Source organism: Hyphomicrobium sp. CS1BSMeth3, from assembly GCF_900117415.1.
In the GTDB taxonomy this organism is placed as follows: Bacteria; Pseudomonadota; Alphaproteobacteria; order Rhizobiales; family Hyphomicrobiaceae.
In genome coordinates, this window is the sequence record NZ_FPEI01000006.1 from 114,459 (window position 1) to 227,827 (window position 113,369).

The window sequence follows — 113,369 nt, forward strand, 5'->3', positions numbered from 1 at the left end:
GAAGGTTCCGATAGGTTTGGCTTACTTGTTGGAATGCAGGTGTGCGAGCTTACCGCGGCCCGGACGCCGTCCCGCATTCTGGGCTGGCTGGCTGGTGGCCCATAGCGTCTCGAACAGCCCTGTCTGCATTGCTGCGAACTCCGCGCTTTCAATGGTCATGGCGAAGTTCTCCTTGCGGGATGAAATCAGGGCGACGGTGTCGTCGTAGATGTACGTCGTCATCGAGAAGCTGAAATGCTCGGGAGCGTAGCGCAGAATGCGCAACTCCGCGGGATTGTCGGACCAGAACTTGTGCAGGTCCTTGGTCGCCGACCGCACGACGCGTAGCGTGACGCCGGCCTCGATGCGCCGCCGAACATTGTCATCCATCCACGCGCGTCCCGGGACCTCATAGAGATCGCTCATGGAGAGAATACCGAGCAGCATCTTGCTGCGGCAAGCGATCGTCTCGTCCAGGACGGCTTTGATCCCGTCCGATCCCTGGAAGTATCGAACCTTCGGCTTCGCCGGTGTGCGATTGTGCAGCGACAGAAGCTCCGGCATGACGGCCTCGAGCTTCTTGCGTCGCTCCTCGACGATCTCGAGCACGCGCGCCGGCGACTCCGCCGCGATCAGCATGGAGCGCTCGCCCGCTTGCGGTATCTCGTTTACGAGCCGCTGCTCGAGCAGGCGCGAGAAAACGTCGTAGGCATTCGTGCGGCTGATGTCGGCCTTGCGGGCGATGTCGCGCATCGGCGCCTGCCCGAGCTCGAGCGCCGCCAGATAGAAGCGCACTTCGGTCTCGTGCAGGCCGATATCCGTCAGGGCACGTTCGATAGCCATTGAGTTCCTTGAATGGTTCCCGATGCCGGATACGCGTGTGCGCCGCACACTGCCACCTATTGATATCCTATGTCGACATAGATTGACACTCATTCGTTCGTACGAGTTAAAAATGTGCACATAGCCAGCAATACGTGCACACAGCGGCGTTGCATTGAGTGTCAATCCATGCTGACTATAGATCGATCGGGGTCCGAAAGGCCTCTTCCGCAGCTTGCGCATTCGCGCGATTGACACTGGGGGCTTTGTGTCGGGGCTCGTTCTGGCTCTCGCCGTCAACGGCTTGGTTTGGGGGCTCATCATCGCGCTGATCGCGCTCGGCCTCTCCATCATCTTTGGCCTGCTCGACATCATTAACGTCGCGCATGGAGACTTCTTCATGCTCGGCACGGTGGTCGTGCTCGTGCTCGCCACCTCGACGGGCTCCTATTGGCTCGCCCTGCTGCTCGTGCCAGTCATCGGTCTTGGTGTCGGCCTGATTCTCGAGCGGGTGATCATCCGCCCGACCATTCGGCAAGCTTCGCTGACCATCGTGACGACGTTCGGTCTTTCGATGATGTTGCAGGAGGGCGTGCGCGCCACCTACGGCGCCCAGCCCCGCCGCATGGCGGCGCCCATCGAAGGTACGATCCCGCTGTTTGGCATCGACTACGATGTCTACCGCATCTTTGCAGCCGCTTTCGCGACGCTGTGCCTCATCGCGTTCTTCCTGTTCCTCACGCGCACCAAGCTCGGCACGTGGATTCGCGCCGTCCGCCACGACCCTGAAACCGCGACGGCTCTGGGTGTGCCGGTCGCGCGGATCTGCGCCATCACGTTCGGTCTCGGCACGGCCATGGCCCTGCTGGGCGGCGCAATCGCGGCCCCCATCACGACCGTGGAGTTCCGCACCGGTGTCGATATCCTACCCTTCTGCTTCATGGCGGTGATCATCGGTGGTCTCGGAAATCTGCAGGGAACCGTCGCTGCTGCGTTGCTCCTGGCCGTAATGGAGGGGCTGGTGACGAGCGTGACCGACCCGACGATCGCGCGTATCGTGTCCCTTGGTTTCATGAGCGTCGTGCTGCTCGTGCGCCCCCATGGTCTGTTCTCGGGGGCAACACGATGACAGCCGTTGCCATCTCGCGCGCTGCGCTGATCCTGACTGTCGCGGCTCTGCTTGCCGTTCCGACAGTTCTTCCGCTGCTCGGCAGCCCGTTCTGGATCGACGTCGTTGCGGAGATCCTGATCTGGTCCCTCCTGGCGGCCAGCGTCAACCTCCTGCTCGGCTATGTCGGCCTTCTCTCCTTCGGGCAGGCTCTCTACTTCGGCGTGGGCATGTACGGCGCGGCTCTGTCGGTCATTCACTGGGGAGCCGGTTTCTGGGGCGGCCTCGCGGTCGGAGTCGTCGCAGCGATGATCATGGCGGCCATCGCGGGAAGCGTTGCGGTTCGGTTGACCTGGCACTACTTCGCGATCATCACGGTCGTTTTTTCGCTCATTCTTTATTTTGCAGCGATGAGCGCCAAGCCGATCACCGGCGGCGACGACGGCATCTCCTTCAGTGTGCCTGATGTCGTGTCGCTAGGCGGTCTCAAGCTCTCGCTAGCTGACCAGTCCGTGCAGTACTACACGATCCTTCTCGTCGTCGCCGGCTTCTACGGACTGTTCAGCATCATCGTCCGCAGTCCGCTCGGCGTGCGCTTCATGGCTGTGCGCGAGAACGATCGGCGCGCTGCGCTTGTGGGCATCAATGTCTACGTGACGCGCTACGTGGCCTTCGTGCTCGCGGGCGCGCTTGCCGGCGCATCGGGGGCGCTCTTTGCTTTCTTCGGGCGCTATGCCTCGGCCTCGTACATGTTCTACCACGTGTCGGGCGAGGCCGTGGTGTGGGCGATCGTAGGCGGCGCGGGAAGCCTGCTCGGTCCTCTTTTCGGTACCGGACTGCTCATTGTCTTTCGCGAGGTCATATCGACATTCTGGGAACACTATCTGTTCGTCGTGGGAGCGATCACCGTGCTGGTCGTCATGTTCGCTCCGCGAGGTCTGGCAGGGGCCTGGAATGACGCACTCCAGGTCCTGACGCGCAGCAAGGACGCCGGCACAAGCGACACAACCGCTTCCTCGGGCGAGCAGGACCTGGCCAAGTCGACCACCGATGCGACACGGGGAGGCTCGGGTGCTTGACGGTAGCGACGGCGCAGTCGCGCTCAGTGTGAACGGCCTCACGCGACGCTTTGGCGGTCTTGTCGCCGTCGACAATATCAGCTTCGATCTGCCGGCTCGGCGCCTCAATGCGATCATTGGGCCGAACGGCGCCGGAAAGACGACGCTCTTCAATCTCATCACCGGCGAGATCCGCCCCGATGCAGGTCGTGTCAAGGTGCATGGCCAGGATATCACCGGACTGAAGCCGCATCAGATCGTTCGCCGCGGCGTTTCGCGCACCCTCCAGATCAAGAGCGTTTTCACCGGCCTCACGGTTGCTGAGAACGTGCGGGCCGCGGTCATGGCGCACGAGGGCTTGGTCTCCCCCTTCCGGCCCGCTTCCTCCTACGGGGCCGTCAATCAGCGCGTCGAAGGGCTCGTCGTGCAGGTTGGCCTCCGGAAGCAACTGAACACACGGGCTTCGGCACTCTCCTACGGGGACATAGCCCTTCTCGAGATCGCTCTCGCGCTCGCCAATGAGCCCAAGCTTCTGCTGCTCGATGAGCCGGTATGCGGCATGGGTCCGCAGGAGACCGAGCAGACGGTCGAGACGATCCGCACGATCTCGGAAAGCGTCGATGTCGTTCTGATCGAGCACGATATGGAAGTCGTGTTCGCCATTGCCGATGAAATCATCGTCATGGCGCAGGGTGCGCTGCTCGCGCGCGGTACGCCAGCGCAGATCAGCAGCTCAGCCGAGGTCCAGGAGGCTTATCTCGGCGCGCCTGAGGAGGCCGACTGATGGGCGCACTCGTAATTGACGGCGTTACGGCCTCCATCGGCAAGATCCCTGTGCTGCGCGGTGTCAGGCTCCGCGTCGAGCCCGGCGAAACGGTCGCGCTGCTGGGCCGCAATGGCGTCGGAAAGACGTCGACGCTGCGCGCCGTGCTCGGGCTTTTGAAGCGCACCGGCGGCACTGCCACCTACAATGGCGTAAATCTCGATACGGTTCAGCCCCACAAGCTCGCCGCGCTCGGTATTGGCTACGTCCCGCAGGGGCGCGGCATGTTCCCGCTGCTGTCGGTGAAAGAGAACCTCACGCTCGGGCTGACACGCGCGCCCGCTCCGGAAGTCATGGCGGACATCTTCCGACGCTTTCCACGGCTCGAAGAGCGCCTCTCGCAAGCAGCCGGAACGCTCTCGGGAGGCGAGCAGCAAATGCTCGCGCTCGCACGCTGCCTCGTCATGAAGCCGTCACTGATCATGCTCGACGAGCCGACCGAAGGCATCATGCCGAAGCTGGTCTCGCAGATCCGTCACGAGATCGCGGAGATCGCCAAGCGCGGGATCTCCGTCCTTCTGGTCGAGCAGAATCTGCGCACGGCACTGCGCCTCGCAAGCCGCGTCTATCTGATGGAGCGGGGCACGATCGTTCATGAGGCAACGCCTGACGCGCTGCGTGCCGATCCCGCCAGTGTTCACCGCTATCTCGGCGTTTCTCTCTAGCTCATCAGGAAGGAGCTTCTGCCATGGCCAAGGGTCCCCCCAAGATTTCCCTCCCGAAGAGCTCTGCCGAAAAGCGGGAGCGAAGCGGCATGACACGCCGCAGCTTCCTCGAAGTTGCGCTGGCCGGTGGCGCGGCCGCGAGCGGCGCCTATATCAGTCTGGCGCGCGACATGTCTGCGTTCGCGCAGGCGAGCGGCCCGATCGTGATCGGCCACCACTGCGAGCTGACGGGTGGATTTGCCTCTTGGGGGTATTGGCACAACAAGGCCGCCCTTGCCGCAACGAAGGTGATCAACGAGAGCGGCGGCATCGCCGGCCGCAAGCTCGAGCTTGCGACAGAAGACACGGAATCGAATCCCGCCGCCGGCGCTCGCAAGCTGCGCGCGCTCATTCAGCGCAATCGCGCCTCGTTCATCACGGGATCGGTCCACTCCGGCGTCATGCTCGCGTCGATCCCCGTCGCGACGGAGATGAAGACGGTCTATTTCTCGACGGGCGAGGCGACCGAAGCCACTGGAGAGCGTGGCACGCGCTATAGCTTCCGTACAGGCACCGACACTTACGGCCTCGCTGCAGCCGGCGCGCCATGGGCGTATGCGAACCTCGGCAAGACATGGACGATCATCTCGCCCGACTACGCGTGGGGACACAGCCACTACAAAGAGCACAAGGCGGTCATCGAGAAGCTCGGCGGCAAGGTCTATGACCCGATCTATGTTCCGCTCGATGCAAAAGATCTGGTGCCCTATCTCGCGCGCATCCCGCAGGACACCGAGGTGCTCTTCTCCGTATTCTTCGGCGCGCTTTCCATCGCCTTCTACACGCAAGCGAAGTCCATGGGCCTCGAGAAGACCATGCGGATGTACTCGGTGTCGGGCACCATCGAGGCGATCGCGCCAGCCGATCTCAAGGGTGCGGCGGAGGGCGTCTATATCGTCGAGAACTTCCCGCGCATGCTGAAGTACAAGGACGATGAGTTCCACAAGGCGTACAACAAGCTGATCGGCACGGACGACGTGCACGCGCGTGAGACCGGCAGCGACAAGGTCAATGCCAAGAGCCACTCCTGGCAGAGCTGGGAAAATCTATTCGCGCTCAAGCAGGCCATTGAAGCGAGCGGCTGGAAGCAGAAGAGCGACGACAAGGGCGCAATCGAGGCCCTCGAGGGGCTGAAGATGGCCAACTCGCTCGGCTTCGCGCAAGGCGCCAAGACGCTCCGCAAGGAAGACCATAGCGGCATGATCGACTGCTACATCAGCCGCATCGAGAACGACGAGTTCCACGTCAAGAAGAAGGTCAGCAAGGAGGAGATGGCCTCCATGCTGCCGCCTCGCTACGACTTCTCCAAGCAACCGCTCTAAGTACGCCGGGGATGTTCCCCTGGGTGTAGTTTCGGGGCAAGGGGACGCCGGACAATGACCGAGAGCAGCCTGCTCTCGGTCATCCAGACGTCCGCCTTCGGGAGCGCAGCCGGATTGAGGCTATCGCTTGCAGGCAAGCCTCGGCATCGAGGAAGACTGCAAGCCGTGACGCGGCCTAGGTCTGCTCCGCGGTCCTCACCGACGATGTTTGCGCATCTTCAGCCGGATGCATCTTGCGCCGCTTCTGCCAGTCCCCGAGCAGAAGCAGTATCGGCGCGGCGATGAAGATCGACGAGCTCGTCGCCACGACGATTCCGAAGACCATTGGTACGGCGAAGCTCGCAACCGCGGAACCGCCCCAGATGGCCATGGGGCCTACTGCAAGGAACGTGGTGAGGGAGGTGAAGATGCATCGCGCCAGGACCTCGTTGATGCTCTTGTCGATGATCTCTCTCAGCGGCATCGTTTTGTAGAGACGAAGGTTCTCACGCATCCGATCGTAGACGACGATCTTGTCGTTCACCGAATATCCGATGATCGTCAGAAGTCCTGCAATCGCGGTGAGATTGAAGTCGAGGCCAGTGAGCGCGAAGAAGCCCACGGTCTTCGTCGTATCGAGAATGAGCGTCGCGATTGCGCCGGCGGCGAAGTACCATTCGAACCGCCACCAGATGTAGAAGAGCATCGCGAGGCTCGCGAGTACAACGGCAAGCACGCCGGAGCGCGCGAGCTCGCCGCTGACCTTGGGGCCGACGACCTCGGTGCGCTCGATCGAGGAACCGGGGGCGATCTGTGCGATGGCGTCCCGCATAGTCTGAAGGGCAGCGGTTTGTGCTTTCTCGCCGCCAGCCTGACGCTCCACGCGCACGAGAACGCCGTTGTTGCCGCCGATGTTCTGCAGGGCTACCTCGCCGAGCCCTAGTGCACCAAGTCCGGATCTGAGCTGCGCAAGGTTGGCGGTTTCTGGCGTTTTGATCTCCATCTGGATGCCGCCCTTGAAGTCGATGCCGTAGCTCAGGCCCGGCTTCATGAACAAGCCGACCGAGGCAAGGGACAGCAGGATCGAGAGGCCGATCCCGAAGAAGCGCGCCCTCATGAACGATATGGACGTGCCATTTGGCGCCAGACGGATGAGCGGCTCGATCTTGAGGGTCTTCAAGCCTCGGCGGCGCACGATCTCGGTCATGAGCACCCGCACCACGGCAACGGCGGTGAACATCGAGATCGCGATACCCAGGAACATGGCGACCGCAAATCCGCGTACTGGTCCAGAGCCAAACATGAACAGCAGCGTCGTCGCGATAAGCGACGTGATGTTCGCGTCGATAATGGTCGAGTAGGCGCGGCTGAAGCCGAGATCCAGCGCCTTGAAGGCACTCGCTCCTTTTCTCGTCTCCTCGCGGATGCGCTCGTTGATGAGAATGTTGGCGTCGACGGCGAGCCCGATGCCGAGGACGATAGCCGCTATGCCAGGAAGCGTCAGTGTCGCTCCGAGCAGACTGAGCGCGCCGAAGGTCAGCGCAATATTGAAGGCGAGTGCCAGATTGGCGATGAGGCCCCAGGGTCCGTAGAGAATGACCATGGTGGAGACGACCAAGGCCAAGCCCAGAATGCCGGTGTAGATGCCCGTCTTGATGGCATCGGCACCGAGATCCGGCCCGACGGTGCGCTCCTCGATGACCGTCAGGGGAGCCGGCAGAGAGCCTGCGCGCAGAAGAGCCGACAGAACGACGGTATCCTGTACCGTGAAGTGGCCGCTGATCTGCCCCGAGCCGCTGACGATGGGCTCACGAATGACAGGCGCGCTCAAAACCTTTCCATCCAGGACGATGGCGAAGGGCCGGCCGATGTTGGCGCTTGTGATATTGGCGAACTGTCGTGCGCCGGCGCTATCGAAGCGGAAGGTGACAATCGGCTCGTTCGTCCGATGGTCGAAGCCGGCGCGAGCATCGACCAGCCGCTCACCGCTGAGGGCGATGCGATCCTGGACCGGATATCGTTCCCGTCCATCCGGAGACGTCAGCATCGAGACACCACGCGGAAGGGGTCCCTGCGTGCCGCCTTCTTCAGACAGCATGTGAAAGCTCATCTGAGCTGTTGAGCCGACGAGCTGGCGCAGATGGGTCGGATCCTGCAGACCCGGCATTTGTACGAGGATGCGATTGCCGTCGACGCGCTGGATGATCGGCTCGGCCATGCCGGCCTGATCTACGCGCTGACGTACGATCTCGAGGCTCTGCTCGGCGGCCGCGTTCAAGCGATCGCGCAGGCCAGCCTCGGTCAAGCGCACCTCAATGGCTTGGCCGTCGGCGTTCACCTCGAGATCCGGCGTTCCGAAGCCCGTATGACCGACCATCGTGATCAGCCCCTGCAGTGCGGATAGGGCGCGCGAGCGCTGGCTCTCATCCGTGAGCGTGACGCGGACGCCATCTCCGGTGCGCTGAACTGGGGCAAACGAAATCTTCTCGGCACTCAGCCGACCCTGAACGTCCTTTGTGAGTGCGTCGATGCGGTGGGCCTTCAGCGCCTTGGCATCGACCTCGAACACGAGATGAGCGCCACCGCTGAGGTCGAGGCCGAGCGTGACCTGTCGCTTGGGTATCCAGTTTGGCAGCGCGTCGAGCTGCGGCTTGGTCAGAAGATTGGGAAAGGCGGCAATGATGCCGAGCAGAATGATTGCGGTATAGGTGAACATCACCCACTTTGACGTGCGCATTCGATAGCCATCCGGGCAACGGGCGGCGCGCCAGCGGTGGTTGGAACCGCACAGCGTACCGGCATGAAATTTTGGGGGCGAAAGCCGCCTGAGGGGCGGCAGCGATCAGGCGGGGAGAGGGGGGCCCCGCGCTTCATAGGCGTGCGCCCGCGCGGTCAACGAAACTGCATTGCGACCGGCAGCCCGCTCCGGTGTCGCTACTGGCTCGTCATGCCGAGGGGGCGCAGCGGCCAGTCCGAACGGCGATTGATCGTCGGACGAATGGTCGCGCTTGCCTGCAAAAAGCCTGACTTCGGCCAATGCCGAAACGGCACGGAGACGCGGCTGGATGGCTGGTTTGCCGGTGTGCTCGCCGGCGGCCAACCCGCTGCCGCAATCGCCGGCAACGGCAACTGAAGACGGCCCCGCGGGCTGTCCAAATGGCATGGCCCAATGGAGGGCCAGCAGCATGAACAGCATCCAGCATACGGACAGCAGGCGAGATTCCGCCAGCGCCGGCATGGTGTGCCGCACCGACTGCGTCCCTCGCACTGCCACTTTATGGTCGTCCGCGCGGATCATGGCGTCCATATAGGCCAACACACGCCGTTCGGGTAGTCCTGGCTGCTACCGATCCACTAGTGCAGGGCTAGCCGTGGCTCCGACACTCTTCCGGCCCGGTCCATCACCCGCTTCACAAATGGTCGATGCTCCAGCGCGCGCTGGTGACCGCGGGCTCCAGGCTCAAGCGGCCGACGACACGCTCGAGAACTGTATCGTTGCGCTTCTCCGCGCGCAGCGCCGCCGACACGGACACGCGGTCGCTACCTTCGATGTTGATGCTCTCCAGCTCGACAAGGCGCATCTCTCCACCCGCCAGACCTTGGAGGAGGAGGGCGCGCACATGAGCTTCGTCAGCTCCCCGGCACACGACATTGACGTGGTAAGCCTGCTCCAGCTCGGCCGGAGCGGCGGGCAGGTGCCGGCTGATCCAGTAGGCGGCCGGCCGCAGGAGCAGGTTGACGCTGAAGACGAAGACCGTGGCCAGCGCGGCGTGGACGAGGAAGCCTGCACCGCTCACCACCCCGATGGCCGCCGAGCACCAGAGCGTCGCCGCCGTGTTGAGGCCGCGCACGCTGAAGCCTTCCTTGAAGATCAGGCCCGCGCCGAGAAAGCCGATGCCGGAGACGACCTGCGCCGCCATTCGGGTCGGGCTGGCCTCGCCCGGAAACAGACCGGCGAACATCACGAAGGTCGCTGCCCCGAGGGAGACGAGGGCATTCGTGCGCAGGCCAGCGAGGCGTTGACGCCACTGCCGCTCGAAGCCGATAGCGGCGCCGAGGATGAGGGCCACAGCAAGGTTCAGGGCCGTCTGATCGATACCGGCGAGCATGTGAGACCTCACGTCGGATTGTCGAGATTGAATGCGCCGGACTGCTCATCATAGGCAAAGACCTCGCCGTAGCGTGCGAGCGATATGACCGCGCGCAGCGTCTGATCGGCGGCGGTCTCGCCCATATGGTCTTCCAGCTCGTCCTTGAAACGCAGCATCGGCGCGCGATGCGACGGGCGTTCGTCGAGCACGCGTCGGATGTGCGCTGCAATGGGCACGTGAGCCAGCAGGTGCTGCCGGAACAGCGCTTTGCGCTCATCGACATCGAGTGCGGCAAAGCGGCGGCCGGCAGGGGTCAACTTGACGTCGCCTTCGGCCAGCTCCGCGAAGCGCAGAAGCTGCAGGACTTCGCTGAGCCTCAGGAGCTGCTCGCCGGGAATATGCAACGCGTCGGCGAGAAGCGGGAGATCGGCCTGCCCGTCATAGGGCGGGCCGGCCAGCGCTTCCATCAGCCCCGATAAAGCGTTCGACGATACGCGCGGCAGGGCCATGCCGATGCCCGTGCCCGGAAAAACACCCGGCTTGATGGTGGCGGCGCCGTGCGTCGTCATCCGCGCATAGATGTCGTCGACGAGGGCACGGAAGGTCGTATCCTGCCGGCGCCTCGGTTGAGGAATGTCGACCTTGATCTCGGACGTGATGCGCCCGGGAGCCGACGACATCAGCAGAATGCGGTCGGACATCAGGACGGCTTCCTCGATGTTGTGCGTGACCATCAGAATGGAGCGGATCGGCAGTCGGCCCTCCGACCACAGGTCGATGAGGTCGGTACGCAGGGTCTCGGCCGTGAGCACGTCGAGCGCGGAGAAGGCCTCGTCCATCAGAAGGAGCTTGGAGTGCATGACGAGCGCCCGCGCGAAACCGACGCGCTGGCGCATGCCGCCCGACAGCTCCTTGGGGTATGCGCTCTCGAACCCATCGAGGCCGATAAGATCGATTGCCGCGAGCGCCCGCTTGCGGCGTTCGTCACGGGGGACGCCCTGCGCTTCGAGGCCGAACTCGACATTCTCCAGCACGGTGAGCCAGGGCATCAGCGCAAAGGTCTGGAATACCATTGCGACGCCGGCGGCGGGGGCCGTCACCGGCTTGCCATCGAGCATGACCTCGCCCTTCGTGGGCTTGAGCAGCCCGGCAATGATCCTGAGCAGCGTAGACTTGCCCGAGCCGGAGCGGCCAAGCAGGGAGACGATCTCGCCATCGGCAACGCTGAGGCAGACGTTGTCGAGAACAGGCTGCGATCGTCCGCCATCCTTGGAGAAGGCGTGTGTCAGGTTCGTGACACGGACGATGTCGGCGGCGATCGCATCGGGCGTCGTGAGCGTGTCTTTCATGACGGTTTCCTTAGTCGAAGCGCAGCTTGCGCTCAGCAAACCCATAGAGGCGCCGCCACAGCAAGCGATTGAGCAAAATCACCAGCGTCGACATCACCGCAATGCCGAGCACGACGCGCGGGATATCGCCGGCCTGCGTCGCCTCTGCGATGTACGCGCCAAGGCCTGTCGCGGTGAGCTTGACGTCGCCCCACTGTGCGACTTCGGCGACGATCGAGGCGTTCCAAGCGCCTCCGGTGGCGGTGAGCGCCCCCGTCACGTAGTAGGGGAAGATGCCGGGCAGGATGACCTTCTGCCACCACTGCCGGCCGCGCGCGCCCATCAGGGTCGCAGCATCGCGCAGGTCATTGGGGAAGGCGCTCGCGCCGGCGATCACGTTGAACAGAATGTACCATTGTGCGCCGAGGATCATCAGTGGCGAGAGCCAGACATTCGGCTCGAGCCTGAATGCCACGATCACCATGACGAATACCGGAAACATCACGTTCGCAGGGAAGGCGGCAAGGAACTGCGCCAGCGGCTGGATGCGATCGGCGAGCCCTGGCCGAAGACCTATCCACACACCGATCGGCACCCAGACGAGGCTCGCCATGCCGACCAGGACCACGACGCGAAGCAGCGTCGCGAGGCCCCCGAGCAGAACCGTGGCCAAATCCGCGAGCCCGAAGTGCGCATAGACGTAGCTGATGACGGTCCACAGGCCCCACAGCACGAGCAGAGCCAGGATGCCGTGCCACGCGACATCAAAGACCGGTGACGACGTGATCCCCGAATGCAGCGGCTTCGGTGCAAAACGCTGCACCAATCCGCCCACGCTGTCGGCAGCCCGGCCCCAAACCATCGCAAAGGCCCTCAGCAAGTGCGTGCGGCGTATCAGGGCGAGCACCCATGAGCGCGGCCTTTCCGCGCCCGCCGTCTGCTCGGCGCGGAACTTGTCGGCCCAGGCCACGATCGGCCGGAAGACGAGCTGGTCATAGGCCAGGATGACGATGGCCATGGCCAGGATGGCCCAGCCCACGGCGGGCAGGTTGCGTTCGTCGATTGCGAGCGCGAGATACGATCCGATCCCCGGCAAACGGACCTCCGTACTGCCGACCGTGATCGCTTCCGAGGCAACGACGAAGAACCAGCCGCCCGACATCGACATCATCGTGTTCCAGATGAGCCCCGGCGCGGCAAACGGCGCCTCCACGCGCCAGAAGCGCATCCAGGCCGAGAGCTGGAAATGCCGGGCCGCTTCATCCAGCTCAGTCGGCACCGTCTTCAGCGACTGATAGAACGAGAAAGCCATATTCCAGGCCTGGCTCGTGAAGATCGCGAACATGGCGGCGAGCTCGGCACCCATCCGGCTTCCCGGAAAGAGCCCCATGAAGAAAACGACGGTGAAGGTGAGGAAGCCCAGCACGGGCACGGACTGAAGGATGTCGAGCGCCGGGATGATGATCTGCTCGGCGCGCCGGTTCTTGGCGGCGAGCGTCGCGACGCTGAAGGTGAAGGTGAGCGAGACGATGATCGCCGCAAACATCCTGAGCGTCGACTGCAGGGCGTATTCCGGCAGCGCCCACGGCGACAGCGTGATCGATGCGGCCTCGAGCACCGCCAACGGCTGGCCGAAGCCTCTCGCCGCATAGGCGAGGGCGATCGTGACTGCAAGCAGGAGAATACCGACGACCGCATCGTAGCGGTTGGGGATCAGCGCACGCCAGATGGAAGCCGGCGTACCGGCATGGGGCCCGGCTGACCGGGGAAAGAATATCATCGCTCACCTCATGCGTCGCCATCGCGGCGACCGAGGCGAGCGTCAAGCGACGATCAGCTCTCGGACACCGACGATGGCTTTGACTGTCGACTACTGTCGCTTGGCATCGTCCTTGGCCTTTACGTTGAAAGCGTCCCAGCCCTTTGACAGGTCGGGCGCCCGCCACCGATGGCGAAGCGCAACGCCGCTGTCAAGCCCGAAAAGGAATAGTGCGCAGGGGCTCGAACTGCAGTCGTGCGCGATGTCGTCGCGCACGAGCTGATTGAGCGCGCGAGAGCGGAGGAGCTCCACCATGCGGCTGGGACCACGGCGCCGCGAGCAATGGTGTGGCCTCAGGTGGAGCGATGTCGGTATGACTTCAATGATCGTGGGTGGAGCGAGCGCGCGAAAGCGGCTTCTCGAAGATCTCCTTGAGCGCAGACCTCATTCTGTTTGCCCTCAGATGAGATTGGCGATCAGCAGCGCGCCGGCCACCGCCAATGCTGCCACCCAGAGCAGGTCGAAGTTCAGCCAGGCGCTCCGAAGGACAGCGACACCAAGACATTCATGCACGATGACGGCAATGACAGCCGTCGTCGCCAGCATCGCAAGCGTGTGAATCCCGACACCGGCGAGTGCTGATGCCATTGGCGATACAGAACCAGCGGCGGCCGCGCCTCCGCCAAGGCATGTCTGCATGAGCGCTGGCCACAGCATGAGACCGGCGCCATGGGTTGCTGCCATCAGGAACGACCAGACGACAAGACCGCAAAGTCCGACCTGCATGCCGAAGCGCACGCGATGTCGGTGCCCGAAGCGCCAGTGGTAGGCCGCCCATACCAGGAGAGATGCGCCGGCACCAACGCGCACGAGATCGTGCGGCACGAAGGCACCGGCGACCACGAGCAGGCCTGCAACGGCTGCGATCGAGATGGCATGGCCGATGGCGATCGGCAGCAGCGACACGATCACTATGGTCCGGCTCTGCCGATGAAGACCGAGCGCCACCGCAAACAGCCAGCCCATCGCGGGGTTCAGGCCATGAAAGGCGCCGAGCCCTGCAACAGTCAGCCATGGCGACGCTTCGATCATCGCGGGCCTACGGATAGCAATAGGAGTCGGACGAGCAGTCGCCACCTTCGAGGCGCACCTGATGTGGCCGATGTGGTGCGGGCCATGGCACGAAGAAATTGGGATCGAAGGCGATGCCACCATTTGGATCAGCATCGAGCTTCACCATCCAGCCTTCGATGCCGTGGGGATAGAACTGCGGATCAATTGCGCCGTAGAGCGAGTTGGTGAAGAAGATCCGTTTTCCATCGCGGCTGATCTCGACCATCTGCGGGCCACCGCTCAACTCGCCGTTCTTCGCACCCGGGTGAGTGGCCTTCGAGACGATGCCGCCGATCCGCACCTTGCCGGTGAGTTTCGGGTTGAATGGATCGGAGACGTCGTACTGCTGCAGGTCGCCGGTGCCCCAGCAGGCGACATACAGGAACTTGTCGTCCATCGAGAGATCGATATCGGTAACGAGCGGCGGCACCGCCTTGAAGCCCTTGAGCAGCGGAGGCAAATCGTCCTCATTTGCCGGCTCGGCCGGTATCTCGATGACCTTCTTGACCGCCCATTTGTCGCCGTCCTTATGCCAGGTCCAGATCGATGAAGAGAGGTTCTCGAGGCTGAGGACGCAGTTGACGAAGCCGTATGCCTTGGTGGGATCATGCGCTGGCCGAAGCTCGAACACGAGCTGGTATTTGTCGCCGAAGTCGATCGTCTGCACGTGCTTGCGCTTGTGCAGGTCCCAGAAGTGCAGGCGGCGGCCGTACTTCGCGCCGAGCAGGACGTCGGGGATCAGGCCGTTCTCGAATGTCTCCGGCGTTCCCCATTCGCTGGTGACCAGCGTGTCGTGGCCAAGATGCCACCAGGCGTCGTAGGCGAGTTGCTGCGGACCGCGATCCATCTCCCACTGTCCGAGTACGTCAAACGTCTCATGATCCATCAGGAACACGCCGCCGGGGCCCTTGCCTTCACGATTTCCGAGCGCGGCGATATAGATGCCCTCCGGTCCGCAATGGACGGTGTGCGGTCGCGTGTAGCCAGCTTTGTCGGCGACCTCCTCGGGCTCAATCACCTTGACGATCGTTGGATTGCGCGGATTGGGTTTCGTATCGAGGATATGAATGCGTGAGGATCGCAGGCCAGGCACGACGAGGTAGCGCCGCTCGACATGAGGATGAGGCGCGTTGGGGCAGAGGCACGACGAGCAGGCGTTCCATCCGAAGTGATGAAGCTCGTCGCCGGCATTCGGCATCGGGGTCGTTCCGATGATCTGGGAGTAGGTCTTCGAATTTGGATTGACGTCGACGACCGCCAGCGCATCAGGCGTATTCCGCTCCGGATCGAAGGTCGCAACATAGGCCAGCGTCTCCGGCGCTGCTTTCATCGCCATGCGCGGCGAGGGATAAAAACTGGGATCGGGCTTCCAGGTAGCCATTTCATGCTCTCCTTTTTCCGTTCCTGCACTCGTGATGGGCATTTCTGCCGGTCAGACCGCGACCAGGAGCAGTTCAAGGCAGTGCCTAATTGTCGATCCGGTCTGAGCTTTTGCCTGTGACGGCTCGTCAGCTTGCCGGATATGCAGGGCGATCTCGGCGACGATCGCCTCTGCGTGCGCAATTGGTCCCATATGGCCGGCGCCTGGGATGACCGCGGTTCGCGCGTCGGCCAGGAGTCCATCGGGAAGCATCTCGGCGATCTGCCGCGTGGGTGCCGGAGCGTGCTCTCAGCGCAAGGCGAGGACTCGAATGTCGAGGCGGCACAGGCCGCGAGCGGCGTGTCCTCGTCGATGAGCGCTCCGAAATCCAGCAGCGCCTTCGGGATGCATCGAATAAGTGCGGATTGTATCGCAGGTCTCAGGCCCGCGAAAGCGCCGTGCTGCCCCATTCGTCGATGAAGGCGACTGCCGCGCTATTCGTCATATTGTCCCGGAATTTTTCGAACGGCGCTGCCTTATGCGATGGCACTGGTCCGCAAGCTTTCCATGGTACTCCGTATATGGCGTCGGGCGACACGCTCGGCAATTTCGGGATCGCCATCGCGAATGGCCTCGACGATCTCGACGTGCTCCTCGATGGCTTGCGCCGCGCGGTCGCTGCCCAGGTGCGACATAGGCTTGAAAACCTGGGAGGTCATTCGGATCATCGGCAGCTCCCGCATCAGAAAGCTGTTTCCCGACAGTTCGAGGATCGACGCGTGAAATTGGACGTTGGCCTTTACATACTCCGATTGGGTCCATGGCTTCATCGTGCGGCGCTGATGCTCGATGATCTGGAATAGATGATCTATGGCTGACTTGTCGGCCTTGCGCGCCGCCTCGCTCGCCGCGAGCCCATCGATGACCTCACGCATCGCATAGGCGTCCAGCATCCGCTCGAGATCGATGCTGATGACTTGAACGCCGCCGCTGCGCGTTGCCGTGACGAGGCCTTCCTGCTCCAGAAGGCGGAATGCCTCCCGGACCGGCGTGCGGCTCACCTTGAACTGCGAAGAGAGTTGGACCTGCCGTAGAGCGTGGCCCGGCGGATAGGTGCCGGCGTAGATCCTCTCGCGGAGGGCGTTTGCAACGTCATGAACCAGTTGGGTGCGGTGTTCCCACCCGAACGTCTCCTCCATGAGCCGCATCCTCCACGTTGGCAAAGGCCTTTGACAAAGACGTTCAATTAATGCTGGATACTGGATCCAGTATCCAGCGTCAATCCGCCCGACGTTGCGGAGACCATCTTGCTCGCTCAATTCACCAATAAGCTCATAGGCTTCGTGCTTACGATGCTGGCTGCGGCCGTGCTCGTCTTCGTCGTGCTCGAAGTGCTGCCCGGCGACCCCGCGCTCGTGATGCTCGGTCCGGATGCGCAACCCGATACCTTGGCGGCCCTGCGCGAGCAGCTCGGGTTGAACCAGCCGGTTGTGTTTCGCTTCTTGAGCTGGATTGCGGGAATGCTGTGGGGCGACTTCGGCATCAGCTATGCCTACAACGTGCCGGTTCTGGGGCTCGTCGCCGATCGGCTCGCAGTGACACTGCCCCTCGCGCTCATGGCGATCCTCATCACCGTCGTGCTCGCTCTGGGCCTCGGGGTCTTCGCGGCGGCGAACAGTCAGCGGCTCCGCGGCCAGCTCGTGATGGCCTTCACGCAGTTCGGTATTGCCATTCCGAGCTTTTGGTTCGGCCTGCTGCTCATTCTCTTGTTCGCGATCCATCTCGGCTGGTTTCCGGCGGGCGGTTTTCCGGAGTGGTCGAAAGATCCCATCGCGTCGCTTCATGCGCTGGTTCTTCCAGCCTGTGCGCTCGCCTTGGTCCAGGCAGCCATTTTGACCCGCGTGACGCGATCCGCCCTTCTGGAAGTGCTCCATGAGGACTTCGTGCGCACGGCGCGCGCCAAGGGGCTCACGCGGCGTGAGGTGCTGTGGCGGCACGCTCTGCAGAATGCACTCGTCCCCATCGCGACGGTCATGGGGCTCCAGTTTGCCTCCCTCGTCGCCGGCACGATCGTGATCGAGAACGTATTCGCGCTTCCGGGACTGGGGCGCCTGATCTTCCTCGCCGTCGAGCAGCGCGATCTGGTCGTTGTCCGCGTGATCGTCGTCCTGCTCGTCGGGATGGTCATTCTCATGAACTATCTGGTCGACATCGCGTACCTGTTCATCGACCCGCGTCTCAGGACGAGGCGCGCATGATCGGGGCTCAGACCGGACGTTTTGCTAAGATCCGCTATCGCCTCGGCGCGTCATGGCTGAGCCTGTGGCTGGGTGGGTTCATCACCCTTTGCCTGTTTGCGACCGCGATCCTTTCCTACTTTTGGACACCACACTCGGTCGCGCGCATGAACATGCGGGCGCGGCTGCAGGCGCCGTCGCTCGATCATCTGCTTGGCACCGATCACTTCGGCAGAGACATCCTGTCCCTGCTCATGATCGGCTCGCAGAGCGCACTGAAGATCGGCATTGTCGCTGTTGCCATCGGACTGGTGCTGGGTGTCCTGCTGGGGCTCGCGGCAACTGCGCGAGGTGGGTGGTTCGAGGAGCTTGCCATGCGGGCCTCGGATCTGCTGTTCGCCTTTCCCGTGGTCCTCCTCGCGATCATGCTGGCTGCCACCTTCGGCCCCGGCAGCGTCACGAGCATGATTGCCATCGGTGTCCACAACATCCCGATCTTCGCGCGGCTCACACGCGGAGGAGCGAAGTCCATTCTCGCGCGCGAGTTTGTCATGGCGTCGCGCGTCGCAGGGCGCAGCTCCAGCTACATCGCGGCTCTCCACGTGCTTCCGAATGTCCTGAATATCCTGGTCGTCCAGGCAACAATCTCATTCGCGATTGCCATCCTGGCCGATGCCGCGCTCGGGTATCTCGGGCTCGGCACGCAACCGCCGACGCCCACCTGGGGGCGCATGCTCAAGGATGCGCAGTCGTTCCTGAGCCAGAGTCCCTATCTCGCGATCTTCCCCGGGCTCGCGATCGCCTTCACCGTTCTTGGTCTCAACCTCTTTGGCGACGCGCTGCGGGATCTGCTCGATCCTCGTTCGTCGCAAGGACGATAGGCGGTCATGGCGCTTCTCGAGGTCGAGCATCTGACAGTCTCGCTTCCAACTTCCGACGGATGGGTCCATCCCGTCGACGACGTGTCATTCACGGTGTCGCGCGGTGAGATCCTCAGCATCGTCGGAGAGTCGGGGTGCGGAAAGTCCACGACCGCTCTCGCGGTCATGAGGCTGCTCGCCGAGAACGTGCGCATCGCGGGGCAGATCCGCCTCGATGGCGCCGACCTGCTGCAGCTTTCCGAAGCCGAGATGTGTGCCCTCCGCGGCAATCGGATCTCCATGATCTTCCAGGAGCCGATGACCGCACTCAATCCGGTCAAGACGATCGGCTTTCAGATCATGGAGCCGCTGCTCGTCCACACGTCCATGTCCAGGACGGAGGCGCGCGAGAAGGCGATCGATCTGCTGGCGCGCGTTGGCATCGATCAGCCCGCGCGGCGCATCAATGCCTATCCGCATCAGCTTTCTGGTGGTCAGCGCCAGCGCATCGTCATCGCCATGGCCCTCGCGTGCGAGCCGGACCTGATCGTTGCAGACGAGCCGACGACGGCACTGGATACCACCGTGCAGCGCCAGATCCTGGATCTGCTGTTGCGATTGGTCAGCGAGACATCCATCGCCTTGATGCTCATCACGCACAATCTGGCCGTTGTCTCCGAGGTGGCAGATCGCGTGATGGTCATGTACGGCGGACGCATTACGGAGACCGGGCCCACGAGCGATGTCCTGGCGCACCCGATCCACCCCTACACCAAGGGCCTGATTGGTGCTTTGCCTCGGGCGGATCTGCCGCCCGGTGAAAGATTGGTCCCCATCGCCGGCGTCGTGCCGCGTCTGGTGGACATGCCTTCCGGTTGTGCGCTGGCGGATAGATGTCCGGCGGTGATCGATGCCTGTCGTCGCGCACGACCTGCCGAACGCATGATCCGCCCGGCCCATCAAGCCGCATGCATCAGGGCTTGAGCATGAGCATCAGCCATCAAGCCAGCGCAGTGTTGTCCGTCGAGGACTTGAGCGTTCGTTATCGGCTCCCGCGTCGGAGCTTGTTTGCTGCGCCCGAGTGGTTTGCTGCGGTGACGGGTGCGACTTTCTCGGTGGGAAAGGGAGCATCACTCGCGCTCGTCGGCGAGTCGGGATCCGGCAAATCCTCGCTCGCCAAAGCCGTAATGGGGCTGGAGCCGGCGAGCGCCGGCGCCATTCGCCTCTTCGGCCAGGATCTCGCGAGCTTGTCCGCCAATGAGCTGCGGGAGCTTCGGCGGCGGTTCCAGATGGTCTTCCAGGACCCCTACAGCTCGCTCGACCCGAGGCACTCTATCCAGCGCATCGTCATCGAGCCGCTGCGCGATGTGGCGCGGACGGAGGCGCGCGAGCGCGCGGCGGAAGTTCTTTCGCACGTCGGTCTGGGCGTCAACGACCTCGGCAAGTATCCCCACCAGTTCTCGGGCGGGCAGCGCCAGCGCATTGCCATTGCGCGCGCCCTGGTCACCAAGCCGGACTTGATCGTGGCGGATGAGCCGGTCTCCGCGCTCGACGTTTCGGTCCAGGCTCAGGTTCTGAATCTGATGCAGGATCTGCAGGCCCAGTACGGCATGGCCTATCTGTTCATCAGCCATGATCTCGCGGTCGTCGAGTATCTCTGCGAGGACGTTGTCGTGCTCTACCGCGGCAGGGTTGTCGAGATCGGCAAGACCCGCGAGGTGATGAAGGATCCCGCGCATCCGTACACGCAGGAGCTCGTCAATGCGATGCCGCGTCTCGGTGGCGGAAAGCGCCGCCCGGCAGCGAAGCAGCAGGTCAAAGCCGGCAGCCCCGATGAAAATGCGAACGCGACAGGCGCATGTCCCTACATGAGCCGCTGCCCGCGTGCGGCGGAGGTCTGCAGGGTTGCGCCGTCGCTTCGCGCGCTCGGCAACGGCAGATCGGTCGCCTGTCACCTCAGTTGAGCGGAGCTTGCACTTTCCGGCGCGCACAATGTCTGCGCCCTCGCGCATCAAGGACGATCACACACTGGAGGAGCACTTGAAGGGGTTCGAAGGTTCGCACGAACAGTACGGCTACGCGGTCGAGAAACACCTCGCCATCCGAATGCGCGACGGGACCATGCAGTACGCCGATGTCTACAGGCCGGCGCTCGAGGGCAAGGCATTGGATGGGCCGTGGCCCACAATTCTCGAGCGCACGCCCTACAACAAGGACCGGATGTCGTATTCCGTGAACGGGCGCTATTTCGCCAAGCGCGGCTACGTCTACGTCGTCAACGATGTCCGGGGGCGGTGGGCGTCCGAAGGCAAGTTCGAGTTTCTGCGAAACGAGGCCGACGACGGCTACGACGTCATGGCGTGGCTGGCGGCACAGCCGTGGTGTGGCGAGAAGATCGGTACTGTCGGCATTTCCTACACTACCGCCACGCAGCAGGCTCTGGCCGTCAGGCATCCGCCCAAGCTTGCGACACAGGTCCTGTACGACGGTCCTTACAACTACTTCCGCCAGACGATGCGCCATGGCGGCGCCTGCGAGTACGCGATCGCCTTTCAATACGTCGTCTGGATGGCGCGAAGCAGCCAGGAGGCAAGCGCCGATCCGCGTCTCAAGAAACAGCTCGACGATATGTGGGCCGACCTGCCGAAGTGGCTGATCCATCAGCCGCTCAGGCCCGGTGTCTCGCCGCTCCGTCTTCTCCCGGCGTACGAGAAGTGGTTCTTCGATATGCTGACGACGTCGGACTACGAAGACTATTGGAAGACGCCGGATCTGAGCATCGAGGAGTACATCAACGAGTACCCTGACATGCCGCTCCTGCTGGAGACGTCATGGTACGGGCACCACATCACCGCGACGCTGTGGAAATACGAGCAGCTAAAGAAACTTCATCGTACGCCCAAGAAGCTCGTCATCGGTACGTGGCTGCATGGCGGCGACATGTTCATCCAATCGTGGGCGGGCGACATCGATTTTGGCGCAGATGCCGCGCTCGAGGATAACAACAGCCTGCGGCTTCGCTGGCTCGATCAGCAGATGAAGGGCATGGCGACCGGCATCGACAAGGAAGCGCCGGTGAAGCTGTTTGTCATGGGCGGCGGCTCGGGTCGGCGCGATGGCATGGGACGCCTCATGCACGGCGGCCGTTGGCGGGACGAGCAGGAGTGGCCGATCGCGCGCACCCAGCATACGACGCTCTACATGACGCCGGACGGTTTGCTGTCGCGTGACAGGGCGCCGGCGGATGGCAAGCCGGTCCAGTATGATTTCGATCCGGCCAATCCGGTCCCGACGGTCGGCGGCAATTTCACGAACTATGGCACCACCGGCTTCCTCGAGGGCGGCGGCTTCGATCAGAACAGCGGCACGATGTCGGGCGACAAGAGCCCGAGGATTCCGCTGGCCGCACGCTCGGATGTGATCGTGTTCCGCACGCCGGTTCTGGAGGAAGGCCTCGAGGTGACCGGCGTCGTGAAGTGCCGGCTTTGGGTGACCTCGTCGGCGGTCGACACCGACTTCACCGTCAAGCTGATCGACGAGTATCCGCCCAACGCGGACTACCCCAATGGGTACGCCCTCAATATCGGCGACTCGATACTGCGCATGCGCTATCGCAATGGGTTCGAGAAAGCCGAGTTTATAGAGCCCGGCAAACCTTACGAGATCGAGCTCCAGTTGCAGGCGACGAGCAACTTCTTCGCGCCCGGGCACCGGCTGCGCATCGATGTGTCGAGCAGCAATTCCCCGCACTACGACGTGAACCCCAACACCGGGGAGCCGCTGGGACAGAATCGTTGCCGTGCGGTCGCGCGGCAGACCCTCTTCGTCGATCAGGCAAGAGCGTCCTGCGTCGTGCTCCCCGTCATTCCTGCGAAATAGCTCAAGCTCAGTAAGGAGAGACAGTATGAAACTCAGATGGTTCCTCGCGCTGGCGGCTCTGTTGGTGCTGCCGAGCAGCTTGGCCAGGGCCGACGCCAAATCGAACTCGGTCGTGATCGCCCTGCCGACCGAGCCGCCCGGTCTCGATCCCACGATGCAGGCGCCTGCGCCCGTGAGCGAAGTGAGCTGGGAAAATGTTCTGGAGGGACTGACCCGCTACGATGCATCCGGCAAGCTGACGCCGGGCCTCGCATTGTCATGGGGATTGAAGTCACCGAACGTCTATGAGTTCAAGCTGCGACCGGGCGTGAAGTTCCACGACGGAGAGCCCTTCACCTCGGCCGACGTGAAGTTCTCCTTCGAGCGCAATGTCTCGGAGAAGAGCACCAACAAGCGCAAGCGCGTCTTCGCCAACATCGACAAGATCGAGACGCCGGATCCCCTGACGGTCGTCATCACCTTGAAGCAGCCCTCGGCGCTCTTCCCGTTCGATCTCGCCGAGTCTACCGCGGCCATTCTCTCCCCCAAATCCGTCGATGGCGCGCGCACCAAGCCTGTGGGCACGGGACCTTACAAGTTCGTTCGCTGGGTCCAGGGCGACTCGATCGAGTTCGAGCGCTATGGCGATTACGTCGGTCCGGTGAAGCCGCAGATCGACAAGGTGACGTTCCGCTTCATGCCGGATGAAAATTCTCAAGTGCTGGCGCTGCGCTCTGGCCAAGTCGACTACGTCCCGTACATTGCCGCGGTCGAGACGATCGACAGCCTGAAGAAGGACGGCAAGTTCAAGGTCACCCAGGGGCAGACCCAGGGTGTCCTCTTTCTCGGCATGAACAACAAGAAGAAGCCTTTCACCGACATCCGCGTGCGGCGTGCCATGTACGCTGCAATCGATGCGCAGATGGTGAACGACGGCACTCATGGTGGCTTCGGCCGTCTCGGCGGCGCGCAAACCAACAAGCTCAACCCGTACTTCGTCGACGTTCTGGGCAAGCAGGCCTACGAGCCCGAGAAGGCCAAGAAGGCGTTCGCCGAAGCGGGCTATCCGAACGGCTTCTCCGTGAACCTGCGGGTTCTCTCGAGCCCGGCAACGCGCCGCACGGCCGAGATTCTGGTCGCGCAGCTTTCGCAGGTCGGCGTGACCGTGAACCTCGAGGTGCTCGAGACCGGCCAGTGGATCGACAACGTGTTTCGTCAGAAGAACTACGATCTGACGATCATCTCGCACCCTGAGCCCTGGGCCATCAACAACTACACGGATCCGAACTACTTCTACCAGTACGACGGACCGGAGTTCCGGAAGCTGATGGCGGAAGCTCAAGGCGCGTCCGACGAGGCGACGTTGCGGGCCAAGCTCGAGGCCGCACAGAAGCAGCTCTACGCTGATGCTCCGGTGGTCTGGCTGTACGCCATGCCGCAGGTCGGTGTCGTGAGCTCATCTCTCAATGGAACGCGCGTCGATCTGCCGGTTCCTGCCTATCCGGTCGCCGAGATGTCGTGGGCCAAGTGAGGCCGATCGCGACTGAAGTGGTTTGCGACTTTCTTGGCATCAGGGGCCTCTGTGCTCCTGATGCTGCCTGATGGACGGTGCGCGATCCTCGCCGCAAAGTCCGCTACTTCCTAGTGCTGCCTGCTTTGATCGACGTGCCGCCGACGGGGCCGCCCGCGATGTCCATGGCGAGCCCTACGGCCAGGAGAGCCGCGAGCCCGGCCACAATGCCGATCGTGACCTGACGGTGCCGCGCGGAGATGCGCGCCATGTCCTCGGGTGCGAGCGGCGTGTCGCTGCTCACCGACGCCATGAGCCCCAAGCCCGTCATCGGCTGCGGCATCTTGCGATGGACGGCGCCGCGATCCTGCACCTCGATGCCGGCGCGCCGCGCGATCTCGCACCCAATCGAGAGGCAAGGCAGTGCGGGGTCCTCGCAATGCGCATTCACGTGCCCGAGCGGCACCTTCCCGCCTTCGCGCGTGATCAGGCTCACGCCCTGCATGAGCACGGGCGCCAGCGCGCCGCCATAAACTTCGCCGCGCGTCTCGACGGCCTGGATGTCCTCATAACGGACCGCCCGGCTTTGGTAGGCGAGCGCGGGCGTCAGCCAGCGCCCGGCCGGCAGCGTCACCTCGACGGCCTCCGGGCCGAGCTCGACACGAGCCCTCAGCGCATGAATGAACTGGATGACGAGCAGGCCGAGGATGATCGCGAAGGCAAGGCCCATGAGCGCGAGCCCGCCCGTGCCGAGCCAGATGCCGGCACTGAGCCGCTGCACGAGCATGATCGGCACGCTCGCCGCGAACGGCAGTAGCAGCAGGATAGCCATGGCGAGCAGGAAGCGGCGTGCGCCGCCCGGACGGTAGACGATGCGCTCGAACTCGGCCCCCGCCGCCATCGCGACTGATCCCCCCGCGGTCCGGGACGTGGTGCCCGCGACCATTCGTGCCTATATTAGGGGCAGCATAGTGCATCGCAGCTTTCAACGAGACAAGGCACACACAATGCTGTTCTTCCGCAAGAAAGCAGAGATGATTTCGCGCGATCAGGCCCTCAAGGGCCGCGCCGAGCCGATCCCGACCGCACGCACGCACGCGCTCAATGGTCACGAGCTGAAGGGCCCCTATCCCGAGGGAATGCAGATGGCCATGTTCGGCATGGGCTGCTTCTGGGGTGCCGAGCGCAAGTTCTGGGAGCTCGAGGAAGGCATCTGGATCACGGCGGTCGGCTATGCCGCGGGCTACACGCCGAACCCGACGTACGAGGAAGTCTGCTCGGGTCTCACGGGCCACAACGAGGTCGTGCTCGTCGTGTTCGATCCGAAAAAGGTGAGCTACGAGAGCCTCCTCAAGACCTTCTGGGAGAGCCACGACCCGACGCAGGGCAATCGCCAGGGCAATGATGTCGGCACGCAGTACCGCTCCGGCATTTATGTCTTCAATGCCGCGCAGCGCGCGGCCGCCGAGGCATCGAAGGAGGTGTTCGGCAAGGCGCTCAAGGCCAAGAGTTACGGCGCGATCACGACCGAGATCCTGGACGCGCCGCCCTTCTACTTCGCCGAGGACTATCACCAGCAGTACCTGCACAAAGTCCCGCACGGCTACTGCGGCCTCGGCGGTACCGGCGTCGCCTGCCAGATCGGTACGGGTGTGAAGGCAGCCGAGTAGCGCTGTCCGGTCGGCGTCAGACGTTTGAATACTTTGCGGCTCGTGCGAGATGCTCTTGCACGAGCCGCGCTACTTCGAACGGGTGCGTAAACGGCGACATGTGTCCCGCCTCCGGGATCACCTCGTAGTGCGATTGCGCGATTGCCCCGTGCACCAGCTCGCAGATGCGGCGGTCGGTCGGTGTCGTCGTGGCGCCGCGCGCGACCGTCACGGGAACGCGAATACTGCCGCATTCGGCGAGGCTCATGCGGTGGTTGAGGTTCGAGATGAAGCCTTCGCGCACGCGCTCGGACTGGGCCAGAAATCGCCCGCGTGTTTCCTCCGACATGCGCGCCCAGGTCCCAGTGCCGTTGCGCGTGTCGATGAAGAATTTCCAACCGGCTTCGGGCTTTCCTGCCTGCACGCTGGCGATGAACGTATTGGCGATGCTAACCCCCCCTTCGTAGAGCGGATCGTTTGCAGCCTTCAGCAGCCAGCTCACCATGGGCTCGATGAGCATCAGCGAACGCACGAGATCGGGACGCTGCAGAGCGAGGCGCAAGGCGGTCGCGCCACCATAGGAATGGCCGACAACATCGAGCGGGATAGAGCTTTCGGCCTCGATGATGTCGGCGACGAGGTGCGCCTGTAGCTCGTGTGTCAGTCCGCCGGGCACGGGCCAGGGATCCGAGGCGCCGTAGCTCAGAAGGTCAGGCGCGATGAGCCTGTGCGTGTCGGCGAGTGCCTCGCCCGTCTTGGTCCACTGCGCGCCGGAGCTGCCGCCCGCGTGCAGGAGCACGAGCGCAGGACCTTGGCCCCACGTTCTGTAGACCGCGCGTACGCCTCTGAATGAAATCTCGGCCATGGCTGCAATTCGAGCCCATGCGGATCGAACTCAAGTCTTGCCGAGGAGAGTAGGTGCACCTCGTAAGAGATGCACCAATCGATAAATGATGAGGGCTACGCCGCTGACGCTGTCTCGAGCTTCGCGGCCTCGCCGCAGTCGAGCGCGGCGGCGCGCGGTCCGATCCAGCGGGCGCGGTCGGCCTGGGCTTCGAGGTCATCGCGCAGGAATTCGAGATCGAACCCGGCCCTTTCGAGGGCCTGCAGGATGCAATCGACATTGCCGCCGCGCGCGCTTGCGGCCGCCCAGGCGATGGCTGAGCGCAGTCCGCTCGCGCAGTGGGCGAGAATGGGCCCGTTGAGGGTCGCGACGGCGTCGGACATGGCCTCCACGACCTCGTCCGTGAAGATGTCGAGCTTGGGCGCCGGTACGTGGCGGAACTGGAGGCCGGCCTGCCAGGCGAGGACGGCCTCGGCGCGCCCGGTGAGCTGGCCCTCCGCCTCGCCGTCCGGGCGATTGGAGAGGACCGAGCGGAAGCCCATGGCAGCCGCTGCCGCGAAGTCCTCAGGCGCAAGAGCCGAGGTTACCGCGAACTCCGGCGCAATGAAGATGGGCTTGTCCATGCAGGTCCCCGTGCTCGGCAAATGATTTCTACCGACGCGCTGAATTTGGCTTCATTGGGTGCGTGAAGCAAGGGGAGGAGTTGCAAATCTTAGAATAAAATACTAGAACGGCGTGCTGCGCCCGTGTTGGAGTTCGGCGTTGCTGCCATCGCCGCCGCTTTGAGCAAAAATTTCCTCCTGGAGAGATGATCGTGGAACTCGATGCAATGGATCTGAAGATCCTTGGTCTGCTGCAGGCTGATGCAACCATGCCGATCGCAGAGATCGGCAAGATCGTCGGCCTCTCCACGACGCCTTGCTGGCGGCGCATCCAGAAACTCGACGAGGCCGGCGTCATCCGCGCCCGGGTGGCGGTGCTCGACCCCGTAAAGGTCAACACGGGGGTGACAGTTTTCGTCTCGATCAAGACCGACCAGCACAATCTCGACTGGCTCGAGCGCTTCCATGCCGCGGTCGTCGACCTTCCCGAGGTCGTCGAATTCTACCGCATGTCGGGGGAGGTGGATTATCTCATGCGGGTCGTGGTGCCGGACATTGCCGCCTACGACGTCTTCTACAAAAAGCTCATTTCACGGATCGATATCACCAAGGTCTCCTCGGCATTCGCCATGGAGCAGATCAAGTACACGACGGCGCTGCCGCTGAGCTTTGCGATCACGGACAAGGAAAAGGATACTCAGAAAGGACGTTCTTGAGCGCGATCGAGCGACCGCGCGTTGAGCGGTCATAGCGCGGTTGAGGCCCAGTGAAGGCCCCTCGTCACCGCTTGGCAATGTCCTCCTTCTTTGCAATTGTGAGGTCAAAGTTTCGATCATGTTTTTTTTGGAGTAGGCCGTTGGCCGTCTATGCGTATTCTGATGCTGAGCCGACTTGTGCAAATGCCTATTTGTGGCCTGTTCTGTTGAGGATCATCGAATCCCGTGATTGGCCGGTGCGCCGAGGCTTCGACTTGGGGTGCGGTAACGGTGCGACGTGTGGGTTGCTAGGCAATCTCGGGTTTTCAATGACGGGAGTGGACCCGTCGGTTAGTGGCATAGATCAGGCGAGACGTGCATTCCCGCAAATGACTGCGGACGTGGGGAGCGCGTACGACGATTTGCCCGCTAAGTACGGTACTTTCCCTTTGGTTGTTTCCCTTGAGGTCATCGAGCACTGCATGGATCCGCGCGCCTTCGCCCGCACATTGATGGCTCTCATTGAGCCGGGAGGCGTTGGTGTGGTCTCAACGCCGTACCACGGCTACATGAAAAACTTGGCCTTGGCTTTGAGCGGCAGGATGGACCGTCACTTTACGGCGCTCTGGGATGGGGGGCACGTAAAGTTCTTCTCGATCAAAACGCTGGGGCAATTGCTGGATGAGGTTGGTGCACGTGATGTCGATTTCATCCGTGTGGGACGCATCCCGATGCTGGCCAAGTCAATGGTCGCCGTGGTGCACAAGCCGGCCGGTGTGCAGGCCTTGATCCTCGAAGCAGGCAAAAACATTTAGTTCAGCGTGCTCCCACCTTAGGTCCAAAGAAAGCGTTGATCCCGGGCAACAGGGCCGGATATATGTCGGCGCCATCGCGCCCGGCAGGGCTAAGCGCGGGTGGCGGGCGTGGCGGAACTGGTAGACGCGCTGGATTTAGGTTCCAGTGACGCAAGTCGTGGGGGTTCGAGTCCCTCCGTCCGCACCAAGCCGAGATGAAGAATTCACGTTGTGTCCCATGAGGATGCAGCAGACTGAGATCGGGTGGCGAAGTGCCGCCGCCGGCAGGGCACCACATTCGTGGTGGGAAGGCTCTTCCCAGCAGCCGGCGGGAAACTAAAAAAGCGGCGGCGATCCCGCCGCCTTCACGAGTGGATGATGGTCGATATGCAGGTCACGGAAACGAGTACGGATGGGCTGAAGCGGACGCTCAAGGTCATCGTGGGCGCCAACGAGCTGGCTGAGCGCTTCACGAGCCGTATCGATGAGGTCAAGGACACGATCCAGCTCCGCGGCTTCCGCAAGGGCAAGGTCCCGATCGGGCATATCAAGAAGGTCTACGGCCGCTCGCTCATGGCCGAGGTGCTGCAGGATCTCGTCGAGAAGTCCTCGCAGCAGGCGCTGACCGACCGCCAGGAGCGGCCGGCCATGCAGCCGCAGATCGCCTTCAGCGAGGACAAGGACGAGCTCGAGCAGGTGATGGAGGGCAAGGCCGACCTCGCCTACACGATGTCCTTCGAGGTGCTGCCGAAGATCGACCTCGTCGATTTCTCGACGCTGAAGCTCGAGCGCGAGGTGGTCGAGGTCGATGACGAGACGATCGACAAGGCCGTCGGCGATCTCGCCGAGCGCAATGTGAGCTTCGAGGTCGAGGAAGGCCGTGCCGCCGCCGAGGGCGATCAGCTCAAGATCGACTTCGCAGGATCGATCGACGGCACGCCCTTCGAGGGTGGCACAGGCGAGGACATGGAGGTCGTGCTCGGCCGCGGCGGCTTCATTCCGGGCTTCGAGGATGGCCTCAAGGGCGCCAAGGCCGGCGACGAGCCGACCATCAAGGCGACGTTCCCGGCCGAGTATCAGGTGGCCGAGCTCGCCGGCAAGGAAGCCTCGTTCGCAACCAAGGTGAAGTCGGTCGCCAAGCCGGTGAAGCCCGAGATCAACGAGGATTTCGCCAAGGGCTTCGGTCTCGACTCGCTCGATGCGCTGCGCAAGGTCATGCGCGAGCGCATTGAAGGCGAGTACGCCGAGTTCTCGCGCACGAAGATCAAGCGCGCCCTGCTCGACCAGCTCGACAAGGCCCACAGCTTCACGCTGCCCGAGGCGCTGGTGAACCAGGAGTTCGACCAGATCTGGAACCAGGTGAACAACACGCTGAAGCAGTCCGGCAAGACCTTCGAGGACGAGGGCAAGACCGAGGAAAGCGCGAAGGCGGAGTACCGCACGCTCGCCGAGCGCCGCGTCCGCCTCGGGCTCGTGCTCGCCGAGATCGGCGACAAGGCCAAGGTCGAGGTGACGCAGGAGGAGCTGCGCAACGCGCTCTTCCGCGAGGCGCGCCGCTTCCCGGGCCAGGAGCGCATGGTCTACGAGTACTTCGAGAAGACGCCGGGCGCCGTTCAGCAGCTTCGCGCGCCGATCTACGAGGACAAGGTCGTCGACCACATCCTCGGCGAGGCCAAGCCGACGGACAAGAAGGTGTCGCGCGAGGAGCTGCTCAAGATGCCGGACGACGGCGAGGCCGATGTTCCGGGTGCCCCAGGCTGATCGGGCCGAGCTGAGCGGGGCCAGGCTCTGATTGGGGCCAGGCTGATTAGGGCAGGTGAACTTGCGCCGCCACGCCCTATATATGCCCCGGGCGCGCGGCGCATCGGCGGATTCGCCATAGGGGGCGTGGCGTCAGCGGTGGATGAAGTCCCGCCGCCGCGTCCTATATAAGCAGTGTCGGTGACGTGATTCTCGACCGGCGGGCCCCAGCACGGGGGCCTGCCTTTCCTCAAGCCCGCAGGACGCTCCTATGATGATCCCCCCCATTGCTGCTGATCGGCTCCACAACTCTCCGGTCGCCACCTACTGGCCGACGGTGATCGAGCAGACGGCGCGCGGCGAGCGGCCCTACGACCTGCCGTCGCGGATGCTGCAGGAGCGGATCATCTTCGTGATCGGTCCGATCGAGGACCACATGGCCTCGTCCGTGTGCATGCAACTTCTCTTCCTGGAGGCCCAGAACCCCAAGAAAGAGATCGCCATGTACATCAACTCGCCGGGTGGCGTGGTGACCTCGGGCATGGCCATTTATGACACCATGCAGTTCATCAAGCCGCCGATTGCAACGCTGTGCATCGGCCAGGCGGCCTCCATGGGCTCATTGCTGCTCTGCGCCGGCGAGAAGGGCATGCGTTATGCCCTCCCGAATGCCCGGATCATGGTGCACCAGCCTTCGGGCGGTTTCTCTGGCCAGGCGAGCGACATCGAGCGCCATGCCGAAGACATCATCAAGATGAAGCGGCGACTTAACGAAGTTTACGTCAAGCACACGGGCCAGACGTACGACATGGTTGAAAAGACGCTGGATCGTGACTACTTCATGACTGCTGATCAGGCCCAGGAATTCGGGCTGATCGACAGGGTGCTTGCTCGCCGTGACGAGATCGAGCCCAAGGCGGATGGCGAGAAGGGGGCCTGAGGCCTCCCGAATCGCGGATTGCCGGCGGGGGCGGCATCGGCCCCCGAGGCATCTCGCAGTCCCAAAACTGTCGTATTCCAGGGCTCCCATCGCCGTTGGCGCATGGATTGCAGGGGCTGGGGTAGGCCGGTGCGGCGGGTTTGTCACATCGGTGTTGCAATTCCCGCAATGGCCTTTGCCTTAGCTGCGAGTCTTACGGAAAGGATAGTTGATCTGACGGGCGGCCCATGATCAGCTCGACAAGCTGGTGGACGCGTCGCTAGGGTGCCTCAGGAGCCGCAGGAAGGGCCTGAAGGCTGACGTTAAGCTCCGCGCGAGGATAGTGAGCCGCGCAAGACCGGGAACGGGTGCAGGACAGCCAATGCCAAGCGAAAAGAACACCCTCTACTGCTCATTCTGCGGCAAGAGCCAGCACGAGGTCCGCAAGCTGATTGCAGGCCCGACCGTATTCATCTGCGATGAATGCGTCGAACTCTGCATGGACATCATCCGCGAGGAGAACAAGAACACCCTCGTGAAGTCGCGCGACGGCGTGCCGAGCCCGCAGGAGATCTGCGCCGTGCTCGACAGCTACGTCATCGGCCAGGCGCATGCGAAGCGCGTGCTCTCCGTCGCGGTCCATAATCACTACAAGCGCCTCAACCACGCGGCCAAGGGCAACGACGTCGAGCTCGCCAAGTCGAACATCCTGCTGATCGGCCCGACCGGTTGCGGCAAGACGCTGCTCGCGCAGACGCTCGCCCGCATCCTCGATGTGCCCTTCACGATGGCCGATGCGACGACGCTGACCGAAGCGGGCTACGTCGGCGAGGACGTCGAGAACATCATCCTGAAGCTGCTCCAGGCTGCCGACTACAACGTCGAGCGGGCGCAGCGCGGCATCGTCTACATCGACGAGGTCGACAAGATCAGCCGCAAGTCGGACAACCCCTCCATCACGCGCGACGTGTCGGGCGAGGGCGTCCAGCAGGCGCTGCTCAAGATCATGGAAGGCACGGTTGCCTCGGTGCCCCCGCAGGGCGGCCGCAAGCATCCGCAGCAGGAGTTCCTGCAGGTCGACACGACCAACATCCTCTTCATCTGCGGCGGCGCCTTCGCCGGCCTCGAGAAGATCATCGCGCGGCGCGGCCGCGGCACCTCGATCGGCTTCGGGGCGACGGTGATCGGCCCCGACGAGCGGCGCACGGGCGACATCCTGCGCTCGGTCGAGCCGGAGGACCTTCTGAAGTTCGGCCTGATCCCCGAGTTCATCGGCCGGCTGCCGGTGATCGCAACGCTCGAGGATCTCGACGAGAAGGCTTTGATACAAATCCTGTCGGAGCCCAAGAACGCGCTGGTGAAGCAATATCAGCGGTTGTTCGAGATGGAGGACGTGCGCCTGACGATCACGCAGGACGCGCTGAAGTCGATCTCGAAGAAGGCCATCGAGCGCAAGACTGGCGCACGTGGACTGCGCTCGATCATGGAGGGGATCCTGCTCGATACCATGTTCGAGCTGCCGAACTTGAAGGGGGTGGAGGAAATCGTCATCGGCCCCGAAGTGATCGACGGTGGTGCCCGGCCGCTCCGCATCTATGCCGAGCGCGCGGAAGAAAAGGGTACTATCGCCTGAGACGAGGAGGGGGCCGCCCGCAGGGGTGGGTTTGCATCAGCGCATAGCTGAGTGCGGCTGAGCCGCGCTGATCTTTAACCCTATCGTGGGGCTCACCATATGAGCCTGTGCGATTGTACTATGCTGTGGGCGTCGCCCGTCGGGGCCGGAAACCTGTAGGCGTGATCGGCGAGAGTGCTCGAGGTTGCGCGTCGCGAGGTTGGTCAACGGAATAGGCCCAGCAGCAGCGTTAACGCATTGCCGGGATGCCGAGTGCGGGTCCTGAGGCGAAGAGAAAAGGCGGTGACACCATGAGCGAAGAGAAAACAACCCGGGAGAAGGGGTCTGGCAGGGAAGTGTTCCCGGTCCTGCCGCTGCGTGACATCGTGGTGTTCCCTTACATGATCGTCCCGCTGTTCGTCGGGCGTGAGCGCTCGATCAATGCGCTCGAGGAGGTCATGCGGACCGACAAGCAGATCCTGCTCGTCGCGCAGAAGAATGCAGCCGATGACGATCCGACGCCGGGCGCCATCTACAAGATCGGCACGCTCGCATCCGTGCTTCAGCTCCTGAAGCTCCCCGACGGCACCGTGAAGGTGCTGGTCGAAGGCAGCGCGCGCGCCAAGATCGTCAAGTACACTGAGAACGCGAGCCACTTCGAGGCCGAGATCGAGCGTCTGCCCGAGACCTCCGGCAACAAGGAAGAGCTCGAGGCGCTGGCCCGCTCGGCCATGTCGCAGTTCGAGAGCTATGTGAAGCTCAACAAGAAGATCAGCCCCGAGGTGCTCGGCACCATCAGCCTGATCGAGGACTACTCGAAGCTCGCGGACACGATCGCCTCGCACCTCGCGGTCAAGATCTCCGACAAGCAGGACGTTCTCGAGATCACCAAGGTCTCCGAGCGGCTCGAGCGCGTCTACACGCTCATGGAGAGCGAGATCTCCGTGCTGCAGGTCGAGAAAAAGATCCGCTCGCGCGTCAAGCGCCAGATGGAGAAGACGCAGCGCGAGTACTATCTCAACGAGCAGATGAAGGCGATCCAGAAGGAGCTCGGCGACACCGACGAGCGCGACGACATCGCCGAGTTCGAAGAGAAGATCGAGAACACCAAGCTGTCGAAGGAGGCCAAGGACAAGGCGCTCGCTGAGCTGAAGAAGCTCAAGCAGATGAGCCCGATGTCGGCCGAGGCGACGGTCGTGCGCAACTACCTCGACTGGCTGCTGTCGATCCCCTGGGGCGTGCGCGGCAAGGTCAAGAAGGACCTCGCCGAGGCCCAGGCCGTGCTCGACAAGGAGCACTTCGGTCTCGAGAAGGTCAAGGAGCGCATCCTCGAGTACCTGGCCGTGCAGGCACGCACGAACAAGCTCAAGGGGCCGATCCTCTGCCTCGTCGGGCCTCCCGGCGTCGGCAAGACCTCGCTCGGCAAGTCGATCGCGAATGCCACGGGCCGTGAGTTCGTGCGCATGAGCCTCGGCGGTGTGCGTGACGAGGCCGAGATCCGCGGCCACCGTCGTACGTATATCGGCTCCATGCCCGGCAAGATCATCCAGTCGATGAAGAAGGCCAAGCGGACGAACCCGCTCTTCCTCCTCGACGAGATCGACAAGATGGGCTCGGACTTCCGCGGCGATCCCGCCTCGGCGCTTCTCGAGGTCCTCGACCCCGAGCAGAACCACACGTTCAACGACCATTACCTCGAGGTCGACTACGATCTCTCGAGCGTGATGTTCGTGACGACGGCGAACACGCTGAACATCCCGCCGGCCCTTCTGGACCGCATGGAGATCATCCGTCTCGCCGGCTACACCGAGGACGAGAAGGTCGAGATCGCCAAGCGCCATCTCATCCCGCAGGCACAGCAGGCGCATGGCCTCGAGCCCGGCGAGTGGACGGTCGACGACGACGCGTTGAAGACGCTCATCCGCCGCTACACGCGCGAAGCTGGTGTGCGTTCGCTCGAGCGTGAGGTGTCCAAGCTCGCCCGCAAGGCGGTCAAGGACATCCTGTCGACCGACAAGAAGACCGTCGAGGTCTCGGACGCCAACGTCCAGGATTACCTGGGCGTGCCGAAGTACCGCTATGGCGAGGCGGAGCTGACCGATCAGGTCGGCGTCGTCACGGGCCTGGCGTGGACCGAGGTCGGCGGCGAGATCCTGACGATCGAAGGCGTCATGATGCCCGGCAAGGGCAAGATGAGCGTCACCGGCAATCTGCGCGACGTGATGAAGGAATCGATCCAGGCCGCGAATGCCTACGTGCGCTCGCGCTCGGTCGACTTCGGCATCCCCGCGTCCCGCTTCGAGACCAAGGACATCCACGTCCACGTTCCCGAGGGCGCGACGCCGAAGGATGGTCCTTCTGCGGGTGTCGCGATGGTCACGGCGATCATCTCGGTGCTCACCACGATCCCGGTGCGCAAGGATGTCGCCATGACCGGCGAGATCACGCTCCGCGGGCGCGTGCTGCCGATCGGCGGATTGAAGGAAAAGCTCCTCGCGGCGCTTCGGGCCGGCATCAAGAAGGTGCTGATCCCGGAAGAGAACGTGAAGGATCTGGCCGAGATCCCCGACAACGTGAAGAACGCGCTCGAGATCGCCCCGGTCGCGCGGATGGACGACGTGCTCAAGCACGCGCTCGTCACCCAGCCCGAGCCGATCGCCTGGGAGACCGAGGGCGGGCCGGTGCAGGAAGGTGGTGGCGATACGCGGCCGACCGCGCACTGACCTCCGTTTAGTCGAGGCAGACAAGTAAAACGGGCGCCCACCAAAATCGGTGGGCGCCCGTCCTCGTTCCAGGTCTGCCACGGGAACGGATCGAGGACAAATGATCTGTTCCAGGACGGTGCAAGTAATGCGTGGTTCTGCGCGCTTCCAAGGGCTTATTGAACACTCTCTTGTGCACATTTTGCGCTTGACGCGGCCCCGTCACAGGGCTTGGTAGCGCGGGTGCTGCCGCGGTTCGCGCGGTTGCCTGACGAAATCTTGGGTGGCTTCGCCCGGACTGCGCTACGGCGCGTCGCAAGGAGGGTTCCAATGAGCAAGAAAGATCTGATCGACGCGGTGGCCGCTGAGGTCGAGCTGACGAAGGAAAAAGCAGGCGCGGCCGTGGATGCCGTGCTGAAGCACATCCAGAGCACGCTGCAGAAGGGCGAGGAAGTCCGCCTGCCGGGCTTTGGCGCCTTCAAGGTCGGCAAGCGCGCGGCGCGCAAGGCCCGTAATCCGCAGACCGGCAAGGAAATCGAGATCAAGGCGTCGATCGTGCCGAAGTTCCAGGCTTCCAAAACGCTCAAGGACGCGCTCAACTAGTGCGATGATCGAGAAATTCGCCAGCGCTCGCCGCTTCCCCGTGAGCGAATTTCTCGATCTGAATCGCACTAGCAGCACTATGATTCTAGTGTCTCTTCAGATTCCGAAGTTCGCTCGGGACGCCAGCATCCAGGTGGGGCGAACTTCGGAATCGGGACACTAGGAGCAGTAGGGGCGGCGTCCGACCGCCCCGCTTTGCGCAGGGGAGGAAGAGCGTGGTCAAGATCAGCGACGAGCAGGTCGAAGCGTTCGATCGTGATGGCGTCGTGTTGCTGCCGGGCCTTTTGGCCGATCGCGTTGGCGATCTCGCTGGCGCCGTCGCTGAGAACATGGCGGCCCCGAGCCGCTTCGAGCGCACCTATCGTCCCGCTGACGGCACCGCGCCCTTCTTCCAGGACTTCTGCAACTGGCAGCGCATCGCGGGTTACCGGGATGCGGTGCTCAACTCCGGCATGGCCGAGGCGGCAGCACGCCTCATGCGCTCGAAGACGGCGCGCTTCTTCCACGACCACGTGCTCGTGAAGGAGCCCGGCAATTCCATGCCCACGCCCTGGCACCAAGACCAGCCCTACTACCTCGTCGAAGGGCAGAAGTCCGTGAGCTTCTGGGTGCCGCTCGATCCGGTCCCCTCCGAGATCGCGCTCGAGTACGTCGCGGGCTCCCACAGATGGGGCAAGGATTTCCGTCCCGAGCGCTTCGATGGCACGAGCCTCTATGCCGGCGACGAGAGCGAGCGCGTTCCCGACATGGCGACGCGCAAGAGCGAGTTCGAGATCCGCTCCTGGGCCATGCAGCCGGGCGACGTCGTCGCCTTCGACTTCCGCACGCTACACGGCGCGCCCGCCAACACGACGTCGAACCGCCGCCGTGCCATCTCCTTCCGCTGGGTTGGCGACGGGGCCACCTTCGTCAAGCGCAATGGCCGCACGTCACCGCCCTTCCCGGATCTCGAGTTCGAGCACGGTGCGTCGTTCGAGGGCCCCGAGTTCCCGCAGGTCTGGCCGCGCGCCTAGCTTTTGCCCAAGCCGCCGGTCTGCCGCAGGGCCTCGCCGAGCACCATGGCCGCTGCGACGGCAATATTGAGCGAGCGCAGGCCCGGCCGCATGGGAATGCGGACGCGCGCGTCCATCACTCCGTGAACGCTCTCGGGAACGCCCGCGCTCTCGCGGCCGAGCAGCAGCGTGTCGTCGCGCGCGAAGGCAAAATCCGTGTAGGCAGTTTCAGCCGCCGTCGTGAGCAGGACGAGTCGGCCGGCCGGCGCCGCCGCGCGGCCCGCCATGAACGCCGCGAACGACAGATGGCGCACGATCTCCACATGATCGAGATAGTCGAGCCCCGCGCGGCGCAGATTGCGGTCGCTCATGTCGAAGCCCGCAGGCCCGATCACGTCGACGGCGACGCCGAGGCAGGCGGCGAGACGCAGGATCGTGCCTGCATTCTGAGGAATGTCAGGCTGATAGAGCGCCAGGCGCATGGTGGGGTCTTTCAGTTCTCTTCGGCGAGGCGCGCGATGCGAGCGGCCGCAGCGCCTTGATCCGGCGCAGCATGCGCCAAATTGCCCATCGGCCATGTCGGCCGACATGCTTGTGTGGGCTTAGAAAGGATGCAAAAAGTACGCGCGTCAAATCGCCCGTTCCGGGGAGGAGCGGGCTCACGTCATGTTTACGGGGACACCGCGTCAGGGATATGGCTGTTTGATGGTGCCGCTGGCGCCATGGGGCAAGTGTAAGCCGGTCTCCGGCAGCGTTCAGCCCGTGCCGATCCCCCGAAGTGTCGTCAGGAACGGGCGTCGCATCCGGAGGGCACTCCGGGTCGAGGAAGTCGGGGCAGGCGATGTCCCGGGGGCATGAAAGAGGAGGCTGATTTGGCGGCCCAGACGGAAGATGCGACACGGCGCGATTTTCTTGTGGTTGCGGCGAGCGCATTCGCAGCCGTAGGCGGCGCGGCGACACTCTGGCCGCTGATCCAGCAGATGAACCCCGACGCTTCGACGCAGGCCATGGCCTCGACCGAGATCGATGTCGCTCCCATCAAGGAGGGCCAGGCGATCACGGTCATGTGGCGCGGCAAGCCGGTCTTCATCCGCCACCGCACTAAGACCGAGATCGATGCGGCCAAGTCCGTCGATCCGAGCTCGCTCCCTGATAGCAGCGCGCGTAACGGCGCGCTTCCCGAGAGCGCACCGGCCTCCGACGCCAACCGCACGAAGGCCGGCAAGGAGCAGTGGCTCGTCATGGTCGGCATCTGCACCCATCTCGGCTGCATTCCGAAGGGCCAGGGCCTCTCCGACGTCAAGGGCGACTACAACGGCTGGTTCTGCGTGTGCCACGGTTCGCACTACGACACCGCCGGCCGCATCCGCCGCGGCCCCGCGCCGCGCAATCTCGACGTGCCGGCGTACAGCTTCCTCTCCGACACCATGATCAAGATCGGCTGAAGGCTTCGCATTCCCCATGGCTCAGCACGACTCCACATACAAGCCCGGCTCCCGTCTCGAGCACTGGATGGACGAGCGACTGCCGATCATGCGCATGATGCATGGTCAGTTCGTCGACTTCCCGACGCCGCGCAATCTCAACTACCTCTGGACCTTCGGCGGCATCCTCTCCTTCTGCCTCGCCGTCCAGATCGTGACGGGCATCGTTCTCGCGATGCATTACATCCCGACCGCCGACATGGCCTTCGACTCCGTCGAGCGCATCCGGCGTGACGTGAACTACGGCTGGCTGATCCGCAACGTGCACGCGGTCGGCGCCTCGATGTTCTTCTTCGCCGTCTACATCCACATCGCCCGCGGCCTCTACTACGGCTCCTACAAGGCGCCGCGCGAGGTGCTCTGGATCCTCGGCGTGCTGCTCTTCCTGCTCATGATGGCGACGGGCTTCCTCGGCTACACGCTCCCCTGGGGGCAGATGAGCTTCTGGGGCGTCACGGTCATCACGAACCTCTTCTCGTCGCTCGACGCGATCGTCCCGGGTCTCGGCACGAAGATCGTGACGTGGCTCTGGGGCGGCTTCTCGGTCTCCTCGGTGACGCTGAACCGCTTCTTCAGCCTGCACTATCTGCTGCCGTTCGTGATCGCCGGCGTCGTCGTGCTCCACATCTGGGCGCTGCACGTCGTCGGCCAGAACAACCCGACGGGCCTCGACATCAAGACCAAGGCCGACTCGGTGCCGATGGCGCCCTACGCGGTCATGAAGGACCTGTTCGGCCTCGGCGTGTTCGTGCTGCTCTTCGCCTGGTTCGTCTTCTTCGCGCCGGACTACCTCGGCCACGCCGACAACTACGTCCCGGCCAATCCGCTCGTGACGCCGCCGCACATCGTGCCGGAGTGGTATTTCCTGCCCTTCTACGCGATCCTGCGCGCCATCCCCTCGAAGCTCGGCGGTGTCGTCGCCATGTTCTCGGCGATCGTTGTCCTCGTCTTCATTCCCTGGCTCGATACGAGCCGGGTACGCTCGGCGCGCTACAGGCCACTCTACAAGTGGTTCCTCTGGTTCTTCTTCTTCTCCGTGCTGGCGCTCGGCTATCTGGGCGGCAAGCCGGCCGAGGGTGTGTACGTCGCCTGGGCGCAGTTCTTCACGGCTTACTACTTCGCCTTCTTCCTCCTGATCATGCCGATCGTTGGAGTGATGGAAACGCCATCGGCCATGCCGCGCTCGATCGCCGAGTCGGTGCTCGGTGGTAGCGGACAGCCGGCTGGGGCCACCTCGGCTCCCGAGAAGCGATAAGGACGGGAGAGCCAGCCGATGACGACCCTTACCTCCGGGATGAAGAGGCTCGCCGTTTTCGCCCTCGCAGTCGTTTCGACGCCGTTCGTGGCGTACGCTGCCGGCGAGGCCATTCACATCGACCGCCAGAAGTGGAACTTCGCGGGCTTCTCCGGTCGCTTCGACCAGAACCAGCTCCAGCGCGGCTTCCAGGTCTACAAGGATGCCTGTGCGCAGTGCCACGGCATCTCCCGCGTCTACTTCCGCAACCTCGTGCAGCCGGGCGGACCGGTCTTCAACGAGGATGCCGTGAAGGGGCTCGCTGCGACCTATCAGATCCAGGACGGCCCCAACGACGACGGCAAGATGTTCAAGCGTCCGGGCCGCCTGTCCGATCGCGTCCCGCCGCCCTATGCCAACGAGCAGGAAGCGCGCTCCGTCCACAACGGCGCCTATCCGCCCGACCTCTCGCTGATCACGAAGGCGCGCGGCGTGGAGTACCAGGGCTCGCTCTTCGCCCATCCCTTCCATATCCTGAAGGACATGGTGGGTGGCTATCAGGAGGGCGGCGCCGACTATGTCTACGCACTCCTCACGGGCTACGCGCAGGCGCCAGCGGACTTCAAGCTCGCCGATGGCATGCAGTACAACAAGGCCTTCCCGGGTCATCAGATCTCGATGCCGCCGCCGCTCAGCGAAGGCGCCATCAAGTACCAGGACGGCACGCCCGCGACCGTCGACCAGATGGCGCGCGATGTCGTGGCCTTCCTCCATTGGGCCGGCGATCCCAAGCAGGACGAGCGCAAGCGCATGGGCTTCCTCGTGCTGGTCTACTTGGGCTTCACGGCGCTGCTTCTATACGGTGCCAAAAGGCGAATTTGGGCCAAAGCGCACTAGCCGCGAGCTGCTGGGAAGAGGTGCTGTCGCATTCTCCTGTTGTGCTCTGCCCGCGGCGGCTCTGCGCTGTCAGGGCGAATGAAATTCCCAGCGGCATAAAGACCGCGGGTGACCTGAACTAAAGAGGGCGGAGAGCTTCGGCTCCCCGCCCTTTGCTTTTGCAGGCTTTGTCGATCGCCTCAGGCTACGCGATGGCGATAGCGCACGGGCCGCCCGATGATGCCTTCGGCCGCCGCGAGGATCGCCTCCACGTCGAGGCCGTAGTGCGCGTAGAGCTCCTGGATCGATCCCGACTGGCCGAAGTGCTCGACGCCGAGCGCGCGCACGCGATGGCCGTGCACCGAGCCGATCCACGACAGCGTCGTCGGATGGGCATCGCACACCGTGATGATGCCGGCATCGCGCGGGAGTGCCGAGAGCAGCGTCTCGATCTGCGCACGGGCGCCGTAGTGGCCGCGTTCACGGGCGCGCTGGGCGTCGTGCCATCCGGCCGCGAGGCGATCGGCCGAGGTCACGGCCAGCACGCCGACACCGCGGCGATCTTCGCTCAGGAGGCCCGCCGCCTCGATGGCCTCCGGCGCCACCGCCCCCATGTAGACGATCGCGAGCGAGGTCGAGGCATCGGGTTTCCGCAGCCAGTAGCCGCCCTCGACGATGTCACGGTTCATATCCGGCGACATGATGCGCTGGATCTGCTCCACGGGCCGCGTCGAGAGGCGCAGGTAGACCGAGCCGCCCTTCTCGTCGTGCCGCCAGCTCTGCCCGCTGCTCTCGCTGCCATCGCGCTGAATGTACTCGAAGGACCAGTTCATGATCGCGGCGAGCTCATCCACGAATGCCGGCTCGAAGGACGCGAGCCCGTCCTGCGACATGCCGATGAGCGGCGTGCCGATCGACTGGTGCGCGCCGCCTTCAGGCGCGAGCGTGAGCCCCGACGGCGTCGCTACGACGATGAAGCGCGCATCCTGGTAGCAGGCATAGTTCAGCGCATCGAGCCCGCGGCAGATGAAGGGATCGTACAACGTGCCGATCGGAATGAGCCGCTCGCCGAAGTGCGCATGGCTCAAGCCCGCCGCCGCGAGCGTGAGGAACAGGTTCATCTCCGCAATGCCGAGCTCGAAGTGCTGGCCCTGCGGTGACATCTCCCACTTCTGCGGGCTCATGAGGCCGCGCTCCTTGAACACGTCCTCGCGGCTCTCCATGGAGAACAGCCCGCGCCGGTTCACCCACGGTCCGAGGTTCGTCGAGACCGTGACGTCCGGCGACATGGTGAGAATGCGATCGGCGAGCGGCCCGCCGCGCTTCGCGATCTCATCGAGAATGCGCCCGAAGCCGGTCTGTGTGCTCGCCGATCCCGTCACGCCGAGCGGCGCCGTCTCCGGCAGCGGAATGCGATCCGCGCGCAGGCCGCGCTTGCCCTTCGCGTTGAAGGGTACGCGCGCGAGATAGTGCGCAATGTCCTGATGCGAGAGCGTGAGGCCGGCGAACGGCTCCCACTCCTCGCCCTTCTGGATGCCCTGCGCCGTCTGGAACTCGGCCATCTGCGTCTTGTTCATCAGGCCGGCGTGGTTGTCCTTGTGGCCCTGGAAGGGCAGGCCGAAGCCCTTGATCGTGTAGGCAATGAAGCAGCAGGGCCTGTCGCTCGGCGCGCGCTCGAAGGCTTCGAGAATGCTCTCCATGTCGTGCCCGCCGAGGTTCGTCATCAGGCGCGCGAGCGCGGCATCATCGCGCCGCTGAATGATCGCGAGCGTGTCCGGGTGGGCGGCAAAATCCGCTTCGAGCTGGCGCCGCCATCCCTTTGCGCCTTCGAAAACGAGCGCGGAATAGAGCTGGTTCGGGCAGTCGGCGATCCAGTCACGCAGGCGTTCGCCGCCGGGCTCGGCGAAAGCGGCCTCCTGCAGCTTGCCGTACTTGATGAGGATGACCTCCCAGCCGAGGTTCTCGAACATCCCCGCGACTTTCATGAAGAGCTTGTCGGAGACGACCGAGTCGAGGCTCTGGCGATTGTAGTCGACGACCCACCAGCAGTTCTTCAGCCCGTGCTTCCAGTACTCGAGCAGGGCCTCGTGGACGTTCCCTTCGTCGAACTCGGCGTCGCCCATGAGCGCGATCATGCGGCCCTTCGGCCAGTCCTGGCTCCAGCCCTTGGCGTGCACATAGTCCTGGATGAGGCTCGCAAAGCCCGTCGCCGCGACGCCCAAGCCGACGGAGCCCGTCGAGAAATCGACGTCCGCCTTGTCCTTCGTGCGCGAGGGATAGGACTGCGCGCCGCCAAAGGCGCGGAAGTTCTTCAGCTTGTCGAGCGTCTGGTTGCCGAGCAGGTACTGGATGGCGTGGAAGATCGGGCTCGCGTGCGGCTTCACCGCGATACGATCCTCCGGCCGCAGCACATGGAAATAGAGCGCCGTCATCAGCGTCGCGAGCGAGGCCGATGACGCCTGGTGCCCGCCGACCTTGAGCCCGTCGTGCCGCTCCACCTCGTGATTGGCGTGGTGGATCGTGTAGGTCGAAAGCCAGAGCACCTTGCGCTCGAGCTCGCGCAGCATGGCGAGCGTAGCGGTGCGGTCTTCAGCGATGTCCTGCATGGCGGCCTCGGAAAATCGGGCGTGAGCGATTAACCGAGAATAGACCCATTGCCGTGGTGAGGGTTTGCAAAGTGCCCCACGCGGCGCCTATAAATTGGCCGATCCAGCTATCAAAGGTGCGTAAAATGGCGGAAGCGGCCAATATCTCCCTCGATCGCATTGACCGGCGTTTGCTCGCCGCGCTCCAGGAAAACGGCCGCCTGACGGTCGCCGAGCTCGCCGAGAAAGTCGGGCTCACGGCCAGCCCCTGCTCGCGCCGCCTGCGCATTCTGGAGGATGCCGGCATCATTCATCGGTACGCGGCGCTCCTCGATCAGAAGAAAGTCGGCCTGCCTGTGAGCGTCTTCGTCTCCATCAAGCTCGACCGCCAGCAGGAGGACAAGCTGCAGCGTTTCGAGGAGGCCATCCGCCGCTGTCCCGAGGTGCTCGAATGCTACCTCATGACGGGACCGCGGGATTATCTGCTCCGCGTCGTCGCGCGCGATCTCGCCGACTACGAGCGCTTCGTGAAGGACACGCTCACGCGCATCGACGGCATCGCCAACATCGAGTCGAGCTTCGCGCTCGGCCAAGTGAAGCATTCGAGCGCGCTGCCGCTCGATACGCGGTGAGGCATTCGCGCCTGCGGCGCGAGCGAGACTAGTCTCGCGCTCTATCGGGAGGGACACCCTCCCGAACCCACCCGCCTTATTTAGTGCCGCGGGCTGCTGGGAAGGGGTGCTTTCGCATTCCGCTGTTGTGCTATGCCCGCGGCGGCCATGCGGACAGCGCTCGCGCGTGATGCCCACTTCCCCTCTCCCCGCAAGTGCGGGGAGAGGGGATGCCGGCGCACTCCAAATCCATAAAAGACGGGGGTTCGGGGGTGTCCCCCGAACGGGTGCAGGGCCGCGGGCATAGCACCGCGCCAGGAGGCGACAGCACCTCTTTCCAGCAGCCCGCCCACAAAAAAGAGCGGCCCTGCTCGTGTCGAAGACGCGATTACCGTGCCCGCCTTCCCCGCAATCGAGCGGATCTGCTTCAATCATTCTGAAGCCGCGCCTTGAGTTCCGCGGGAAATGGCGTCCATCGGTCCCGTGATCTCCGCCGCGATAGAAGGCACAGGACTTGCTCTCGCCCGTTCCATGCTCGTTCGGGACGCCCTGCAGGATCGACGGCTGGTTCGGGTGTTGCCGCAAGAACTGGACATGCTGTCGAGCAAAGTGCACGTCCTGCGCTGGCCGACCTGGCGGATCGGAGATCCCCGCGTCCGCGCATTTGTGAAGTGGTTCAGCAATGAGGCGGCAGAGAGCAGCCTGAGCTAGTCCTCACAGTCCATCGCCTGCTTGGCGATAACGCTCGATGACCAATATGCTATCAATCACACCGACGATCAGATGGGTGCCGCAAGGTGCACGATTGAGGTTCTCAGCTCTTGGGTGGCTGCATGAGTCTCTCAGACTGGACCATTGACAACGCAGAGAGCGCTGGCCTGCGAAGCGAGCCGCTTCGCGATATGATCGAGTGGCTGGATGGGTGCAGCCATGCCAACATCCACAGCGTTCTTGTTGCGCGGCACGGCAGGTTGTTATTTGAGCACTATCGCCCTGGCGAAGACGAGTGTTGGGGAGAGCCGCTGGGAAACGTGGCTCACGGAGCCAACAGCCTGCATGACCTGCGGTCGGTGACAAAGAGCGTGATTTCATTGCTGTTGGGCGTCGCGCTCGACCGCAAGCTGATCAACAGTATTGACGACCCTGTTGTCCATTGGTTTCCGGAATATCCTGACCTGCGCACCCCCGAGAAAGAGCGCATTACGTTGCGCCATCTATTGATGATGTCCGCGGGTCTGGAATGGAATGAAAACGTTCCCTTCACCGATCCAAGGAATAGCGAAGTTCGCATGCTTCGCTCTGCCGATCAGTATCGGTACGTGCTCGAGCAACCCGTTGTGGCGCCTGGGGGACAAATCTGGAACTACAACAGTGGTGGTACTTTGCTTCTTGAGGCGGTCATTGCCAAGGCAGCCGGCGGAGCACTCGATGATGTTGCGAGCGAATTCCTGTTGAGGCCCCTCGGTATCAGAAATTTCGCATGGACGAAGAATCCGAAAAGCGGAATCCCTGAGGTGGGCGGCCTGCGATTGTGCTCGCGAGATCTCGCAAAGATTGGTCAGCTCGTTGTGGATGGCGGAATTTGCAATGGCCGTCAGATCGTTTCGCAGGAATGGGTGAAGGAATCCACGGCAGCGCATATTGGTCCTGCAGACCTCACGTATTTCTACGGGTATCAATGGTGGCTCGGGCGTTCCCTGGTCGAAGGGCGCGAGGTGCCGTGGATTTGCGCAATGGGGCATGGTGGGCAGCGCATCTTCGCTGTGCCATCGCTCGATCTTGTGGCGGTGTTTACGGCTGGACTCTACGCTGACGCAATTAATGGGCGGCTTCCGTTGGTCCTTTTCAATCGGTACGTGTTGGGAGCAGTAGCAAGCTGAGACTAGGCAACCGCTACCCTCTCACATCAATCGCGCGTTCATCGGATAAACTGCAGCTATGAGGCCTTCTGGCCTATTTAGGACCTTTCTCCTTATCAGCTTGATCCTGTCATCCAACTGGCTGAAGCTGAGATGGTCGGCGCTTGCCTTGAATGTCACGCCAGCCGGAGCATGCTCTGAACATGTTTGCTGATCACGACGCCTACATAGCTGCGGCTCCTAAGGAACTCCGCCCTCTGTTGGTTCGATTGCGCGCTCAACTTGCGAGCGCGCTGCCTGACGCCGAAGAAGTCATTGCCTACAATATGCCTGGGTTCAGGATCGGAAAATCCATCATCGCGGGCTATGCAGCGTTCACCAAGCAATGCGGCCTCTATCTATCTCCTTCCGCCATCAAGTCGCTCGCGGACGACATTGCAGCGGCTGGCCTCAAGTCTACCAAGACGGGCGTCACCTTCTCACCCAGCCAGCCCATCCCTGACGGGCTCGTTAAGAAACTCGCCTTGGCTTCCAGAAAGCATCAAAATCGCTGAGCAAGCCGCGGGCATAGCACCACGCCAGGAGGCGACTGCACCTCTTTCCAGCAGCCCGCCCACAAAAAAGAGCGGCCCTGCTCGCGTCGAAGACGCGATTACACTCCCGCCTTGCCCGCAACCTTCAGCGCGAAGGCATAGTCGAGCGCGGTTTCCTTCAGCGCCTCGAAGCGGCCTGATGCGCCGCCGTGACCGGCTTCCATGTTCGTCTTGAGCAGCACGAGATTGCTCGACGTATTGCGCTCACGCAGCCGCGCGATCCACTTCGCCGGCTCCCAGTACGTGACGCGCGGATCAGTGAGCCCGCCATATGCAAAGATGTGCGGATAAGCCTTGCGCTCGATGTTGTCGTAGGGGCTGTAGCTGCGGATGAGCGCGAAGGCTTCTGCCGAGCGAATGGGATCGCCCCATTCGGGCCACTCGGGCGGCGTGAGCGGCAGCGTCTCGTCGAGCATGGTGTTGAGCACATCGACGAAGGGCACGTCCGCGATGATGCCGAGGAAGAGATCGGGCGCGAGGTTGGCGACGACACCCATGAGCATCCCGCCCGCCGAGCCGCCATTGGCGACAATGCGGCCGCGCTTGGTCCAGCCGATCTTCACGAGGTGCTCGCCGGCGGCGACGAAGTCCGTAAAGGTGTTCATCTTGGTCTGGGCCTTGCCGCCCGTGTACCAGCGATAGCCCTTGTCCTTGCCGCCGCGCACATGCGCGACCGCGAAGATGAAGCCGCGATCGACGAGCGAAAGGCGCGTGATCGTGAAGCTCGCGGGAATCGCGATCCCGTAGGAGCCATAGCCGTAGAGGAAGACGGGCGCCGAGCCGTCGAGCGGCGTGTCCTTGTGATAGAGGACCGAGATCGGGATCATCTCGCCGTCGGCGGCCGGGGCTTCGATGCGCCGCGTGACGTAGTCGGCGGGGTTGTGGCCGCTCGGCACTTCCTGGGTCTTCCGAAGCGTCCGCGTGCGTGCCTCCATGTCGTAGTCGAAGACCTGCGTGGGCGTGGTCATCGACGAGTACGTGAAGCGCAGCAAAGTGGTGTCGTACTCGTAGCCCGCGGACATGCCGAGGCTGTAGGCCTCCTCGTCGAAGGCAATGGCGTGCTCGGCGCCGTCCGAAAAGCGACGGATGATGATGCGCGGCAGACCGTTCTCGCGCTCGAGGCGCACGAGGTGGTTTTTGAAAGTCGTGTGATCGAGGATGAGGCAGCCCGGCTTGTGCGGCAGCACCTCGCGCCAGTAGGCCTCCTGCGGCGTCGCGATCGGCGTCGTGACAAGGCGGAAGTCCTCGGCGCCGCCCGAGTTCGTCAGAATGAGGAAGTCCTCGCCGTGATGATCGACGGCGTACTCGTGTCCGAAGCGGCGCGGGCTGATGAGCTGCATCGGGCCCGTCGGATTGCCGGATGCGATGAAGCGCACTTCGCTCGTCTGATGATCGTGCGCGTCGATGAGGATGTAGCGGCCGGACTGCGTCTCGCCGATGCCGACGTAGAAGCCCTTGTCGGCTTCCTCATAGACGAGCACGTCGTCCTCGACGGGCGTGCCGAGGATGTGGCGATAGACGTAAAGCGGGCGATGGTTCTCATCGAGGCGGACGTAGAACAGCGTCTTGCTGTCCTCGGCCCACACACAGCCGCCGCCCGTATCGGGGATGACATCGGGGAGGTCCTTGCCCGTCGCGAGATCGCGGAAGCGCAGCACGTAGTATTCCGAGCCTTTGTCGTCGACGGCATAGGCGAGCGTGCGATGGTCGGGGCTGTGCGAGGCGCCGCCGAGCTGCCAGTAGGGCTTGCCTTCGGCTTCGAGATTGCCGTCGAGCAGCACGGTCTCCGTCTCGTCCGAGCCGCCGCGTGGGCGCCGCGTGAGGCGCGCATACTGCGCGCCGGTGAGATAGCGCGTGCCGTACTCCCAGGGGCCGTCCGGGGCCGGCACTGAGCTGTCGTCCTCCTTGATGCGGCCTTTCATTTCCGCGAAGAGCCGCTCCTGCAGTGCCGCCGTATCGGCGAGGCTCTGCTCCGTGTAGGCGTTCTCGGCTTCGAGATAGGCGCGGATCTCGGTATCGAGCACGCTCGGATCGCGCATGACCTCCTGCCAGTTGTCCGCCCGCAGCCACGCATAGTCATCGACGATCTCGACGCCGTGGTGGACCGCAGTGACCGGCTTGCGCCGAGCCCTCGGCGGCGTCAGCGCGACGGGCTGAGCAAGGGCGGGATCGGCTGGCATGGGAGTACTCCTGGCGCGCGGCGCCTCTGGCATGTGAGAGCCCGCAACGCCGAGCGAGGTGCCGGGCGCCGCGGTGGTGAGCAATTCGCGGAAGCTGCGGGCCGGCGGCGCGGCCCGCCGATCTCATTTCGGCTCGTGCTTGAGGGCCGCGCCGTTGATGCAGTAGCGCAGGCCCGTCGGCTGCGGGCCATCCTCGAAGACATGGCCGAGATGGGCGTCACACTTCGAGCAGCGCACCTCGACGCGGCGCATGAACAGCGAGCGGTCCTCGTGCTCCGCCACGGCCTCGGCGCCGATGGGCTTGTAGAAGCTCGGCCAGCCCGAGCCCGAGTCATACTTCGTCTCGGAGGCGAAGAGCGGCTCGCCGCAGGCCACGCACTTGTAGATTCCGGCCGCCTTGAGCGCATTGTACGGGTGCGTGAAGGCGCGCTCCGTGCCGTGCTGGCGGGTGATGTAGTACTGCTCCGGCGTGAGTTCCGCCCGCCACTCCGCGTCCGATTTCTCCACCTTGTCCGGGCGCGCGCTCGTATCGGACATGATCCGCTCCTTCGCTGAATTTGGCTGCCGTTGACGCTGGTTGCGGCCGACCGGTCGGCACCCTGCTTGGAGTGCCGCGTACAGTCCCGCCAGTCGTTGAAATGTTAACAATCTGGACCAATTCAAGGGGCCGCGCCACCCCTGCTGATCAACATTGCGCGTTGAGCCGCGGCCACTCATCCGCCCCGAGAGGGCGTTTACGGATGACCGCAAGCAAGAGCGATACCCAAAAGCTTGAAAGCTGGTGGAAAATTCTGCAATTCCGACCCAGGATATTGTCGAGAATGCCGCTTTTACTATATTGTGCGCTGCAATTGCCATCTTCTCCGAAGTGGAGTATTGGCGATCTCTGGCCATGGACTTCCCGCAGGCCGGCGTAATTCACGCGATGTCATGGCAACTCTGAAGGGCCTCGATGCCCCGGCTGATGTCGCGACGACAGGAGACGACTCCGATGGAAAACAATGGCGGAATTCAATTGGTGGACCTGACCGCCAAGATCGTCTCCGCGTATGTCAGCAACAACACGGTCGTTGCTTCAGATCTGCCGGGGCTGATCCGCGATGTGCATGATGCGCTGAACCGGGCATCCAACCACGAGCCCGTGGCCGACAGCGAGGAGCTGAAGCCCGCCATTCCCGTCAAGCGCTCGGTGACGCCGGACTACATCATCTGCCTCGAGGACGGGAAGCGCTTCAAGTCGCTCAAGCGGCACCTGCGGACCCATTACAAGCTTTCGCCCGAGGAATACCGCGCCAAGTGGAAGTTGCCGAACGACTATCCTATGGTGGCGCCGAACTATGCTGCCGCGCGCTCGCAGCTCGCCAAGAAAATGGGCCTCGGAACGCGCAAGGACTGAGCTCTCCGCGCGTAAGGATCACATGCGCCAGGGGGATCGCGCAGTGATGACCTCTCTACGACGCAGTGCCGCGTCGTTCCGCCGGGCCGTGCGCCCATGACGCGCCTCGCCCGCTCTCTGGACCATGCCCACCAGCGCTACGACGTGATCGTGGTCGGCTCCGGCTATGGCGGCGGCGTCTCCGCCATGCGGCTCGCGCGGGCAGGCAAGCGGGTCGCCGTCATCGAGCGCGGCCGCGAGGTTGTCACCGGCGAGTTCCCGAGCCGCTTTCCCGACATGCGCCACGAGATGCGCGTGACCGGCGCGCGCATGTCCATGGGCTCCGAGACCGGCCTCTTCGATGTGCGCATTGGCGAGGACATGCACGTGCTCGTCGGGCGCGGTCTCGGCGGTGGCTCGCTCGTCAATGCCGGTGTGGCACTCAGGCCCGATCCGCGCGTCTTCGCCGATCCGATCTGGCCCGGCCAGCTCCGCCAGGACGGCCTGATCGACGAGGGCTACGCGCGCGCCCGCCGCTGGCTGAGGCCCGCCCGCGATCCGCAAGCTACGACGCTCACGAAGTACAAGGCGCTGGAGGCCGCGGGCACCGCCCTCGGTGTATCGCCCATCGCGCCCGAGGTCGTCGTCGGCTTTGCCGATACGGTCAATCCGGCCGGCATCGCCCAGCCCGCCTGCACGCGCTGCGGCGACTGCTGCGCGGGCTGCAATGTCGGCGCCAAGAATACGGTTGCGTTGACCTACCTCCCCGAGGCCGTGCGTCACGGCGCCGAGCTCTTCACCCATGGTCGCGTGACGCATGTCGTGCCGGCGTCCGGCGGCGGCTGGCGCGTGTACATCGAGCGTGTCGATACGCCGGCGGCCGGCAACAGCCAGCATCTTTCGCTGGCCGCCGACATGGTGATCCTTGCCGCGGGGACGCTCGGCTCGACGGAGATCCTGCTGCGCTCGCGCGCCAGGGGCCTCGCGCTCTCCGACCGCCTCGGCGAGCGCTTCTCGGCCAATGGCGACATCATCGCCTTCGGCTATGGCGCCAAGGTGCCGGTCAACGCGATCGGCGTCGGCCATCCCGCGAAGGTCGATGGATTGAGCGTCGGCGCATCCGTCTCCGGCCAGCTCGAGATCGTCGATCCCGACAACCTCGCGAACTCGGTGACCATCCAGGAAGGCGCGATGCCCTCCGCGCTCGCCCCCGTCCTGCCGGTCATGTTCGTGCCGAACGGCCGCCTGCTCGGTGCGCTGCAGAGCCTCGTCAGCGGCGTCTACAAGGGCCCCTTCGCGAGCCTGCAGACCTTCTTCGCCGTCTCGCACGACAGCGCTGCCGGCCGCTTCCGCCTCGATGGTGACCGCCTTGCGCTCTCCTGGGCCAATGCCAAGGACGAGGCCGTCTACCAGCGCCTCGATGCGGCGCTTGCCGCGCTCGTCGGCAAGGTCGGCGGCAGCTACGTCAAGAATCCGCTCGCCGGCAGCGTCATGGGCAACCAGCCCGCGACCGCGCATCCGCTCGGCGGCTGCGCCATGAGCGCGGATCGCACCTCGGGCGTCGTCGATCATGCCGGCCGCGTCTTCGACGCGGCGCCCGGCAAAGATACGAGCGCCGTGCACGCCGGGCTTCACGTCATTGACGGTGCCATCATTCCGCGCTCGCTCGGCGTGAACCCGCTGCTGACCATCACCGCGCTCGCCGAGCGCGCCATGCTGCACGTCGCGCGCGAGCACGCTCTCGCTTTTGGGGACTGATCGCGCCTGCGGCGCGACGGGGCTTTGTTGAGTCGCGCGCCACTGGCGCCGCCATGTCCCTTCTCCCCGTCCTTACGGGAAGAAGGTTAGGATGAGGGGCGGCGGCACTTACCAACGTCAGCGTATGCCGCCGCCCCTCACCCCGACCCTCTCCCCATTGAAGGCAATGGGGAGAGGGGGAAGTTTGGCGCGCCCCACACGATCGCCATCCGCATGGCCGCCGCGGAGCTTTGCTCTGGCGCGCCTTTGGCGCGACACACCACGGCTGGAGGCGGCAGCACCCCTTCCCAGCAGCCCGCGGCACACAAATAAAAAACGGGGGTTCGGGGGTGTCCCCCGAGCGGAGCGCGAGGCCGCGGCCTCGCTCGCGTCGAAGACGCGAAGGTGCCTCTCAACGCGGCGCGGGTCTCGGCACGGGGCGCGGCGCGGCCTGAGCTGGCGCCGGCTCAGGTTCGGATACGGCAGGCATCGCGGGCGGGTTCGCAGCTTCCGGCCGCGAGATGGGTGGCCAGCCGATATCGTCGGCGCGCCCGGCTTTGGGCTCGAGCCGCTCGCCCTTCACGAGCACGCGGAAAAACGGCGTCTGACTCGGGAGCGCACGGCGTTGCAAGGTTCCCGGCGTGGCCGCCATCGAGATCGTGCGCGAGAGCGTGAGGCCGCCCGGGATCTCTCGCACGAGCACCTCGCCCGGCTGGGTCGTGCGATCGCTTTCGGCGCGCCGGGTGAGGAGGGCCATGAGGCTTCCCGGGATGGCCGGACGCGGCAGATCGATCGTCACGTTATCCTGCCGCCCCGACGCGCTGGCATCGGGGAGTGTAATGCGGCTGTTGTCGGCCTTGAGGTCGCCTTCGGAGGGTGCCGCCGCGGGCCTCTGCGGCGTTGCCCCCGGCTTGGTGCCGGCAGCGGCCGGCGTCGTGGCCGCACGCGCCGCCGGCGTCGTGGCCGGCGTCTGACGCAATGGCCGGACGAGGCGCTGCTCGGCCTCGCTGCCCGCGAGCGGGATCGAGCGCTGGGCGCGAGCCTGCATGATATCGCGCTTGAGCTCGCGCTCGACGAAATGCGCGAGCTTGCGGTTGCCGGCCGGCGTGAACGTGATGCCGTCGCCCTGGCGCAGCAGGCGGTTCGCACCGCTGATGTCCGGGCCGTAGGCATCATAGCGGCCGTCCTGATTGCCGGTCGCGGCATAGACGTCGATCATCTTCTGCCCGGCAGCGTAGGCACGCTCGCGCAGCACGCCGTTGATGGCCTGCACATCCTCGTTGACGTCGGGCCGGCGCATGATCGGCAGGCCGACCCAGTACACGGCAATGCGCTGGGCCTTGAAGGCGCGCATGAGACGGTCGACGCGCTGGCCGTACTCCTGCTGCCAGAGCTCGGAGCCGACCGGCGCGCGGCGTCCATTGGGAAGCCGCAGCGGCACGCGGTCGTTGAACCCCGTGAGCACGACGACGATATGGGCGTTGCTGCGCGTGACCTCGCTCACGATCTCGCCGATGTCCTCGTCGAAGTTCGCGCGCATCAGGCTCTGCATGGACCGGTGGCGCCGCTGCACGGAGATGCGCGGCTCGTCGGCGAGCTGCTCGGCCAGGCCGGCGAGGAGTCCTTCCGCCAGCACATCGCCCCAGACTTCGAGGCGGTAGGTGTCGTTCTCGGGAAAGGGCGTGACGTAGCTCGTGCTCAGCGCCGGACCCTGCGCGCGGACAGGGTCGTGCGACGCACCGGCGAACAGCACAGCCAGCATGGCGAGCGCCACACCGAGCGCGCGCCATTGCACGCTGCGGCTCATGTCTGCGCTCGCTCTGTCAGCGCCCATCGGCAACGCCCCTGCGCAGATGCTCCAGCACCTCCTGGCGCGGCCAGCAGCCGACCTTCAGGCGCGCGCTGCGCTCATACTGCCCGATCTGCCAGCGCGTATTCGAGCCGATCTTGCCGTCGATCTTGTCGATCGCCGCCCCGCGCCGCTTGAGCTGCTCCTGGATCTCGGCGATCTCGCGGTCCGGGAGCTGGCGGATCTGATGCCAGGGCGTTGTGAAATCGCCGCCGCCGGCAATGCGGTCCGAGAGATGGCCGACGAATACGGCATAGAGATCGGACATGTTGTAGGCCCGGATGGCCTTGAAGTTCTCCGTCGCGAGGAAGGAGGGGCCGAAGGCGCCGGCCGGCGACATCAGATAGGCCTCGGCGTCGAGATGCGCGCGGGTAAACGGCTTGCCGTCGGCGCGCTTGATGCCGAGCTTTGCCCATTCCTTGATCGGCCGGCTGTTCGCTGGTCCTTCCTGCGCGCAGTCGACGTTGCCGCCGAGATTGACCTCGATGCCCCAGGGCAGGCCCTTGATCCATCCCTTCTGTTTGAGCTGCTTGCCGGCCGAGCCGAGGGCATCGGCCGTCGAGCCGAAGAGGTCGAGCTTGCCGTCGTGGTCGAGATCGACGCCCGAGCCGTAGAATTCCGAGGGCATGAACTGCGTGAGGCCCATGGCGCCGGCCCAGGAGCCGCGCATGGCATCGCGTGGGACGATGCCGTCCTGCAGGAGCCGCAGCGCGTGGATCAGCTCGGCCTTGAAGAGATCCTGCCGGCGGCCGACATAGGCTTGCGTCGCGAGCACGCGGATGACGTCATGGCGCGGGCGATGACTGCCGAAGGCGGTCTCGCGGCCCCAGATCGCGAGCACGATGGCGCGATCGACGCCGACCTCGCTCTCGACCTTGTCGAGGATGGCCTTGTGGCGCTCGGCAAGCTCGCGGCCCTGCCGCGCGAGCCGCAGGATCTGCTCGCGATTGATGTACTGCTCTGGTGTGCGGCTGAACTCGGCCTGTGCCGGCGGGCGCGCCTCGGGCTTTTCCGGCAGCACGAGGTCGGGAAGCGAGAGATCGGGTGTGATGCCTTCGAAGGCGCGGTCGAAGGTCGCGCGCGTGATGCCCGCGCGCTGCGCCTCGGGCCAGAAGCTTTCGAGCCATGTGCGGAAAGGCGGGCGCGACTGGGCCTCGGCGTGGCTGCCTGCCAGATGCACGAACGCAAGCGCCACGGCGATAGCGATCGCCGCAGCCAGATGCCATCCTGGTATCCGGCCAGTGCTCAAATGCCTTTTCCTCTCCCCACGCTCGACTCAACGAGCGCCATCATAGCCGAGAGAGGCCAGCCGAACCGGGCCATTTTGGGGCTGTCGGCCGGGCTCAGTTCCTGCCCTTGAGGCTCTCGAGCTTGCGCTCCCACTCGAGGGCATGGGCGACGATCCGGTCGAGGTCGGCGTGGTGCGGCATCCAGCCGAGGTCGGCGCGGATCCGGTCCGAGGCCGCAACGATCGAAGCCGGATCGCCCGGCCGGCGCGCCGACAGCCGTACTTCGAAATCGACACCCGAGACGCGCTTCACGGCCTCGATGACCTGCAGGACCGAGTAGCCCTGCGAGTATCCGCAGTTCAGTACCGTGCTGGCGCCGCCGCGCGTGAGGTGCTCGAGGGCTGCCATGTGCGCTTCCGCGAGGTCGCTGACATGGATGTAGTCGCGGATGCAGGTACCATCGGAAGTCGGATAGTCCGTGCCGAACACTTCCATGTACGGCCGTTTGCCGAGGGCCGCTTCGCAGGCGACCTTGATGAGGTGCGTCGCGCGCGGCGTCGATTGTCCCGACCGTCCCGCAGGATCGGCGCCCGCGACATTGAAATAGCGCAGTGCCACATACCGCAGCGGATGCGCCCGCGCGGTGTCCGCGAGCATGATCTCCGTCATCAGCTTGGAGGAGCCGTAGGGCGACATGGGGCTGAGATCGGCGTCCTCCGGCACCGGCGTGACGGCCGGATTGCCGTACACCGCGGCCGTGGACGAGAAAATGAAGTGCGGCACGCCCGCCTCGACGGCCGCGGCGATCAGCGCCCGCGATTTGACGGTGTTGTTCAAATAATAGCCAAGAGGATCTGCGACCGACTCTGGCACGACAATCGAGCCGGCGAAGTGGATGATGGCCTGAACAGCGTGCTCCCTGAGCAGCCATGCGACCAGCGTATCGTCACCCGTATCGCCTTCGACGAGGGTGGCGCGTGGATCGACGGCCCAGGCAAAGCCCGTCGAGAGATTGTCGAGCACAACGACCCGCTCGCCGGCATCGGCCAGCGCCAGGACCATGTGGCTGCCGATATAGCCGGCGCCGCCCGTCACGAGGATGCTCATGGGCCTTAAGGCCTTTCAGTCGATGGAACCTTGGGTGGGCTGCAAATATCCGTCGCACCAGTATGGCATGACACTTAGTTGCCGCCGTTCATGCTGTCGATGCTAAAAGGCCGCCATCCTTACTCGTTAGAGCGGGCCATCCCGCCCCCCGGAGCTCTCGCCTATGACCACCCCGCTGAAGCCCATCCGCAAGGCCGTTTTCCCCGTCGCCGGGCTCGGCACGCGCTTTCTGCCGGCCACCAAGGCCGTGCCCAAGGAAATGCTGACTGTCGTCGACCGGCCGGTCATACAACACGTGGTTGACGAGGCGCGGGCCGCGGGCATCGAGCACTTCGTCTTCGTCACGGGGCGCAACAAGGGCGTCATCGAGGACCATTTCGACAGCCAGTACGAGCTCGAGCGCACGCTTGCCGACCGCGGCAAAAAGGCCGAGCTCGAGCAGCTCATGTCCGAGCTTCCCGCCGCCGGCCAGGCGAGCTTCACGCGCCAGCAGGCGCCGCTCGGTCTCGGCCATGCCGTCTGGTGCGCGCGCGATATCGTCGGCGACGAGCCTTTCGCGGTCCTGCTCCCCGACATGCTCCACTATGCGGACAAGCCCTGCCTCGCGGAAATGATCGAGGCCTACAACGCGCACGGCGGCAATCACATCGCCGTTGCGCCTGTGCCCGATGACCAGACGCACATGTACGGCATTGTCGGCGTCGAGGATCGTGCCGCCAAGGTCTCGAAGATCACGAGCATGGTCGAGAAGCCGCCGAAGGGGACTGCCCCCTCCAACCTCCACGTCACCGGCCGCTACATCCTGCAGCCTCAGATCTTCGACCTGCTCGCCAAGCAGGAGCGCGGCGCCGGCAACGAGATCCAGCTCACCGATGCCATGATCCGTCTCGCCGCGACGCCGGGGCAGACTTTCTTCGCCGATCGCTTCGACGGTAAGATCTACGACACCGGCTCGAAGATCGGCTTTCTCACGGCGAACGTCGCTTACGCGCTCGCGCGGCCGGACATCGGACCGGCGCTCAAGGCCGAGATCAAGGCCCTGCTTGGCTGAGGAGCCCGCGTATGAGTGATGCTCGCACTGCCGCCAATCCCGATCTGCTCTGGTCGGCCGAGAGGCTCAACGCCGCCCTCGACACGCCCGGCCTCTCGATCGTGGACACGCGGCAGGCCGAGCACTTCGCCGCCGGCCGCATTCCCGGTGCGCGCCACTTCGATCCCTACTTCGTCAACTGCGATGACACGGATCCGGCGCCGCTCGCGTCCTTCACGCGCATGTGGGCGAACATGCTCGGCTGGCGCGGTGTGAAGCCCACGGACAGGATCGTGTTCTACGGCGCCTTCACCGACATGTGCGCCGCGCGCTGCTTCTGGTTCGCGGAGTATCTCGGCGTCGAGAGCGTCCACGTGCTCGACGGCGGCATCAAAGCCTGGCGCGATGCCGGGTTGCCCATCGAGCGCGAGGGGGCGCCGCCATCGTCGGCCAAGTTCCCTTTCCAGGCCGTCCCTGAGCGCGTCGCGACGTACGCGAGCCTCCTCGACGCGATCGACGATCCGCAAAGCCTCATCCTCGACAACCGCAGCCGCGCCGAGTTCACCGGCGCAGACCGGCGCGCCAAGTACGGCGGCGCCGTGCCGAACGCCCGGCACTGCGATTGGGAGGAGCTCTATGATCACGCCACGGGCCGCATGAAACCGCCCGCCGAGCTCCGCGCCATTTTCGAAGCGCACGGCGTGACGCCGGACAAGAAAATCAGCGTCTACTGCAACACGGGCTTCCGCTCGGCCCATGCCTATCTGGCGCTGCGCCTGCTCGGTTATCCGCACGTGCGCAACTACGTCGGCTCCTGGCAGGAGTGGGGCAATCGCGAGGGCCTGCCGATCGTGCGCGGTGACTGATCACGGCAAAGCTAGGAGTGATCTCTGCTGAAGTAGGCTAGGCTGCGCGGCGCAGCAGATGAGGTCTAGCCATGCGCAGACGCGATTTCCTGAAGGGCGCGGGCGCTGTGCCGCTCCTTCCACTCACGGGCCGCATGAACCCAGGTCATGCACAATCCGGTTCCGGCAACAGCGCAGCAGGCTTCAAGCGCGTGCGCCCGTCCGATCCGGGGTGGCCGTCCGCCAGTGCGTGGGATGGTCTGCGCAAGCGCCTCAAGGGCGAGCTCATCACGGTCCGATCACCGCTCGATGCCTGTGTCGGCAAGACGGCCGATCCAGCCTGCGCGCAGCTCTTCAAGGATCTCAGGAATCCCTACTTCATCAGCGATCACGCCGCGCTGACGCAGACGCTCGGCTGGACGGATGCCTGGACGACGAAACCGAGCGCCTATGCCGTCGCCGCCGAGAACACGGGCGATGTCGCCGCCGCCGTGAACTTCGCCCGCGAGCACAGGCTGCGCCTCGTCATCAAGGGCGGCGGGCACAGCTACTTCGGCAATTCGAACGCGCCGGACTCGCTCCTCATCTGGACGCGGCGCATGAATGCCATCGCACTCCATGATGCTTTTGTCGGCGAAGGCTGTGTGGGCCGTGTCGCACCGCGTGCTGCCGTCAGCGTCGGCGCCGGTTGTCTCTGGGGCCACGTCTACAATGCCGTTGTGACCAAAGCCGGGCGCTATGTGCAGGGCGGCGGGTGCATGACAGTCGGCGTCGCGGGTCTCGTGCAGAGCGGCGGCTTCGGCAGCTTCTCCAAGAATTACGGCACGGCGGCCGGCAGCCTCCTCGAAGCCGAGGTCGTCACCGCGGACGGCCAGGTGCGCATTGCCAATGCCTGCACGAATGCAGATCTCTTCTGGAGCCTCAAAGGGGGCGGGGGCGGCAGCCTCGGTGTCGTGACGAGGCTCACGCTCGAGACGCACGACCTCCCCGAGTTCTTCGGCGCCTGCTTCGCGACCATACGTGCAGCCTCCGATATAGCCTTCCGCGAGGTTATCGGGCGCATCGTCACCTTCTACGCCGAGAGCCTCGCCAATCCCCACTGGGGCGAGCAGATTGCCCTGCGTCCGAACCGCACGGTCGAAATCGCCATGGTCTTTCAGGGCCTCGCGCCCGATCGTGCCCGCGCGGTCTGGCAGCCCTTTTTCGACTGGGTCGCGCGCACGCCGGGGCTTTCCCTGGATGCGCCGCCGAATATCCCGGCCATCCCGGCGCGCAGTTTCTGGGATCCTGACGCGCTCAGGAAAGTTCCCGGTCTCGTCCTCTCGGACGACCGCCCCGGTGCATCGCCCGACAATGTGTTCTGGGCCAGCAACCAGCGCGAGGCTGCGCAGTATCTCCATGCCTATCAGTCGGCGTGGCTTCCGGCGTCTCTCCTCGAAAAGGACCAGCAGTCGCGCCTCGCCGACGCCCTTCATGCTGCAGCGAGGCATTGGGGCCTCGGCCTGCATTTCAACAAGGGGCTCGCCGGCGCGCCAGTGGCGGCCGTTGCACGCGCGCGCGATACGGCGATGAACCCCGCCGCGCTCGATGCCTTCGCCCTCGTGATCATCGCGAGCAATGGCGAGCCGGTCTACCCAGGCATACCCGGCCGCGAGCCCGATCTCGCCGTCGCAAGGTCGCGCGTGCAGGCCGTCGAGCGGGCCATGGCCGAAATCTACCGTGTCGTGTCGAAGCGCGAGGCCGGTGCCTACGTCTCCGAGAGCAACTATTTCGACAATGCCTGGCAGGAGTCCTACTGGGGCTCGAACTACCCCCGCCTGTTCGCCATCAAGCGGAAGTACGATCCCGACGGTCTGTTCTTCGTCCACAACGGCGTCGGCACCGAGGACTGGAGCCGTGACGGATTCACGCGGACGGGCTGACGTTCAACGCCCGATTGACGGCTCAGTGACGCTCTCCTGACGCCGCGCGCGCAGGCTCTCCTCCGTAACCGCGGGCCGACACGCCTGCAGCCATCGGAGATCGTCATGACACGTCAGCGATGGGATGAGAGGGGCGTTGCCCCTCTGTTGCAAAGTGCCTGCGCCGTCATCGGCGGCTTACTGCTTGTCGGGGTGCTGGCCTATGCCATGGCTGCAGCTGAAGTCGACCTCGCGGGCGGCCTCCCGCCCGGTCACGAGGTCTGGGCTGCATGGCAGCAGGTGCGATAGGCGCTCGTGTTCCCGTTCCGAAGTTCGCCACGCCTCGACGCTGGCGCCTCGGGCGGACTTCGGCATCAAAAGGGACACTCGGTCGTCACACTAGCGCGATCCCGGCGTTGCCCAGAATCCCGAGAGACGGAAACGTCCATCCGGATCTTTCACGACGACGATTTGATCGTAGATTTGGCCGACCGCATACGTGCTGTCGAATGTGACGGAATAGATCCTTCCTTTGAAGCCGGAGGATGGATCATGTGACGAAAACTTGACGTCGATGACGCGCGTGCCGGACACCGCGCCGAGCTGGGCCCGCCCCATTGTCAGGTGTGCCAGAAAACTGTCGCGAGTGCCGCGCTGGCGAATGAACTCGCTTGCATGGCGGTCCCAGACCTCACGATAGCGTTGCTCTCCAAAGAGCCGCATGATGGTTCGTGCGGCATTTATCGCATCATCCTGCTCGTTGGCCATGGCTGGGATCGGCGATAGCAGCAGGAGCGCGAGCAGGATCGTAATGCAGCGCCTCATGTTCAATTTCCCTTTTCCAATAAGGCTCAAATACAGCGCTTCTCCGTCCGCGGCGGAATAACGGAGTAGTCGGTGAATAGAATTTCCTGCTGTCCCTTCTTGCAGGGGCCGGCCACAACAGTCGTCCCGCCGCCTCTGTCGACCGGCTTTGCCTCGCAGTCGCGGAGCTCGATGCCGGCCGCGTCCTTGATCATGTTTCCCGCAACGTGGATCGGGATCATTTGTCGGATGGCCTGGACATTCTGACGTCCGCCCTTGACGAGCCCGATGACGCCATTCTGGTTTGCGACAGGGCCGCCGCTCATGCCGGCCGCGAAGGGAGCCGCGACAGACCAGAACCTGCCGGTCACATTCCCGAACGTTACGGAGACGGCCTGCAGCTCGCTGCCTTCTGGAAAGCCCGCGCCTTGGAATTCGGTCCCCAATTTCGGGTTCCGAAGCGAGCACACCTGCAGTGTTGGATAGGTACGCGGCGCCCCGCGAAGCTTGAGGATGGCAACGTCGTCATCCTCGCTGGCCTTGATGATGTCTGCAGGCCGTTCCTGCTCCGACGGGCCACCTCGTCGCGCAACGATCTTCTTTGGCGCATAGGAACGTCGGGTTTTCTCATCCCAGCAGCGCACGACGTGGTGCGCCGTGGCGACGTAGCCGGACTTCTCGATGATGAAGCCCGATCCTGTCGGCTCCGACGGTATGCCGAGCGCATCCACGCATTCGAGCTGTATGAACACGAGCGCGTGCGGGTTCATCGTCACGGATTGAGCCAGGGCCTGAGCGCCGAGTCCCCCTCTTGACGCGGGCGCTGCATGGAGGCCTGCCAGCAAAGAGAGTGCCGCAACGACACGAAGCCAACGCATAGGCTAGTCCCTCATGGTCTGCGACGCCCGATCAGGGCGCGCCGTACAGTTTCTGTGCAGCCTTGATATCGAGCGCGCTGAGCTCGCCGTGATTGTTGTAGTCCGGATTGCAGTAATTCATGATCGACTGGGGATCGTACGGCGTGAGCATCGTCTCCCGCGTCTGGCCCTGGCCGTGCTTCCTGCTGCATTCGCCTGGCGTGTCAGGCCGGTTCTGCTCGTGCGCAAAGCCCAAGGCGTGCCCGAACTCGTGTGCGGCGATCGAACGGACGCACGCTTCCAGATTGCTCTGGCAGGAGGCGCCCCAGTTTCTGAAGGTGTGGTTCAGGATCATTCCGTTCGACACACCATCCAGAAGCCGGCCGAACTTCCGCACGTGCGGTCCTTCGTCGTTGAAGCGGATGCGGATGCCCTTGTTTCGGGCAGCGCACGCCTGCCAGCCCCGGAATTCCAGCGCCGTATGCCGCTGCCATGTCTTGGTGATCTGATCCTGGACCCAACGCCGCGCCTGCTCGTTCGCGGGTGTGGGATTCTCCCAGCACACAACCAGGACGCGCTCCGCATCACCGGGAAATCGCCAGGCGGCGCCCCGCACCGCGTAGCCGTAGTCCTCGTATTCGCTGGGCTTGCCGCGGAAGATGAAATTCTCCTGCTGCGCAGCAGCGGAAGATGCAAGCGCCGCTTGGAGTGCAATCAGGACAACAAAACAAAGCCGCATGAATCGCCCCCCGGCGCTCCGTGCAATTTATTCGACAATGCTGGAAACCATATTCGGGGGGCGGCGGACTCGCAACCGGCCCATGCACGGGCTGTTGATTGATCCACGCCGTGTGGCCTGCTTGCGCGCCTCGCCGCCAATCAACAAGCACAAACGCCGCCAGTGAGGCGGCGTCTGGTCGTCACCTGTGATTGGGTGCGGGAGATGCGGCGCCTAGACCCGCCGCTCGACCATGAGCTTCTTGAGCTCGGCGATGGCCTTGGCCGGATTGAGACCCTTCGGGCAGGCCTTGGCGCAGTTCAGGATCGTGTGACAGCGGTACAGCCGGAAGGGATCCTCGAGATTGTCGAGGCGCTCGCCCGTCGCCTCGTCGCGCGAGTCGATGACCCAGCGGTAGGCCTGCAGCAGGATGGCCGGACCGAGATAGCGGTCCGAGTTCCACCAGTAGCTCGGGCAGGACGTCGAGCAGCAGGCGCACAGAATGCACTCGTAGAGGCCGTCGAGCTTCTCGCGGTCCTCGCGGCCCTGGCGCCATTCGCCTGGCGGCGTCGGCGTCGTGGTCTGCAGCCACGGCTCGATGGACTTGTGCTGCGCGTAGAAATTCGTGAGGTCCGGCACGAGGTCCTTGATCACCTCGAGGTGCGGCAGCGGATAGATCTTCACTGCGCCTGAGATATCGGACGTTGCCTTCAGGCAGGCGAGCGTGTTCGTGCCGTCGATGTTCATCGAGCACGAGCCGCAGATGCCCTCACGGCACGAGCGGCGGAAGGTCAGCGTCGGGTCGATCTCGTTCTTGATCTTGATCAGCGCGTCGAGGACCATCGGCCCGCAGTGGGCCTGATCGACGTAATAAGTGTCGAGACGCGGGTTCTCGGTGTCGTCCGGATTCCAGCGATAGATGCGGAATTCCTTCCAGTCGCCCTCACCCTCGGGTCGGTTCCACGTCTTCCCGGTGCGCACGCGGGAGTTCTTCGGCAGGGTGAGTTCGACCATCTGGCAAGCCTTCGCGCTGCGGAGCTCTGTCGCGGCGCGGACTTTTCATCGAGTTGGCCGGGCATGTCAACGCTACAATCGGCGCACTGCCATGCCCGAACGGGCGATCTGTGGAATAGGCCTTGAGATCCGCAGGCGGAGCGTCGCTCAGCTCCGGGCCAGTGCGCTGGTATATAAGCGCCCCGGCTCGCCCGCTGGAGCGCCCTCGATCACTGTACTGCCTTCCCGGCGGACCTCCAGCACCGCGAGCTCGCGCTCCACAAGGCCGCTGGCCGAGAGCCGGAAGCGCCCGTCGATGCCGCTGAAGCCGCTCGCCCGCGTGAGATTGGCCGTGCCGTACCGGCCGCTGCGCGACTGGCCTGTGAAGGCGGCCGCGACGCCGACGGCGTCATAGGCGAGGCTCGCGACGCGCGGTGGCGGCGCCCCGTAGGACTTCGCGAAGCGCTCCGAGAACGTCTTCCAGCCGCGCGGATCGGGGGCCGCGAACCAGCCGCCGGCAAAGGCCTTCTCCCGGGCGATGATGGACGTATCCCAGCCGCCCGTGCCGAGGAGCTGCACCTGCTTGGTATCGATGCCTAGATAGGGGATGAAGGGCGCCACCATGGGCAGCGTATCCTCGCCGCCCGGCAGGAACATCGCGTTGACCGGCGCCTCCGGCGAGGCCGCCTTGATCGCGTCGTGGATCTTGCGGGCCGGCGCCAGGATCGCGTTCGTATTGAGCGCATAACGCTCGAGGGCGACGAGCGTCACGCCCGAGCGCCCCGTGGCGGCCCTCAGGCTCTGCTCGAGCTGGTCGCCGAGCGCATCCTTGGGCAGCAGCGCCACCATGCGCGCGCGGCCCTGACGCGCTGAATAATCGACAATGCGTGACACTTCCTGATCATGCAGGAAGCTCAACAGATACACGCCGTTCCCCGCGACCGTGCGGTCATTCGAGAAGCTGATGATGGGCACGCCGGCCTGCCGCGCCGCCGGTGCGGCCGCGGCCGTTGCGCGCGAGAACAGCGGCCCGAGGATGATCTCGGCGCCCCCAGAGAGCGCCTCGCCGACGGCCGCGCGGGCACCTTCCTCGCTGCCGCGGTCATCCTTCACCATGAGTTGGAGGCCCGGCTGGTTCAGATCGAACACGGCAAGCTCGGCGGCCTGGCGCAGGGCCTTGGCGATGGCGGCCGTCTGCTGATCGGCGCCGGTCGGCAGGATGAGCGCGACTTTCACCGGGTCTTTCGCCGTGCCGGTCGCGCCCTCGCTCGCGAGCGACCCCGTCGCGGACTGCCCCGAGCAGCCCGCCAGCAGGCTCGGCCACGCCAGCGACGTCGCGCCGAATGCGACGGCGCGCAGGATGTCACGGCGGGGCGGGCGATAGGTCATGCGAAGTCCCAAGATCGTCATTGGCTGGGAGCCAGCCGACTCCCTATGAGTCGATAGCGGCTTGCCGGTTCCCATAACAGGGCAGATGCGCCACACTTGCCGCGAAACGGCCCGGACACAAGCCTCCGGCGCACCCCATCCACGAATGCAACGCGAAGCAGCTCCTGCAACTCATGCGTAGCCGGCCGACATGTCCAGAATGAGCAGACCCGAGCGCCCGGGCAGGGCCCCCGAGGCGCCGGCCGACGCCGCCCGCATCGGCGCCGCGCTCGCCGAGCAGGCCGCGCGCGAGATGGTGGAACCGCTCGCAGGTGGCCTCTATGTCGTCGCGACGCCCATCGGCAATCTCGGCGACATGACCGTCCGCGCCGTGACCACGCTCGCGCGCGCCCATGCCATCCTCTGCGAGGACACCCGCGTCAGCCGCACGCTGCTGGCCCGCTACGCCATTGAGCGCCCGCTGCGCGCCTTCCACGAGCACAACGAGGATGCCGAGCAGGCCCGCATTCTTGCGGAGCTGGCCGAGGGCCACGCCATTGCCCTCATCTCCGATGCCGGCACGCCGCTCCTCTCCGATCCGGGCTACAAGCTCGTGCGCGCGGCCATCGCAGCCGGCCATCCGGTCACGGCGCTGCCCGGCGCTTCCGCCATCCTCGCCGGTCTCGCGATCTCCGGGCTGCCGACGGACGGCTTCTACTTCGGCGGCTTTCTCCCGCCCAAGCAGGTTGCCCGCCGCACGCGCCTCGAGACCCTCGCCACCATCCCCGCGAGCCTCGTCATCTTCGAATCACCAAGCCGCATTGCCGACACGCTCGCCGATGTCGCCGCCGTTCTGGGCGAACGCGAGGTCGTCGTCGCCCGCGAGCTGACCAAGCGCTTCGAGGAAGTGCGCCGCGGCCTGGCCCCGGTTCTCGCGGCCGAGCTGGCATCCGCCCCCATCAAAGGTGAGATCGTGATCGCCATTTCGCCCCCGCCGCCGCGCGAGGTCAGCGACGTCGAAATCGAAGCCGCGCTCCGCTCGGCCCTCGCCTCATCCAGCCTGCGCGATGCCGTGCGCCTCGTCACCGACGACCTCGGCGCCGCGCGCTCCCGTGTCTACCAGATCGGCCTGCGCCTCAAGGACGAAGCATGAGCCAGCCCCGCGCCGGCGACCGCCTCATGGAGCGCCGCCGGCGTCTCGGGCGCGGCCGCTGGGCGGAGCTGGTCGCTACGATGCTCATCCTCGCCAAGGGCTATCGCATTCTCGCCCGCCGCCACGTTACGCCCTACGGCGAGGTCGACATCATCGCCTCCCGCCGCGGCCGCATTGCCTTCATCGAGGTCAAGCGCCGCGCGACGCTCGCCGATGCGGAGGCGGCCCTCACGCCCGCCCAAGGCGACCGCATTTCCCGCGCCGCCGAATACTGGCTCTCGCGCCATCCGTCCTATCTCGACCGTCAGATCGGCCTCGATGCCATCCTCGTCACGGCACGCGGCTGGCCACGCCACATCCCGAACGCACTGGATCGGATGTAGCTTCGCGTCTGCGACGCGACGGGGCTTTTTTTTGAGTGCCGCGGGCTGCTGGGAAGGGGTGCTGTCGCCTCCCACCGTAGTGCTATGCCCGCGGCGGCCATTTCCACAGCGCTCATTGGTGGCGACGGGGGACACCCCGCGCGCCGTCTTTTATGGATTTGGAGTGAGCCGCGAGCGCACCAGCATCCCCTCTCCCCGCTCTTGCGGGGAGAGGGTTAGGGTGAGGGGCGGAAGCTTGTTCGAGGTTGGCGTTTGCCGCCGCCCCTCACCCCGACCCTCTCCCCATTGAAGACAATGGGGAGAGGGGGAAGTAGGGCGCAACACGCGAGCGGTGTCCGCTCGCGGGCGAGGGGACGCGATTGGCACCGGCGCACAGCAGTCATGAGCGCGCGACTGCGCGCCGGCCGGTAGGCCGTACCAGGAAGCCACAGCACCCCTTCCCAGCAGCCCGCGGCACTAAATAAAAGGCGGGGGCTCCGGGGGTGTCCCCCGGTCGGGTTACAGGGCGGAAGCCCTGTTCGCGCCACAGGCGCGAGCAGAGCAGCCCGCGGCTAGAAAATATTGACTTCACCCGCGCCGCCCCGTTTGCATGGGCGCCAACAACGAATGACCGCGCGCCCTGCAGGAGACGATCCGCCCATGCCGCTCAAGATTGCCTGCCAGATGGACCCCATCGACCGGATCGACATCCGCGGCGACTCGACCTTCGCGATGCTGCTCGAAGCGCAGAAGCGCGGCCATGAGCTCTTCTACTACACGCCGCAGCACATCGCGCTCGACGGCGATCGCCTGATCGCCCGCGGCGAGACGATGACGGTCGAGGACAAGATCGGCGATCACTACAAGCTGTCGAACCCGCGCAAGGTCGATCTCGGCACGTGGGACGTGGTGCTGCTGCGCCAGGATCCGCCCTTCGACATGGCCTACATCACGACGACGCATCTCCTGGAGCGCATTCACCCGCGCACGCTCGTCGTCAACGATCCCGCGCACGTACGCAATGCGCCGGAAAAGGTGTGGGTGCTGGAGTTCCAGGACCTCATGCCGCCGACTCTCGTCACGCGCAATGCCGAGGACGTGCGCGAGTTCCGCGCCCGCCACAAGGACATCATCCTCAAGCCGCTCTACGGCAATGGCGGCGCCTCGGTCTTCCGCATTCGCGAGGACGACACGAATCTAAACTCGCTCATCGAGCTCTTCCAGACCGTGTTCCGCGAGCCCTTCATGGTGCAGGAGTTCCGCCCGGAGGTGCGCGCCGGCGACAAGCGCATCATCCTCGTCGATGGCGAGGTGGCGGGCGCCATCAACCGCGTGCCGGCGGCCGACGAGACGCGCTCCAACATGCATGTGGGCGGCCAGGCCGTGCCGACCGAGCTGACCCCGCGCGATCTCGAGATCTGCGCCCGCCTCGGGCCGCATCTCAAGGCGCGGGGGCTGATCTTCACCGGCATCGACGTGATCGGGCCCTACCTCACCGAGATCAACGTGACCTCGCCGACCGGCATCCGCCAGGTCAAGAACTTCGGCGGCAATGACATCGCGGCCATGATCTGGGATGCGGTCGAGCGCAAGGTCGTCTCCAGCCGCGGCATGTGACGGATCGGGCTGGGGCCGGCCATTCTCGGCCCGGACGGGTGCTGAACACCCGCCCACGGTGCGGCAATTGGACGGCAGTCTTGGTAACCGTGCCGAAATCGGCATCCGGGCCTTTTGCGGTGCGGGGGGCGATGCTATCAAGCGCGCCATGACCGACATCGATTTGATCCGCAACTTCTCCATCATCGCCCACATCGACCATGGGAAATCGACCCTGGCCGACCGGCTGATCCAGCTCTGCGGCAACGTCTCCGACCGCGAGATGCAGGACCAGATTCTCGATTCCATGGAGATCGAGCGCGAGCGCGGCATCACCATCAAGGCCCAGACCGTGCGCCTCGACTACAAGGCCAAGGACGGCAAGACCTATCAGCTCAACCTGATGGACACGCCGGGCCATGTGGACTTCGCCTACGAGGTCTCGCGCTCGCTCGCGGCCTGCGAGGGGGCGCTGCTCGTCGTCGATGCCTCCCAGGGTGTCGAGGCGCAGACGCTCGCCAACGTCTATCAGGCGATCGACCACAATCTCGAGATCGTCCCGGTCCTGAACAAGATCGACCTGCCCGCCGCCGACCCGGACCGCGTCAAGCAGCAGATCGAGGACGTGATCGGCATCGATGCCTCGGAGGCCGTTCCCATTTCGGCGAAGACGGGTGTCGGCGTCGCTGACGTGCTCGAAGCCATCGTCACGCGCCTGCCGCCGCCCAAGGGGGACAGCAAAAAGCCGCTCAAGGCCCTGCTGGTCGATAGCTGGTACGACGCCTATCTCGGTGTAATCGTGCTCGTGCGCGTGATCGACGGGGCCTTGAAAAAAGGCCAGCGCGTCAAGCTCATGGCGACCGACACCAGCTATCAGATCGACCGCGTCGGCATCTTCCGCCCCAAGCAGGAGATGCTGCCCGAGCTTGCGACCGGCGAGGTCGGCTTTTTCACGGCCGCCATCAAGCAGGTCGCTGATACGCGCGTCGGCGATACCGTCACCGATGAGAAGAATCCGACGGCCGAGCCGCTCCCCGGCTTCAAGCCGGCGCAGCCCGTGGTCTTCTGCGGCCTCTTTCCGGTCGATGCTGCGGACTTCGAGGACCTGCGCGAGGCCATGGGCAAGCTTCGGCTCAATGACGCGAGCTTTTCCTATGAGACGGAGAGCTCGGCGGCGCTGGGCTTCGGCTTCCGCTGCGGCTTTCTCGGCCTTCTGCACCTCGAGATCATCACCGAGCGCCTCGAGCGCGAGTTCAATCTCGACCTCATCACGACCGCCCCGTCCGTCATCTACCACCTGCACATGAACGACGGCTCGACGATCGAGATGCACAATCCGGCCGACATGCCGGACCCCGTGCGCATCGACCACATCGAGGAGCCCTGGATCGAGGCGACGATCCTGGTGCCGGACGAGTATCTCGGCGCCGTGCTCAAGCTCTGCCAGGACCGCCGCGGCCGCCAGAAAAACCTCACTTACGTCGGCACGCGCGCCATGCTCGTCTACGAGCTGCCGCTGAACGAGGTGGTGTTCGATTTCTACGACCGGCTGAAGTCCGTCTCGCGCGGCTATGCCTCGTTCGACTACCACATCGTCGGCTACGAGGAAGGGGACCTCGTCAAGCTCTCGATTCTGGTCAATGCGGAGCCTGTCGACGCGCTCTCGATCATCGTCCACAAGAGCCGCGCCGAGCAGCGCGGCCGCACCATGTGCGAGAAGCTCAAGGAGCTGATCCCGCCGCATCTTTTCCAGATCCCGATCCAGGCCGCGATCGGCGCCAAGGTGATCGCGCGCGAGACCATCCGGGCGCTCCGAAAGGACGTGCTCGCCAAGTGCTATGGCGGTGACATCACGCGTAAGCGAAAGCTCCTCGAGAAGCAGAAAAAGGGCAAAAAGAAAATGCGCGAGTTCGGCTCCGTGGAGATCCCCCAGGAGGCGTTTATCGCGGCCCTCAAGATGGAGGAAAACTGAGCCCCTTCAAGCCGCTCCATCGCCAAATAGTTGTGCTGGATGTTTTCGTTAGGCTGTCATAAACTTCCCGTAGAGCAACCGCATCCAAGCGGTGACCGATGGGAGGTCCAACTATGTTGCGACGTGTGAAACACGCTCTTGCGGGCGTGGTGGCCGGTACGTTTTTTGCTGCCCCGGCATTTGCTCAGCAGGAAATTCAGTGGTGGCACGCCATGGGCGGCGAGCTCGGCCAGAAGGTCGATGCGATCGCGGCCGGCTTCAATGCCACCCAGAAGGAATACAAGATCGTCCCCATCTATAAGGGGAACTACACGGAGACGATGACGGGTGCGATCGCGGCCTTCCGCGCCAAGCAGCATCCTCATATCGTGCAGGTCTTCGAGGTCGGCACGGCGACACTGATGGCGGCCAAGGGCGCCGTCTATCCCGTCTACCAGCTCATGAAGGATCAGAACCTCCCGTTCGATCCCAAGAATTATCTTCCGAGCGTGACCGGCTACTACAGCGACAGCGCCGGCAACATGCTGTCGATGCCGTTCAACAGCTCGACGCCGGTCATGTTCTACAACAAGACCCTCTTCAAAAAGGCCGGTCTCGATCCTGAGAGCCCGCCGAAGACCTGGCCGGAGATCGAAGCCGCCTCGAAGAAGCTGCAGGCTTCGGGCGTGAAGTGCGGCTTCACCATCGGTTGGCCTTCGTGGGTTCTCATCGAGAACTTCTCGGCACTTCACAATGTGCCGATCGCGACGAAGTCGAACGGCTTCGACGGCCTCGATACCGAGTTCCAGATCAATTCACCGCTTCATGTGAAGATGATCTCGGCCATGGGCGAGTGGCAGAAGTCGAAGGTCTTCGACTACGGCGGCCGCCGCGCGGACAGCGCGCCGAAGTTCTATACGCAGGAATGCGCGATGTACATGAACTCGTCGGCCTCGCAGGCTGGCGTGCGCGCCAATGCGAAGGACTTCGAGTTCGGCGTCGGCATGCTGCCGTACTGGCCGGACGTGAAGGGCGCCCCGCAGAACTCGATCATCGGCGGCGCCACGCTCTGGGTGCTCTCCGGTCATCCGAAAGAGACCTACAAGGGCGTCGGGCAGTTCTTCAACTACCTCTCGCAGCCCGAGGTCCAGGCCAAGTGGCACCAGGAGACGGGCTACCTCCCGATCACCACGGCCTCGTATGAGCTGAGCAAGACGCAGGGCTACTACACCAAGAATCCCGGCACCGACGTCTCGATCAAGCAGATGACGCTCAACCCGCCGACGTCGAACTCGAAGGGCCTGCGCTTCGGCAACTACGTCCAGATCCGCGACATCATCGACGAGGAGCTGGAGGGCGTGTGGTCGGGCAAGAAGTCGGCCAAGGAAGCTCTCGACGCCGCCGTGACGCGTGGCAACGAGCTGCTCCGCCGCTTCGAAGCTGCCAACAAGTAAGTCGGTTACGAGGGCGGGTGCCGCAAGGCATCCGCCCTCTCTCTATATCCAACCTCATCTGCGACGGCCGCCTCCGGCCGGAGCTCCCGCCGGCGGAACTGCACTGACATGGAGAAGCGCGCGGTCTTCCGATCCCCGTGGTTGCCGCTTGCGCTCGTCATGCCGCAGCTCGTCATCACGTTCGTCTTCTTCGTCTGGCCGGCGAGCCAGGCCCTCTATCAGTCGGTGCTGCTCGAGGATCCTTTCGGGCTCAAGAGCCAGTTCGTCTGGTTCGACAATTTCACCGCTCTCTTCCGCAACCGCGACTATCTCGAATCCTTCAGCCGCACGGCAGTCTTCAGCCTGCTCGTCGCCGGCTTCGCCATGGGCCTCGCGCTGCTCATGGCTGTCATGGCCGACCGCGTCATCAAGGGCGCCACCGGCTACAAGACCATGCTGATCTGGCCCTATGCCGTGGCCCCCGCCGTCGCCGGTGCGCTCTGGGTCTTCATGTTCAACCCGCGCATTGGCATTGTCGCGTACATGCTGCACAGCCTCGGCTATGACTGGAACCACCAGATCCGCGGCCGGGATGCCTTCGCGTTGATCACCATCGCCGCCGTCTGGAAGCAGATCAGCTACAACTTCGTCTTCTTCCTCGCCGGCCTCCAGGCCATTCCGCGCTCGCTCATCGAGGCCGCCGCCATCGACGGCGCGGGACCGACCAAGCGCTTCTGGACGATCGTCTTCCCGCTGCTCTCGCCAACGACGTTCTTCCTGCTCGTCGTCAACATCGTCTATGCCTTCTTCGATACGTTCGGCATCGTCCACGCCACCACCAGCGGCGGGCCCGCCAAGGCGACCGAGATCCTCGTCTACAAGGTCTTCAACGACGGCTTCATCGGCCTCGACCTCGGCAGCTCGGCGGCGCAGTCGGTGATCCTGATGATCATCGTGATCGCGCTCACGGTCGTCCAGTTCCGCTACATCGAGCGCAGGGTGGCCTACTGATGGTCGAACGCCGCTCTCTCGCAACCCTTCTCGCGCACGTGGTGCTGATCCTCGGCATCGTCGTCGTCGCCTTTCCCATCTGGGTCACGTTCGTGGCGTCGACGCACCACGCCAAGGACATCATGACCGCGCCGATCCCGCTCTGGCCCGGCACGCAGTTCTTCGAGAATTACCGCAGGCTCCTCTTCGAAGGCCTGATCAACCCCACGGCGGGCGGCGTGCCCATGTGGCGCATGATGACGAACAGCTTCATCATGGCCATGATCATCGCGCTCGGAAAAATCTTCGTCTCCTTCATCGCCGCGTTCGCGATCGTCTACTTCCGCTTTCCCTTCCGCATGGTTGTCTTCTGGATCATCTTCATGACCCTGATGCTGCCGGTGGAAGTGCGCATCGTGCCGACCTTCAAGGTCGTCGCCGATCTCGGCATGCTGAACTCCTATGCCGGCCTCACCATCCCGCTCATCGCCTCCGCGACCGCGACCTTCCTCTTCCGCCAGTTCTTCCTCACCGTGCCGGACGAGCTTGCCGAAGCCGCGCGCATCGACGGCGCCGGGCCCGTCAAATTCATGAAGGACATCCTCCTTCCGCTCTCGCGCACGAATCTCGCTGCGCTCTTCGTGATCATGTTCACGTTCGGCTGGAACCAGTACCTCTGGCCGCTGCTCATGACGACGGACCGCCAGTACCTGACGGTCGTCATGGGCATCCAGCGCATGATCAACGTCGCCGACACCGATCCGCAATGGCCGATGGTCATGGCGGCTGTCATCCTCGCAATGCTGCCGCCCGTGGCGGTTGTCCTCCTCATGCAGCGCTGGTTCATCAAGGGACTGGTGGAGACGGAGAAGTAGCCGCATGGCTTCGGTCATTCTCGAAAACGTCAGGAAGGTCTACGCCGGCGGCGTGGAGGCCGTGAAAGGCATCTCGCTCGACGTGCCGAACGGCTCCTTCACCGTCCTCCTCGGGCCCTCGGGCTGCGGCAAGTCCACGCTGCTGCGCATGATCGCCGGCCTCGAGACCATCACCGGCGGCACCTGCAAGATCGGCGATCGCGTCGTGAACGAGGTCGAGCCGGCCGAGCGCGACATCGCCATGGTCTTCCAGAATTACGCGCTCTATCCGCACATGAGCGTGTACGACAACATGGCCTATGGCCTGCGCAACCGCCGCACGCCCAAGCCCGAGATCGAGCGCCGCGTGCGCGAGGCCGCCAGGATGCTCGCCATCGAGGACTTCCTCGACCGCCGTCCGCGTGCGCTCTCCGGCGGCCAGCGCCAGCGCGTCGCCATGGGCCGCGCCATCGTGCGCGAGCCGCAGGCCTTCCTCTTCGACGAGCCGCTCTCGAACCTCGACGCCAAGCTGCGCGTCCAGATGCGCATCGAGATCCGCCGCCTGCACAATCGCCTCAAGGCCACCTCGATCTTCGTCACGCACGATCAGGTCGAGGCCATGACGCTCGCCGACGTCGTCGTCGTCATGAACCACGGCCGCATCGAGCAGGTCGGCAAGCCGACCGACGTCTACAACAGGCCGGCAACGCGCTTCGTCGCGACCTTCATCGGCTCGCCGGCCATGAACCTTGTGCCTGGCCGTGTCATCGGTCGCGGCAAGGTCGAGATCCCGGGCTCGGGCACGCTCGACTTCGATCCCGACCAGTTCGAGGTGGCGGATGGCACGTCCGTCGAGGTCGGCATCCGCCCCGAGGACATGACTGTCGCCGCGTCGGGCGAGAGCAACGGCTTTGCCATGAAGCCCGAGTTCGTCGAGGAGCTGGGCCCCAATCGTCTGGTGCACGGTCTTGCCGGCAGTGCGCCGCTCGTTCTGTCGGTGCCGTCCTCGATGCACGATCTCGGCAATGGCACGATCGCTCTGCATGTGCCCGAGCACCGCGTGCACGTCTTCGACACCACCACCGGCCGCACGCTGCGCCGCGGCTAGTTCGCGCCTCGGTTAGGTCCGCTGTGTTGTCGCGTCTTCGACGCGACGGGGCTTTCGCCCCTGGCCCCAATCGGGGAGACCCCGAACCCCCTTCTTTTTATGGACTGGAGCGAGCCGCGAACGCACCAGCATCCCCTCTCCCCGTTCTTACGGGGAGAGGGTTAGGGTGAGGGGCAGCGGCAAACGCCGACGTCGCAAATGTTGTCGCCCCTCACCCCGGCCCTCTCCCCATTGAAGACAATGGGGAGAGGGGGAAGTGGGGCGCGTCATACACTGCGCTGTCGCCCTGACCGCCGCGGGCATAGCATCACGGCTGGAGGCGATAGCACCTCTTCCCGGCAGCCCGCGGTACAAAAATAAAAAGGCGGGGGTTCCGGGGGTGTCCCCCGGTCGGGGTGCGGGGCCGAGGCCCCGCTCGCGCTGAAAGCGCGATCGAACACCCTATAACCCGGCCGCGCTTCCGCGCCGGGCGTAAAATCACCGAGGGGACGGGGCGGCGACGCCAGTCCGATGGAAAGAGGAAGCGGCGCCTGCCGCCCCGTTCTGCCGCTCGCTTTCTCCACCTGCCATGGCCGGTCGGGTCCAGCTCGCGCACGAGCGTTACGTGCGGAGGCAGCAGGCCGGAGGCGATGCTCCGGGAGCGGCGCGCGCGGCGCGACTTCGGACGCCTCCGGAGGGCCCCCTTGGTGCCGCGCGCGACCTAGAAGATACGGCTGCCTACAAGTGCGGGGACAAATGCCGAGTTCGCAGCGCCACTTCTTGAGCGCGCGACTGCGCGCCGGCCGTTAGGCCGTCCCAAGGAATAGCAGCCCGCGGCCACAATCTATGCCCTCTCGCTCTGGCCGCCGCGGAGCACTTTCTTGGCGCGCCTCTGGCGCGACGCACCACGGTACGGTTGCGGAGCACCTCTTCCCGGCAGCCCGCGGCACTCGAAATTGCATCTCATCGCGGGAAGTGGTGAATTGGCCGCGAACCATCAGGGACACCCCCGGAGATTGCATGTCATCGAACCTCCTCTCGCTCGCCGGCCGCACGGCGCTCGTCACGGGCGCTTCCTCGGGCCTCGGCGAGCACTTCGCGACCGTGCTGGCCGCAGCCGGCGCCAAGGTCGTCGTCGCGGCACGGCGCACGGACCGCCTCGAAGCGCTCAAGGCACGGATCGAAGCGGCCGGCGGCACGGCGCACGCTGTCGCGATGGATGTCACCGACCGCAATGATGTCGAACGCGCCTTCGCGGAAGGCGAGGCCGCGCTCGGGCCTCTCTCGATCTGCGTCAACAACGCGGGCATCACCGATCCGGCGTGGTTCACGCGCATGCGCGAAGAGCAGTGGCGCAAGATCATGGACGTGAACCTCGACGGCGTATTCCACGTCGGGCAGGAGGCCGCGCGCCGCATGGTCGCCGCCGGGAAGGGCGGTTCGATCATCAACATTTCTTCGATCGTCGGTCTCGGCGCCATCAAGACGCTCTCGGCCTACTCCGCGTCGAAGGCCGCCGTCATCGCGCTCACGCGCAACATGGCGCTGGAGCTGGCGCGCGACCGCATTCGCGTCAACGCCATCGCGCCGGGCTACATCGCGACCGAGCTCAATGACGAGTTCTGGGAGACCGAGCCAGGGAAGCGCATGATCGCGCACGTGCCCATGCGCCGCCTCGGCAATCTCGGCGAGCTCGATGGCCCACTGCTGCTGCTCGCGTCGGAGGCGGGTTCCTTCATGACGGGGAGCGTGCTGACCGTTGACGGCGGCCACCTCCTGCCGACCGAATGACCATGGCCGCGAGCTCCCGCCCACGCACACTCGATCCGGCCAACCTCGATCCGCTGCAGCGTTGGCTTGCGAGCGCGGTCGAGGCTTCACGCGTCGAGATCACGCGCGCCGATCTCCTCTCCGGCGGTGCCGTGCAGGAAAACTGGCGCATTCATGCGGCGATCGACGGCGGCCCGCGCGCCGGCACGCATGCCCTTGTGCTCAGGACGGATGCGGTCGCGCGCCTTCCCATGAGCCTCGATCGTCCGCGCGAATTCGCCTGCATCAAGGCCGCGCACGCAGCCAGCGTGCTCGTCGCCGAGCCGATCGCCGAATGCGCCGACAAGAGCGTGATCGGCGCGCCATTCACGGTGCAGCGTCTGCTCTCGGGCACCGCACAGGCGCGTCGCATCATCCGCGATCCGGATCTCGCCGGGTTCGGCCCCGCGCTCGCACGCGAGATCGGCAATCAGCTCGCGCGCATTCACGCGATCCGTCCGCCGAACGATGCGCTCGCCTTCCTGCCGCTCCCCGAGCCCGACGCTGTCGGCGCCGCCGTCGCCGAGATGCGCCGCGCCCTCGACAAGGCGAGCGAGCCGCGCCCCGCGCTCGAATACGTGCTGGCCTGGCTGCTCTCGCATAAGCCCGCGCCGCGTCCGACCTCGCTCGTGCACGGCGATTTCCGCACCGGCAACTATCTCATCGAGAACGGCCAGCTCACGGGCATCCTCGATTGGGAATTCTGCCACTGGGGTGATCCGCGCGAGGACCTCGGCTGGTTCTGCGCGCGCTGCTGGCGCTTCGGCAATGACGCGCTCGCGGCCGGCGGCATCGCGACGCGCGCCGATCTGCTCGAAGGCTACAACGCCGCGTCCGATGCGCCGATTACCGAAAGCGAGCTCGCCTTCTGGGAGATCCTCGGCGCCGCGCGCTGGGCCGTGATCGCGCTGCTCCAAGGCCAGCGCTTTCTCACTGGCGGCGAGCGCTCGCTCGAACTCGCCCTCACCGGTCTCATGCCCGCCGAGATGGAGTTCGACGCGCTCGAAGCCATTGCCGCTCTCGAAGCCGGGAGGCCGATCCCATGACCGCACGCCGCATTGATGCCGATGCCCTCCTCGATCTCGCGACCGAGATGCTCCGTGCCGAAGTGCTGCCCGCGCTCGCCCCCGAGCAGCGCTATGCCGGCGCCATGATCGCCAATGCGCTGGAGATCGCGCGTCGCGCACTCGCCGAGGAAGTCGAAGCCGCCGAGTGGTCGCTGCTCGACAGCCTCTACGAGGAAGGCGAAGGTTCGACCGCACAGCTCGCGCGCGACATCCGCGCCGACACGCTGCCAAAAGGCAAAGCGGCGGACATCGCAGAGGCCCTGCGCACGCTCCTCATTGCCGAGCTGCGCGTCAGGAACCCGCGCTTTCTCGCATCGCGCGGCATCGGCGGTTGAAACGGGAGGCAGTCATGACGGACGCAGAGTTGAAGTCAGCCTTCGCGGCCTTCCGCGTAGAATTTGAAAAGGCTCTTATTGCTCAGGGAGCAGGCAATGCCGAGCCGTTCATTTCGCTCTGGTCGCCGAAGCCGGATGTGATGATCTTCGGCGCGCTCGGCGGCATGGAGCGCGGGTGGGAAGAGATCGGCTCGCGCCTTCGGTGGGTCACGGGTCAGGTGAGCGCGCGCATCACGCGTCTCGAAAATCTTGTGACTTCCATCAGCGGCACCATGGCGCTGACCGCCGATCTCGAGCACACCATCCGCACGCTCGATGGCCGATCCTTCGAGCGCTCGCTCCGCGTGACGCAGGGGTATCGCTTCGAAGATGGTGCGTGGAAGATCTTCTACCGCCACGGCGACGTCTTCCAGCCGTCAGGGCGCTAGTGCGGCATTGTTCGCGCTTTCAGCGCGAGAGGGGCTGCCGCCCCTTCAACCCCGCCCGGGGAGACCCCGGACCCCCTCCTTTTTTTGACTTGGCGCCAGCAGCTGTCGCGACAGGTCCCTTCTCCCCGTCCTTTACGGGGAGAAGGATAGGATGAGGGGCGGGAGCTTGCGCGACGTCGGCATAAGCCGCTGCCCCTCACCCTAACCCTCTCCCCGCAAACGCGGGGAGAGGGGACATGTGGAGCGTGCCGCAAATGCCAAGTCATAAAAAGGAGGGGGTCCGGGGTCTCCCCGGTGGAGCGCGAGGTGAGCCTCGCTCGCGTCGAAGACGCGACGGCTATCCCCACAACGCGGCTGTCGGCGGCGAGACGCATCCATCGACATACTTGAGCCCGTGCGGCCGATCACGTGCGAGCAGCAGCGGGCCATCGAGATCCACCCAGTCGGCGGACTGCGCGACGAGCGTCGCCGGCGCCATCGCGAGCGATGTAGCGAGCATGCATCCGACCATGGTCTTGAAGCCGAGGCGTTGGGCTTCGGCCGCCATGGCGAGCGCGCCGGTGAGGCCGCCGGTCTTGTCGAGCTTGATGTTGACGGCATCGTAGCGGTCGCGGAGTGCGGCGAGGCCATCGGCCGTGTGCGCGGACTCATCGGCGCAGATCGGCACTTCGCGTTTCAGGCCAGCGAGTGCGCTGGCCATCGCCGGCCGGTAGCGGCTGCTCGATCAGCTCGAACTGCGCTTCTGCCGCTACGGCGAGCAGGTGCTGCAACTCGTCGGGATGCCAGGCTTCATTCGCATCGGCGACGAGCCGTGCCTCGGGACGCGCAGCACGGATGGCGCGCATGCGCTCTGCGTCGGCTGTGCCTCCACCGAGCTTGATCTTGAGCAGGGGATGCGCGTGTGCCTCTCTCGCGTGCGCCGCCATGGCGTCGGGCGCATCGAGGCTCAGCGTGTAGCAGGTGGGCACTGGCTTCAGCGGCGCGAGGCCTGCGAGTTCCCAGGCGGGGCGCCCCGCGCGCTTGGCTTCGAGATCCCAGAGGGCGCAGTCGATGGCATTGCGCGCAGCACCGGGAGCCGGCACACGCGCGAGGTCCTCGCGCGATGCGATCGCGCGGACACCTTCGATTGCCGCGACGACGCCCTCAACGGTCTCGCCATAGCGCGCATAGGGCACGCACTCGCCGCGCCCGATGATGCCATCTGCCGCCGCCTCGACAACGACGACGACCGCTTCCGTGCGCGCGCCGCGCGAGATGGTGAAAGCACCGGCGACGGGCCAGCGCTCGACCTTTGCTGTGAGCGCGGCACCAGCCATTTCAGCTCCGCGCTGCTATCGCGTCGGCGATCGCGACCGTCTTCCGCGCGATCTCGGCGTGCAGCAGCTCGACCATGCGGCCCTCGAGATTGATCACGCCCTTGCCCTTGTTCTCCGGCTGATCGAAAGCCGCGATGATCTTGCGCGCGAACTCGACCTCGGCAGCGGGTGGCGAGAACACCTCGTTGGCGAGCGCGATCTGGTCGGGATGGATGAGCGTCTTGCCGTCGAAGCCGAGCATCCGCCCCTGCCGGCACTCCTTGTCGTAGCCATCCATGTCGCGGAAGTTGTTGTAGACCCCGTCGAGGATGGTCAGGCCGTACGCGCGCGCCGCCGTGAGCGCGGCCGAGAGCCAGTAGAGCGCGGCTGTGCGCTCGCCATCGAGCACCGCGCCCGTCTCCTTGACGAGATCGTTGAGCCCGAGCACCAGCACGGCGAGACGCGAGCCTGCGTGGCGCGCGGCCGCCGCGATCTCGCCCGCTTTGAGAATGGCGATCGGCGTCTCGATCATGGCCCAGAGCTGCATTTGCTCGCCCGCGCCGGCCTGGCGCATGGCCGCCGAGGCGCGCGCGATGTCGTCGCCGCTCGCCGCCTTCGGAATGAGGATCGCATCCGGCCCCGCCGCGACCGCCGCCTTGAGATCGTCGCCGCCCCACGGCGTATCGAGGCCGTTGACGCGGATCACGAGCTCGCGCGGGCCATAGCCGCCGGCCTTCACCGCGTCCGTGACCTGCGCGCGTGCCTGCGCCTTGGCATCCGGCGCCACGGCATCCTCGAGGTCGAGGATGAGCGCATCGGCCGGCAAGGTCTTGGCCTTTTCCAGGGCGCGGGCGTTGGCCCCCGGCATATAGAGGACGCTGCGTCGCGGACGCACGGTCATGATGGTCTCCACTACGTCACGATGGCATGGATCTTCTGTCTTATCGCCCGCGTTATCCATGCGCGCAACGGTCGTTGGTGGCGCAACATCGAGCGCGCTGGTATTGGTTGACTGGATTTCGAGCGCACTGCGATTCCATCTGCCGCAGGGCGCGACGCTGCACCACAGTGAGGGCGCGCTGGGCTAGGCGTATGCAGCAGCCTTCCTCGGCAGAGCTCCCATTCGAAGGTCCTGCGCGAATGAGCGTCTATCTCCCCATCGCGGAGCTTGCCATCGATCTGCGCGTCCTCATCGCGCTGGGGCTCGTGGTCGGCTTCCTGTCGGGCATGTTCGGCATCGGTGGCGGCTTCATCACGACGCCGATCCTGATCTTTCTCGGCGTGCCGCCGGCGATCGCGGTCGGCACGGGCGCGAGTCAGGTTGTCGCCTCGTCGGTCTCGGGCGCGATCGCGAACTGGCAGCGCGGCAATGTCGATCTCAGGATGGGCCTGCTGCTCATTGCCGGCGGCGTCATAGGCGCGACGACCGGTGTTGCCATCCAGCGTCTGCTGAAGGCTGCCGGACAGCTCGATTTCTTCATTGCCATGTCCTACGTCATCCTGCTCGGAACCGTGGGCGGGCTGATGCTGGTCGAGAGCGTGCGCGCCTTGCGCCGGGCTCCAGGTCCGATGAAGACGACGAGCCGCCGCGGCGGCCAGCACATCTGGGTGCAGCGCCTGCCGCTCAAGATGCGCTTTCAGACGGCCAAGCTCTACATGAGCGCGATCCCGCCCGTGATCATCGGTGCGATGGTCGGCTGGCTGACCGCCATCATGGGCGTCGGCGGCGGCTTCATGCTCGTGCCGGCGCTGATCTATCTTCTGCGCGTGCCGACGCGCGTGGTGATCGGCACATCGCAGTTCCAGGTCGTCTTCGTCACGGCTTTCGCGACGCTGCTGCAGGCGACGACGAACTTCTCGGTCGACCTCCTGCTTGCAGCGCCTTTGATGATTGCGGGCGTGTTCGGTGCGCAATACGGCGTGCGCGCTGCCCAGCGGCTCAAGGCCGAACAGCTCAGGGCGCTGCTCGCTCTTCTCGTGCTGCTCGTGGCCATCCGGTTGGCCTTCAGTCTCGTCATCGTGCCCGACGAGCTCTACGAGCTCGACGATCGTCCGTAATGGGCCGATCCGTGCAGGCTGCTCAAGGCTGATCTGTGCTCCCCGCGGTGCCGGAGCCCGAAATCCCTTGCGCAGGACGCCCACGGCCCGATATGTCAGGCCGTACATTTCGCGTTGCCCTGAAGGAGCCGCTATGACCGCTTACGAGACCCTCAATCACTACATCGACGGACAGTGGGTGCAGCCGACCTCGGGCAAGTCGCAAGAGGTTATGAATCCGGCCAAGAACACAGCCCTCGCGACGCTCGGCTATGCTGGGCGCGCCGATCTCGACAAGGCGATCAAGGCCGCCGAGAAGGGTTTCGCGACGTGGCGCAAGGTCTCGGCCTTCGAGCGCTCGGGCATCATGCGCAAGGCGGCGAACCTCGTGCGCGAGCGCGCCGACGACATCGCCCGCGTCCTCACCATGGAGCAGGGCAAGGTTCTCGCCGAGGCCAAGATGGAGGTGCTCTCGGGCGCCGACGTCATCGACTGGTTCGCTGAGGAAGGCCGCCGCGCCTATGGCCGCATCATCCCCGCCCGCGCCGACGGCGTGCGCAATCTGATCATCCAGGAGCCGATCGGTGTCACCGCCGGTTTCGCCCCGTGGAACTTCCCGGTCACGCAGGCCGTGCGCAAGATCGCGGCGGCGCTTGCGGCCGGCTGCTCGATCATCCTGAAGTGCCCCGAGGAGACGCCCGGCTCGCCGATCGGTCTCGTGCGCGCTTTCCATGATGCCGGCGTTCCGGCGGGCGTGATCAACCTCGTGTACGGCGTGCCGGCGGAGATCTCCGAATACCTCATCCCGCATCCGAGCGTGCGCAAGATCTCGTTCACCGGCTCGGTGCCGGTCGGCAAGCAGCTCGCCTCGATGGCCGGTCTGCACATGAAGCGCGCGACCATGGAGCTCGGCGGTCATGCGCCGGTGATGATCTTCGACGATGTCGACACCGATGCCGTCGCCTCGCTGACCTCGGGCCTCAAGTACCGCAATGCCGGTCAGGTCTGCATCTCGCCCACGCGCTTCTTCGTGCACGAGAAGGCCTACGACAAGTTCGTCGGCAAGTTCATCGATCTCGCCAAGGGCATCAAGGTCGGTGACGGCCTCGAGCCCGACAGCAAGATGGGCGCGCTCGCCAATCCGCGCCGTGTCAACGCGATGGAGTCCATCATCGCCGACGTGCGCGAGAAGGGCGGCAAGGTACAGGCCGGCGGTAACCGCATCGGCAATCAGGGCAACTTCTTCGAGCCGACGGTCGTGACCGACGTGCCGAAGAACGCGCGCATTCTCTCCGAGGAGCCGTTCGGTCCGGTCGCGGTCATGATCCGCTTCAAGGACACGGACGAGATGCTCAAGGAGGCGAACAGCCTGCCCTTCGGCCTCGCGAGCTATGCCTTCACGCACAATGCCAAGACCGCGACCAAGCTCGCCGACAACATCGACGCGGGCATGATCACGATCAACCACCAGGGTCTCGCGCTGCCCGAGATGCCATTCGGCGGCGTCAAGGACTCAGGGTATGGCCACGAGGGCGGCGCCGAGGGCCTGCAGGTTTATATGGTGCAGAAGATCGTCAGCCAGCTCGGCTGATCGCCTTCTCTCATCGCGATGATCGACGGGGTCGGGCTCAGCCCGGCCCCGTCATGTTTTCTGGCCGAACAACAGGCGCCGCGAGCGCGAGAAAAAATCCCGCCGGACGAGGATCGAGAGCACCCACGCGGTCGCGATCATGAAGGCAATGGGGTGGTAGAACCACGCGAGCGCGGCGATCGCGCAGTAGAAGGCGCGAAGCCCGCTGTTGGAATGCTCGCCCGCAATGCCGATCAGGCGCGCGGTCCGGAGCGCGTGCTCCTCGCAGTCCGCGTGGTTGGACCCGTTGGCGATCGGCGTCGCACCGATCATGATCGCGGTGTAATGCGCCAGCCGGAAGGCCCAGGCGAACTTGAAAAACGCATAGATGAAGATCGAGATCAGCAGGATCAGCTTGAGCTCCCACACGACCGGCGAGGACTGCGCGGCATAGGGCAAGCGCTCGAACAGCTTCTGCACCTGATCGCCCGATCCGATCATCGCCGCCAGACCACCGATGCCGATGGCGGACGTCGAGGCAAAAAATGCATTGCCCTGCGAGAGCGACGCCAGAAGCTGCGCATCGACGATCCTGACGTCGCGCGCAGCCATGTTGCGCATCCAGACCACGCGCTGGGCCTGCACGGCGCCGACAATGCTGCGGTCCACGAGCGGACGGTAGCCTGTGATGACGTGATAGCCGCCGATGAGCACGACGAAGACGGCAAAGGCAATGAGGTCGAGTGGCGGCATGAAACCTCAACCGATCAGCGGGACGCCGATGAGCAGCGTATGCCCCTGTAGCAGCATGAAGGCATAGGCGAGGAGGCCGATGACGAGCGCGATGATGTCATTGCGCACGGGGCCGCTCTTGATCGGGAGCGCACGCTGCTTGACGGAAATGCGGTCGAACACGGCCCAGGCCAGCAGCGCGCCGAACAGGACGAAGTTCGCGAGTCGTGCCGAGACGAGCAGGTGCGCGAAGGCCCAGAGCTTCACCGACAGCAGCATGGGATGTTTCACCGCTGCACTGATGCGCCCCGGCAGATACGCAGCGGCGAGCAGCACGAACACCGGCAGCATGAGCGTCATGGTCACGTGCCGCATCCAGCGCGGTGGATCCCAGAGCATGGGATTGCCGCTCGCTGCATAGCGCGCCTCGCCGAAGCCGTAGATGATCAGGACGAAACCGAGGAGCGAGACCAGGGAGAACAGGCCCTTGTAGGCATTCTCGCCCAGGCTGGCGACGGCGCCGGCGCGCGTTGCAACCTGCGTCGGCACGAGATGGATGCCGATGAAGATGATGAGGCCGAGGATGAGCAGGATCATGTGCGTATCTCCTACGTCTTACCCTTCGTATCCTTCGGATGTGACGCGATCAGATCAGGCCGGCGCTCGCGCGTAAGGCGTTCGGCCTCGGCGCGCCGCCACGCCGCAATCCGCTTGTGATCGCCGGAAAGCAGGATGTCGGGAATCGCTCGCCCTTCCCAGTCGCGCGGGCGCGTGTACTGGGGATATTCGAGCAGACCGCTCTCGAAACTCTCCTCGCTGAGCGAGGCTTCGGCCCCGAGCACGCCCGGCAGCAGGCGCACGCAGGCATCGATCAGCACCATGGCGGCAAGCTCGCCGCCCGAGAGCACATAGTCGCCGATCGAGATTTCCTCGAGCCCGCGCGCCTCGATCACGCGCTGATCGACGCCCTCGAATCGCCCCGCGAGCAGGATCGCGCCCGGGCCTGCGCTCAGCTCGCGCACGCGCGCCTGGGTCAGTGGCTGCCCGCGCGGGCTCAGATAGATGAGCGGTACATCCGGCATATCCTCGCGGGCATGGTCGATCGCCGCGGCGAGCACGTCGGCGCGCATGACCATGCCGGCACCGCCACCGGCCGGCGTGTCGTCCACCGTGCGGTGCTTCGTCAGCCCGAAGTCGCGAATATCGACACAGTCGAGCTCCCAGAGGCCATTCTCGAGCGCCGTCCCGACCAGCGACACCCCGAGCGATCCTGGAAACATGTCCGGGAAGATCGTGAGCACGCGCGCGTGCCAGGGCGGGCGCGTCTCTTCCGGCTCGGGCGTTGTTTCAGCGCTCATGTCTCGATCCCGAGGTTCGGCCCGGACCTCGCCACCTGTCCGTGCGTCCGGTAGCATTGGCGCCAGCCTGCGTCCATGACCGGAATCTGCCCATGCGCGCCCAACCCAATATCCTCTTCATCATGGCCGACCAACTGCGCTGGGATTATCTCGGCTGCACGGGCCATCCGCACATCAAGACGCCCAACATCGATGCCCTCGCGCGCCGCGGCGTGAATTTCATGCGCACGTTCGTTCAGTCGCCCGTCTGCGGCGGCTCGCGCATGAGCTTCTACACCGGGCGCTACAACTTCAGCCATGGCGCCAGCTATAACAACTTTCCCCTGCGGATCGACGAAAAGACCATCGGCGACTACTTGCGCCCGCTCGGCTATCGCACCGTGCTCGTCGGCAAGACGCACTTCAAGCCGGATCTCGAGGCCCTCGCGCGCCTCGGTATCAGCCCGGGATCGAGCCCCGGCATTCCCTACTGGCAGTGCGGCTTCGAGGCCTTCGAGCGCGACGACGGCCTCCATCCCGAGGTGGACGGCCGCCTGACCGGCCCTGATCCAGCCTACAACACGTGGCTGCGCCAGCTCGGCTATGCGGGCGAGAACCCCTGGCACGCCTGGGCCAACTCCGTCGTCGACGAGAACGGTGTCGTGCAGTCCGGCTGGTCCATGCGCAATGCGCGCCGGCCCGCTCGCGTGAAGGAGGAGCACTCCGAGACCGCCTACATGACCGAGCGCGGGCTCGAGTTCATGCGCCAGGCCCGTGATGGCGCGCCCTGGTGCCTGCATCTTTCCTACATCAAGCCGCACTGGCCCTACATCGCGCCCGCGCCCTATCACGACATGTACGGGCCCGAGCATATGCTCCCGGCCAACCGCTCCGCGCACGAGCGCTCCGCCCCGCATCCGGTCGTTGCCGCCTTCATGGATCATGAGGAGAGCCTGAACTTCGCGCGCGACGAGGTCCGCGAGACTGTGATCCCGACGTACATGGGCCTCATCAGCCAGTTCGATCATCATGTCGGCCGCATCGTCGCGCATCTCGAAGCCACCGGCGAGATCGACAACACCATCATCATCGTCACCAGCGACCACGGCGACTATCTCGGCGACCACTGGCTCGGCGAGAAGGATCTCTTCCACGAGGAGGTCGTGCGCATTCCGCTGATCGTCTTCGATCCGCGATCGAGCGCCGACGCCACGCGCGGTCGCGCCAGCTCCGATCTCGTCGAGGCCATCGACCTCGCGCCGACATTTCTGGAATGGGCCGGCGGCGTACCCGAGCCGCATCGCCTCGAAGGACGCTCGCTCGTGCCGCTGCTGGAGACGACATCCGTCGAGAGCTGGCGCGAGGCCGCATTCTGCGACAGTGATTTCTCGCTGCGTCACGCGCGCCGCACACTCGGCCTCACCGTCAACGAGGCGCGTGGTTTCATGGTGCGCGGGGCGGGCTGGAAGTACATCCACTTCGAGCGCTTCCCGCCCCAGCTCTTCGATCTCGAGAATGATCCGGCGGAGCAGAACGATCTCGGCCTTTCAGCAGAGCACGAGGCCGTGCGCGAGCGAATGCGCTCGCGTCTCTTGAGCTGGCTCATTGCTCGGCGCACGCGCGTCACCATGAGCGACAGCCTCATCGAGCAGCTCACGGGTGGCGCCAAGAAGCGTGGCTATCGCTTCGGCGAGTGGTGAGACGCGGCCGTCGCGCTTTCAGTGTGGCTGACTTCTTGGCTTTGGAGGCAAGCGACATCGCATTCGCGCTTTCAGCGCGAGAGGGGCTGCCGCCCCTTCAACCCCGCATCGCGCCGGCGGCGCGTGTCTTCAACACGACCGACACCCCCGCACCCCCGTTTTTTTATGGACTTGGAGCAAGCCGCGGACGCACCAGCATCCCCTCTCCCCGCTCTTGCGGGGAGAGGGTTAGGGTGAGGGGCGGCGGCATACGCTGACGTCGGCAAGTGTCGCCGCCCCTCACCCCGACCCTCTCCCCATTGAAGACAATGGGGAGAGGGGGAAGTGGGGGGCGCCTCGTACGATCGCCGTCGCTCTTGCCGCTGCGGAGCACTTTCTTGGCGCGCCTTTGGCGCGACGCACCACGGCGAGATTGCGAAGCACCTCTTCCCAGCAGCTCGCGGCACTCAAACAAAGGCGGGTGGGTCCGGGAGGGTGGCCCTCCCGGCAGGGGTTCGGGGACTGGTCCCCGTCGCGCCGTAGGCGCGAGCCCCCCCGCGGCGTCATGCGCTGCGCTGTCGCTCCTGCCGCCGCGGAGCACTTTCTTGGCGCGCCTTTGGCGCGACGCACCACGGCGAGGTTGCGAAGTACCTCTTCCCAGCAGCCCGCGGCAAAAAACAAAAGGCGCGGAGCCGAAGCTGCCGCGCCTTTCGAAATCCGGTTTGCGCCGAAGCCTCAGCCCGGCGTGCTCTCCTGCGCGGCCAGCTCGGCGGCGTGGCGCTCACGGTCCTCGCGACCCTTCACGCTCTCGTCGCGATCGACGAGCTCGATGACGGCGCGCGGCGCGCTGTCGCCATAGCGGAAGCCGGCCTTGAGCACGCGCGTGTAGCCGCCATGGCGGTCCTTGTAGCGCGGGGCCAGGACGTCGAAGAGCTTCTTGACCATGTCGTCGTCGCGGAGCCGGGCAGCGGCGAGGCGGCGCGAGTTGAGGTCACCCTTCTTGGCGAGGGTGATGTACTTGTCGACGACGCGCTTCAGGTCCTTGGCCTTGGGCAGCGTGGTGACGATCTGCTCGTGCTTGATGAGGGCGGCGGCCATGTTCGAGAACATCGCCTGGCGGTGGCCGCTGTCGCGGCTGAAGCGGCGCCCTGACTTTCCGTGTCGCATGTGGACTTCTCCTTACAGTTGTTGACGGGGAGGTTCTTTGGCCTCTCCCTTGGTCTTGCCGAGCGACGCAGCGAACGGCTGTCCGCTGCGTCTCGGAATTCTCAGTACTGGTCCTCGAAACGCTTGGCGAGGTCTTCGATGTTGTCCGGCGGCCAGTTCGGCACTTCCATGCCGAGGTGGAGGCCCATCGCGGCCAGCACTTCCTTGATCTCGTTGAGCGACTTCCTGCCGAAGTTCGGCGTGCGCAGCATCTCGGCTTCCGTCTTCTGGATGAGGTCGCCGATGTAGACGATGTTGTCGTTCTTCAGGCAGTTTGCCGAGCGGACCGACAGCTCGAGCTCGTCGACCTTCTTGAGCAGCGCCGCATTGAACGACAGCTCGGGGTGCGCGCGCTCTTCGACGGCCTTGCGCGGCTCCTCGAAGTTGATGAAGACCGTGAGCTGGTCCTGCAGGATGCGGGCGGCGAGCGCCACGGCGTCCTCGGCCTTCACCGAGCCGTCCGTCTCGACGGCCATGGTGAGCTTGTCATAGTCGAGGATCTGGCCTTCGCGCGTGTTCTCGACGCGGTAGGAGACCTTCTTGACCGGCGAGTAGAGGCTGTCGACCGGGATGAGGCCGATCGGCGCGTCCTCGGGGCGATTGCGCTCGGCGGGGACATAGCCCTTGCCCGTCGAGGCGGTGAATTCCATGCGGATCGACGCGCCCTGGTCGAGCGTGCAGATCACATGATCCGGGTTGAGGATCTCGACGTCCGAGGAGGCCTCGATATCGCCGGCGGTGGCGGGGCCCGGGCCTTCCTTCTTGAGGACCATGCGCTTCACGCCCTCGGAATGGACGCGCAGCGCGATCTCCTTGATGTTCATGACGATGTCCGTCACGTCCTCGCGGACGCCCGGGATCGACGAGAACTCGTGGAGCACGCCGTCGATGTGCACGGTCGTGATTGCGGCGCCCTGGAGCGACGAGAGCAGCACGCGGCGCAGCGAATTGCCGAGCGTCATGCCGAAGCCGCGCTCGAGCGGCTCGGCGACGATGGTCGCCATGCGGGAGCTGTCGCGGCCAGTCTCGATGCCGAGCTTGCCGGGCTTGATGAGATCCTGCCAGTTCTTCTGCAACACGTTGGTCACGGGACGATCCTCGTGTCTGGCCGCGCCTCGTGCGCGGTGCGGTGAATGTCTTCAGAGCTCCTCACGCCAACGTCCGGCCTGCGTTTTGAACGCGCCGGACGCCGCGGAGAGCCTCGTTTAATCGCGTCTTCTTAGACGCGGCGGCGCTTGCGGGGCCGGCAGCCGTTGTGCGGGATCGGCGTCACATCGCGGATCGACGTGATCTGGAAGCCCACCGCCTGCAGCGCGCGGAGCGCCGATTCACGGCCGGAGCCCGGACCCGAAACCTCGACGTCGAGGTGCTTCATGCCGTGCTCGACGGCCTTCTTGCCGGCGTCCTCGGCGGCCATCTGCGCCGCGTAGGGCGTCGACTTGCGCGAGCCCTTGAAGCCCATCATGCCCGACGAGGACCAGGCAATGGTGTTGCCCTGCGCGTCGGTGATGGTGATCATGGTGTTGTTGAAGCTCGCGTTCACGTGCGCGACGCCGGACGCGATGTTCTTCTTTTCGCGGCGCCGGACCTTACCCCGCTGCTGCTCTTTGGCCATGTAGCTCTGCTCTCCGATGCCCCGCCGCGTGGCGCGGGCGTGTGTGGTGGTGCTCGGGCCGCAGCGCGCGGCCCCGTATCGTGCCGCTGATTACTTCTTGGTCGCCTGCTTCTTGCCGGCGATCGCCTTCGCCGGGCCCTTGCGGGTGCGGGCGTTGGTATGCGTGCGCTGGCCATGGACCGGCAGGCCACGACGGTGGCGCAGGCCGCGGTAGCAGCCGAGGTCCATCAGGCGCTTGATGTTCATTGCGACTTCGCGGCGCAGGTCACCCTCGACCATGTAGTCGCGGTCGATGGCTTCACGGATCTGGAGCACCTCGGCGTCCGTCAGTTCGCTGACGCGGCGCTCCGCCGGAAGGCCGACCCGCTCGCAGATGTCATGGGCGAACTTCGGACCGATGCCATGGATGTACTGGAGCGCGATCACGACGCGCTTCTGGGTCGGAATGTTGACGCCTGCGATACGGGCCACGTGCTTCTCCTAGACTTCTCGAATTTCGTGTTCGGTCAAGCTCTTAGCCTGCCGAGTGGATGCTTTGGCCGGATGTGTGCCGAAACCGCGAAATGCCGACGCGGCCCGCCAAAAGGCAGGGGCCGAACCGGCTTCAGCGTCGCGAAAGTGGGCTATTCTAGCCCAACCCCCGCAAAGCGTCAATCGCGACATCGTAACCATGACCATAGGGGCGACCGGGAACCGGGTTCAGGACTTGGCTTCGCCTTCACCCTCGGCGGCGACCTCGTCGGCGGTCGCCTCGGTGATCAGCGCCCGGGCCTGGCCGACCCAGTCCTGCTTCTCGATCACGCCGTCGAGCTTCAGCGCCTCGTCGATGTTGGCGCTGTCCTCGTCGGAGAGATTGGCGAGCTGGTCGTACTTGATCAGATTGAGCTGGGCGAGGCGGGCGGCGAGCTCGGCCGTGATGCCGTTGATCTTCGTGAGATCGTCGGCGGCGCCCTTCTGCTTCTTGAAGCCCTTCCAGGCCGCGTTCAGCTTCCTGGCGCGGGCATCGGTGCGCTCGATGATGCGGGCCGCACGGCCGCGCAGGCCACGCAGGTAATAGAGCTTGGCGCGCCGCACGCGGCCACGGCGCAGGACCGTGATCTCGGCAATGAACGGCGAATAGATCGGGAAGACGCGCTCGACGCCCTCACCGTAGGAAATCTTGCGAACCGTGAAGTTCTCGTTCAGGCCCTGGCCCGAGCGGGCGATGACCACGCCCTCGTAGGCCTGGAGGCGCTGGGTCGTGCCCTCGATGACCTTCACCATGATCTTGACGGTGTCGCCGGCCTGGAAGTCCGGCACCGCGCGCTGGGCGGAAATGGCGCGAATCTGCTCTTTCTCGAGCTCTGCGATGATGTTCATTGTTGTTTTCCGTTCTGGCAGCCACAGCAGAGGAGCAGCTAGAAGCCATCCGATCGCCGGATGCTCACGGCTCATGCAACCCACTTTGTGGGGAAAGATTGGTGCGCGTCATACAGCAAACATTTGACGTTGTCGATGCCCCGATTGAACTGAAAATCGGGGTTCGCCTTGCGCTCGGGCCCGCGAGGCCCTAACTCGGGCCGCTAACGCCCTCCCGGCAAGGCCGGGATCGCCTGAGGATCAGTAAAATGCCCACCATCGCCATCGTCGGCCGGCCGAACGTCGGCAAGTCGACGCTGTTCAACCGCCTCACCGGGCGGCGGACGGCGCTGGTTTCGGACATGCCGGGCCTCACGCGCGACCGGCGCGAGGGCGAGGCGGACATCGGCGGCCACATACTCGAGGTCGTGGACACGGCCGGTCTCGAGGAGGCCGACAAGGGCTCCATCGCCGACCGGATGCGCTCTCAATCCGAGCTGGCCATCCGCGACGCGGATGCCGTCGCCTTCGTGTTCGATGCCCGCGCGGGGGTGACGCCGACCGACAAGGCTTTCGCGCGGATCGTGCGCGCTTCAGGCCGTCCGGTCGTGCTGGTTGCGAACAAGTGCGAGGGCAAGGCCGGCACGGAAGGTTTTTACGAGGCCTACGCGCTTGGCCTCGGTGAGCCGGTCGCCATTTCCGCCGAACACGGCGAGGGCCTCGCGGAGCTGGAGAGCGAACTGCTCGCCGCGCTCGGCCTCAAGCCGATCGTCAAGGCGCGCCGTCGCCGCCGCAGTGAGGAGCCGGAGCCCGAAGCTGAGATACCCGAGGAAGCCGAGACCGAGGCGGAGGATCCCGGCAAGCCTGTCCGCGTTGCCATTGTCGGGCGGCCCAATGCCGGCAAGTCGACGCTCGTGAACGCGATCCTCGGTGAGGAGCGCATGATTACCGGCCCCGAGCCGGGTCTCACGCGCGATTCCATTTCGAGCGACCTCTCGTGGCAGGGGCGCGCGATCAAACTCTTCGACACCGCCGGCCTGCGCCGCAAGGCCCGCATCGACGAGCTTGCCGAGAAGCTCGCCGCCAGCGATGCCGTGCGCGCCATCCGCTTTGCCGAGGTCGTGGTGCTGCTCATCGATGCCGAGCGTCCCTTCGAGCAACAGGATCTCACCATCGGCAACATGATCATCGAGGAGGGGCGTGCGCTCGTCATCGCGGTCAACAAGTGGGATCTCGTCGAGGACAAGCAGGCGACGCTCAAGGATCTCAAGGAAACCGTCGCCGAAAAATTCGCGGAAGCCGCAGGCGTATCCGTCGTCACGATCTCCGCTGCCTCGGGCCGCAACATCGACAAGCTCATGAAGGCCATTCTCGATGCGCACGCCGTATGGTCGCGCCGCATCTCGACGGCCGAGATCAACCGCTGGCTTCAGGTCGCCCTCGCGCGGCACGCGCCGCCGCAGTCCAAGGGCCGGCGCATCCGCATTCGCTACATGACGCAGCCCTCGGCCCGCCCGCCGACCTTCATTGCCTTCTGCTCGCAGCCGGGGGGCATCCCGGAATCCTACATGCGCTATCTGACGAACAGCCTGCGCGAGGCGTTCGGCATGCCGGGCACACCCATCCGCATCAATCTGCGCAAGGGCGCGAACCCCTACGCCGACAAGTAGGCCCGCCCAAGTAGGCCCGCGTAGAGAGCCCACCCCCCTATTTATTCTGTTTTGGAGGGACAATTTCGCGCCAAAACCAATGCTTCCGACCACAGACGGCCCCAGTTCGGGGGACTAGACTGCGGCTGGCCCCGGATCTCGGGGGCAGACTTCGGCACGGGCGGGCCGACCGCCTGATCCAGTGGCAGGAGGCCACCATGAGCATTTTCGATACAATCAAGTCGGCGATTTTCGGCTCGCCGGCAAACGCATCGCCGGCGCCGTCCGCCGCCGGCAGCCCGGCCGCTCCTGCAGGTTCGCCGGCAGCCGCAGTCGATGTCGCCGCCAATCTCGATGCGCTCGCCAAGGCATCCAAGGAAAAGTTCGACTGGCGCAAGTCCATCGTCGATCTGATGAAGCTCCTGAAGCTCGACAGCAGCCTTGCCGCGCGCAAGGAGCTGGCCAAGGAGCTCGGCTACACCGGCAACACGAACGACAGTGCGACCATGAACATGTGGCTGCACAAGCAGGTCATGGCCAAGCTCGCCGCCAACGGCGGCAAAGTGCCGGACGAGCTCAAGTAACGCGCTGAACTTTCGTTCGCGCAGGCACATCGGATCCGCCCCATGGCATCTGCCGTGGGGCGGTCCTTATCGATCCGCTCAGCGCCAGGGCTCGATGATCACCTTGATCTGCGACTGCGGCTTGGCCAGCTCGTCGAAGGCGCCTGCCACACCATCGAGCCCGACTTTCGCCGTCACCAGCGCGCTGCCATCGACGTCGCCATCGCCGAGCAGCTTCAGCGCCACCGCGAACTCGTCGACCGTGTAGCCGAACACGTACTGCAGGTTCAGCTCCTTGAAGATCGCGATGAGCGGTTCCTGGTGATCCGTTTCCATGGAAACGCCGACGACGATGACGCGCGCATCCTGCGCGGCGCCCTGGAACACATTCTGGATCATGCCGGGCACGCCCACGCACTCGAAGATCACCTGCGGCCGCACGGTCGCGGGACCGGTGACCGGTGAAGGCGGCAGCGCTGCGGCCTCTTCCGGCGAGAGCTTGGCGTAGGATTCCCACGTCGCGTAGGGCGACTCCTTCCCCGGATCGACGACCACGTCCGCGCCCATGATCTGCGCGATCTCGCGGCGCTTCGGCGAGAAATCCGAGGCGATGATCGGCCCGAGTTTCACCGTCTTCCGTTTCAAGCGCAGCGCGGCGATCACGGCAAGCCCCACAGGCCCGCAACCGATCACGAGCGGCACTTCACCATCCTGCAGGCGCGCTTTCGCGACGGCATGAACGCCCACGGCGAGCGGCTCGCTCAGCGCGGCGTGCTCGCTCGCAAGGCCGTTCGGAACCTCGAGCAGAAAACGCTCGCCGAGCAGCATGCGCTCGGCATAGCCGCCGACATTGCGGTCGGAGTAGCCGACACCCTCGATGCGCCCGTCCACCATCGTGCGCGGCACCGACGTCACGCGCGCGCCCGGCTTGAAGCGCCCCTCGGTGCCGGGGCCGTTCTCGATGATCTCCCCGCAGAACTCGTGGCCGAAGACGATGTCCTTCGAAAGGTCCATGCTCTTGCGCCAGGGCACATGCGCCAGCGACTTGTTCATGAGGTCGGCATAGAGGCGCGCGTGCAGATCCGTGCCGCAGATGCCGCACGCCAGGGTCTTCACGAGCACCTGGCCGCTACCGGGCTTCGGGTCCGGCAGTTGATCGACGACGATATTGCCTTTTCGCAGGATGGCGGCGCGCATGGGCATTCTCCCTCGAGTTCACGGCTGTTGAGGGCAGTCTAGTTGCGCTGATGCCATCCAGGAATCACAAACGGCGGACCGCGCTATGCACGATCTGCCGTTCGAAAATCTTGAGCGCAGTTCAGGCGCGCCTACTTCCACTCGCGGATGTCGACGAAGCGACCCGCGATCGCCGCCGCCGCCGCCATGGCCGGCGAGACGAGGTGCGTGCGCCCGAGGCGGCCCTGGCGGCCCTCGAAATTGCGGTTCGAGGTCGAGGCGCAGCGCTCGCGCGGGCGGAGCTGGTCCGGGTTCATGCCGAGGCACATGGAGCAGCCGGCTTCGCGCCAGTCGAAGCCCGCATCCATGAAGATCTTGGCGAGCCCCTCGGCCTCGGCCTGCTCCTTCACCAGGCCCGAGCCCGGCACGATCATCCCGCTCACGTTCGGGCTGATCTTGCGGCCCTGGATGACGGCTGCCGCCGCGCGCAGGTCCTCGATGCGCCCGTTCGTGCACGAGCCGATGAACACGCGGTCGATGGTGATGTCGGTGATCTTCTCGCCGCCCTTGAGGCCCATGTACTCGAGCGCACGCTGAATGGAGGCGCGCTTCTGCTCGTTGTGCGCCTCCTCGGGCGTCGGCACGCGGCCGCTGACCGAGATCACGTCCTCGGGGCTCGTGCCCCAGGTCACGACCGGCGGCAGGTTGGCCGCATCGAGCGTCAGCACCTTGTCGAAGTGCGCGCCCTCATCGCTCCGGAGCGTTTCCCAGTAGCGCACGGCCATATCCCAGGCCTTGCCCTGGGGCGACTTCGGCCGGCCCTTGAGATATTCGAAGGTGATCTCGTCGGGCGCCACCATGCCGGCGCGCGCACCACCCTCGATGCACATGTTGCAGACCGTCATGCGGCCTTCCATCGAGAGCGCGCGAATGGCATCGCCGGTGTATTCGATGACGTGGCCGGTGCCGCCCGCTGTTCCCGTCTCGCCGATGATCGAGAGGGTGATGTCCTTCGCGGTCACGCCCTCGGGCAGCTTGCCCTTGACCTCGACCTTCATGTTCTTCATGCGCCGCTGCAGCAGCGTCTGCGTCGCGAGCACGTGCTCGACCTCGCTCGTGCCGATGCCGTGCGCGAGCGCGCCGAAGGCGCCGTGCGTGGACGTATGGCTGTCACCGCACACGATGGTCGTGCCCGGCAGCGTGAATCCCTGCTCCGGTCCGATGACGTGGACGATGCCCTGGCGCACATCGAGCTCATTGAAGTACTCGATGCCGAAGTCCTTGGCGTTCTTTGCGAGCGCCTCGACCTGGATGCGCGATTCCTCCTCCTTGATGCCGGCGCGGCGATCGGAGGTCGGCACGTTGTGGTCGACGACGGCGAGCGTCTTGTCGGGCGCGCGCACCTTGCGGCCGGCCAGCGCCAGCCCTTCGAAGGCCTGCGGCGACGTCACCTCGTGCACGAGATGGCGGTCGATATAAAGCACGCACGTCCCGTCCGGCTGCTGGTCGACGATGTGATCGTCGAAGATCTTGTCATAGAGCGTCTTTGGAGCGGACGGGCTGGCCATGGTGTCGGTTTCTCTCTCCAGGCGGATGCGATCCTGCCGGAGGCCGGCAGGCCGCTTTGAATGCTTCTCATATGCCCGAACTGTCCAGGACTTCAAGTCTGCGGCGCCAGCGCTGCCGGATGGCTGCTTTGCGCATCTCCGCGATCCCGCAGCGCACCATTTGAACGCCGCTCCCGAGCCCGTTGCCAACCTCGGTGCGGGCGCCTAGGTTGATGCTTCATTGCACGGAGCACCTGCGGCCTCTCATGCCGATCGAGCGCCCCCTCCCCTGGGAAAAGAGCTATCCGCCCGGCGTCGTCTGGGACGCACCGATCGTGGTCGGCACGCTGCCCGCCCTGCTCGCCCGCGCCGTCGCGACCTATGGCGGTAAGCCGGCCTTCGAGTATCGCGAGCGCAAGATCAGCTTTATCGAGTACGGCCAGCGGGTGAAGGCCTTTGCCGCCGGGCTCCTGAAGCTCGGCATTGCCAAGGGCGAGCGCGTGGCGCTCTACCTGCCGAACTGCCCCGCGCAGCCGGTCTCGCTGTTTGGCGTGGCTCAGATCGGCGGCATTGTCGTGAACCTCTCGCCGCTCGACGCCGAGCGCGAGCTCGCCCACAAGCTCAAGGATTCCGGCGCCCGGACGCTCATCGCGACCAACATCGGCCCCATGGCCGGCGTGGCGCTCAAGATCAAGGCGGCCGGCCTCGTCGACCGCCTCATCATCGCCGATGATGCGGTGTGGGGGCCGTCCCCTGCGACCGCGCCGATGCCGGCTCTCGGTAATGGCGTCCTGTCGTTCGACGAGGTGGCCTCCGCCGCCCCGCCCGCCACATGGCCCGAGGTCGTGCCGGACGACATCGTGCTCCTCCAGTACACGGGCGGCACCACGGGCCTGCCCAAGGGCGCCATCCTGAGCCACGCGAACCTCACGGCCGCCGTCGAAATCGGCAAGGCGTGGTCCGCACCGCAGACCACGATGAAGCCGGGCGAGGGGCGCGTCATCTGCGTGCTCCCGCTCTTTCATATGTACGCCATCACGGCCTGCCTCACGCGCGGCCTCGACCAGGGCAGCGAGATCCTGCTCCGCCTGCGCTTCGACGTCGAGCAGACGCTCCGCGACATCACCGAGAAGCGCGCCACGACCTTCTCCGGCGTGCCAACTATGTGGATTGCCATCGCCAACACCCCCGGCGTCGAGAAGCTGGATTTTTCCTCGCTCAAGGGCATCCACTCCGGCGGCGCTGCCGTCCCCATCGAGATCGAGAACCGGATCAAGTCGATCACCGGCCTCCAACTCGGCGGCGGCTGGGGCATGACCGAGACCGCGCCGGCCGGCGCCAATATCCCCTCGAATCGCCCCGACCTGCGCGGCAGCATCGGGCTCCCGCTCCCCGGCATCCTCATGGATGTGGTCGCGCTCGACAATCCGCGCCGCGTGCTGCCGCCCGGCGAGATCGGCGAGATCCGCATCAAGGGACCGAACGTTACGCGCGGCTACTGGAACCGCCCTGAGGAATCGGCTGCCGCCTTCGTCGATGGCTATCTGCTCACCGGCGACATCGGCTACATGGACGCGGAAGGCTTCTTCTTCCTGACCGACCGCAAGAAGGACATGATCATCTCGGGCGGCTTCAACGTCTATCCGCGCATGATCGAGGAAGCCATCTACGAGCACCCGTTCGTCGAGGAGGTGATCGTCATCGGCATTCCCGATGCCTATCGCGGCCAGGCCGCCAAGGCCTTCATCAAGCTCAAGGCCGGTGCCGCGCCCTTCACGCTCGATGAGCTCCGCGACTTCCTCGTCGACAAGATCGGCCGTCACGAGCTGCCGGCGGCCATCGAGTTCCGCGAGAGCCTGCCCAAGACCGCCGTGGGCAAGCTCTCCAAGAAAGAATTGGTCGCGGAGGAGGCGGCGCGCCGCGCGGTCGCAGTCGAACCCGCCTCGACCTGAGCCGTCGGCCAGCCTAATGTGCCGCCAAATTCGAAGCATCAGGAAGTTCTAAGCGAGGAGCCGTCCATGGACCTGCGTTTCAGCCCCGAGGAGAACGCCTTCCGGCAGGAAGTGCGGAGCTTCTTCCAGACCGAGATTCCGCTTTCGATCCGCTCGAAGTCGATCGAGGGCCGCCGCCTGACCAAGGAGGACATGGTCACGGCCCACAAGACGCTCCATAAAAAGGGCTGGGCCGTCTACAACTGGCCGAAGGACTGGGGCGGCTGCGAGTGGACGCCCGTCCAGCAGTACATCTTCCTCGAGGAAATGCAGTCCAACGGCGTGCCGCCGCCGCTCGCCTTCAATACTTCCATGAATGGCCCGGTGATCATCCAGTTCGGCACTGACGCGCAGAAGAAGAAGTTCCTCCCCCGCATTGCCGCGCTCGACGACTGGTGGTGCCAGGGCTTCTCCGAGCCCGGCTCCGGCTCCGACCTCGCCTCACTCAAGACCACCGCCGTCCGTCAGGGCGACCACTACATCGTCAACGGCCAGAAGACCTGGACGACGCTTGCCCAGTACGCCGACTGGATCTTCTGCCTCGTGCGCACGGATCCGAGCGCGAAAAAGCAGCTCGGCATTTCCTACATCGTCTTCCCGATGACGACGCCCGGCGTCACGCGCCGACCCATCCAGCTCATCGACGGCGGCTCGGAGGTCAACGAGGTCTTCTTCGATGACGTGAAGGTGCCCGTCGAGAACCTGATCGGCGAGGAGAATCGCGGCTGGGACTGCGCGAAGTTCCTGCTCGGCAACGAGCGCTTCGGCATTGCCCGCGTCGGCATCTCCAAGATGCGCGTCGCGCGCATCAAGGAGCTCGCGAGGCGCGTCCCCTCGGGCAGCGGCGGCGTGCTCATGGAGGATCCGCAGTTCGCCGAGAAGGTCGCGGCAGCCGAGGTCGAGCTCAAGGCCCTCGAGATGACGCAGATGCGCTTCCTCGCGGCCGAGCGCGGCAACAAGAGCGGCAAGCCCAACCCCGCAACCTCCATGCTCAAGCTCAAGGGCTCCGAGATCCAGCAGACGGTCACCGAGCTGCTCATGGAGCTCGCCGGCCCGCTCGCGATCCCCTACGCGAACGACGAGGACGACATGATCGGCCACAACGAGCCGATCGGCGCCGAGTGGGCAGCACCCGCCGCGCCCACGTACTTCAACTATCGCAAGGTTTCGATCTACGGCGGCTCCAACGAGATCCAGCGCAACATCCTCGCGAAGGCCGTGCTCGGGTTCTGAGCCGGTCGCGTATTGGCCGACCCGGCTGCGAGGTGAAAGCTCGCTCTGCGTTGGCGTTTTGGAGCGGGCCACTTAGCCCGCACAGACGAACAACCGCGGGCACTTGCCCGCAAACTAAAGAAGAGACCAATATGGATTTCGATCTCAGCGAGGAGCAGCAGCTTCTCAAGGACAACGTCGATCGGCTCACGGCCAACCGCTATGCCGAGATCAAGACGCGCACCGAGCTCATGAAGTCCGCGAAGGGCTACAGCGAGGCGTTCTGGAAGGAGTTCGCCGAGATGGGCCTCCTCGCCATTCCCTTTGCCGAGGAGCACGGCGGCATGGGCCAGGGCGCCATCGAGACCATGCTGGTCGGCGAGGCCTTCGGGCGCGCGCAGGTTCTCGAGCCCTACTTCCCGACCGTGATCCTCGCCGGCTCGGCACTTCGTCTCGGCGCCGGTGAGGCCATGAAGGCCGCCGTGATCCCCGAGGTTGCGGCCGGCACGCTCACGCTCGCCTTCGCGCACCAGGAGCCGGAAGCGCGCTTCGATCTCGCCAACGTCACGACAAGTGCGAAGGCCGATGGCAAGGGCGGCTATGTGCTCGAAGGCGCGAAGTGCGTCGTGCTCGGCGGCGACAGCGCCGACAAGCTCGTCGTCTCCGCGCGCGTCTCGGGCGATCGCGCGAGCAAGGACGGCCTCGCGCTCTTCCTCGTCGATGCGAACGCGCCGGGCGTGACGCGCAAGGGCTATCCCACGCAGGACGGTACGCGCGCCGCCGACGTCACGCTCTCTGGCGTCAAGGTCGGCGCCGACGGCGTGATCGGCGAAGCCGGCAAGGCTTATCCCGTCATCGAGCGCACCGTGCAGAACGGTATTGCCTATCTCGCCGCCGAGGCCGTCGGCGGCATGAACGCGCTGCACGAGCTGACCGTCGAGTACCTCAAGACGCGCAAGCAGTTCGGCGTGCCGATCGGCTCCTTCCAGGTGCTGCAGCACCGCTCCGTCGACATGTTCGTCTCCGTCGAGCAGGCGAAGAGCATGGCCCTCTATGCCTGCGTCATGGTCGACGAGCCGGACGAGAGCGAGCGCCGCCGCGCCATGCACGCCGTGAAAGTCCAGATCGGCAAGTCGGCGCGGCACGTCGGGCAGGAAGCCATCCAGCTCCACGGCGGCATCGGCATGACCATGGAGTACAAGGGCGGCCACTACTTCAAGCGGCTGACCATGATCGATCTCATGTTCGGCAATGCCGATCACCATCTGCGCGAGCTCACCAAGGCCGGCGGCCTGCTGGCGGCATAAAAGCGCCCACAGTTTCGACGTGACTGACGGGAGCCGTGCGGCTCCCGTTCTGCTATGGACGCGAGTTCCTCAGGCGGGGGAGGGGGATGCCATGACGATTGTCCGAAAGACCATGACGGGCGCAGCGCTGGGGATGTCGCTGTCGCTCGCGGGCTGCCTCGAGCTGACCAAGGAGGCCACGTTCCGCGAGAACGGCGAGGCGCGTGTCGAAATAGAGATGGCGCTTTCCGCCGAGCTTGTCGCGCTCGCGACCAACCCCGCGATTGCCAAGCAGGCAGGCGCGGAAGGCCTCAACTTATTCGGCGACTGCGGCAAGCCCTGGCCCGCGAACGAGCCGTTGCCCGCTGGTGTGCGCTCGGTCGAGAGCAAGCGTGGCAAGCGCGGCGACATGGAAACCTGCACGATCGTCTTCGATGTCTCGGATCCCATTGCGGCCGTCGAGAGCGCGAAGAAAGTCGAAGTGCCGCACGCGGATGCCGTACCGAAGCAGGATGTATCGCTTACGCGCCTCACGGGCGCGCCCGGCTATCGCCTCAAGATGGCGATGGTCCCGGCCAAGCAGCCGGAGATCTCGGCCGAGGCCGCGCAGATGGCCGCCTCGCTCATGAAGGCGATGTTCGCCAACCGCTATCTCACGCTCAGTCTTTCGGGGCAGCGTATCGAGAACACGAATGGCGAGCTTTCCGCGGACAAGCGCAAGGTGACGTGGAAGCTGCCGCTCGCATCGCTCGTCGCGCCGAGCCCGGATAGCCCGACGACCATCGAGGCGGATGTGATCTATCGCTGAAACGTGGATCTCGCGTGTCGAAACAAACGAGCAAGTTCCTGAGCCTCGTCCTGCGGCACGCGCCGGAGCGGATCGGCCTTGAGCTCGATGCTCACGGCTGGACGGACATCGACGCGCTGATCGCCAAGGCTAACGCCGCAGGCGTCCTGCTCGATCGCGCAATGCTCCTGGAGATCGTCGCGACGAGCGACAAGCAGCGCTTCACGCTCTCGGCTGACGGCGCGCGCATTCGCGCGGCGCAGGGCCATTCGGTCGAGATCGATCTGGATTTGCCGACTGCCGTTCCGCCCGCCGTGCTTTTCCACGGCACGGCGCGCACCAACGTCGATGCCATCCTCGCCGAGGGCCTGAAGCCTGGACGGCGGCGCCACGTGCATCTCTCACCTGATGTGGAGACGGCGCGCCGCGTCGGGATGCGTCATGGCGCGCCGGTCATCTTCGAGGTTGCCACGGCGCGCATGCACGCCGATGGCCTTGTCTTCTGGCAGGCCGAGAACGGCGTCTGGCTCACGGAGCGCGTCGCGCCCGCCTATCTCACGCTCCTCGGCTAGCCCGAAACTCCAAGTCAAAAAGACGGGCGGGTCCGGGAGGGTGTCCCTCCCGGCGGGAGCGCGAGGATCATGCCGGAGGCATGCCAGGGGCATGCGCCCTCGTCGCGCCGGAGGCGCGAGTGGGGCCGCAGCCCCACACCCCGCCCGGGGGACACCCCCGGAGCCCCCGTCTTTATGACTTTAGGCTGCCCGCCGCACCGTTGCCTTGAGGATCGCTGCGCCGAGTGCCGACTTGACGATCGCGCCGAGCACGAAGGGCGCGACACCGGCCCAGAAGGCTTTCTCGATGCCGATCATGCCCGCCAGCCACGCACCGCCGATCAGGAGGCAAAGCGCATTGCCCATGAGCATGGATGTGAACGCGCTGATGACGCGATCGCCCGTCCAGCCGCGCTCGGCGAGCCAGCCGGTGAGCATGGCAGCGACCGGGAAGGCGAAGAGGTAGCCCGCGGTCGGGCCCGCAAGGCGCGCGATGCCGCCCGTGCCATTGGAGAAGACCGGGAGGCCGAGTGCGCCCTGCATGAGCCACACGGCAATGGTGATGGCGCCGAGCCGCCAGCCGTACAGCGCGCCGATCAGCGTCACTGCCAGCGTCTGCATGGTCATGGGCACGGGGAACATGGGCACGGAGACATACGAGGAGGCCGTCATGAGCGCCGTGCCGAAAAGCACCGCGCCCACTTGGACGGCGAGCGATCGCTCGCTCAGGCGAAGAGGGCTGAATGGAGTTGAGAGAGTGCCGGCAGCAGAGCGGCTCATGTCGATCTCCTCTTTGTTTTTCAGACAGGATTTCTTAGCGCACTTCGCCGCGCATGGAAGGCCCAAATCCGCGGCCGTCTGACATGCAGATCACGGTGCACTCTCGCTGCCGGAAAAAGTTCCACAAGCGCGACGATCCGCCTCAACTCTGGACTTGGCTCGCGCCACAAAATCCCTACTGTGCGATGCGCAACTCTAGCGTGCCTGTAGGCTCCCGAGGTGGGTGGGAGCGAGCAAAAAGGGATCGGGGGGCTGACAAGGTGAGAAGATGGTTTGTTGGCCTGGCGCTGGCCGGGCTGGTGGGGGTTGGCAGTGCGCAAGCGGCAGGACTTCTGGGTTTCAGACTGCTGGACTTCAACGGTGTCCTCGTGCGCTGGGGCGTTACCGACGCGCAGCCGGTGACGGTCACGTACGGCTTCGTCGAGGCGCCGGTCACGTTCAGCGACGCGCGCAACTGCCGGGCCATGGTGCCCATGGACGATCTCCTGAAGAGCTCGGGCCTCGATCGCGCGACATTGGAGCGCGAAGCGGCTGCTGCCTTCGAGATGTGGGAGCAGGTGGCGAACATTCGCTTCGCGCCCGCACGTCCCGGCACGCGGCCGGACATCCAGATCGGCGCGCAGCGTGATCCGATCGCTTTCGCCTTCGCCGACGTGGCGTACGTCAAGGGCGACGGTGCCGTCCGCCCGATCGAGCGCTCGCTCATCTGCTTCAATCCCAAGAAGCGCTGGAAGGTCGGCTTCGACGGCAATCTCGGCGTCTACGATCTGCGCTACACGTTCGCGCACGAGATCGGCCACGCGATCGGCCTCGATCATCCGGGCGGCCATGGGCAGCTCATGTCCATGCACTATCAGGAGACATTCCGCGCGCTCCAGACCGGTGACGTGGACGGCGCCGTGCGCATTTACGGCCGCAGCCCTTCCAGCCAGCAGGCGGCCAGCTTCGCGAAGTGAGGCAGGCAGACGTGCCGGACACCTCCGGATCGTGTAGAGCTGGGAGCACACACGCTCTCAGTCTCGACGAACCGGAGGTCCCATGCTCGCCTCGCAGCGCCAGCACTTCGACATTCCCCGCGAGGTTGCCTATCTGAACGCGGCCTCGTGGAGTCCGCTGCCGCTCGCGACGCAGGAGGCGGCGCGCCAGGCCGTCGGCCGCAAGGGCCAGCCCTGGAAGCTGGACGCCTCATTCGCCAACAGGCAGCACGAGCGCGCCCGCGCCGCTGCCGCGCGCCTCATTGGCGCTGACGCTGGCGATATCGCGCTCGTCTCGTCCGTTGGATATGGCGTCGCGATCGCCGGCAAGGTTCTCGCACCGGCCAAGGGCTCTCGCGTCCTCGTACTGGAAAACGACCACACCTCGCCCGTGCTCGAATGGCAGTCGCGGGCCGAAGCCCAGGGCTTCACCGTCGAGACGGTCCCGCAGCCCGCCGATGCCGATTGGACGAGTGCCGTCCTTGCGGCCATCGAGCGGCCGGGCGCGCGCCCGCTTTCACTCTGCTCGATCTCCTCGGTGCACTGGTCGGATGGCGGCCTCGTCGACATCGCGCGCGTGCAGGCCGCACTGCGGCGTCAGGGTGCGGCCTTCCTCGTGGACGCGACGCACGGTGTCGGCGTCGTCGCGACCGATGTGAAAGAGCTAGATCCCGATTTCCTGATCTTCCCCACGTACAAGTGGGTGCTCGGGCCTTACGGCCGCGGGTTCGTGTATGTGGCCAAGCGCCATCAGGGCGGTGTGCCGCTCGAGCAGACGGCCTTCGGGCGTCGCGATGTCAAGGCGGAGAACCCGGTCTATTTCGCCGACACGCGCTATGTGCCCGATGCTCGCCGTTACGACATGGGCGAGCGCGATCATTTCATCTCCATGGAGATGGCCTCGATCGGCATGGAGATGATGGCGGCATGGGGCCAGGGCGCGGTCGTCGCGCGGCTTGCTTCCCTCACGCATCGCATTGGCGAGGGCCTTGCCGGACTGCCGATCTCGATACCGGCCGAAAGCGTGCGCGCCCCGCACATTCTGAGCCTCGGCTTTCCCGAAGGTATGCCCGAGGGGCTCGTCGAGCGTCTGGCCGCTGAGCAGATCTATGCCGCCCCGCGCCTCGGCCGCTTGCGCATCTCGCCTCACGTCTACAACGACGAAGCCGACTGCGACCGCCTCGTCGCGGCACTGCGGCGGGAGCTCCGGTGAGGCAGCGCTGCTGAGCGGCGGCCCTTCAGTGCAGGCCGACGTGCGTCCTGTGGATCAGGCGGTCGTTGCGGAATGCGAGGATGACGCGCGAGCCGTCCGGGTTCGGCCAGGCGTAGACCGACACGCGAGGATCGTTCTCGATCCCGGGCATGCCGGCGACGTTGCGCGTCTGCAAGTGACCCGGTACGCCGAGGGAGCGCGCGGCGTCGTCATAGGTGATGCCGTCGCTCAGCTCGATCATGTCTGCGATCGTGTGGCGCTGGCGTATGGACATCGTGACGACGTCGGCAGTCGCTGCCGTCGCCGTGGCGGTCGTGCCCGACGTGCTGCCGGCCGCGATGAACACAGCCGCGCCCAGCGATATTCCTACTGCGCCCACCAGCGCTGCGATGTACGGAAGCTTCATTTTCTTGGCCGTCCCCTGCTTGGTGCCCACGACTTCTAGCGGGCGGGCGGCAAGGATTTGCTAAGGGGGATAGTAAGAATTGATTAGAATTGCCGGGCAGAGCTGTTTCACCGGAAATTGGTGCGAGTACTGTCCTGCTTGGTGAATGGCCGCTTAAGATCGTGCGGAAGTTTGGCACGACCACTGCGCGCTCCAAGATGGGCGCGAGGTCAGCCCGCAGCACCGGATATTCCGGTCATTGAAATTGGCGGCTGATTCGCGCTGCGCGGCGGCGCATCCGTGCTCCGCTATGACGATGGTGTTCATGCGAGCAAACGCACGTTAATGTACGTCCCTATCCGGGACAGACGTTTGCATTTCTGCAAGCATTCCAAACAAGCATCCCTGGGAGGAATCATCCAATGGCCGACAAGCCACGCATTACGACTGCCAAGTTGAAGCGCCGCACGGTTCTTGCCGGCATCGGTGCGACGGTTGCCATGCCCTGGGTCGCGCGCGCCCAGGCCTCGAACCTCATTCGTATCGGCGTCCCGACGAAGACCTACTACCCGACCATCATCGCCGAGACGGCGATCCGCCAGAAGCTCTTCGAGAAGGAAGGTCTGAAGCCGGAGCTGACGATCTACCGCAGCGGTGCTGAAGGCTTCGAGGCGCTTGCCGCCGGCGCTGCGGATATCGTGATGAACTCCACCATGAGCGTGGCGGGCGGCCTCAAGCGCGGTGTCAACGCCCGCTGCGTCGCCAATGCCGCCAACGGCTACTATGGCTGGCAGCTCGTCGTGAAGACGGATTCGCCGATCACCAAGGTCTCCGAGATCGCGGGCAAGAAGGTCGGCATCACATCGGCCGGATCGGGCACCGACATCCTCGCGCTGTGGACGGTCGCCGAGCACAAGATCCAGTTCACGCGCGTGCCGCTCGGTGGTGGTGGCCTCGTCCCGAACCTGCTGACCGGCAATATCGACGCGACGGTTCTCTACTCGCCGCTCACCTACAAGGTCGTCGACGAGAAGGTGGCGCGCGTCCTGATCGACTACGGCACGGCTGTGCCTGCACACTCGACCGGAAGCTGGATCGCCACCGACAAGGTCATCAAGGATCGTCCCGAGGTCGTACAGAAGGCCGTGAACGCGCTCTATGGCGGCGTCGGCTTCCTCGTCGACGACAAGAACCGCGACGCGGCCGTGAAGCTCGTTGCCGAGATCGATGAGATCCCCGAGAAGATCGCGGCCTTCGAGCTCGACCGCAACCTCAAGCTCATCTCGCGGACCGGCGAGTTCAAGCTCGAGTGGGTCGAGCGTGCGCTCGAGAACGCCCGCCTCATCGGCATGAAGGAATTGGCCGATCCGAAAGAGGTGTTCATCGACAAGTTCAAACCGGTCCCGACGAAGGCCTGAGACGCGCTGGCCTACGGGCCGCAAGGCGGCTGTGCGAGGAGCTTCGCACAGCCGCTATCGTTCATCGACCTTCACGTGGATCAGGGCGTGTCGTGAAACGCTGGCAAATCATTCTCGTGCGGATGGCCATCCTGGCCCTTGTTCTCGGGGCATGGGAGCTCGCGCCGCGCATGGGCTTCGTCAATCCCATGCTTCTGCCGCCGCTCAGCGAAGTGCTGGCGATGCTGAAGACGCAGATCGCGCGGCCGGTCGTGCAGGAAGCCATCATGATCACCGCACTCGAGGTGATCGTGGCCTTCATCATTGCGGTGCCGATCGGTGCGGCCGCGGGCGTCGCGATCGCGGAGTTCCCGTACGCGGGCGCCATCTTCAAGCCGATGCTGTTCTACGTCTTCAGCATCCCCAAATCGATTTTCCTGCCGATGTTCATTCTGATCTTCGGCATCGGCTTTCAGCAGAAGGTCGCCTACGCCGCCTTCACCACCGCGTTCGTAGTGCTCATGAGCGCGACGGCAGCCGTCGAGTCCGTCAAGTCCGACTACATTCTCGTCGCCCGCTCGTTCGGCGCGACGCCCCTGCAGATCCTGCGGCGCGTCTACGTGCCGAGCATGATGCCCGTCCTGCTCGAGACGCTGCGCATCTCCATGATCTTCAACTTCACGGGCGTGATGATCGCGGAGATGTACGCCTCGCGCACCGGCATCGGTCACCTGATCTCCAACTGGGGCGAGAACTTCCAGATGCCGCAGCTCTTTGCCGGCGTCATCATGCTCGCGGTGGTGGCCATCGCATTCAACGAAACCGTACGCTTCCTGGAGGCTCGATGCAGTACGTGGCGGACATGAAGGGAGCCCAGACAGCGGGCGCCGCGATCGATATCGATCGCGTGAGCCACGTGTATGCGGGGCCGGAGGGCGGCGTTCAGGCACTCAGCGACGTGTCGATGAAGGTCGGCGCCGGACGCTTCATCGTCATCGTCGGCCCGAGCGGTTGCGGCAAGACCTCGCTGCTCATGATGATGGCAGGTCTGCGCGATCATACCGAAGGCCGCATCCACGTTCACGGCGCGCCGATCCCGAAGCCGGATCCCGAGCGCGTCGGCGTCATCTTCCAGGAGGCGAGCCTCTTTCCCTGGCTCACGACCTTCGACAACATCGAGTTCCCCCTGAGCCTGCGCGGCATGTCGCGCGAGGAGCGCCGCCGCAGGTCCGAGCCCATGCTCTCGCTGGTCGGCCTCAGTGGTTTCGGTGAACGCTACCCGCATGAGCTTTCGGGCGGCATGAAGCAGCGCGTGTCGATCGCCCGCGGTCTCGTGCAGGATCCGCCCGTGCTGCTCATGGACGAACCATTCGCGGCGCTCGACGAGCAGACGCGCATGACCATGGGCCACGAGCTGCTGCGCATCTGGTCGACGACGAACAAGACCGTCGTCTTCATCACGCACAGCCTGACCGAGGCCGTCTATCTCGCCGACGAGGTCTACGTGATGTCGCCGCGTCCCGGCCGCATGATCGATCACATCATGGTCGACCTGCCGCGCCCGCGTACCTACGAGATGATGGCGACCGACACGTTCGGCCGTCTGCGCGACCGCATCTGGCAGCAGATCCGCAAGTCCCACTGAGGTCGATGATGCGACGTCCCGATCCCAAGATCGTCCGCTGGGGCATCCTGATCGCACTGCTCGTCGCGTGGGAGCTCGTGCCCCGGATGGGCCTTTTGCCCGAGCTGTTCCTGCCGCGCCTTTCGAAGACGCTCACCGTGCTCTGGATCGATCTCGACAAATACTGGGCGGCTCTGCTCGTCACGCTCTACGAGGTCGTCCTTGCGATGGTGATCGCCTGCGGCCTCGGCATTGTCGCCGGCGCCACGATCGGCGGCATCGCCGTGCTGCGCGATCTGCTGCTGCCGGTCTTCTCGAGCCTCTACGCCGTGCCGATCGTCATTCTCTATCCGATCTTCACGGCCTGGTTCGGCATCGGCTCGCAATCCAAGGTCATGTTCGCCGGCATCTATGGCTTCTTCCCCGTCATGCTCTCGACGGCGGCCGGCATCCGCACGATCGATCCCCAGTTCCTTCTCGCTGCGCGCAGCATGGGAGCGACCGTCACTCAGCAGATCACCAAGGTCATCATCCCGGCATCGCTGCCGACGGTCTTCGGCGGCTTGCGCCTCGGCGGCGCGCTCGCGATCATCGGCGTCATCGTCGCGGAGATGCTGACGGCTTCCGCCGGCATCGGATATCTCGTCACGCTGAACCGCACGATCCTCGACAGCCCGCGCGTCTTTGCCGGCATTCTTTGCATTCTCGTCCTCTCCGTCGCCTACGACATCATCGCGCGGCGGCTGGAGCGGCGTATGGTAGTTTGGCAGTCGGCCGGACGGCGGCAGCAGCAGGCCTCGCCGCGCCCGATCGCCCAGGGCGCGCCGGCGCCGGCAGCAGCATGAGCATTCACACGAGCCCGCAGGGAGAACAACACATGGCCAACAAGATCCTGCCCACCACCGTGGTCGGCAGCTACCCGCAGCCCGACTGGCTCGTGAACCGCGAGATGCTCTCGAAGCAGGTGCCGCGCGTGCGCCTGAACATCTGGCGCATTCCCGAGGCGCAGCTCGAGCAGGCACAGGACGACGCGACGATCCTCGCCATCCGCGACATGGAGCGGGCCGGCATCGACATCATCACCGACGGCGAGGCGCGCCGCGAGAGCTACTCGAACCGCTTTGCCACCGCACTCGAAGGCATCGACGCCAATGATGCAGGCGAGGTCATCGCCCGCACGGGCAATGCGCGCACGCCCGTGCCGCGCGTCGTCGCCAAGATCCGCCGCAAGGGGCCGGTCGAAGTGCGCGACATGGAGTTCCTGCGCCGCAATACGGACCGTCTGGCCAAGATCACGCTTCCCGGCCCGTTCACCATGAGCCAGCAGGCCAAGAACGAGTTCTACAAGGACGCCGACGAGATGGTCATGGACTACGCCGCCGCCGTGAACGCGGAGGCGCACGATCTCGTCAAGGCCGGCGCCGATGTCATCCAGCTCGACGAGCCCTGGCTGCGTAATGATCCCGACGCGGCCAAGCGCATCGCCATCAAGGCCATCAATCGCGCGCTCGAAGGCATCAAGGTGCCGACGGTCGTCCATCTCTGCTTCGGTTATGCCGCGGTGGTGCCCGGCTCGACCAAGCCGGTTGGGTATTCTTTCCTGCCGGAGCTTGCCGATACGGTTGCCGAAACGATCTCCATCGAGGCGGCCCAGCCGAAGCTCGATCTCGGCATTCTGAAGGAGCTGACGCCGAAGAAGGTCATGCTCGGCGTGCTGGACCTCGGCGACAAGACGGCCGAGACGCCCGAGATGGTCGCCGAGCGCATTCGGGCGGGCCTGAAATTCCTGCCCGCCGACAAGCTCGTGCCGGCGCCCGACTGCGGCATGAAATACATGTCGCGCGAGCTCGCCTTCGCGAAGCTGAAGGCGCTCGCCGACGGCGCCGCTATCGTGCGGGCCGAGCTGTCATAACTCGCGAAGCTCCGTCCCGCCGCGCGGGGCAGAGCTCGGATGCATTGGATTCGGCGATCTTCGATTGGCTTTTGCTATCGCAACATTGGGTGCGCCACCTTGATGGGGGTGGCGCACTGCAGTCTTCTCCTTGGAAGAACAATAAGTATTTTTCAAAGGAGGTGGCTGAACCATGAACATTGAAGTATCACGCCGAAGGTTCATGCAGCTGGCCGGTGCCGGCGCCGCAGGAACCGCGATCGGCGCGCTTGGCTTCGCAGAGGCGGAGGCGCAAGTCTCGGCCCACGTGAAGCCCTTCCGGCTCGTCCAGACCAAGGAAGCGCGCACGACCTGCCCGTATTGCGCAGTGAGCTGCGGAATGCTCGTCTATGCGGCCCCGAGCAAGGCCAGCAGCGGCAAGCTGGAAGTCGTTCACATCGAGGGCGATGCCGACCATCCGGTCAATCGTGGAACGCTGTGCCCGAAGGGTGCCGCCGCGATCGACTACATTCATTCCGCAACGCGCGTGAAGACGCCCATGTACCGCAAGCCCGGTACGGCCAAGTTCGAGCCGTGTACCTGGGACTTCGCCATGGAGCGGATCGCGAAGCTGATGAAGGAGGACCGCGACGCGAACTTCGTCGAGAAGAACGCGGCCGGCACCACCGTCAACCGCTGGACGACCACGGCATTCCTCTCCGGCAGCTCGGTCACGAATGAGACCGGCTGGGTTACCTACAAGGTCGCGCGTGGCCTCGGTCTCCTGCAGATCGAAAACCAGGCGAGGATCTGACACGGACCGACGGTGTCCAGTCTGGGCCCGACATTCGGTCGCGGTGCGATGACCAACAGTTGGACGGATATCCGTAACACGGATCTCGTCCTCGTCATGGGCGGCAATGCCGCCGAAGCTCACCCCTGCGGATTCAAGTGGGTCACCGAGGCGAAAGCCGAGCGTGGCGCCAAGCTCATGGTGGTCGATCCGCGCTTCACGCGCTCGGCGGCCGTGGCTGACCACTATGCGCCGATCCGGCCGGGGACCGACGTCGCCTTCCTTTCCGGCGTCGTGAACTACCTGCTTAGCAACGACAAGATCCACAAGGAGTACGTCCGCCACTACACGAACGCGGCCTATCTGGTGAAGGAAGGCTATGCCTTCAACGAAGGCTTCTTCTCCGGGTACGACGAATCGAAGGCGACGTACGACCGCAGCTCCTGGGAGTACGAGATCGGTGCGGACGGCTATGCCGTGCGCGACATGACGCTCGAGCACCCACGCTCGGTCTTCCAGCTCATGAAGAAGCATTTCGCGGTCTACACACCCGAGATGGTTTCACGCGTGAGCGGCACACCGCAGGACAGGTTCCTGAAGGTCTGCGACTGGATCGCCTCGACCGCCAATGGCGAGCGGGCGATGACGATCATGTACGCGCTCGGCTGGACACAGCATTCGCACGGTGCCCAGAACATCCGCTCCGCGGCGATGATCCAGCTCCTGTGCGGCAACATCGGCGTTCCCGGTGGTGGCGTGAACGCACTGCGCGGTCACTCCAACGTCCAGGGCATCACCGATGTCGGCACGCTCACAGCAGCCATTCCCGGCTACCTGAACCTGCCGGCGGAGAACGAGCCGACCCTCGAATCGCACTTGGGCAAGCGCACGTTCAAGCCGCTCCAGGCCAACCAGACGAGCTACTGGCAGAACTACCGGAAGTTCTATGTGAGCTTCCTGAAGTCGTTCTACGGCACCAAGGCGACGCCGGAGAACAACTTCGGCTACGACTGGCTGCCGAAGCTGGACGTCGCCTACGACTGCCTCAGAATGTTCGACCTGATCAATCAGGGCAAAACGAACGTCCTGATCTGTCAGGGCTTCAACCCGCTCATGGCCATCGCGGACTCGAACAAGAGTGCCGCCGGCCTCGCGAAGCTGAAGCTGCTCGTCAGCATCGATCCGATCGAGACCGACACGGCGCGCTTCTGGGAGAATCACGGCGAGTTCAACAACGTCGATCCCGCCAAGATTCAAACCGAAGTGTTCATGCTGCCCGTCACCTCGTTCGCCGAGGAGTCGGGAAGCCTGACCAACTCGAGCCGCTGCATCTCGTGGAAATGGCAGGCGGCGGATCCCTATCATGACTCACGCACCGACGTGGTCATCCTGGCGGATCTGTTCAACCGCATCCGCAAGGCCTACGAGACCCAAGGCGGCAAGGGTGCCGAGCCGCTTCTCGCGGTCGACTGGTCGTACAAGAATCCGGCGGAGCCGAGCGCTGACGAGCTCTTGAAGGAGCTCAACGGCAAGGCGCTGGTGGATCTCAAGGACGCCGGCGGCAAGGTCACGCGTCAGGCCGGCTCGCAGCTCGCGAGCTTCGGCGAGATGCGCGACGACGGCTCGACCGATGGTGCCATGTGGATCTACACGGGCGTCTACGGCCCTGCGGGCAATCTCTCGCAGCGTCGCGACAACGCTGATCCATCGGGCCTCGGCGTCTACGGCAACTGGGGCTTCTCGTGGCCCGCCAATCGCCGCATCCAGTACAATCGCGCCTCGGCCGATCCGGAAGGCAAGCCGTGGAGCGAGCGCAAGAAGTACATGTTCTGGAACGGCGAGCGCTGGACCGGACCGGATGTGCCGGACTATGTGCCGACCATCCCGCCATCCCAGGCAACCGGCCCCTTCATCATGAACCCCGAAGGCGTCTCCCGCCTCTGGGTGCGTGGATTGATGGCGGACGGGCCGTTCCCCGTGCACTACGAGCCGTTCGAGTCGCCGGTGACGAACCCGGTCTTCCCGAAGCTGAAGGGCAATCCGGCGGCACGCATCTTCCAGCGTGACCGGCCGTCCTTCGGCGACGCGAAGGAGTTCCCGATCGTCGCCACGACCTACCGCCTCGTCGAGCATTTCCACTACTGGACGAAGGGCGTGCACATGAATGCGGTCGTGCAGCCCGAGTTCTTCGTGGAGATGTCCGAGCAGCTCGCCGCTGAGAAAGGCATCAAGCATGGCGGCTGGGTGCGCGTGTGGTCCAAGCGCGGATCGGTCAAGGGCAAGGCCGTGGTGACCAAGCGGCTGAAGCCACTGACGATCGATGGCAGGACGGTTCACACCGTCGGCCTGCCGCTCAACTTCGGCTTCATCGGCGTGGCCCGCAAGGCCAATCCGATCAACGGGCTGACGCCACCGGTCGGTGACGCCAACTCGCAGACGCCGGAGTACAAGGCGTTTCTCGTCAACGTCGAGCCCATCGTCGGGCCGGTGGCATAGGGGAGAGCACAGACATGTTTCCAGCAATCCCCAATCCCACCACGGACAAGTCCAACGCCCGGTTCGGCGAGAAGGACATGATCCGCCGCTCGGCCTCCACGATCACGCCGCCCGCCAAGCGGCAGACCGAGGTCGCCAAGCTGATCGACGTGTCGAAGTGCATCGGCTGCAAGGCGTGCCAGACGGCGTGCCTCGAGTGGAACCAGCTCACGGAGGAAGTCGGCGTCAATGTGGGTGTCTACGACAACCCGCATGACCTGACGGCCAATAGCTGGACGCTGATGCGCTACACCGAGTACGAGAACCCGGAGAGCGGCAATCTCGAGTGGCTGATCCGCAAGGACGGCTGCATGCACTGCGAGGATCCGGGCTGCCTCAAGGCGTGTCCCTCACCGGGCGCGATCGTGCAGTACTCCAACGGCATCGTCGATTTCGTGAAGGAGAACTGCATCGGCTGCGGGTACTGTATCAAGGGCTGTCCCTTCAACATTCCCCGCATCTCGCGCGCCGACCACAAGGCCTACAAGTGCACGCTCTGCTCGGATCGTGTGGCTGTCGGCCAGGGCCCGGCGTGCCAGAAAGCCTGCCCGACTCAGGCCATCGTCTTCGGCACCAAGGATGAGATGAAGGCCTGGGCAGCAAAGCGCATCGCCGACCTGAAGTCGCGCGGCTTTGCCAAAGCGGGACTTTACGACCCGCCGGGCGTGCAGGGCACGCACGTCATGTACGTGCTCCATCATGCCGACAAGCCGCAGCTCTATGCCGGTCTCGCCGAGAACCCGAGGATCAGTCCGATCGTCGAGGCCTGGAAGGGTGTCGGCAAATACGCAGGACTGGCGCTGATCGGCCTCACGGCGGCGGCCGGCGTCATCCATCACTTGCTGCAGGGCCCCAACCGCGTGA

The 113,369-nt window shown here is 64.9% G+C and carries 101 protein-coding genes, 1 tRNA gene and 1 pseudogene (1 of these 103 only partly in view); 65 read left to right on the forward strand and 38 right to left on the reverse strand.

From position 1 onward, the window contains the following. Positions 1–21 precede the first annotated feature (21 nt). Entirely contained in the window at positions 22–822 is an 801-nt protein-coding gene (locus CS1BSM3_RS15650) for a TrmB family transcriptional regulator (protein ID WP_072388444.1), read from the reverse strand. Positions 823–1,069: 247 nt separating this feature from the next. Between CS1BSM3_RS15650 and CS1BSM3_RS15655 the strand changes: the two genes are divergently transcribed. The 5 genes from CS1BSM3_RS15655 (at position 1,070) to CS1BSM3_RS15675 (ending at position 5,816) form a co-directional block, all read left to right on the forward strand. Then, a complete protein-coding gene (locus CS1BSM3_RS15655; protein ID WP_072393805.1) occupies positions 1,070–1,930 on the forward strand; it encodes a branched-chain amino acid ABC transporter permease in 861 nt (286 codons plus the stop codon). Beyond that, positions 1,927–2,988, forward strand: coding sequence for a branched-chain amino acid ABC transporter permease (locus tag CS1BSM3_RS15660; RefSeq protein WP_072388446.1), 1,062 nt, complete (start codon positions 1,927–1,929; stop codon positions 2,986–2,988). The genes CS1BSM3_RS15655 and CS1BSM3_RS15660 overlap by 4 nt, the downstream gene beginning before the upstream one ends. Beyond that, positions 2,981–3,751 carry an ABC transporter ATP-binding protein gene (locus CS1BSM3_RS15665; RefSeq protein ID WP_244540533.1) on the forward strand — a complete coding sequence of 257 codons (771 nt, stop codon included), beginning with the start codon at positions 2,981–2,983 and terminating at the stop codon, positions 3,749–3,751. The genes CS1BSM3_RS15660 and CS1BSM3_RS15665 overlap by 8 nt, the downstream gene beginning before the upstream one ends. After that, complete coding sequence (locus CS1BSM3_RS15670) at positions 3,751–4,455, forward strand: ABC transporter ATP-binding protein (protein ID WP_072388450.1); 705 nt, start codon at positions 3,751–3,753, stop codon at positions 4,453–4,455. Before CS1BSM3_RS15665 ends, CS1BSM3_RS15670 begins: the two co-directional genes overlap by 1 nt. Before the next feature lie 89 nt (positions 4,456–4,544). Then, positions 4,545–5,816 (forward strand): ABC transporter substrate-binding protein, encoded by a 1,272-nt coding sequence (locus CS1BSM3_RS15675; protein WP_072393807.1) that lies wholly within the window; start codon positions 4,545–4,547, stop codon positions 5,814–5,816. Between the two features lie 175 nt (positions 5,817–5,991). Here CS1BSM3_RS15675 and secD read toward each other — a convergent pair whose 3' ends face one another. From secD to CS1BSM3_RS15720, 8 genes are all read right to left on the reverse strand, one after another. Beyond that, positions 5,992–8,532 carry a protein translocase subunit SecD gene (gene secD, locus CS1BSM3_RS15680; RefSeq protein WP_072388452.1) on the reverse strand — a complete coding sequence of 847 codons (2,541 nt, stop codon included), beginning with the start codon at positions 8,530–8,532 and terminating at the stop codon, positions 5,992–5,994. Positions 8,533–8,637: 105 nt separating this feature from the next. Then, positions 8,638–9,102 (reverse strand): hypothetical protein, encoded by a 465-nt coding sequence (locus CS1BSM3_RS28025; RefSeq protein ID WP_143149234.1) that lies wholly within the window; start codon positions 9,100–9,102, stop codon positions 8,638–8,640. 103 nt (positions 9,103–9,205) lie between these two features. Then, entirely contained in the window at positions 9,206–9,904 is a 699-nt protein-coding gene (locus tag CS1BSM3_RS15685; protein ID WP_072388454.1) for an MgtC/SapB family protein, read from the reverse strand. 8 nt (positions 9,905–9,912) lie between these two features. Further along, positions 9,913–11,235: an ABC transporter ATP-binding protein gene (locus tag CS1BSM3_RS15690; RefSeq protein ID WP_072388456.1), complete on the reverse strand. Its 1,323-nt coding sequence runs from the start codon at positions 11,233–11,235 to the stop codon at positions 9,913–9,915. A gap of 10 nt (positions 11,236–11,245) precedes the next feature. Next, positions 11,246–12,994 (reverse strand): ABC transporter permease, encoded by a 1,749-nt coding sequence (locus CS1BSM3_RS15695; protein ID WP_072388457.1) that lies wholly within the window; start codon positions 12,992–12,994, stop codon positions 11,246–11,248. A gap of 438 nt (positions 12,995–13,432) precedes the next feature. Then, positions 13,433–14,065, reverse strand: coding sequence for a hypothetical protein (locus CS1BSM3_RS15705; protein WP_072388461.1), 633 nt, complete (start codon positions 14,063–14,065; stop codon positions 13,433–13,435). A gap of 7 nt (positions 14,066–14,072) precedes the next feature. Beyond that, a complete protein-coding gene (locus tag CS1BSM3_RS15710) occupies positions 14,073–15,467 on the reverse strand; it encodes a selenium-binding family protein (protein ID WP_072388463.1) in 1,395 nt (464 codons plus the stop codon). 515 nt (positions 15,468–15,982) lie between these two features. Further along, on the reverse strand, positions 15,983–16,765 hold the full coding sequence (locus tag CS1BSM3_RS15720) for a GntR family transcriptional regulator (protein ID WP_210188792.1): 783 nt from the start codon (positions 16,763–16,765) through the stop codon (positions 15,983–15,985). On the opposite strand from CS1BSM3_RS15720, the gene CS1BSM3_RS15725 reads away from it, so the two are divergent. Genes CS1BSM3_RS15725 through CS1BSM3_RS15750 form a run of 6 tightly spaced genes read left to right on the forward strand, consistent with a single transcriptional unit; the run spans position 16,754 to position 23,932 of the window. Beyond that, positions 16,754–17,704, forward strand: coding sequence for an ABC transporter permease (locus CS1BSM3_RS15725; protein ID WP_210188793.1), 951 nt, complete (start codon positions 16,754–16,756; stop codon positions 17,702–17,704). The two genes, CS1BSM3_RS15720 and CS1BSM3_RS15725, sit on opposite strands and share 12 nt — an antisense overlap. After that, positions 17,701–18,564, forward strand: a complete 864-nt coding sequence (locus tag CS1BSM3_RS15730; protein WP_083528640.1) for an ABC transporter permease — start codon at positions 17,701–17,703, stop codon at positions 18,562–18,564. The genes CS1BSM3_RS15725 and CS1BSM3_RS15730 overlap by 4 nt, the downstream gene beginning before the upstream one ends. A gap of 6 nt (positions 18,565–18,570) precedes the next feature. Further along, positions 18,571–19,527 carry an ABC transporter ATP-binding protein gene (locus CS1BSM3_RS15735; protein WP_072388469.1) on the forward strand — a complete coding sequence of 319 codons (957 nt, stop codon included), beginning with the start codon at positions 18,571–18,573 and terminating at the stop codon, positions 19,525–19,527. A 2-nt stretch (positions 19,528–19,529) separates the two neighbouring features. After that, the gene (locus tag CS1BSM3_RS15740) at positions 19,530–20,507 is read left to right on the forward strand and encodes an ABC transporter ATP-binding protein (protein ID WP_072388471.1); all 978 of its coding nucleotides are present in this window, start codon (positions 19,530–19,532) and stop codon (positions 20,505–20,507) included. Between the two features lie 28 nt (positions 20,508–20,535). Next, complete coding sequence (locus CS1BSM3_RS15745) at positions 20,536–22,422, forward strand: CocE/NonD family hydrolase (RefSeq protein ID WP_083528641.1); 1,887 nt, start codon at positions 20,536–20,538, stop codon at positions 22,420–22,422. 25 nt (positions 22,423–22,447) lie between these two features. Continuing rightward, positions 22,448–23,932 (forward strand): ABC transporter substrate-binding protein, encoded by a 1,485-nt coding sequence (locus tag CS1BSM3_RS15750; protein ID WP_072388473.1) that lies wholly within the window; start codon positions 22,448–22,450, stop codon positions 23,930–23,932. 103 nt (positions 23,933–24,035) lie between these two features. Here the strand turns inward: CS1BSM3_RS15750 and CS1BSM3_RS15755 are convergent, their stop codons facing one another. After that, on the reverse strand, positions 24,036–24,812 hold the full coding sequence (locus CS1BSM3_RS15755; RefSeq protein WP_072388475.1) for a hypothetical protein: 777 nt from the start codon (positions 24,810–24,812) through the stop codon (positions 24,036–24,038). Between the two features lie 106 nt (positions 24,813–24,918). Between CS1BSM3_RS15755 and msrA the strand changes: the two genes are divergently transcribed. After that, positions 24,919–25,581, forward strand: coding sequence for a peptide-methionine (S)-S-oxide reductase MsrA (gene msrA, locus CS1BSM3_RS15760; protein WP_072388477.1), 663 nt, complete (start codon positions 24,919–24,921; stop codon positions 25,579–25,581). A gap of 16 nt (positions 25,582–25,597) precedes the next feature. Here the strand turns inward: msrA and CS1BSM3_RS15765 are convergent, their stop codons facing one another. Next, entirely contained in the window at positions 25,598–26,425 is an 828-nt protein-coding gene (locus CS1BSM3_RS15765) for an alpha/beta fold hydrolase (protein ID WP_072388479.1), read from the reverse strand. A 95-nt stretch (positions 26,426–26,520) separates the two neighbouring features. Beyond that, a complete protein-coding gene (locus CS1BSM3_RS15770) occupies positions 26,521–27,027 on the reverse strand; it encodes a protein tyrosine phosphatase family protein (RefSeq protein ID WP_072388481.1) in 507 nt (168 codons plus the stop codon). A 206-nt stretch (positions 27,028–27,233) separates the two neighbouring features. Here CS1BSM3_RS15770 and CS1BSM3_RS15775 point away from each other — a divergent pair, with 206 nt between their 5' ends. The 9 genes from CS1BSM3_RS15775 (at position 27,234) to CS1BSM3_RS15815 (ending at position 37,084) form a co-directional block, all read left to right on the forward strand. Further along, positions 27,234–27,722, forward strand: coding sequence for an Lrp/AsnC family transcriptional regulator (locus tag CS1BSM3_RS15775; protein ID WP_244540628.1), 489 nt, complete (start codon positions 27,234–27,236; stop codon positions 27,720–27,722). 140 nt (positions 27,723–27,862) lie between these two features. Next, positions 27,863–28,516 carry a class I SAM-dependent methyltransferase gene (locus CS1BSM3_RS15780; RefSeq protein WP_072388485.1) on the forward strand — a complete coding sequence of 218 codons (654 nt, stop codon included), beginning with the start codon at positions 27,863–27,865 and terminating at the stop codon, positions 28,514–28,516. Positions 28,517–28,618: 102 nt separating this feature from the next. Then, positions 28,619–28,703: transfer RNA gene (locus CS1BSM3_RS15785), tRNA-Leu, on the forward strand. Positions 28,704–28,882: 179 nt separating this feature from the next. Next, the gene (gene tig, locus CS1BSM3_RS15790; protein WP_072393819.1) at positions 28,883–30,256 is read left to right on the forward strand and encodes a trigger factor; all 1,374 of its coding nucleotides are present in this window, start codon (positions 28,883–28,885) and stop codon (positions 30,254–30,256) included. 250 nt (positions 30,257–30,506) lie between these two features. Beyond that, positions 30,507–31,175 carry an ATP-dependent Clp protease proteolytic subunit gene (locus CS1BSM3_RS15795; RefSeq protein WP_280174755.1) on the forward strand — a complete coding sequence of 223 codons (669 nt, stop codon included), beginning with the start codon at positions 30,507–30,509 and terminating at the stop codon, positions 31,173–31,175. A 361-nt stretch (positions 31,176–31,536) separates the two neighbouring features. Beyond that, entirely contained in the window at positions 31,537–32,787 is a 1,251-nt protein-coding gene (gene clpX / locus CS1BSM3_RS15800) for an ATP-dependent Clp protease ATP-binding subunit ClpX (protein WP_072388487.1), read from the forward strand. A gap of 290 nt (positions 32,788–33,077) precedes the next feature. Further along, positions 33,078–35,489: an endopeptidase La gene (lon, locus tag CS1BSM3_RS15805; RefSeq protein WP_072388489.1), complete on the forward strand. Its 2,412-nt coding sequence runs from the start codon at positions 33,078–33,080 to the stop codon at positions 35,487–35,489. Positions 35,490–35,747: 258 nt separating this feature from the next. After that, the gene (locus CS1BSM3_RS15810) at positions 35,748–36,071 is read left to right on the forward strand and encodes an HU family DNA-binding protein (protein ID WP_280174780.1); all 324 of its coding nucleotides are present in this window, start codon (positions 35,748–35,750) and stop codon (positions 36,069–36,071) included. Between the two features lie 215 nt (positions 36,072–36,286). After that, positions 36,287–37,084: a phytanoyl-CoA dioxygenase family protein gene (locus tag CS1BSM3_RS15815; protein WP_072388493.1), complete on the forward strand. Its 798-nt coding sequence runs from the start codon at positions 36,287–36,289 to the stop codon at positions 37,082–37,084. Here CS1BSM3_RS15815 and CS1BSM3_RS15820 read toward each other — a convergent pair. Beyond that, positions 37,081–37,545 (reverse strand): tRNA (cytidine(34)-2'-O)-methyltransferase, encoded by a 465-nt coding sequence (locus CS1BSM3_RS15820; protein ID WP_072388495.1) that lies wholly within the window; start codon positions 37,543–37,545, stop codon positions 37,081–37,083. The genes CS1BSM3_RS15815 and CS1BSM3_RS15820 overlap by 4 nt on opposite strands. Positions 37,546–37,917: 372 nt before the next feature. On the opposite strand from CS1BSM3_RS15820, the gene petA reads away from it, so the two are divergent. Genes petA through CS1BSM3_RS15835 form a run of 3 tightly spaced genes read left to right on the forward strand, consistent with a single transcriptional unit; the run spans position 37,918 to position 40,678 of the window. Further along, positions 37,918–38,508 (forward strand): ubiquinol-cytochrome c reductase iron-sulfur subunit, encoded by a 591-nt coding sequence (gene petA / locus CS1BSM3_RS15825; protein ID WP_072388497.1) that lies wholly within the window; start codon positions 37,918–37,920, stop codon positions 38,506–38,508. A gap of 16 nt (positions 38,509–38,524) precedes the next feature. Then, complete coding sequence (locus CS1BSM3_RS15830; RefSeq protein ID WP_072388499.1) at positions 38,525–39,802, forward strand: cytochrome b; 1,278 nt, start codon at positions 38,525–38,527, stop codon at positions 39,800–39,802. An 18-nt stretch (positions 39,803–39,820) separates the two neighbouring features. After that, entirely contained in the window at positions 39,821–40,678 is an 858-nt protein-coding gene (locus CS1BSM3_RS15835; protein ID WP_072388501.1) for a cytochrome c1, read from the forward strand. Between the two features lie 179 nt (positions 40,679–40,857). Here the strand turns inward: CS1BSM3_RS15835 and CS1BSM3_RS15840 are convergent, their stop codons facing one another. After that, entirely contained in the window at positions 40,858–43,263 is a 2,406-nt protein-coding gene (locus CS1BSM3_RS15840; protein WP_072388503.1) for a transketolase-like TK C-terminal-containing protein, read from the reverse strand. Between the two features lie 125 nt (positions 43,264–43,388). On the opposite strand from CS1BSM3_RS15840, the gene CS1BSM3_RS15845 reads away from it, so the two are divergent. The 4 genes from CS1BSM3_RS15845 to CS1BSM3_RS15860 all read left to right on the forward strand — a co-directional run bounded on the left by CS1BSM3_RS15845 (position 43,389) and on the right by CS1BSM3_RS15860 (position 46,266). Further along, positions 43,389–43,874: an Lrp/AsnC family transcriptional regulator gene (locus tag CS1BSM3_RS15845; RefSeq protein ID WP_072388505.1), complete on the forward strand. Its 486-nt coding sequence runs from the start codon at positions 43,389–43,391 to the stop codon at positions 43,872–43,874. 444 nt (positions 43,875–44,318) lie between these two features. Next, positions 44,319–44,564, forward strand: coding sequence for a type 2 periplasmic-binding domain-containing protein (locus CS1BSM3_RS15850; protein ID WP_072388507.1), 246 nt, complete (start codon positions 44,319–44,321; stop codon positions 44,562–44,564). Positions 44,565–44,755: 191 nt separating this feature from the next. Further along, the gene (locus tag CS1BSM3_RS15855) at positions 44,756–45,733 is read left to right on the forward strand and encodes a serine hydrolase domain-containing protein (RefSeq protein ID WP_174263698.1); all 978 of its coding nucleotides are present in this window, start codon (positions 44,756–44,758) and stop codon (positions 45,731–45,733) included. A 182-nt stretch (positions 45,734–45,915) separates the two neighbouring features. Continuing rightward, complete coding sequence (locus CS1BSM3_RS15860) at positions 45,916–46,266, forward strand: iron chaperone (RefSeq protein ID WP_072393825.1); 351 nt, start codon at positions 45,916–45,918, stop codon at positions 46,264–46,266. A gap of 98 nt (positions 46,267–46,364) precedes the next feature. On the opposite strand, the gene CS1BSM3_RS15865 is transcribed toward CS1BSM3_RS15860, so the two are convergent. Both CS1BSM3_RS15865 and msrB read right to left on the reverse strand, forming a co-directional pair. Beyond that, positions 46,365–48,485 (reverse strand): S9 family peptidase, encoded by a 2,121-nt coding sequence (locus CS1BSM3_RS15865; protein WP_072388511.1) that lies wholly within the window; start codon positions 48,483–48,485, stop codon positions 46,365–46,367. A gap of 123 nt (positions 48,486–48,608) precedes the next feature. Beyond that, complete coding sequence (gene msrB, locus CS1BSM3_RS15870) at positions 48,609–49,022, reverse strand: peptide-methionine (R)-S-oxide reductase MsrB (protein WP_072388513.1); 414 nt, start codon at positions 49,020–49,022, stop codon at positions 48,609–48,611. 454 nt (positions 49,023–49,476) lie between these two features. Between msrB and CS1BSM3_RS15875 the strand changes: the two genes are divergently transcribed. Further along, complete coding sequence (locus CS1BSM3_RS15875; RefSeq protein WP_072388515.1) at positions 49,477–49,881, forward strand: Ros/MucR family transcriptional regulator; 405 nt, start codon at positions 49,477–49,479, stop codon at positions 49,879–49,881. A 96-nt stretch (positions 49,882–49,977) separates the two neighbouring features. Further along, the gene (locus CS1BSM3_RS15880; protein WP_072388516.1) at positions 49,978–51,618 is read left to right on the forward strand and encodes a GMC family oxidoreductase N-terminal domain-containing protein; all 1,641 of its coding nucleotides are present in this window, start codon (positions 49,978–49,980) and stop codon (positions 51,616–51,618) included. A 391-nt stretch (positions 51,619–52,009) separates the two neighbouring features. Here CS1BSM3_RS15880 and CS1BSM3_RS15885 read toward each other — a convergent pair whose 3' ends face one another. From CS1BSM3_RS15885 to galE, 3 genes are all read right to left on the reverse strand, one after another. Beyond that, a complete protein-coding gene (locus tag CS1BSM3_RS15885) occupies positions 52,010–53,404 on the reverse strand; it encodes an SGNH/GDSL hydrolase family protein (protein ID WP_072393828.1) in 1,395 nt (464 codons plus the stop codon). A gap of 16 nt (positions 53,405–53,420) precedes the next feature. Further along, entirely contained in the window at positions 53,421–54,695 is a 1,275-nt protein-coding gene (locus tag CS1BSM3_RS15890; RefSeq protein WP_244540534.1) for a lytic murein transglycosylase, read from the reverse strand. A 94-nt stretch (positions 54,696–54,789) separates the two neighbouring features. After that, positions 54,790–55,782 (reverse strand): UDP-glucose 4-epimerase GalE, encoded by a 993-nt coding sequence (galE, locus tag CS1BSM3_RS15895; RefSeq protein WP_072388518.1) that lies wholly within the window; start codon positions 55,780–55,782, stop codon positions 54,790–54,792. Positions 55,783–55,945: 163 nt separating this feature from the next. On the opposite strand from galE, the gene galU reads away from it, so the two are divergent. From galU to CS1BSM3_RS15915, 4 genes are all read left to right on the forward strand, one after another. Beyond that, positions 55,946–56,833 carry a UTP--glucose-1-phosphate uridylyltransferase GalU gene (galU, locus tag CS1BSM3_RS15900; RefSeq protein ID WP_072388520.1) on the forward strand — a complete coding sequence of 296 codons (888 nt, stop codon included), beginning with the start codon at positions 55,946–55,948 and terminating at the stop codon, positions 56,831–56,833. Between the two features lie 11 nt (positions 56,834–56,844). Beyond that, positions 56,845–57,678 carry a sulfurtransferase gene (locus CS1BSM3_RS15905; protein ID WP_072388522.1) on the forward strand — a complete coding sequence of 278 codons (834 nt, stop codon included), beginning with the start codon at positions 56,845–56,847 and terminating at the stop codon, positions 57,676–57,678. Between the two features lie 71 nt (positions 57,679–57,749). Continuing rightward, positions 57,750–59,579, forward strand: a complete 1,830-nt coding sequence (locus tag CS1BSM3_RS15910; RefSeq protein ID WP_072388524.1) for an FAD-dependent oxidoreductase — start codon at positions 57,750–57,752, stop codon at positions 59,577–59,579. A 105-nt stretch (positions 59,580–59,684) separates the two neighbouring features. Beyond that, complete coding sequence (locus tag CS1BSM3_RS15915) at positions 59,685–59,867, forward strand: hypothetical protein (RefSeq protein ID WP_072388526.1); 183 nt, start codon at positions 59,685–59,687, stop codon at positions 59,865–59,867. Between the two features lie 90 nt (positions 59,868–59,957). Here CS1BSM3_RS15915 and CS1BSM3_RS15920 read toward each other — a convergent pair whose 3' ends face one another. From CS1BSM3_RS15920 to CS1BSM3_RS15940, 5 genes are all read right to left on the reverse strand, one after another. Beyond that, on the reverse strand, positions 59,958–60,383 hold the full coding sequence (locus CS1BSM3_RS15920; RefSeq protein ID WP_072388528.1) for a DUF4019 domain-containing protein: 426 nt from the start codon (positions 60,381–60,383) through the stop codon (positions 59,958–59,960). Between the two features lie 26 nt (positions 60,384–60,409). Beyond that, entirely contained in the window at positions 60,410–61,132 is a 723-nt protein-coding gene (locus CS1BSM3_RS15925; RefSeq protein WP_072388530.1) for a S1 family peptidase, read from the reverse strand. A gap of 139 nt (positions 61,133–61,271) precedes the next feature. Beyond that, on the reverse strand, positions 61,272–61,958 hold the full coding sequence (locus CS1BSM3_RS15930) for a matrixin family metalloprotease (protein WP_072388532.1): 687 nt from the start codon (positions 61,956–61,958) through the stop codon (positions 61,272–61,274). Between the two features lie 213 nt (positions 61,959–62,171). Next, a complete protein-coding gene (locus tag CS1BSM3_RS15935; protein WP_072388534.1) occupies positions 62,172–62,951 on the reverse strand; it encodes a succinate dehydrogenase iron-sulfur subunit in 780 nt (259 codons plus the stop codon). 147 nt (positions 62,952–63,098) lie between these two features. Further along, positions 63,099–64,319: a penicillin-binding protein activator gene (locus CS1BSM3_RS15940; protein WP_072393834.1), complete on the reverse strand. Its 1,221-nt coding sequence runs from the start codon at positions 64,317–64,319 to the stop codon at positions 63,099–63,101. 199 nt (positions 64,320–64,518) lie between these two features. Between CS1BSM3_RS15940 and rsmI the strand changes: the two genes are divergently transcribed. The 12 genes from rsmI to CS1BSM3_RS16000 all read left to right on the forward strand — a co-directional run bounded on the left by rsmI (position 64,519) and on the right by CS1BSM3_RS16000 (position 77,363). Then, positions 64,519–65,451 (forward strand): 16S rRNA (cytidine(1402)-2'-O)-methyltransferase, encoded by a 933-nt coding sequence (rsmI, locus tag CS1BSM3_RS15945; protein WP_072388536.1) that lies wholly within the window; start codon positions 64,519–64,521, stop codon positions 65,449–65,451. Beyond that, a complete protein-coding gene (locus CS1BSM3_RS15950; RefSeq protein ID WP_072388538.1) occupies positions 65,448–65,834 on the forward strand; it encodes a YraN family protein in 387 nt (128 codons plus the stop codon). The genes rsmI and CS1BSM3_RS15950 overlap by 4 nt, the downstream gene beginning before the upstream one ends. A 639-nt stretch (positions 65,835–66,473) precedes the next feature. Continuing rightward, complete coding sequence (gshB, locus tag CS1BSM3_RS15955) at positions 66,474–67,430, forward strand: glutathione synthase (protein ID WP_072388540.1); 957 nt, start codon at positions 66,474–66,476, stop codon at positions 67,428–67,430. Positions 67,431–67,578: 148 nt separating this feature from the next. Further along, on the forward strand, positions 67,579–69,381 hold the full coding sequence (lepA, locus tag CS1BSM3_RS15960) for a translation elongation factor 4 (protein WP_072393837.1): 1,803 nt from the start codon (positions 67,579–67,581) through the stop codon (positions 69,379–69,381). A gap of 113 nt (positions 69,382–69,494) precedes the next feature. Further along, positions 69,495–70,814: a sn-glycerol-3-phosphate ABC transporter substrate-binding protein UgpB gene (gene ugpB / locus CS1BSM3_RS15965; protein WP_072388542.1), complete on the forward strand. Its 1,320-nt coding sequence runs from the start codon at positions 69,495–69,497 to the stop codon at positions 70,812–70,814. Positions 70,815–70,922: 108 nt separating this feature from the next. After that, positions 70,923–71,804, forward strand: a complete 882-nt coding sequence (gene ugpA / locus CS1BSM3_RS15970) for a sn-glycerol-3-phosphate ABC transporter permease UgpA (RefSeq protein WP_072388544.1) — start codon at positions 70,923–70,925, stop codon at positions 71,802–71,804. After that, the gene (gene ugpE / locus CS1BSM3_RS15975) at positions 71,804–72,658 is read left to right on the forward strand and encodes a sn-glycerol-3-phosphate ABC transporter permease UgpE (RefSeq protein ID WP_072388546.1); all 855 of its coding nucleotides are present in this window, start codon (positions 71,804–71,806) and stop codon (positions 72,656–72,658) included. The genes ugpA and ugpE overlap by 1 nt, the downstream gene beginning before the upstream one ends. Positions 72,659–72,662: 4 nt before the next feature. Then, a complete protein-coding gene (gene ugpC / locus CS1BSM3_RS15980) occupies positions 72,663–73,745 on the forward strand; it encodes a sn-glycerol-3-phosphate ABC transporter ATP-binding protein UgpC (RefSeq protein WP_072388548.1) in 1,083 nt (360 codons plus the stop codon). A gap of 999 nt (positions 73,746–74,744) precedes the next feature. Continuing rightward, a complete protein-coding gene (locus CS1BSM3_RS15985) occupies positions 74,745–75,515 on the forward strand; it encodes an SDR family NAD(P)-dependent oxidoreductase (protein WP_072388550.1) in 771 nt (256 codons plus the stop codon). A gap of 2 nt (positions 75,516–75,517) precedes the next feature. Beyond that, positions 75,518–76,579 (forward strand): phosphotransferase family protein, encoded by a 1,062-nt coding sequence (locus CS1BSM3_RS15990; RefSeq protein ID WP_072388552.1) that lies wholly within the window; start codon positions 75,518–75,520, stop codon positions 76,577–76,579. Then, the gene (locus CS1BSM3_RS15995; protein ID WP_072388554.1) at positions 76,576–76,935 is read left to right on the forward strand and encodes a DUF6285 domain-containing protein; all 360 of its coding nucleotides are present in this window, start codon (positions 76,576–76,578) and stop codon (positions 76,933–76,935) included. The genes CS1BSM3_RS15990 and CS1BSM3_RS15995 overlap by 4 nt, the downstream gene beginning before the upstream one ends. A 14-nt stretch (positions 76,936–76,949) precedes the next feature. Beyond that, positions 76,950–77,363 (forward strand): YybH family protein, encoded by a 414-nt coding sequence (locus tag CS1BSM3_RS16000; RefSeq protein WP_072388556.1) that lies wholly within the window; start codon positions 76,950–76,952, stop codon positions 77,361–77,363. Between the two features lie 337 nt (positions 77,364–77,700). Here CS1BSM3_RS16000 and dgcA read toward each other — a convergent pair. Together dgcA and CS1BSM3_RS16010 are read right to left on the reverse strand one after the other, a co-directional pair. Further along, a pseudogene (gene dgcA, locus CS1BSM3_RS16005) lies at positions 77,701–78,679 on the reverse strand (N-acetyl-D-Glu racemase DgcA). Between the two features lies 1 nt (position 78,680). Beyond that, entirely contained in the window at positions 78,681–79,559 is an 879-nt protein-coding gene (locus tag CS1BSM3_RS16010) for an HpcH/HpaI aldolase/citrate lyase family protein (protein WP_072388558.1), read from the reverse strand. Positions 79,560–79,798: 239 nt separating this feature from the next. On the opposite strand from CS1BSM3_RS16010, the gene CS1BSM3_RS16015 reads away from it, so the two are divergent. Together CS1BSM3_RS16015 and CS1BSM3_RS16020 are read left to right on the forward strand one after the other, a co-directional pair. Further along, the gene (locus tag CS1BSM3_RS16015; protein WP_072388560.1) at positions 79,799–80,716 is read left to right on the forward strand and encodes a sulfite exporter TauE/SafE family protein; all 918 of its coding nucleotides are present in this window, start codon (positions 79,799–79,801) and stop codon (positions 80,714–80,716) included. A 133-nt stretch (positions 80,717–80,849) separates the two neighbouring features. Beyond that, positions 80,850–82,286 (forward strand): NAD-dependent succinate-semialdehyde dehydrogenase, encoded by a 1,437-nt coding sequence (locus CS1BSM3_RS16020; protein ID WP_072388562.1) that lies wholly within the window; start codon positions 80,850–80,852, stop codon positions 82,284–82,286. A 51-nt stretch (positions 82,287–82,337) separates the two neighbouring features. Here CS1BSM3_RS16020 and CS1BSM3_RS16025 read toward each other — a convergent pair whose 3' ends face one another. The 3 genes from CS1BSM3_RS16025 to trmD are packed head-to-tail and all read right to left on the reverse strand — an operon-like array spanning position 82,338 to position 84,355. Then, positions 82,338–83,018, reverse strand: a complete 681-nt coding sequence (locus tag CS1BSM3_RS16025; RefSeq protein WP_072388564.1) for a DUF599 domain-containing protein — start codon at positions 83,016–83,018, stop codon at positions 82,338–82,340. A 6-nt stretch (positions 83,019–83,024) separates the two neighbouring features. Next, positions 83,025–83,594, reverse strand: coding sequence for an NnrU family protein (locus CS1BSM3_RS16030; protein ID WP_072388566.1), 570 nt, complete (start codon positions 83,592–83,594; stop codon positions 83,025–83,027). Between the two features lie 11 nt (positions 83,595–83,605). Next, positions 83,606–84,355, reverse strand: a complete 750-nt coding sequence (trmD, locus tag CS1BSM3_RS16035) for a tRNA (guanosine(37)-N1)-methyltransferase TrmD (protein WP_072388568.1) — start codon at positions 84,353–84,355, stop codon at positions 83,606–83,608. A 92-nt stretch (positions 84,356–84,447) separates the two neighbouring features. Between trmD and CS1BSM3_RS16040 the strand changes: the two genes are divergently transcribed. Then, positions 84,448–86,034 carry an alkaline phosphatase family protein gene (locus CS1BSM3_RS16040; RefSeq protein ID WP_072388570.1) on the forward strand — a complete coding sequence of 529 codons (1,587 nt, stop codon included), beginning with the start codon at positions 84,448–84,450 and terminating at the stop codon, positions 86,032–86,034. A 714-nt stretch (positions 86,035–86,748) separates the two neighbouring features. On the opposite strand, the gene rplQ is transcribed toward CS1BSM3_RS16040, so the two are convergent. From rplQ to rplS, 5 genes are all read right to left on the reverse strand, one after another. Next, entirely contained in the window at positions 86,749–87,180 is a 432-nt protein-coding gene (gene rplQ, locus CS1BSM3_RS16045; RefSeq protein WP_072388572.1) for a 50S ribosomal protein L17, read from the reverse strand. A 101-nt stretch (positions 87,181–87,281) separates the two neighbouring features. Further along, positions 87,282–88,298 (reverse strand): DNA-directed RNA polymerase subunit alpha, encoded by a 1,017-nt coding sequence (locus tag CS1BSM3_RS16050; protein WP_072393840.1) that lies wholly within the window; start codon positions 88,296–88,298, stop codon positions 87,282–87,284. Positions 88,299–88,438: 140 nt separating this feature from the next. After that, complete coding sequence (gene rpsK, locus CS1BSM3_RS16055) at positions 88,439–88,834, reverse strand: 30S ribosomal protein S11 (RefSeq protein WP_072388574.1); 396 nt, start codon at positions 88,832–88,834, stop codon at positions 88,439–88,441. A 90-nt stretch (positions 88,835–88,924) separates the two neighbouring features. After that, a complete protein-coding gene (gene rpsM / locus CS1BSM3_RS16060) occupies positions 88,925–89,305 on the reverse strand; it encodes a 30S ribosomal protein S13 (RefSeq protein ID WP_072388576.1) in 381 nt (126 codons plus the stop codon). A gap of 228 nt (positions 89,306–89,533) precedes the next feature. After that, entirely contained in the window at positions 89,534–90,193 is a 660-nt protein-coding gene (gene rplS, locus CS1BSM3_RS16065) for a 50S ribosomal protein L19 (protein WP_072388578.1), read from the reverse strand. 248 nt (positions 90,194–90,441) lie between these two features. On the opposite strand from rplS, the gene der reads away from it, so the two are divergent. Beyond that, positions 90,442–91,842, forward strand: a complete 1,401-nt coding sequence (gene der / locus CS1BSM3_RS16070; protein WP_072388580.1) for a ribosome biogenesis GTPase Der — start codon at positions 90,442–90,444, stop codon at positions 91,840–91,842. A 197-nt stretch (positions 91,843–92,039) separates the two neighbouring features. Then, complete coding sequence (locus CS1BSM3_RS16075; protein WP_072388582.1) at positions 92,040–92,405, forward strand: DUF3597 domain-containing protein; 366 nt, start codon at positions 92,040–92,042, stop codon at positions 92,403–92,405. Positions 92,406–92,483: 78 nt separating this feature from the next. On the opposite strand, the gene CS1BSM3_RS16080 is transcribed toward CS1BSM3_RS16075, so the two are convergent. Together CS1BSM3_RS16080 and leuC are read right to left on the reverse strand one after the other, a co-directional pair. Then, the gene (locus tag CS1BSM3_RS16080) at positions 92,484–93,581 is read right to left on the reverse strand and encodes a zinc-binding dehydrogenase (RefSeq protein WP_072388584.1); all 1,098 of its coding nucleotides are present in this window, start codon (positions 93,579–93,581) and stop codon (positions 92,484–92,486) included. Between the two features lie 131 nt (positions 93,582–93,712). After that, entirely contained in the window at positions 93,713–95,128 is a 1,416-nt protein-coding gene (leuC, locus tag CS1BSM3_RS16085) for a 3-isopropylmalate dehydratase large subunit (protein WP_072388586.1), read from the reverse strand. Positions 95,129–95,373: 245 nt separating this feature from the next. Here leuC and pimA point away from each other — a divergent pair, with 245 nt between their 5' ends. The 5 genes from pimA (at position 95,374) to CS1BSM3_RS16110 (ending at position 100,955) form a co-directional block, all read left to right on the forward strand. Further along, positions 95,374–97,059 carry a dicarboxylate--CoA ligase PimA gene (gene pimA / locus CS1BSM3_RS16090; RefSeq protein ID WP_072388588.1) on the forward strand — a complete coding sequence of 562 codons (1,686 nt, stop codon included), beginning with the start codon at positions 95,374–95,376 and terminating at the stop codon, positions 97,057–97,059. 66 nt (positions 97,060–97,125) lie between these two features. Further along, positions 97,126–98,331 (forward strand): acyl-CoA dehydrogenase family protein, encoded by a 1,206-nt coding sequence (locus tag CS1BSM3_RS16095; RefSeq protein ID WP_072388590.1) that lies wholly within the window; start codon positions 97,126–97,128, stop codon positions 98,329–98,331. A gap of 131 nt (positions 98,332–98,462) precedes the next feature. Next, positions 98,463–99,617, forward strand: coding sequence for an acyl-CoA dehydrogenase family protein (locus tag CS1BSM3_RS16100; RefSeq protein ID WP_072388592.1), 1,155 nt, complete (start codon positions 98,463–98,465; stop codon positions 99,615–99,617). Between the two features lie 91 nt (positions 99,618–99,708). Beyond that, the gene (locus CS1BSM3_RS16105) at positions 99,709–100,404 is read left to right on the forward strand and encodes a hypothetical protein (RefSeq protein ID WP_072388594.1); all 696 of its coding nucleotides are present in this window, start codon (positions 99,709–99,711) and stop codon (positions 100,402–100,404) included. A 14-nt stretch (positions 100,405–100,418) separates the two neighbouring features. Continuing rightward, positions 100,419–100,955, forward strand: coding sequence for an RNA 2'-phosphotransferase (locus CS1BSM3_RS16110; RefSeq protein ID WP_072388596.1), 537 nt, complete (start codon positions 100,419–100,421; stop codon positions 100,953–100,955). Between the two features lie 180 nt (positions 100,956–101,135). On the opposite strand, the gene CS1BSM3_RS16115 is transcribed toward CS1BSM3_RS16110, so the two are convergent. Further along, positions 101,136–101,714 carry a biotin transporter BioY gene (locus CS1BSM3_RS16115; protein WP_072388598.1) on the reverse strand — a complete coding sequence of 193 codons (579 nt, stop codon included), beginning with the start codon at positions 101,712–101,714 and terminating at the stop codon, positions 101,136–101,138. A gap of 260 nt (positions 101,715–101,974) precedes the next feature. Between CS1BSM3_RS16115 and CS1BSM3_RS16120 the strand changes: the two genes are divergently transcribed. Both CS1BSM3_RS16120 and CS1BSM3_RS16125 read left to right on the forward strand, forming a co-directional pair. Continuing rightward, entirely contained in the window at positions 101,975–102,670 is a 696-nt protein-coding gene (locus CS1BSM3_RS16120) for a matrixin family metalloprotease (protein WP_174263701.1), read from the forward strand. A gap of 82 nt (positions 102,671–102,752) precedes the next feature. Further along, a complete protein-coding gene (locus CS1BSM3_RS16125; RefSeq protein ID WP_072388601.1) occupies positions 102,753–103,901 on the forward strand; it encodes an aminotransferase class V-fold PLP-dependent enzyme in 1,149 nt (382 codons plus the stop codon). Between the two features lie 25 nt (positions 103,902–103,926). On the opposite strand, the gene CS1BSM3_RS16130 is transcribed toward CS1BSM3_RS16125, so the two are convergent. Further along, positions 103,927–104,307, reverse strand: coding sequence for a hypothetical protein (locus CS1BSM3_RS16130; RefSeq protein ID WP_143149235.1), 381 nt, complete (start codon positions 104,305–104,307; stop codon positions 103,927–103,929). Between the two features lie 401 nt (positions 104,308–104,708). Here CS1BSM3_RS16130 and CS1BSM3_RS16135 point away from each other — a divergent pair, with 401 nt between their 5' ends. The 7 genes from CS1BSM3_RS16135 to fdxH form a co-directional block, all read left to right on the forward strand. Next, the gene (locus tag CS1BSM3_RS16135; RefSeq protein ID WP_083528649.1) at positions 104,709–105,704 is read left to right on the forward strand and encodes an ABC transporter substrate-binding protein; all 996 of its coding nucleotides are present in this window, start codon (positions 104,709–104,711) and stop codon (positions 105,702–105,704) included. A 92-nt stretch (positions 105,705–105,796) separates the two neighbouring features. Continuing rightward, positions 105,797–106,549, forward strand: coding sequence for an ABC transporter permease (locus CS1BSM3_RS16140; protein ID WP_244540535.1), 753 nt, complete (start codon positions 105,797–105,799; stop codon positions 106,547–106,549). Beyond that, positions 106,528–107,328, forward strand: coding sequence for an ABC transporter ATP-binding protein (locus CS1BSM3_RS16145; protein WP_072388605.1), 801 nt, complete (start codon positions 106,528–106,530; stop codon positions 107,326–107,328). The genes CS1BSM3_RS16140 and CS1BSM3_RS16145 overlap by 22 nt, the downstream gene beginning before the upstream one ends. 5 nt (positions 107,329–107,333) lie before the next feature. Next, positions 107,334–108,152 (forward strand): ABC transporter permease, encoded by an 819-nt coding sequence (locus CS1BSM3_RS16150; RefSeq protein WP_072388607.1) that lies wholly within the window; start codon positions 107,334–107,336, stop codon positions 108,150–108,152. Positions 108,153–108,184: 32 nt separating this feature from the next. Then, the gene (locus CS1BSM3_RS16155; RefSeq protein ID WP_072388609.1) at positions 108,185–109,219 is read left to right on the forward strand and encodes a 5-methyltetrahydropteroyltriglutamate--homocysteine methyltransferase; all 1,035 of its coding nucleotides are present in this window, start codon (positions 108,185–108,187) and stop codon (positions 109,217–109,219) included. A gap of 172 nt (positions 109,220–109,391) precedes the next feature. After that, positions 109,392–112,466, forward strand: a complete 3,075-nt coding sequence (gene fdnG, locus CS1BSM3_RS16165) for a formate dehydrogenase-N subunit alpha (RefSeq protein ID WP_143149236.1) — start codon at positions 109,392–109,394, stop codon at positions 112,464–112,466. 14 nt (positions 112,467–112,480) lie between these two features. After that, positions 112,481–113,369, forward strand: partial view of a formate dehydrogenase subunit beta gene (fdxH, locus tag CS1BSM3_RS16170; protein WP_072388615.1) — the 5' portion only. Its footprint extends 50 nt past the window's final position; the window shows 889 of its 939 coding nt (coding positions 1–889); its start codon is at positions 112,481–112,483; the stop codon falls past the right edge of the window.

What these genes read in the sequence shown, in the direction of transcription:
- CS1BSM3_RS15650 (WP_072388444.1), bottom strand. Translation starts at nt 822, where the DNA reads ATGGCTATCGAACGTGCCCTGACGGATATCGGCCTGCACGAGACCGAA.
- CS1BSM3_RS15660 (WP_072388446.1), top strand. Translation starts at nt 1,927, where the DNA reads ATGACAGCCGTTGCCATCTCGCGCGCTGCGCTGATCCTGACTGTCGCG.
- CS1BSM3_RS15670 (WP_072388450.1), top strand. Translation starts at nt 3,751, where the DNA reads ATGGGCGCACTCGTAATTGACGGCGTTACGGCCTCCATCGGCAAGATC.
- CS1BSM3_RS15675 (WP_072393807.1), top strand. Translation starts at nt 4,545, where the DNA reads ATGACACGCCGCAGCTTCCTCGAAGTTGCGCTGGCCGGTGGCGCGGCC.
- secD (WP_072388452.1), bottom strand. Translation starts at nt 8,532, where the DNA reads ATGCGCACGTCAAAGTGGGTGATGTTCACCTATACCGCAATCATTCTG.
- CS1BSM3_RS28025 (WP_143149234.1), bottom strand. Translation starts at nt 9,102, where the DNA reads ATGGACGCCATGATCCGCGCGGACGACCATAAAGTGGCAGTGCGAGGG.
- CS1BSM3_RS15685 (WP_072388454.1), bottom strand. Translation starts at nt 9,904, where the DNA reads ATGCTCGCCGGTATCGATCAGACGGCCCTGAACCTTGCTGTGGCCCTC.
- CS1BSM3_RS15690 (WP_072388456.1), bottom strand. Translation starts at nt 11,235, where the DNA reads ATGAAAGACACGCTCACGACGCCCGATGCGATCGCCGCCGACATCGTC.
- CS1BSM3_RS15695 (WP_072388457.1), bottom strand. Translation starts at nt 12,994, where the DNA reads ATGATATTCTTTCCCCGGTCAGCCGGGCCCCATGCCGGTACGCCGGCT.
- CS1BSM3_RS15705 (WP_072388461.1), bottom strand. Translation starts at nt 14,065, where the DNA reads ATGATCGAAGCGTCGCCATGGCTGACTGTTGCAGGGCTCGGCGCCTTT.
- CS1BSM3_RS15710 (WP_072388463.1), bottom strand. Translation starts at nt 15,467, where the DNA reads ATGGCTACCTGGAAGCCCGATCCCAGTTTTTATCCCTCGCCGCGCATG.
- CS1BSM3_RS15730 (WP_083528640.1), top strand. Translation starts at nt 17,701, where the DNA reads ATGATCGGGGCTCAGACCGGACGTTTTGCTAAGATCCGCTATCGCCTC.
- CS1BSM3_RS15735 (WP_072388469.1), top strand. Translation starts at nt 18,571, where the DNA reads ATGGCGCTTCTCGAGGTCGAGCATCTGACAGTCTCGCTTCCAACTTCC.
- CS1BSM3_RS15740 (WP_072388471.1), top strand. Translation starts at nt 19,530, where the DNA reads ATGAGCATCAGCCATCAAGCCAGCGCAGTGTTGTCCGTCGAGGACTTG.
- CS1BSM3_RS15745 (WP_083528641.1), top strand. Translation starts at nt 20,536, where the DNA reads ATGTCTGCGCCCTCGCGCATCAAGGACGATCACACACTGGAGGAGCAC.
- CS1BSM3_RS15750 (WP_072388473.1), top strand. Translation starts at nt 22,448, where the DNA reads ATGAAACTCAGATGGTTCCTCGCGCTGGCGGCTCTGTTGGTGCTGCCG.
- CS1BSM3_RS15755 (WP_072388475.1), bottom strand. Translation starts at nt 24,812, where the DNA reads ATGGCGGCGGGGGCCGAGTTCGAGCGCATCGTCTACCGTCCGGGCGGC.
- msrA (WP_072388477.1), top strand. Translation starts at nt 24,919, where the DNA reads ATGCTGTTCTTCCGCAAGAAAGCAGAGATGATTTCGCGCGATCAGGCC.
- CS1BSM3_RS15765 (WP_072388479.1), bottom strand. Translation starts at nt 26,425, where the DNA reads ATGGCCGAGATTTCATTCAGAGGCGTACGCGCGGTCTACAGAACGTGG.
- CS1BSM3_RS15770 (WP_072388481.1), bottom strand. Translation starts at nt 27,027, where the DNA reads ATGGACAAGCCCATCTTCATTGCGCCGGAGTTCGCGGTAACCTCGGCT.
- CS1BSM3_RS15775 (WP_244540628.1), top strand. Translation starts at nt 27,234, where the DNA reads ATGGATCTGAAGATCCTTGGTCTGCTGCAGGCTGATGCAACCATGCCG.
- tig (WP_072393819.1), top strand. Translation starts at nt 28,883, where the DNA reads ATGCAGGTCACGGAAACGAGTACGGATGGGCTGAAGCGGACGCTCAAG.
- CS1BSM3_RS15795 (WP_280174755.1), top strand. Translation starts at nt 30,507, where the DNA reads ATGATGATCCCCCCCATTGCTGCTGATCGGCTCCACAACTCTCCGGTC.
- clpX (WP_072388487.1), top strand. Translation starts at nt 31,537, where the DNA reads ATGCCAAGCGAAAAGAACACCCTCTACTGCTCATTCTGCGGCAAGAGC.
- lon (WP_072388489.1), top strand. Translation starts at nt 33,078, where the DNA reads ATGAGCGAAGAGAAAACAACCCGGGAGAAGGGGTCTGGCAGGGAAGTG.
- CS1BSM3_RS15820 (WP_072388495.1), bottom strand. Translation starts at nt 37,545, where the DNA reads ATGCGCCTGGCGCTCTATCAGCCTGACATTCCTCAGAATGCAGGCACG.
- petA (WP_072388497.1), top strand. Translation starts at nt 37,918, where the DNA reads ATGAAAGAGGAGGCTGATTTGGCGGCCCAGACGGAAGATGCGACACGG.
- CS1BSM3_RS15830 (WP_072388499.1), top strand. Translation starts at nt 38,525, where the DNA reads ATGGCTCAGCACGACTCCACATACAAGCCCGGCTCCCGTCTCGAGCAC.
- CS1BSM3_RS15835 (WP_072388501.1), top strand. Translation starts at nt 39,821, where the DNA reads ATGACGACCCTTACCTCCGGGATGAAGAGGCTCGCCGTTTTCGCCCTC.
- CS1BSM3_RS15840 (WP_072388503.1), bottom strand. Translation starts at nt 43,263, where the DNA reads ATGCAGGACATCGCTGAAGACCGCACCGCTACGCTCGCCATGCTGCGC.
- CS1BSM3_RS15845 (WP_072388505.1), top strand. Translation starts at nt 43,389, where the DNA reads ATGGCGGAAGCGGCCAATATCTCCCTCGATCGCATTGACCGGCGTTTG.
- CS1BSM3_RS15850 (WP_072388507.1), top strand. Translation starts at nt 44,319, where the DNA reads ATGGCGTCCATCGGTCCCGTGATCTCCGCCGCGATAGAAGGCACAGGA.
- CS1BSM3_RS15855 (WP_174263698.1), top strand. Translation starts at nt 44,756, where the DNA reads ATGATCGAGTGGCTGGATGGGTGCAGCCATGCCAACATCCACAGCGTT.
- CS1BSM3_RS15860 (WP_072393825.1), top strand. Translation starts at nt 45,916, where the DNA reads ATGTTTGCTGATCACGACGCCTACATAGCTGCGGCTCCTAAGGAACTC.
- CS1BSM3_RS15865 (WP_072388511.1), bottom strand. Translation starts at nt 48,485, where the DNA reads ATGCCAGCCGATCCCGCCCTTGCTCAGCCCGTCGCGCTGACGCCGCCG.
- msrB (WP_072388513.1), bottom strand. Translation starts at nt 49,022, where the DNA reads ATGTCCGATACGAGCGCGCGCCCGGACAAGGTGGAGAAATCGGACGCG.
- CS1BSM3_RS15875 (WP_072388515.1), top strand. Translation starts at nt 49,477, where the DNA reads ATGGAAAACAATGGCGGAATTCAATTGGTGGACCTGACCGCCAAGATC.
- CS1BSM3_RS15880 (WP_072388516.1), top strand. Translation starts at nt 49,978, where the DNA reads ATGACGCGCCTCGCCCGCTCTCTGGACCATGCCCACCAGCGCTACGAC.
- CS1BSM3_RS15885 (WP_072393828.1), bottom strand. Translation starts at nt 53,404, where the DNA reads ATGAGCCGCAGCGTGCAATGGCGCGCGCTCGGTGTGGCGCTCGCCATG.
- galE (WP_072388518.1), bottom strand. Translation starts at nt 55,782, where the DNA reads ATGAGCATCCTCGTGACGGGCGGCGCCGGCTATATCGGCAGCCACATG.
- galU (WP_072388520.1), top strand. Translation starts at nt 55,946, where the DNA reads ATGACCACCCCGCTGAAGCCCATCCGCAAGGCCGTTTTCCCCGTCGCC.
- CS1BSM3_RS15905 (WP_072388522.1), top strand. Translation starts at nt 56,845, where the DNA reads ATGAGTGATGCTCGCACTGCCGCCAATCCCGATCTGCTCTGGTCGGCC.
- CS1BSM3_RS15910 (WP_072388524.1), top strand. Translation starts at nt 57,750, where the DNA reads ATGCGCAGACGCGATTTCCTGAAGGGCGCGGGCGCTGTGCCGCTCCTT.
- CS1BSM3_RS15915 (WP_072388526.1), top strand. Translation starts at nt 59,685, where the DNA reads ATGACACGTCAGCGATGGGATGAGAGGGGCGTTGCCCCTCTGTTGCAA.
- CS1BSM3_RS15920 (WP_072388528.1), bottom strand. Translation starts at nt 60,383, where the DNA reads ATGAGGCGCTGCATTACGATCCTGCTCGCGCTCCTGCTGCTATCGCCG.
- CS1BSM3_RS15925 (WP_072388530.1), bottom strand. Translation starts at nt 61,132, where the DNA reads ATGAACCCGCACGCGCTCGTGTTCATACAGCTCGAATGCGTGGATGCG.
- CS1BSM3_RS15930 (WP_072388532.1), bottom strand. Translation starts at nt 61,958, where the DNA reads ATGCGGCTTTGTTTTGTTGTCCTGATTGCACTCCAAGCGGCGCTTGCA.
- CS1BSM3_RS15935 (WP_072388534.1), bottom strand. Translation starts at nt 62,951, where the DNA reads ATGGTCGAACTCACCCTGCCGAAGAACTCCCGCGTGCGCACCGGGAAG.
- CS1BSM3_RS15940 (WP_072393834.1), bottom strand. Translation starts at nt 64,319, where the DNA reads ATGACCTATCGCCCGCCCCGCCGTGACATCCTGCGCGCCGTCGCATTC.
- rsmI (WP_072388536.1), top strand. Translation starts at nt 64,519, where the DNA reads ATGAGCAGACCCGAGCGCCCGGGCAGGGCCCCCGAGGCGCCGGCCGAC.
- CS1BSM3_RS15950 (WP_072388538.1), top strand. Translation starts at nt 65,448, where the DNA reads ATGAGCCAGCCCCGCGCCGGCGACCGCCTCATGGAGCGCCGCCGGCGT.
- gshB (WP_072388540.1), top strand. Translation starts at nt 66,474, where the DNA reads ATGCCGCTCAAGATTGCCTGCCAGATGGACCCCATCGACCGGATCGAC.
- lepA (WP_072393837.1), top strand. Translation starts at nt 67,579, where the DNA reads ATGACCGACATCGATTTGATCCGCAACTTCTCCATCATCGCCCACATC.
- ugpB (WP_072388542.1), top strand. Translation starts at nt 69,495, where the DNA reads ATGTTGCGACGTGTGAAACACGCTCTTGCGGGCGTGGTGGCCGGTACG.
- ugpA (WP_072388544.1), top strand. Translation starts at nt 70,923, where the DNA reads ATGGAGAAGCGCGCGGTCTTCCGATCCCCGTGGTTGCCGCTTGCGCTC.
- ugpE (WP_072388546.1), top strand. Translation starts at nt 71,804, where the DNA reads ATGGTCGAACGCCGCTCTCTCGCAACCCTTCTCGCGCACGTGGTGCTG.
- ugpC (WP_072388548.1), top strand. Translation starts at nt 72,663, where the DNA reads ATGGCTTCGGTCATTCTCGAAAACGTCAGGAAGGTCTACGCCGGCGGC.
- CS1BSM3_RS15985 (WP_072388550.1), top strand. Translation starts at nt 74,745, where the DNA reads ATGTCATCGAACCTCCTCTCGCTCGCCGGCCGCACGGCGCTCGTCACG.
- CS1BSM3_RS15990 (WP_072388552.1), top strand. Translation starts at nt 75,518, where the DNA reads ATGGCCGCGAGCTCCCGCCCACGCACACTCGATCCGGCCAACCTCGAT.
- CS1BSM3_RS15995 (WP_072388554.1), top strand. Translation starts at nt 76,576, where the DNA reads ATGACCGCACGCCGCATTGATGCCGATGCCCTCCTCGATCTCGCGACC.
- CS1BSM3_RS16000 (WP_072388556.1), top strand. Translation starts at nt 76,950, where the DNA reads ATGACGGACGCAGAGTTGAAGTCAGCCTTCGCGGCCTTCCGCGTAGAA.
- CS1BSM3_RS16010 (WP_072388558.1), bottom strand. Translation starts at nt 79,559, where the DNA reads ATGACCGTGCGTCCGCGACGCAGCGTCCTCTATATGCCGGGGGCCAAC.
- CS1BSM3_RS16015 (WP_072388560.1), top strand. Translation starts at nt 79,799, where the DNA reads ATGAGCGTCTATCTCCCCATCGCGGAGCTTGCCATCGATCTGCGCGTC.
- CS1BSM3_RS16020 (WP_072388562.1), top strand. Translation starts at nt 80,850, where the DNA reads ATGACCGCTTACGAGACCCTCAATCACTACATCGACGGACAGTGGGTG.
- CS1BSM3_RS16025 (WP_072388564.1), bottom strand. Translation starts at nt 83,018, where the DNA reads ATGCCGCCACTCGACCTCATTGCCTTTGCCGTCTTCGTCGTGCTCATC.
- CS1BSM3_RS16030 (WP_072388566.1), bottom strand. Translation starts at nt 83,594, where the DNA reads ATGATCCTGCTCATCCTCGGCCTCATCATCTTCATCGGCATCCATCTC.
- trmD (WP_072388568.1), bottom strand. Translation starts at nt 84,355, where the DNA reads ATGAGCGCTGAAACAACGCCCGAGCCGGAAGAGACGCGCCCGCCCTGG.
- CS1BSM3_RS16040 (WP_072388570.1), top strand. Translation starts at nt 84,448, where the DNA reads ATGCGCGCCCAACCCAATATCCTCTTCATCATGGCCGACCAACTGCGC.
- rplQ (WP_072388572.1), bottom strand. Translation starts at nt 87,180, where the DNA reads ATGCGACACGGAAAGTCAGGGCGCCGCTTCAGCCGCGACAGCGGCCAC.
- rpsK (WP_072388574.1), bottom strand. Translation starts at nt 88,834, where the DNA reads ATGGCCAAAGAGCAGCAGCGGGGTAAGGTCCGGCGCCGCGAAAAGAAG.
- rplS (WP_072388578.1), bottom strand. Translation starts at nt 90,193, where the DNA reads ATGAACATCATCGCAGAGCTCGAGAAAGAGCAGATTCGCGCCATTTCC.
- der (WP_072388580.1), top strand. Translation starts at nt 90,442, where the DNA reads ATGCCCACCATCGCCATCGTCGGCCGGCCGAACGTCGGCAAGTCGACG.
- CS1BSM3_RS16075 (WP_072388582.1), top strand. Translation starts at nt 92,040, where the DNA reads ATGAGCATTTTCGATACAATCAAGTCGGCGATTTTCGGCTCGCCGGCA.
- CS1BSM3_RS16080 (WP_072388584.1), bottom strand. Translation starts at nt 93,581, where the DNA reads ATGCGCGCCGCCATCCTGCGAAAAGGCAATATCGTCGTCGATCAACTG.
- leuC (WP_072388586.1), bottom strand. Translation starts at nt 95,128, where the DNA reads ATGGCCAGCCCGTCCGCTCCAAAGACGCTCTATGACAAGATCTTCGAC.
- pimA (WP_072388588.1), top strand. Translation starts at nt 95,374, where the DNA reads ATGCCGATCGAGCGCCCCCTCCCCTGGGAAAAGAGCTATCCGCCCGGC.
- CS1BSM3_RS16095 (WP_072388590.1), top strand. Translation starts at nt 97,126, where the DNA reads ATGGACCTGCGTTTCAGCCCCGAGGAGAACGCCTTCCGGCAGGAAGTG.
- CS1BSM3_RS16100 (WP_072388592.1), top strand. Translation starts at nt 98,463, where the DNA reads ATGGATTTCGATCTCAGCGAGGAGCAGCAGCTTCTCAAGGACAACGTC.
- CS1BSM3_RS16105 (WP_072388594.1), top strand. Translation starts at nt 99,709, where the DNA reads ATGACGATTGTCCGAAAGACCATGACGGGCGCAGCGCTGGGGATGTCG.
- CS1BSM3_RS16115 (WP_072388598.1), bottom strand. Translation starts at nt 101,714, where the DNA reads ATGAGCCGCTCTGCTGCCGGCACTCTCTCAACTCCATTCAGCCCTCTT.
- CS1BSM3_RS16125 (WP_072388601.1), top strand. Translation starts at nt 102,753, where the DNA reads ATGCTCGCCTCGCAGCGCCAGCACTTCGACATTCCCCGCGAGGTTGCC.
- CS1BSM3_RS16130 (WP_143149235.1), bottom strand. Translation starts at nt 104,307, where the DNA reads ATGAAGCTTCCGTACATCGCAGCGCTGGTGGGCGCAGTAGGAATATCG.
- CS1BSM3_RS16135 (WP_083528649.1), top strand. Translation starts at nt 104,709, where the DNA reads ATGGCCGACAAGCCACGCATTACGACTGCCAAGTTGAAGCGCCGCACG.
- CS1BSM3_RS16145 (WP_072388605.1), top strand. Translation starts at nt 106,528, where the DNA reads ATGCAGTACGTGGCGGACATGAAGGGAGCCCAGACAGCGGGCGCCGCG.
- CS1BSM3_RS16150 (WP_072388607.1), top strand. Translation starts at nt 107,334, where the DNA reads ATGATGCGACGTCCCGATCCCAAGATCGTCCGCTGGGGCATCCTGATC.
- CS1BSM3_RS16155 (WP_072388609.1), top strand. Translation starts at nt 108,185, where the DNA reads ATGGCCAACAAGATCCTGCCCACCACCGTGGTCGGCAGCTACCCGCAG.